The 114,307-nt window shown below is 59.8% G+C and carries 101 protein-coding genes and 1 tRNA gene (1 of these 102 only partly in view); 42 read left to right on the top strand and 60 right to left on the bottom strand.

What is annotated here, in order from left to right; translation table 11 throughout:
* The 5 genes in view from hofQ to pilM are tightly spaced (each overlapping or abutting the next) and all read right to left on the bottom strand, a layout consistent with a single transcriptional unit that may run on beyond the window.
* Positions 1–1,263: the 5' portion of a DNA uptake porin HofQ gene (gene hofQ, locus LB453_RS03725; RefSeq protein WP_224481598.1), read on the bottom strand. 21 nt of this gene lie to the left of the window's left edge; 1,263 of the gene's 1,284 nt are visible here — the first part of the coding sequence; it begins with the start codon at positions 1,261–1,263; its stop codon lies off the left edge, out of view.
* Entirely contained in the window at positions 1,202–1,585 is a 384-nt protein-coding gene (locus tag LB453_RS03720; protein ID WP_103796353.1) for a HofP DNA utilization family protein, read from the bottom strand. The genes hofQ and LB453_RS03720 overlap by 62 nt, the downstream gene beginning before the upstream one ends.
* Positions 1,575–2,069: a hypothetical protein gene (locus LB453_RS03715; protein ID WP_103796352.1), complete on the bottom strand. Its 495-nt coding sequence runs from the start codon at positions 2,067–2,069 to the stop codon at positions 1,575–1,577. Before LB453_RS03715 ends, LB453_RS03720 begins: the two co-directional genes overlap by 11 nt.
* Positions 2,062–2,604: a PilN domain-containing protein gene (locus LB453_RS03710; RefSeq protein WP_103796351.1), complete on the bottom strand. Its 543-nt coding sequence runs from the start codon at positions 2,602–2,604 to the stop codon at positions 2,062–2,064. The genes LB453_RS03715 and LB453_RS03710 overlap by 8 nt, the downstream gene beginning before the upstream one ends.
* Positions 2,604–3,419 (bottom strand): pilus assembly protein PilM, encoded by an 816-nt coding sequence (gene pilM, locus LB453_RS03705; protein WP_103796350.1) that lies wholly within the window; start codon positions 3,417–3,419, stop codon positions 2,604–2,606. The genes LB453_RS03710 and pilM overlap by 1 nt, the downstream gene beginning before the upstream one ends.
* Positions 3,420–3,536: 117 nt before the next feature.
* Here pilM and mrcA point away from each other — a divergent pair, with 117 nt between their 5' ends.
* A complete protein-coding gene (gene mrcA / locus LB453_RS03700; protein WP_224481597.1) occupies positions 3,537–6,086 on the top strand; it encodes a peptidoglycan glycosyltransferase/peptidoglycan DD-transpeptidase MrcA in 2,550 nt (849 codons plus the stop codon).
* 148 nt (positions 6,087–6,234) lie between these two features.
* Here the strand turns inward: mrcA and nudE are convergent, their stop codons facing one another.
* The gene (gene nudE / locus LB453_RS03695; protein ID WP_103796401.1) at positions 6,235–6,801 is read right to left on the bottom strand and encodes an ADP compounds hydrolase NudE; all 567 of its coding nucleotides are present in this window, start codon (positions 6,799–6,801) and stop codon (positions 6,235–6,237) included.
* Positions 6,802–7,193: 392 nt separating this feature from the next.
* On the opposite strand from nudE, the gene LB453_RS03690 reads away from it, so the two are divergent.
* The 5 genes from LB453_RS03690 (at position 7,194) to pckA (ending at position 13,288) form a co-directional block, all read left to right on the top strand.
* The gene (locus LB453_RS03690; protein WP_103796348.1) at positions 7,194–9,329 is read left to right on the top strand and encodes an intracellular growth attenuator family protein; all 2,136 of its coding nucleotides are present in this window, start codon (positions 7,194–7,196) and stop codon (positions 9,327–9,329) included.
* A gap of 85 nt (positions 9,330–9,414) precedes the next feature.
* Positions 9,415–10,077, top strand: coding sequence for a GMP/IMP nucleotidase (gene yrfG / locus LB453_RS03685; protein WP_103796347.1), 663 nt, complete (start codon positions 9,415–9,417; stop codon positions 10,075–10,077).
* A 12-nt stretch (positions 10,078–10,089) separates the two neighbouring features.
* Positions 10,090–10,497, top strand: a complete 408-nt coding sequence (gene hslR, locus LB453_RS03680; RefSeq protein ID WP_103796346.1) for a ribosome-associated heat shock protein Hsp15 — start codon at positions 10,090–10,092, stop codon at positions 10,495–10,497.
* Positions 10,498–10,516: 19 nt separating this feature from the next.
* Positions 10,517–11,389 (top strand): Hsp33 family molecular chaperone HslO, encoded by an 873-nt coding sequence (gene hslO / locus LB453_RS03675; RefSeq protein WP_103796345.1) that lies wholly within the window; start codon positions 10,517–10,519, stop codon positions 11,387–11,389.
* A gap of 279 nt (positions 11,390–11,668) precedes the next feature.
* Entirely contained in the window at positions 11,669–13,288 is a 1,620-nt protein-coding gene (gene pckA, locus LB453_RS03670; protein WP_103796400.1) for a phosphoenolpyruvate carboxykinase (ATP), read from the top strand.
* A 36-nt stretch (positions 13,289–13,324) separates the two neighbouring features.
* Here pckA and envZ read toward each other — a convergent pair whose 3' ends face one another.
* Together envZ and ompR are read right to left on the bottom strand one after the other, a co-directional pair.
* Positions 13,325–14,683 (bottom strand): two-component system sensor histidine kinase EnvZ, encoded by a 1,359-nt coding sequence (envZ, locus tag LB453_RS03665; protein ID WP_103796344.1) that lies wholly within the window; start codon positions 14,681–14,683, stop codon positions 13,325–13,327.
* Positions 14,680–15,399, bottom strand: coding sequence for a two-component system response regulator OmpR (gene ompR / locus LB453_RS03660; protein WP_001157751.1), 720 nt, complete (start codon positions 15,397–15,399; stop codon positions 14,680–14,682). The genes envZ and ompR overlap by 4 nt, the downstream gene beginning before the upstream one ends.
* Positions 15,400–15,930: 531 nt before the next feature.
* On the opposite strand from ompR, the gene yjbE reads away from it, so the two are divergent.
* The 4 genes from yjbE to LB453_RS03640 all read left to right on the top strand — a co-directional run bounded on the left by yjbE (position 15,931) and on the right by LB453_RS03640 (position 21,055).
* Positions 15,931–16,170 (top strand): exopolysaccharide production protein YjbE, encoded by a 240-nt coding sequence (yjbE, locus tag LB453_RS03655; protein WP_103796343.1) that lies wholly within the window; start codon positions 15,931–15,933, stop codon positions 16,168–16,170.
* Positions 16,171–16,324: 154 nt separating this feature from the next.
* Positions 16,325–16,801: a transcription elongation factor GreB gene (gene greB / locus LB453_RS03650; protein WP_103796342.1), complete on the top strand. Its 477-nt coding sequence runs from the start codon at positions 16,325–16,327 to the stop codon at positions 16,799–16,801.
* Positions 16,802–16,901: 100 nt separating this feature from the next.
* Entirely contained in the window at positions 16,902–19,229 is a 2,328-nt protein-coding gene (locus LB453_RS03645) for a Tex family protein (RefSeq protein ID WP_103796341.1), read from the top strand.
* 134 nt (positions 19,230–19,363) lie between these two features.
* Positions 19,364–21,055 (top strand): alpha-amylase family glycosyl hydrolase, encoded by a 1,692-nt coding sequence (locus LB453_RS03640; RefSeq protein ID WP_103796340.1) that lies wholly within the window; start codon positions 19,364–19,366, stop codon positions 21,053–21,055.
* Here LB453_RS03640 and LB453_RS03635 read toward each other — a convergent pair whose 3' ends face one another.
* Together LB453_RS03635 and bioH are read right to left on the bottom strand one after the other, a co-directional pair.
* Complete coding sequence (locus LB453_RS03635; protein WP_103796339.1) at positions 21,056–21,325, bottom strand: YdgH/BhsA/McbA-like domain containing protein; 270 nt, start codon at positions 21,323–21,325, stop codon at positions 21,056–21,058.
* Between the two features lie 169 nt (positions 21,326–21,494).
* Positions 21,495–22,271: a pimeloyl-ACP methyl ester esterase BioH gene (bioH, locus tag LB453_RS03630; RefSeq protein WP_103796338.1), complete on the bottom strand. Its 777-nt coding sequence runs from the start codon at positions 22,269–22,271 to the stop codon at positions 21,495–21,497.
* A gap of 35 nt (positions 22,272–22,306) precedes the next feature.
* Here bioH and gntX point away from each other — a divergent pair, with 35 nt between their 5' ends.
* Together gntX and nfuA are read left to right on the top strand one after the other, a co-directional pair.
* Complete coding sequence (gene gntX / locus LB453_RS03625) at positions 22,307–22,987, top strand: DNA utilization protein GntX (protein WP_103796337.1); 681 nt, start codon at positions 22,307–22,309, stop codon at positions 22,985–22,987.
* A gap of 58 nt (positions 22,988–23,045) precedes the next feature.
* Positions 23,046–23,621: a Fe-S biogenesis protein NfuA gene (gene nfuA / locus LB453_RS03620; RefSeq protein WP_103796336.1), complete on the top strand. Its 576-nt coding sequence runs from the start codon at positions 23,046–23,048 to the stop codon at positions 23,619–23,621.
* A 43-nt stretch (positions 23,622–23,664) separates the two neighbouring features.
* Here the strand turns inward: nfuA and malQ are convergent, their stop codons facing one another.
* The 4 genes from malQ to glpE form a co-directional block, all read right to left on the bottom strand.
* Positions 23,665–25,737, bottom strand: coding sequence for a 4-alpha-glucanotransferase (malQ, locus tag LB453_RS03615; protein WP_103796335.1), 2,073 nt, complete (start codon positions 25,735–25,737; stop codon positions 23,665–23,667).
* Positions 25,738–26,068: 331 nt separating this feature from the next.
* Positions 26,069–26,827, bottom strand: a complete 759-nt coding sequence (locus LB453_RS03610) for a DeoR/GlpR family transcriptional regulator (RefSeq protein WP_033753150.1) — start codon at positions 26,825–26,827, stop codon at positions 26,069–26,071.
* 32 nt (positions 26,828–26,859) lie between these two features.
* Positions 26,860–27,684 carry a rhomboid family intramembrane serine protease GlpG gene (gene glpG / locus LB453_RS03605; RefSeq protein WP_103796399.1) on the bottom strand — a complete coding sequence of 275 codons (825 nt, stop codon included), beginning with the start codon at positions 27,682–27,684 and terminating at the stop codon, positions 26,860–26,862.
* A 33-nt stretch (positions 27,685–27,717) separates the two neighbouring features.
* Positions 27,718–28,044, bottom strand: a complete 327-nt coding sequence (glpE, locus tag LB453_RS03600; protein ID WP_103796334.1) for a thiosulfate sulfurtransferase GlpE — start codon at positions 28,042–28,044, stop codon at positions 27,718–27,720.
* Between the two features lie 227 nt (positions 28,045–28,271).
* On the opposite strand from glpE, the gene glpD reads away from it, so the two are divergent.
* A complete protein-coding gene (gene glpD / locus LB453_RS03595) occupies positions 28,272–29,780 on the top strand; it encodes a glycerol-3-phosphate dehydrogenase (protein WP_103796333.1) in 1,509 nt (502 codons plus the stop codon).
* Between the two features lie 1,285 nt (positions 29,781–31,065).
* Here the strand turns inward: glpD and glgP are convergent.
* The 6 genes from glgP to asd form a co-directional block, all read right to left on the bottom strand.
* Positions 31,066–33,513: a glycogen phosphorylase gene (glgP, locus tag LB453_RS03590; RefSeq protein WP_224481596.1), complete on the bottom strand. Its 2,448-nt coding sequence runs from the start codon at positions 33,511–33,513 to the stop codon at positions 31,066–31,068.
* Between the two features lie 21 nt (positions 33,514–33,534).
* Complete coding sequence (glgA, locus tag LB453_RS03585) at positions 33,535–34,968, bottom strand: glycogen synthase GlgA (RefSeq protein ID WP_224481595.1); 1,434 nt, start codon at positions 34,966–34,968, stop codon at positions 33,535–33,537.
* Positions 34,969–35,038: 70 nt separating this feature from the next.
* A complete protein-coding gene (gene glgC / locus LB453_RS03580) occupies positions 35,039–36,325 on the bottom strand; it encodes a glucose-1-phosphate adenylyltransferase (protein ID WP_103796330.1) in 1,287 nt (428 codons plus the stop codon).
* Positions 36,326–36,335: 10 nt separating this feature from the next.
* Positions 36,336–38,312, bottom strand: a complete 1,977-nt coding sequence (gene glgX, locus LB453_RS03575; RefSeq protein ID WP_103796329.1) for a glycogen debranching protein GlgX — start codon at positions 38,310–38,312, stop codon at positions 36,336–36,338.
* Positions 38,309–40,492 (bottom strand): 1,4-alpha-glucan branching enzyme, encoded by a 2,184-nt coding sequence (gene glgB, locus LB453_RS03570; protein WP_103796328.1) that lies wholly within the window; start codon positions 40,490–40,492, stop codon positions 38,309–38,311. Before glgB ends, glgX begins: the two co-directional genes overlap by 4 nt.
* A gap of 357 nt (positions 40,493–40,849) precedes the next feature.
* A complete protein-coding gene (gene asd, locus LB453_RS03565; protein WP_103796327.1) occupies positions 40,850–41,959 on the bottom strand; it encodes an aspartate-semialdehyde dehydrogenase in 1,110 nt (369 codons plus the stop codon).
* 218 nt (positions 41,960–42,177) lie between these two features.
* On the opposite strand from asd, the gene LB453_RS03560 reads away from it, so the two are divergent.
* Both LB453_RS03560 and LB453_RS03555 read left to right on the top strand, forming a co-directional pair.
* A complete protein-coding gene (locus tag LB453_RS03560) occupies positions 42,178–42,771 on the top strand; it encodes a YhgN family NAAT transporter (protein WP_103796326.1) in 594 nt (197 codons plus the stop codon).
* A 114-nt stretch (positions 42,772–42,885) separates the two neighbouring features.
* On the top strand, positions 42,886–43,626 hold the full coding sequence (locus LB453_RS03555; protein WP_103796325.1) for a carbonic anhydrase: 741 nt from the start codon (positions 42,886–42,888) through the stop codon (positions 43,624–43,626).
* Positions 43,627–43,666: 40 nt separating this feature from the next.
* On the opposite strand, the gene gntU is transcribed toward LB453_RS03555, so the two are convergent.
* The 4 genes from gntU to LB453_RS03535 all read right to left on the bottom strand — a co-directional run bounded on the left by gntU (position 43,667) and on the right by LB453_RS03535 (position 47,469).
* The gene (gene gntU / locus LB453_RS03550; protein WP_103796324.1) at positions 43,667–45,007 is read right to left on the bottom strand and encodes a gluconate transporter; all 1,341 of its coding nucleotides are present in this window, start codon (positions 45,005–45,007) and stop codon (positions 43,667–43,669) included.
* Between the two features lie 2 nt (positions 45,008–45,009).
* Positions 45,010–45,546 (bottom strand): gluconokinase, encoded by a 537-nt coding sequence (gene gntK / locus LB453_RS03545; protein ID WP_103796398.1) that lies wholly within the window; start codon positions 45,544–45,546, stop codon positions 45,010–45,012.
* Positions 45,547–45,685: 139 nt separating this feature from the next.
* The gene (gene gntR, locus LB453_RS03540) at positions 45,686–46,681 is read right to left on the bottom strand and encodes a gluconate operon transcriptional repressor GntR (RefSeq protein ID WP_103796323.1); all 996 of its coding nucleotides are present in this window, start codon (positions 46,679–46,681) and stop codon (positions 45,686–45,688) included.
* A gap of 92 nt (positions 46,682–46,773) precedes the next feature.
* A complete protein-coding gene (locus LB453_RS03535) occupies positions 46,774–47,469 on the bottom strand; it encodes a pirin family protein (RefSeq protein WP_103796322.1) in 696 nt (231 codons plus the stop codon).
* A gap of 353 nt (positions 47,470–47,822) precedes the next feature.
* Here LB453_RS03535 and LB453_RS03530 point away from each other — a divergent pair, with 353 nt between their 5' ends.
* Positions 47,823–48,314 (top strand): GNAT family N-acetyltransferase, encoded by a 492-nt coding sequence (locus tag LB453_RS03530; RefSeq protein ID WP_103796320.1) that lies wholly within the window; start codon positions 47,823–47,825, stop codon positions 48,312–48,314.
* A 32-nt stretch (positions 48,315–48,346) separates the two neighbouring features.
* Here the strand turns inward: LB453_RS03530 and ggt are convergent, their stop codons facing one another.
* Positions 48,347–50,101 carry a gamma-glutamyltransferase gene (gene ggt / locus LB453_RS03525; protein ID WP_103796319.1) on the bottom strand — a complete coding sequence of 585 codons (1,755 nt, stop codon included), beginning with the start codon at positions 50,099–50,101 and terminating at the stop codon, positions 48,347–48,349.
* A 187-nt stretch (positions 50,102–50,288) separates the two neighbouring features.
* Between ggt and LB453_RS03520 the strand changes: the two genes are divergently transcribed.
* Entirely contained in the window at positions 50,289–50,567 is a 279-nt protein-coding gene (locus tag LB453_RS03520) for a DUF2756 domain-containing protein (protein WP_103796318.1), read from the top strand.
* Here the strand turns inward: LB453_RS03520 and ugpQ are convergent.
* The 10 genes from ugpQ to LB453_RS03470 all read right to left on the bottom strand — a co-directional run bounded on the left by ugpQ (position 50,564) and on the right by LB453_RS03470 (position 60,771).
* On the bottom strand, positions 50,564–51,307 hold the full coding sequence (gene ugpQ / locus LB453_RS03515) for a glycerophosphodiester phosphodiesterase (RefSeq protein ID WP_103796317.1): 744 nt from the start codon (positions 51,305–51,307) through the stop codon (positions 50,564–50,566). The genes LB453_RS03520 and ugpQ overlap by 4 nt on opposite strands.
* The gene (locus LB453_RS03510) at positions 51,304–52,377 is read right to left on the bottom strand and encodes a sn-glycerol-3-phosphate import ATP-binding protein UgpC (protein WP_224481594.1); all 1,074 of its coding nucleotides are present in this window, start codon (positions 52,375–52,377) and stop codon (positions 51,304–51,306) included. Before LB453_RS03510 ends, ugpQ begins: the two co-directional genes overlap by 4 nt.
* Before the next feature lie 2 nt (positions 52,378–52,379).
* Positions 52,380–53,225, bottom strand: a complete 846-nt coding sequence (gene ugpE, locus LB453_RS03505) for a sn-glycerol-3-phosphate ABC transporter permease UgpE (RefSeq protein ID WP_103796316.1) — start codon at positions 53,223–53,225, stop codon at positions 52,380–52,382.
* The gene (gene ugpA / locus LB453_RS03500) at positions 53,222–54,109 is read right to left on the bottom strand and encodes a sn-glycerol-3-phosphate ABC transporter permease UgpA (protein WP_103796315.1); all 888 of its coding nucleotides are present in this window, start codon (positions 54,107–54,109) and stop codon (positions 53,222–53,224) included. The genes ugpE and ugpA overlap by 4 nt, the downstream gene beginning before the upstream one ends.
* A 61-nt stretch (positions 54,110–54,170) precedes the next feature.
* Positions 54,171–55,487: a sn-glycerol-3-phosphate ABC transporter substrate-binding protein UgpB gene (gene ugpB / locus LB453_RS03495; protein ID WP_103796314.1), complete on the bottom strand. Its 1,317-nt coding sequence runs from the start codon at positions 55,485–55,487 to the stop codon at positions 54,171–54,173.
* Positions 55,488–55,901: 414 nt separating this feature from the next.
* Positions 55,902–56,615, bottom strand: a complete 714-nt coding sequence (livF, locus tag LB453_RS03490; RefSeq protein WP_224481593.1) for a high-affinity branched-chain amino acid ABC transporter ATP-binding protein LivF — start codon at positions 56,613–56,615, stop codon at positions 55,902–55,904.
* Position 56,616: 1 nt separating this feature from the next.
* Positions 56,617–57,384, bottom strand: coding sequence for a high-affinity branched-chain amino acid ABC transporter ATP-binding protein LivG (livG, locus tag LB453_RS03485; protein WP_103796312.1), 768 nt, complete (start codon positions 57,382–57,384; stop codon positions 56,617–56,619).
* Positions 57,381–58,649, bottom strand: coding sequence for a high-affinity branched-chain amino acid ABC transporter permease LivM (locus LB453_RS03480; protein ID WP_103796311.1), 1,269 nt, complete (start codon positions 58,647–58,649; stop codon positions 57,381–57,383). Before LB453_RS03480 ends, livG begins: the two co-directional genes overlap by 4 nt.
* The gene (gene livH, locus LB453_RS03475) at positions 58,646–59,572 is read right to left on the bottom strand and encodes a high-affinity branched-chain amino acid ABC transporter permease LivH (RefSeq protein ID WP_103796397.1); all 927 of its coding nucleotides are present in this window, start codon (positions 59,570–59,572) and stop codon (positions 58,646–58,648) included. Before livH ends, LB453_RS03480 begins: the two co-directional genes overlap by 4 nt.
* 71 nt (positions 59,573–59,643) lie before the next feature.
* Positions 59,644–60,771 carry a branched-chain amino acid ABC transporter substrate-binding protein gene (locus LB453_RS03470; RefSeq protein WP_103796310.1) on the bottom strand — a complete coding sequence of 376 codons (1,128 nt, stop codon included), beginning with the start codon at positions 60,769–60,771 and terminating at the stop codon, positions 59,644–59,646.
* 401 nt (positions 60,772–61,172) lie between these two features.
* On the opposite strand from LB453_RS03470, the gene panM reads away from it, so the two are divergent.
* Positions 61,173–61,559, top strand: a complete 387-nt coding sequence (panM, locus tag LB453_RS03465) for an aspartate 1-decarboxylase autocleavage activator PanM (protein WP_103796309.1) — start codon at positions 61,173–61,175, stop codon at positions 61,557–61,559.
* Positions 61,560–61,598: 39 nt separating this feature from the next.
* Here the strand turns inward: panM and rpoH are convergent, their stop codons facing one another.
* The 4 genes from rpoH to ftsY all read right to left on the bottom strand — a co-directional run bounded on the left by rpoH (position 61,599) and on the right by ftsY (position 65,806).
* On the bottom strand, positions 61,599–62,456 hold the full coding sequence (rpoH, locus tag LB453_RS03460) for an RNA polymerase sigma factor RpoH (RefSeq protein WP_033753215.1): 858 nt from the start codon (positions 62,454–62,456) through the stop codon (positions 61,599–61,601).
* A gap of 245 nt (positions 62,457–62,701) precedes the next feature.
* The gene (gene ftsX / locus LB453_RS03455; RefSeq protein ID WP_103796396.1) at positions 62,702–63,685 is read right to left on the bottom strand and encodes a permease-like cell division protein FtsX; all 984 of its coding nucleotides are present in this window, start codon (positions 63,683–63,685) and stop codon (positions 62,702–62,704) included.
* Positions 63,675–64,343, bottom strand: a complete 669-nt coding sequence (ftsE, locus tag LB453_RS03450) for a cell division ATP-binding protein FtsE (protein WP_033753218.1) — start codon at positions 64,341–64,343, stop codon at positions 63,675–63,677. Before ftsE ends, ftsX begins: the two co-directional genes overlap by 11 nt.
* 5 nt (positions 64,344–64,348) lie before the next feature.
* Positions 64,349–65,806: a signal recognition particle-docking protein FtsY gene (gene ftsY, locus LB453_RS03445; protein WP_103796308.1), complete on the bottom strand. Its 1,458-nt coding sequence runs from the start codon at positions 65,804–65,806 to the stop codon at positions 64,349–64,351.
* Between the two features lie 235 nt (positions 65,807–66,041).
* Here ftsY and rsmD point away from each other — a divergent pair, with 235 nt between their 5' ends.
* Complete coding sequence (gene rsmD / locus LB453_RS03440; RefSeq protein ID WP_103796307.1) at positions 66,042–66,641, top strand: 16S rRNA (guanine(966)-N(2))-methyltransferase; 600 nt, start codon at positions 66,042–66,044, stop codon at positions 66,639–66,641.
* Entirely contained in the window at positions 66,631–66,903 is a 273-nt protein-coding gene (locus tag LB453_RS03435) for a DUF1145 family protein (protein ID WP_033753227.1), read from the top strand. Before rsmD ends, LB453_RS03435 begins: the two co-directional genes overlap by 11 nt.
* A 69-nt stretch (positions 66,904–66,972) precedes the next feature.
* Here LB453_RS03435 and LB453_RS03430 read toward each other — a convergent pair whose 3' ends face one another.
* Positions 66,973–67,329 (bottom strand): DUF2500 domain-containing protein, encoded by a 357-nt coding sequence (locus LB453_RS03430; RefSeq protein WP_103796306.1) that lies wholly within the window; start codon positions 67,327–67,329, stop codon positions 66,973–66,975.
* Positions 67,330–67,487: 158 nt separating this feature from the next.
* On the opposite strand from LB453_RS03430, the gene LB453_RS03425 reads away from it, so the two are divergent.
* Together LB453_RS03425 and LB453_RS03420 are read left to right on the top strand one after the other, a co-directional pair.
* Entirely contained in the window at positions 67,488–68,117 is a 630-nt protein-coding gene (locus LB453_RS03425) for a lysoplasmalogenase (protein ID WP_103796305.1), read from the top strand.
* A gap of 86 nt (positions 68,118–68,203) precedes the next feature.
* The gene (locus LB453_RS03420; protein WP_103796304.1) at positions 68,204–70,501 is read left to right on the top strand and encodes a zinc/cadmium/mercury/lead-transporting ATPase; all 2,298 of its coding nucleotides are present in this window, start codon (positions 68,204–68,206) and stop codon (positions 70,499–70,501) included.
* Positions 70,502–70,513: 12 nt separating this feature from the next.
* Here the strand turns inward: LB453_RS03420 and tusA are convergent, their stop codons facing one another.
* A complete protein-coding gene (gene tusA / locus LB453_RS03415) occupies positions 70,514–70,765 on the bottom strand; it encodes a sulfurtransferase TusA (protein ID WP_103796303.1) in 252 nt (83 codons plus the stop codon).
* 203 nt (positions 70,766–70,968) lie between these two features.
* Here tusA and LB453_RS03410 point away from each other — a divergent pair, with 203 nt between their 5' ends.
* Entirely contained in the window at positions 70,969–71,634 is a 666-nt protein-coding gene (locus LB453_RS03410; RefSeq protein ID WP_103796302.1) for a 7-cyano-7-deazaguanine/7-aminomethyl-7-deazaguanine transporter, read from the top strand.
* Between the two features lie 117 nt (positions 71,635–71,751).
* On the top strand, positions 71,752–72,306 hold the full coding sequence (locus tag LB453_RS03405; RefSeq protein WP_103796395.1) for a DcrB family lipoprotein: 555 nt from the start codon (positions 71,752–71,754) through the stop codon (positions 72,304–72,306).
* A gap of 255 nt (positions 72,307–72,561) precedes the next feature.
* Here the strand turns inward: LB453_RS03405 and LB453_RS03400 are convergent, their stop codons facing one another.
* Positions 72,562–74,475 (bottom strand): bifunctional 5-dehydro-2-deoxygluconokinase/5-dehydro-2-deoxyphosphogluconate aldolase, encoded by a 1,914-nt coding sequence (locus LB453_RS03400; RefSeq protein ID WP_103796301.1) that lies wholly within the window; start codon positions 74,473–74,475, stop codon positions 72,562–72,564.
* A 535-nt stretch (positions 74,476–75,010) separates the two neighbouring features.
* Here LB453_RS03400 and iolD point away from each other — a divergent pair.
* From iolD to LB453_RS03380, 4 genes are all read left to right on the top strand, one after another.
* Positions 75,011–76,951: a 3D-(3,5/4)-trihydroxycyclohexane-1,2-dione acylhydrolase (decyclizing) gene (iolD, locus tag LB453_RS03395; RefSeq protein ID WP_103796300.1), complete on the top strand. Its 1,941-nt coding sequence runs from the start codon at positions 75,011–75,013 to the stop codon at positions 76,949–76,951.
* Positions 76,952–77,009: 58 nt separating this feature from the next.
* Positions 77,010–78,026 (top strand): Gfo/Idh/MocA family oxidoreductase, encoded by a 1,017-nt coding sequence (locus LB453_RS03390; protein WP_103796299.1) that lies wholly within the window; start codon positions 77,010–77,012, stop codon positions 78,024–78,026.
* A gap of 57 nt (positions 78,027–78,083) precedes the next feature.
* Positions 78,084–78,980, top strand: a complete 897-nt coding sequence (gene iolE / locus LB453_RS03385; RefSeq protein WP_103796298.1) for a myo-inosose-2 dehydratase — start codon at positions 78,084–78,086, stop codon at positions 78,978–78,980.
* Between the two features lie 230 nt (positions 78,981–79,210).
* Complete coding sequence (locus LB453_RS03380) at positions 79,211–80,050, top strand: MurR/RpiR family transcriptional regulator (RefSeq protein ID WP_103796297.1); 840 nt, start codon at positions 79,211–79,213, stop codon at positions 80,048–80,050.
* 69 nt (positions 80,051–80,119) lie between these two features.
* On the opposite strand, the gene iolB is transcribed toward LB453_RS03380, so the two are convergent.
* Entirely contained in the window at positions 80,120–80,935 is an 816-nt protein-coding gene (gene iolB / locus LB453_RS03375) for a 5-deoxy-glucuronate isomerase (RefSeq protein ID WP_103796296.1), read from the bottom strand.
* A gap of 84 nt (positions 80,936–81,019) precedes the next feature.
* Positions 81,020–82,525, bottom strand: a complete 1,506-nt coding sequence (locus LB453_RS03370) for a CoA-acylating methylmalonate-semialdehyde dehydrogenase (RefSeq protein WP_103796295.1) — start codon at positions 82,523–82,525, stop codon at positions 81,020–81,022.
* A 399-nt stretch (positions 82,526–82,924) separates the two neighbouring features.
* Here LB453_RS03370 and LB453_RS03365 point away from each other — a divergent pair, with 399 nt between their 5' ends.
* Positions 82,925–83,740 carry a TIM barrel protein gene (locus tag LB453_RS03365; RefSeq protein WP_103796294.1) on the top strand — a complete coding sequence of 272 codons (816 nt, stop codon included), beginning with the start codon at positions 82,925–82,927 and terminating at the stop codon, positions 83,738–83,740.
* Positions 83,741–83,830: 90 nt separating this feature from the next.
* On the opposite strand, the gene LB453_RS03360 is transcribed toward LB453_RS03365, so the two are convergent.
* Positions 83,831–85,048, bottom strand: a complete 1,218-nt coding sequence (locus tag LB453_RS03360) for an MFS transporter (RefSeq protein WP_103796293.1) — start codon at positions 85,046–85,048, stop codon at positions 83,831–83,833.
* Positions 85,049–85,242: 194 nt separating this feature from the next.
* Here LB453_RS03360 and LB453_RS03355 point away from each other — a divergent pair, with 194 nt between their 5' ends.
* Positions 85,243–86,289: an AI-2E family transporter gene (locus LB453_RS03355; protein WP_103796292.1), complete on the top strand. Its 1,047-nt coding sequence runs from the start codon at positions 85,243–85,245 to the stop codon at positions 86,287–86,289.
* Here the strand turns inward: LB453_RS03355 and LB453_RS03350 are convergent.
* Positions 86,286–86,969, bottom strand: coding sequence for a FadR/GntR family transcriptional regulator (locus LB453_RS03350; RefSeq protein WP_103796291.1), 684 nt, complete (start codon positions 86,967–86,969; stop codon positions 86,286–86,288). The two genes, LB453_RS03355 and LB453_RS03350, sit on opposite strands and share 4 nt — an antisense overlap.
* A gap of 168 nt (positions 86,970–87,137) precedes the next feature.
* On the opposite strand from LB453_RS03350, the gene uxuA reads away from it, so the two are divergent.
* Positions 87,138–88,322, top strand: coding sequence for a mannonate dehydratase (gene uxuA / locus LB453_RS03345; protein ID WP_103796290.1), 1,185 nt, complete (start codon positions 87,138–87,140; stop codon positions 88,320–88,322).
* Between the two features lie 48 nt (positions 88,323–88,370).
* On the opposite strand, the gene LB453_RS03340 is transcribed toward uxuA, so the two are convergent.
* Together LB453_RS03340 and LB453_RS03335 are read right to left on the bottom strand one after the other, a co-directional pair.
* Complete coding sequence (locus tag LB453_RS03340) at positions 88,371–89,318, bottom strand: ABC transporter substrate-binding protein (protein WP_103796289.1); 948 nt, start codon at positions 89,316–89,318, stop codon at positions 88,371–88,373.
* 9 nt (positions 89,319–89,327) lie between these two features.
* On the bottom strand, positions 89,328–90,092 hold the full coding sequence (locus tag LB453_RS03335; RefSeq protein WP_103796288.1) for a class II aldolase/adducin family protein: 765 nt from the start codon (positions 90,090–90,092) through the stop codon (positions 89,328–89,330).
* Positions 90,093–90,329: 237 nt separating this feature from the next.
* Here LB453_RS03335 and LB453_RS03330 point away from each other — a divergent pair, with 237 nt between their 5' ends.
* The 4 genes from LB453_RS03330 to hemB all read left to right on the top strand — a co-directional run bounded on the left by LB453_RS03330 (position 90,330) and on the right by hemB (position 95,828).
* Positions 90,330–91,934 (top strand): EAL domain-containing protein, encoded by a 1,605-nt coding sequence (locus LB453_RS03330; RefSeq protein ID WP_103796287.1) that lies wholly within the window; start codon positions 90,330–90,332, stop codon positions 91,932–91,934.
* Positions 91,912–92,868: a D-2-hydroxyacid dehydrogenase family protein gene (locus LB453_RS03325; protein WP_103796286.1), complete on the top strand. Its 957-nt coding sequence runs from the start codon at positions 91,912–91,914 to the stop codon at positions 92,866–92,868. Before LB453_RS03330 ends, LB453_RS03325 begins: the two co-directional genes overlap by 23 nt.
* A 362-nt stretch (positions 92,869–93,230) precedes the next feature.
* Positions 93,231–94,736: a glycine betaine/L-proline transporter ProP gene (proP, locus tag LB453_RS03320; protein WP_103796285.1), complete on the top strand. Its 1,506-nt coding sequence runs from the start codon at positions 93,231–93,233 to the stop codon at positions 94,734–94,736.
* Positions 94,737–94,850: 114 nt separating this feature from the next.
* Positions 94,851–95,828, top strand: a complete 978-nt coding sequence (gene hemB, locus LB453_RS03315; RefSeq protein WP_103796394.1) for a porphobilinogen synthase — start codon at positions 94,851–94,853, stop codon at positions 95,826–95,828.
* Between the two features lie 57 nt (positions 95,829–95,885).
* Here the strand turns inward: hemB and LB453_RS03310 are convergent, their stop codons facing one another.
* Positions 95,886–96,908 carry an alpha/beta fold hydrolase gene (locus LB453_RS03310; RefSeq protein WP_103796284.1) on the bottom strand — a complete coding sequence of 341 codons (1,023 nt, stop codon included), beginning with the start codon at positions 96,906–96,908 and terminating at the stop codon, positions 95,886–95,888.
* Between the two features lie 415 nt (positions 96,909–97,323).
* Here LB453_RS03310 and LB453_RS03305 point away from each other — a divergent pair, with 415 nt between their 5' ends.
* Positions 97,324–97,815: a helix-turn-helix domain-containing protein gene (locus tag LB453_RS03305; RefSeq protein WP_103796283.1), complete on the top strand. Its 492-nt coding sequence runs from the start codon at positions 97,324–97,326 to the stop codon at positions 97,813–97,815.
* 52 nt (positions 97,816–97,867) lie between these two features.
* On the opposite strand, the gene LB453_RS03300 is transcribed toward LB453_RS03305, so the two are convergent.
* From LB453_RS03300 to LB453_RS03280, 5 genes are all read right to left on the bottom strand, one after another.
* Positions 97,868–98,527, bottom strand: a complete 660-nt coding sequence (locus LB453_RS03300; protein WP_103796282.1) for an epoxyqueuosine reductase QueH — start codon at positions 98,525–98,527, stop codon at positions 97,868–97,870.
* A gap of 79 nt (positions 98,528–98,606) precedes the next feature.
* A complete protein-coding gene (locus LB453_RS03295) occupies positions 98,607–99,269 on the bottom strand; it encodes an SDR family oxidoreductase (RefSeq protein WP_103796281.1) in 663 nt (220 codons plus the stop codon).
* Positions 99,270–99,347: 78 nt separating this feature from the next.
* A complete protein-coding gene (locus tag LB453_RS03290; protein WP_224481592.1) occupies positions 99,348–100,154 on the bottom strand; it encodes a hypothetical protein in 807 nt (268 codons plus the stop codon).
* A gap of 1 nt (position 100,155) precedes the next feature.
* Positions 100,156–100,353, bottom strand: a complete 198-nt coding sequence (locus LB453_RS03285) for a hypothetical protein (protein WP_103796280.1) — start codon at positions 100,351–100,353, stop codon at positions 100,156–100,158.
* Between the two features lie 205 nt (positions 100,354–100,558).
* On the bottom strand, positions 100,559–101,743 hold the full coding sequence (locus LB453_RS03280) for an NAD(P)/FAD-dependent oxidoreductase (protein WP_103796279.1): 1,185 nt from the start codon (positions 101,741–101,743) through the stop codon (positions 100,559–100,561).
* A 240-nt stretch (positions 101,744–101,983) separates the two neighbouring features.
* On the opposite strand from LB453_RS03280, the gene pitA reads away from it, so the two are divergent.
* Complete coding sequence (gene pitA, locus LB453_RS03275) at positions 101,984–103,486, top strand: inorganic phosphate transporter PitA (protein WP_103796278.1); 1,503 nt, start codon at positions 101,984–101,986, stop codon at positions 103,484–103,486.
* Positions 103,487–103,529: 43 nt separating this feature from the next.
* Here pitA and uspB read toward each other — a convergent pair whose 3' ends face one another.
* Positions 103,530–103,865: a universal stress protein UspB gene (uspB, locus tag LB453_RS03270; RefSeq protein WP_081136393.1), complete on the bottom strand. Its 336-nt coding sequence runs from the start codon at positions 103,863–103,865 to the stop codon at positions 103,530–103,532.
* A 425-nt stretch (positions 103,866–104,290) separates the two neighbouring features.
* Between uspB and uspA the strand changes: the two genes are divergently transcribed.
* Complete coding sequence (gene uspA / locus LB453_RS03265; RefSeq protein ID WP_081136391.1) at positions 104,291–104,728, top strand: universal stress protein UspA; 438 nt, start codon at positions 104,291–104,293, stop codon at positions 104,726–104,728.
* A 466-nt stretch (positions 104,729–105,194) separates the two neighbouring features.
* Here the strand turns inward: uspA and rsmJ are convergent, their stop codons facing one another.
* Complete coding sequence (gene rsmJ / locus LB453_RS03260; protein WP_103796277.1) at positions 105,195–105,953, bottom strand: 16S rRNA (guanine(1516)-N(2))-methyltransferase RsmJ; 759 nt, start codon at positions 105,951–105,953, stop codon at positions 105,195–105,197.
* An 8-nt stretch (positions 105,954–105,961) separates the two neighbouring features.
* Positions 105,962–108,004 (bottom strand): oligopeptidase A, encoded by a 2,043-nt coding sequence (gene prlC / locus LB453_RS03255; protein ID WP_103796276.1) that lies wholly within the window; start codon positions 108,002–108,004, stop codon positions 105,962–105,964.
* Positions 108,005–108,228: 224 nt separating this feature from the next.
* Between prlC and LB453_RS03250 the strand changes: the two genes are divergently transcribed.
* Entirely contained in the window at positions 108,229–109,071 is an 843-nt protein-coding gene (locus LB453_RS03250) for a 23S rRNA (adenine(2030)-N(6))-methyltransferase RlmJ (RefSeq protein ID WP_103796275.1), read from the top strand.
* An 11-nt stretch (positions 109,072–109,082) separates the two neighbouring features.
* Here LB453_RS03250 and rnz read toward each other — a convergent pair whose 3' ends face one another.
* The gene (gene rnz / locus LB453_RS03245) at positions 109,083–109,994 is read right to left on the bottom strand and encodes a ribonuclease Z (protein ID WP_103796274.1); all 912 of its coding nucleotides are present in this window, start codon (positions 109,992–109,994) and stop codon (positions 109,083–109,085) included.
* 124 nt (positions 109,995–110,118) lie between these two features.
* On the opposite strand from rnz, the gene gorA reads away from it, so the two are divergent.
* On the top strand, positions 110,119–111,471 hold the full coding sequence (gorA, locus tag LB453_RS03240; RefSeq protein ID WP_103796273.1) for a glutathione-disulfide reductase: 1,353 nt from the start codon (positions 110,119–110,121) through the stop codon (positions 111,469–111,471).
* Between the two features lie 52 nt (positions 111,472–111,523).
* Here the strand turns inward: gorA and LB453_RS03235 are convergent, their stop codons facing one another.
* Positions 111,524–111,724, bottom strand: a complete 201-nt coding sequence (locus LB453_RS03235; protein WP_233215856.1) for a hypothetical protein — start codon at positions 111,722–111,724, stop codon at positions 111,524–111,526.
* A 70-nt stretch (positions 111,725–111,794) separates the two neighbouring features.
* Positions 111,795–112,706 carry an Rpn family recombination-promoting nuclease/putative transposase gene (locus LB453_RS03230; protein WP_103796393.1) on the bottom strand — a complete coding sequence of 304 codons (912 nt, stop codon included), beginning with the start codon at positions 112,704–112,706 and terminating at the stop codon, positions 111,795–111,797.
* Between the two features lie 538 nt (positions 112,707–113,244).
* Here LB453_RS03230 and LB453_RS03225 point away from each other — a divergent pair.
* Positions 113,245–113,320 (top strand) — tRNA-Thr (locus LB453_RS03225).
* A 587-nt stretch (positions 113,321–113,907) separates the two neighbouring features.
* A complete protein-coding gene (locus tag LB453_RS03220) occupies positions 113,908–114,171 on the top strand; it encodes a hypothetical protein (protein WP_103796271.1) in 264 nt (87 codons plus the stop codon).
* Positions 114,172–114,307: the final 136 nt, after the last annotated feature.

The raw sequence follows: 114,307 nt of genomic DNA, 5'->3' as shown, positions 1-114,307 counted from the left end.
TTCCCTGACCAATCGCGGCGTAATGAAGATAACCAGCTCACGCTTTTTATTTTCCGCCGTCTGATGGCGAAACAGCGATCCCAGCAGCGGAATATGGCCCAGCACCGGCACGCGGCTTTCGCCCTGGCTGCGCTGCTGCTGAAAAATACCGCCCAGCGCCAGGGTTTCACCATCTTTTAGCGTGACCTGGGTTTCAATCTCCTGCTTATCAATGGAGAGGATGCTGCCGTCGCCGTTTTCAACCACGCGGCCCGGCACGTTCTGGCTGATGCGGATTTTCAGCTGAATGCGTCCGTTGCCCAGCACGTTGGGCGTGACCTCCATGCCGAGCACCGCCTCTTTGAATTCGATGGTGGTCGCGCCGCTGTTGCCCGCCGAGACCTCATAGGGGATCTCGCTGCCCTGCTTGATCGTCGCCTTCTGCTGATGTGAAGTGAAGAGGCGCGGGCTGGCGATAATCTCAACCTGGTTTTCCTGCTCCAGCGCGCTCACCTCCAGATCGAGCAGCCGTCCGTCGACCCGCGCCAGCGTTACGCCTGCGGTTATGCCCGGCGCATTTGCCGCCAGCGGAATCGTTAGCCGGGGGTTGCGCAGCGCAGCGGTCATCGCATCCGAACTGGCTGGCAGGTTCCAGTTCACCCCAAGCTCCCGCAGCCTCTCCTCGCTAATGGTAACGATATGCGCCGCCAGCTCTACCTGCTCAAGCGGCACATCAAGCGCCTGCAGCCAGCGTTCGGCATCCCTGAGCGCCTCCGATGTATCGCGCAGCAGCAGCGCGTTGGCGCGCGCGTCGAGGGTCACGCTGCCGCGCGGCGTCATCAGCGATGGCCGCGCCCCCTGAAAGCTGCGGTAGACCTCCGCCGCGCTGGCGTAGCGTAGCGTGACGGCGCGCAGCGCCAGCGGTGCCTGCTGCGCGCTGACCGCCTGCGCCTGCTGCTCTTTTCGCTGCCGCCAGCTGTCGGGATAGATCAGCAGCACCTTCTCCTCTTCCACAACGGTAAGCTCCGCCAGCCGCGTCACCAGCGACAGCGCCTGTCGCCAGGGCACATCCTCAAGCCGCAGCGACAGCCTGCCCTCCACCCCAGGGGCGATAAGCAGATTAACGCGCTGGTAATCCGCCAGCGCCTGCAGAATGCGCTCGACCGGCGCGTCGTCGAAATTAAGGCTGAGCCGCGGATCATGTTCGCCGTCGCTGGCGTTATCACTGGCCTGCGCGGGCATCAGCCAGAGGCACACCAGCAGTAAGAGAGCCATCCTGAGCATAAGCGCTTCCTTTGAGAGAGAGTGTGACGCTGTGCAACGCGCAGTCGCTGCCTGTAGTGAACGTCAGGCTGCGCGGCGCGATGGCGCTCAGTCGCCAGCCCGGCAGCGGCAGGGGATCCGCCGCCGCGATCTTAATCACTGCGTCCTGCGGCGACGTCAGCCAGGCGCGCAGGCGCGGCGCACGTCCCAGCACGCCCTGCAGCCGCCACCCGGTAAGCGCTGCTGGCGGCTGGCACCGGTTATCCGGCGGCTGAAACGGATCGCGCGGCGCGGCGTGGAGCAGGGATGCCGCCAGCCAGAGAAGCAGCCATTTAGCGCGCATCGTCGCTCTCCAGCCAGAGTTTCGCCTGCACCTTTCCCTGCCGCGCCTCCAGCAGGAAGCGCGCGGGAGAGGGTGTTGTGGTGCGCGCCAGCTCGGCAAACAGCGGCAGAAACTGCTCCCACCCCAGCAGCAGCGTCAGGGCGCGCGGCTCCGATTCGGGCTGCCAGGCCTCCAGCTGGCTGCCGCGCGCCGCCAGAACGGCGTCGAGCGGCGCGGCGTGAGACGACGCCTCAGGTGGAAGCGCGCTTTCGGCGAGCTGCGCACGCAGCTGCGCCTCGTCTGGCAGCGTACGGAGCTGCGCCAGCCGCTGCTGATATTGCTGTTCAAGCCGGGCGATATCGGCGCGCAGCGCCTGCTGCGCTAAACGCTGCGGCCGCAAAAGCAGCAGCCATACCGCCAGCGCCAGCACCGCGCAGCACGCCGCCATCGTGACTGTCTGCTGGCGCAGCGGCAGATGGAACCAGCGCTCCAGCACACTATTCATCGGCGGGCTCCGCAAGACGCGCGCGCAGCGCAAAGCGGTAAACGCCATCTGGCTGACGCTCGACGTTGCCCTGCCGCACCGCCGCGAAGAGCGTCACCTCGTCGAGACGCCGCCGCAGTTCGCCTATCGCCTGCATCTCCTGCGCCCGCCCCTCAATGCGCAGCTGCGTCGGCATCTTCTCCACCCGTTCCAGCCAGATGCGCTCGGGCAACAGCGCCGGCAGCATCTGCCAGAAGCGATGCCAGCGCATCAGGTCATCGGCATGACGCCGCGCGCGCTGCCACCTTGCCTGCTGCACCACCAGCTGCTGCTGCAGGTCGCGCCGCTGGCTAATCCGCAGAGCGATCGCCGTCAGCGCGTCGTGCGCCTCGTTCTGCGCGCTTCGCAGCTGCTGTCCGATGCGGTCAAGACGCCAGAGCGCTGAGGCCGCACTCACAGCCAGCAACAGCAGCAGCGCCGCCGCCAGCCCAAGAAGGGTGCGCCGCTGGCGGCGCAGGCGCGCCTGGCGCCACGGCAGCATATTCACCGCGATCATCAGCTGTCCTCCGGGCGCAGCGCCAGCCCGGCGGCGATGCAGAACGCCCCCTCCTGCTGCGGCAGCGGCGGCTGGCGATAAGCGAAGAGGCTGAACGGCGAGAAAGCGGAGTAGGCGTCGGGCAGCTGAGCAGGTGACGGGGCGCAGCCGTACAGCGTGCGGGCCTGAGGAAAACAGCGCTGCCTTACGGCCTCGGGTGCGCTCTCCAGGCTGGCGCTGCCGACGACGCTCTCGCTGGCGCGGCTGTACCAGAGCCACTGCGCGTCATGACAGACCAGCAGCGCGGCGGCGGCGTCCAGCCCTGCGGCGCGTGCCGTCAGCGCCAGCGCATGGGTCGTTAGCTCAAACACCGCCGGACGCAGCGCGCTCTGCCGCAGCGGCGTCAGCCAGCGGGCGATCGCCTCCTGTCGGGCGGCGGTCACGTAGAGCTGGTGGTCCGCTTCGCTGGCGCGGTAGTCGAGCGCCAGCGCTTCCGGCTCGAGCGGAAAGAGGCGCTGCGCCGCCGCCGTCACGTAACGTCCCAGCGCAGGCTCCTGCAGACGCTGGGTTGGCAGCGCCAGCGGCCGCTGCAGCACCAGCTGTGCCGGCAGCCCAACGCGCAGCGAATAGCGCTGTGGCAGCTGCTGTTGCAGCAGGCGCAGGGCCGCCTGTAATTCAGGCGAAGATTGCAGCACGCCGTTTCTTAACGTATCTTGCGGCAGCCCTTGCTGCCACCAGCGGCACAGCTGCCAGCCGCCGCGCCGGCGCTGTATAGCGAGAGCGCAGAGCTGCGTATTCTGAATATCCAGTCCGACTTGCCATGTCTGTAAAGCCATGCGCGCGATCTCCTTATCTACAGGGGTAAAAGGACATATCAAAGCGTCTGGCTTGCCTTTATACTACCGCGCGGTTGTTTATAAACTGCTCAAACGACAACAGATGGGAAACTCCAGGTGAAGTTCGTAAAGTATTTATTAATCCTTGCAGTGTGTTGCATCTTGCTGGGAGCTGGCTCGATTTATGGCTTGTACAAATATATAGAGCCGCAGCTGCCCGACGTTAACACGCTGAAAGATGTGCGCCTGCAGACGCCCATGCAGGTGTACAGCGCGGACGGCGAACTGATCGCCCAGTACGGCGAGAAACGCCGTATACCGCTGACTCTGCAGCAGATGCCGCCAGAGCTGATCAAAGCCTTTATCGCCACGGAAGACAGCCGCTTCTATGAGCATCACGGCGTGGATCCGGTGGGCATTTTCCGTGCGGCCAGCATCGCGCTGATGTCCGGCCATGCCTCGCAGGGCGCCAGCACCATTACCCAGCAGCTGGCGCGTAACTTCTTCCTGAGCCCTGAGCGCACGCTGATGCGCAAAATCAAGGAAGCGTTTCTCGCCATCCGTATTGAGCAGCTGCTGAATAAAGATGAGATCCTTGAGCTCTATCTGAACAAGATCTATCTCGGCTACCGCGCCTATGGCGTCGGCGCCGCCGCGCAGGTCTACTTCGGCAAACCGGTAGATCAGCTTTCGCTGAGCGAAATGGCAATGATCGCCGGCCTGCCGAAGGCGCCCTCTACCTTCAACCCGCTCTACTCCCACAGTCGCGCGCTGGCGCGTCGCAATGTGGTGCTGTCGCGCATGCTGGATCAGAATTACATCACCCAGCAGCAGTACGATGAAGCGCGCAGCGCGCCGCTGGATGCCAGCTATCACGGCCCGGAAATCGCCTTCTCGTCGCCCTATCTGAGCGAAATGGTGCGTCAGGAGATGGTGAAGCGCTACGGCGACGGCGCCTATAACGACGGTTACAAGGTCTATACCACCGTAACGCGTCGTCTGCAGCAGGCGGCGCAGGAGGCGGTGCGCAACAATGTGCTGGCCTACGATATGCGTCACGGCTACCGTGGGCCGACCAGCGTGCTGTGGAAAGTGGGCGAACCCGCCTGGAGCCAGGAGCAGATCCTGAAAGCGCTGAAGCCGCTGCCGGCTTACGGTCCGCTGCTGCCAGCCGTGGTGACGCAGGCCAGCAGCGACGAAGCGACCGCGATGCTGAAAGATGGCACCAGCGTCTCGCTGGGCCTCGCTGGCGTCCGCTGGGCGCGCGCGTTTAAATCGGATACCGTGCAGGGCCCAACGCCGAAAAGCGTCACCCAGGTGGTGCAGACGGGTCAGCAGATTTGGGTGCGTAAAGTTGATAACAGCTGGTGGCTGGCGCAGGTGCCAGACGTCAACTCCGCGCTGGTGTCGCTCGATCCGCAAACCGGTGCGGTGCGCGCGCTGGTTGGCGGCTTCGACTTTAATCAGAGCATGTTTAACCGCGCCACCCAGGCGCTGCGTCAGGTCGGCTCCAACATCAAGCCGTTCCTCTATACCGCCGCAATGGATCGCGGCCTGACGCTGGCCTCTATTCTAAACGATGTGCCGATTTCGCGCTGGGATGCGGGCGCGGGCGCGGACTGGCGACCGAAGAACTCGCCGCCTACCTATGACGGCCCGATTCGTCTGCGTCAGGGTTTAGGCCAGTCGAAAAACGTGGTGATGGTGCGCGCCATGCGCGCGATGGGCGTCGATTACGCGGCGGAATATCTGCAGCGTTTCGGCTTCCCGCCGCAGAACATCGTGCATACCGAATCGCTGGCGCTCGGCGCGGCCTCCTTTACGCCAATGCAGGTGGCGCGCGGCTACTCGGTGATGGCCAACGGCGGCTTCCTGATCGACCCTTACTTCATCAGCAAGATTGAGAACGAGCAAGGCGGCGTTATTTTTGAAGCGAAACCGCGCATCGCCTGCCCGCAGTGCAATCTGCCGGTAATCTACGGCGAAACCCGCAAGGCGCTGGCGCTGAACGAGGAGAGCGTGGAAAACGTCGCCACCTCCGATCAGAACCAGAACCAGCCTGCGCCGCAGCCGGCGCTGGAGCAGGTTCCCGCTCAGCCGCAGCCGGACGGTCAGCAGTATGCGCCGCATGTGATCAACACCCCGCTGTCGTTCCTGATCAAGAGTGCGCTTAACTCCAATATCTTTGGCGAACCAGGCTGGATGGGCACCGGCTGGCGCGCATCGCGCGATCTGAAACGCAACGATATCGGCGGCAAAACCGGCACCACCAACAGCTCGAAGGATGCCTGGTTCTCTGGCTACGGCCCTGGCGTGGTGACGTCGGTGTGGATCGGCTTTGACGACGCGCGCCGCGATTTAGGCCGCAGCACGCTGTCAGGCGCCATCCCGGACCAGATTTCCGGCTATGAAGGCGGCGCGAAAAGCGCGCAGCCGGCGTGGGATGACTATATGAAGAGCGCGCTGGAGGGCGTGCCGGAGCAGCCGCTGACGCCGCCGGACGGCATCGTCACGGTGACCATCGATCGCAGCACCGGCAAGCTGGCCAACGGCGGCGGCAATACGCGCCAGGAGTATTTCATTAACGGCACCCAGCCGACGGAATACTCAGTGCATGACGTCGGCACCACCATTATGGATAACGGCGAGAGCCACGAGCTTTTCTAAGCCCGGCAGCCAGTAGCAAAAAAGGCCGACAGCGATGTCGGCCTTTTTTATTTGTCATGTGCTAGTGCGGGTGAGATGGCCCGCTTGCAAGCCTTTCAGCTGCCTGTAAGAGGATAACCCATACCTCTTTCAGGCTGTGTCATTCCCGTCAGTAACTCAGTCGCCCCTGTTGCACCAGCCACTCGCGTACCAGGAAGAGCGCGCTGACGTTGCGCGCCTCGCGGAAATCGGGCTCCTGCAGCAGCGCCAGCAGGTTGTCCAGCGGCCAGCGATGCTCAATAAGCGGCTCTGGCTCGTCACCCTCCAGCCGTTCAGGGTATAACCCCTCCGCCACCACGATATTCATCTTGCTGGAGAAGTAGGAAGGCGCCATGGTCAGCTTGCTGAGAAACTCCAGCTTCTCCGCGCCAAAGCCAACTTCCTCTTTCAGCTCGCGGTTTGCCGCCTCGAAGACGCTCTCCCCTGGATCGATCAATCCTTTGGGGAACCCCAGCTCATAGGTTTCCAGCCCAACTGCGTACTCCTGAATTAGCACCACCTCGCCGTCGATAATCGGAACAATCATCACCGCCTCGCGCTCGGAAGGCTTCATGCGCTCATAAACGCGCCGCGCGCCGTTGCTAAAAGCGAGATCGACTGACTCAACGGTGAACAGCCGCGAGCGCGCCACGGTTTCCACTTTGAGGATGTCGGGTTTATTTAACGGGTTCTTCATATCAGCCTCAGACATTCGACGCCGCGCGGTGCGGGAAAAAAATTAGCTTACCTGACCACAGGCGATTGTGCGACAGCGAGTTTAGCCTCAGCGCGCTACGCCGCGCCGCATCAGGCTCTGACGGACACGGCTGCGCCAGTTAACGCTTTTGCAATAAGTCAACATAGCGCGTTAAAATTCAGAAAAGACCGATGTTTAATTCAGTTTCTGCCGGTTAACATTCGGACAAGGCATGCTGCATTAACTTCTAATTTAATGATTTTGCGCGTTATTTCCTCTGGCATTTAGCTTGTCAGAATAGTTTATTCCCGCCAAAATTGTCTTAAATAACAGTTCTATCTGGGAGCATTAGTCCAAAGTGAAGGCAGGATTTTGGCTGCATTGAACAACGCATGAGCACAATCCTTATTGTATTGGTCATAGTGCTGGTCTGCTCAGGTTTGGCAGGTATCGGCTTTTGGTACGCTATGCGGCATCGGCCGCCGTTGGCGAAACCGCTGCCATTTATCAGTCCGCCCTGCCGCAAACTCACCGACGACGAACGTCATGCGGTAGAAAAATACGTCGCCTCGCTTGCGAAGCAGTCGCGTCCCGCCGTACCCGGTGAAAAGCATCCCCTCTTCGACAATCTGACGCTTACCGCGCAGAGCAACAACGTCTATCCCGTGACGCGCGCCATTACCCGCTATGGCCTGTCGACCGACGATCCCCACAGGTGGCGCTACTATCTTGATGAAGTAGAAGTGCATCTGCCGCCGCACTGGGAACAGTATATAACCGACGAGAACTACGTTGAGCTGATCCGCACCCAGACCATTCCGCTGGTGATCTCGCTTAACGGCCACTCGCTGGTTAACTACGGCACCGATCAGCCGTCGCTGCCGGCGCTGGTGCGTCCTGGCTCAACCAACGCCTCGATACGTAAAGAAGAGAGCGAAAACGTCGAGCTGGTGCAGGTGCGTAAAGAGACGCTGGAAGAGTATCAGCTGACGCGGCCGGACGGGACGCGCGAGGCGGTGACCATCACCTTCGCCTTTCTGCTCTTTTTTATCAGCCTGCTGGTGCCCGCCTCGCTGATGGGCTGGCTGGCGCTTCTGGGCTGCGCCATGATCGGCGCCAGCGTCTGGTCGCTGTTCCATATTCCGGCACAAAAGCGCATGCGCGACATTCACTGTCTGCGCGGCGCGCCCAAGCGCTGGGGCCTGTTCGGCGAGTCGAATCAGGAACAGAGCAATATAACGCTGGGCATTATCGATCTCGCCTACCCACCGCACTGGCTACCCTATGTGGCTCACGATCTCGGCCAGACGACCGATATTGAGATCTACCTGAATCGTCAGGTGGTGCGTCAGGGGCGCTTTTTGTCGCTGCAGGACGAAGTGCGCAACTTCCCTATCCAGCGCTGGCGCAAAAACGTGGTGCTGGCCTGCGGCTCGCTGCTGGTGATGGCGCTGCTGATTAGCTGGATCCCGCTCAGTATGCCAATCAAGCTCAGCATGGCCTGGATCAAGGGCACCGAGAGCCTGGAAGTGAACGACGTGAATAAGCTGGCGGCGCAGTCGCTGCACGTTGGCGATATTTTAAAAGTTAACGGCACCGGCATGTGCTCCGTCCCCGATAACTACCAGAGCAACCGCAGCTACGCCTATATGCCGTTCGACTGCTCGGCCGTCTACTGGAACAACGCCTCGCCGCTGCCAGAGCCGCAGTCAGATATTATCGATAAGGCCTCGGCGCTGCTGGAGGCGACCACGCGCCAGCTGCACCCGGAAACCAATACCGATCCCAAGCTCAACCCGCAGCTCGCCTCGGCGATTGAGAAATCGGGCATGATCTTGCTGGACGACTTTGCTGACCTGGTGCTGAAAACCCAGGATCTCTGCAGCCAGCAGCAGGACTGTGTGCGGCTGAAGAATGCGCTGGTGAATCTCGGCAACGCCAAAGACTGGGATACGCTGGTGCGCCGCGCCGACTCCGGGCAGCTGAACGGCATGAATGTGCTGCTGCGTCCGGTCAGCGCCGAAGCGCTGGAAAACCTGGTTAATACCGCTACCTCCAGCTTTTTCTTTCGCGAGACGCGCCGCGCCGCAGAAAACCTCAACAGCCCGCCGCCGGGCGGATTCCTCATCGTTAGCGATGAGGGACGCCAGCTGGTGAATCAGCCGCAGCCTACGGTGTCGCTGTTCGATCTCGATGCGCCGTCGCAGTGGCGCGAACTGCAGCGCCTCTCCGGCATGCTGCTGCATACGCCGTTCAGCGCCAGCGGCATTATCACCAGCCTGTCGGTTGACGCCAACGGCACGCGCCATATCGCGCTACACAACGAACCGGACGCGATGGCGATGTGGCGCTATCTCGGCACCACCCTGCTGCTGGTGGTTCTGCTGGCCTGCGCGCTGGTCAACGCGCTGCTGGCGCTGCGCCGCATCCACCGCAACCGCCAGCGCATGGCAAATATTCAGCAGTACTACGACAAGTGCTTCAACCATAATCTCAGCACCATGCAGAGCGTACGCTCGATGTTCTGACGCAGCGGCGCCACTCGGCGCCCTGCTCTCTCCCGCCCCTTTCTGTGCTACCCTGTCGCCCGCTTTTTATCGGAGAACCTGCCTGATGACGCTGAACTGGGCGCAAATCGATACCGTGCTGCTGGACATGGACGGCACCCTGCTGGACCTGGCGTTCGACCGCCATTTTTGGCTGGAGCATGTGCCGCTAACGCTGAGCGAAACCCGCGGCATTACACTGGCGGAAGCAGAGTCGCTGATCGCCGCAAAGTACCAGGCAGTGGCGCATACGCTAAACTGGTATTGTCTGGACTACTGGGCGGCGGAGCTGGCGCTGGATATTCGCGCTATGACCTATGCAAAGCGAAGCCTGGCGGCGATGCGGGAAGATACGGTGCCGTTTTTGCAGGCGCTGCGTCGGGCGGGAAAACGCACCATTCTGCTCACCAACGCCCATCCCTATAACCTGGATATCAAACTGGCGCAGACGGGTCTTGCGCCGCACCTTGATTTATTACTTTCCACCCATACCTTTGGGTATCCGAAAGAGGACCCGCGCTTGTGGCAGGCGGTGGAGCAGCATACCGGATTTGATCGTCCGCGAACGCTGTTTATTGATGACAACGAGACCATTCTCGACGCGGCGAAAAGCTGGGGCATCGGCTGGTGTTTAGGCGTCAGCAACCCCGACTCCGGGCGTCCCGATCAGGTCTTCCAGCGTCACGCGGCGGTCCGCGACTATCGCACCCTGTGCAGCGCGCTGGCGTAAACGGGAGCAGCAATGAAAGAGAAAAGCAGCGAAGGCGTGCGCCTCGACAAATGGCTCTGGGCGGCGCGCTTCTACAAAACGCGCTCGCTGGCGCGCGATATGATCGAAGGCGGCAAAGTGCACTACAACGGCCAGCGCAGCAAGCCGAGCAAGCTGGTCGAGCTGGACGCAGAGCTGACGCTGCGCCAGGGCAACGACGAGCGCACCGTGATCGTTACCGCGCTGAGCGACAAGCGCGGCCCGGCCGAGGTGGCACAGCAGCTCTACAGCGAAACCGCCGCCAGCATTGAGAAGCGGGAAAAGGTGGCGCTGGCGCGTAAGATGAACGCGCTCACCATGCCGCATCCCGATCGCCGCCCCGATAAAAAAGAGCGCCGCGATTTGATGAAATTTAAATTAACGGGCGACGACCAGGCCTAGCCCCAACGAGAGAAAATTTATGTCTGTACAAGATCAACTGCATCGTTACCTGTTTGAGAATGTGGCCGTGCGCGGCGAGCTGGTGAATGTCAGCCACACCTGGCAGGAAATCATCAAAAACCATGACTATCCGGCCCCGGTGCAGACGCTGCTGGGCGAGCTGCTGGTCGCGACCAGCCTGCTGACCGCCACGCTGAAATTTGACGGCGACATCACGGTGCAGCTGCAGGGCGACGGCCCGCTCTCGCTGGCGGTCATCAACGGCAATAACCGCCAGGAGCTGCGCGGCGTCGCGCGCGTGAAGGGCGATATTCCTGCGGACGCCACCCTGAAAAGCATGGTCGGCACCGGCTATCTGGCGATCACCATTTCGCCGGAGAAAGGCGAACGCTATCAGGGCGTCGTCGGTCTGGAAGGCGAGACGCTGGCCGCCTGCCTGGAAGACTACTTTATGCGTTCCGAACAGCTGCCGACCCGCCTGTTTATTCGCACCAATGAAAAAGGCGCCGCGGGCATTCTGCTGCAGGTGCTGCCGGCGCAGGATACGCAGACCGAAGACTTTAACCACCTGGCGACGTTGACCGAAACCGTGAAGAGCGAAGAGTTGATCGATCTGCCGGTGACCGACGTGCTGTGGCGCCTCTACCATCAGGAAGAGGCGACGGTGTTCGATCCGCAGCCGGTGAGCTTTAAATGCACCTGCTCGCGCGAACGCTGCGGCGAAGTGCTGAAAACCCTGCCTCAGCATGAGGTGGACGAGATCATCGAAGAGGATGGCCAGGTCGATATGCACTGCGACTATTGCGGCACGCACTACGTCTACGACGCGGTCGACATTGCGGCGATCCGCAAAGGCGGCGCGGAAGGCGAAAACAGCGACAGCATCCACTGATTTATCTTCGGGCGGCTTTGCCGCCCTTTTCCCTCCCCGCCATATCCCCTTAATTTACAAAGTAAAATAACCCGCCCGCGCGAACTTTAGTTTCAAAAGCGGCTCTTTTTGCTGCTTAACGCGCCCTGGTTCGCATTTCTGACGGACAACGCTTTTCCCACAGGCTCAGAAGAGTACACTGCGCGCGATCGTGCATCCGCCCAGCAGCATGGCGACGGCGTGCGCGGCACCTCTAACTATTCGCCTGTGCAGTACCAAAACGATTTAAGGAGCAGTCACATGCGCGTTACCGGCCTGACCTCGCAAGATCTTGCCGCTTTGGGCATCGAGGGCACCACCGAAGTGGTCCACAACCCCGATTTCGATACGCTGTTTACCGAAGAACTCCGTCCCGAGCTGGAAGGTTATGCGCGCGGCACCCTGACGCAAAGCGGCGCAGTGGCGGTGGATACCGGCATTTTTACCGGTCGCTCGCCAAAGGATAAATATATCGTCCGCGACGATACCACCCGCGACACGCTGTGGTGGAACGATCAAGGAACAGGCAAAAATGACAACCAGCCGCTGTCGCAGGAGACCTGGCAGCAGCTGAAAGCCTGCGTTACCCAACAGCTCTCCGGCAAGCGTCTGTTTGTGGTCGACGCGTTCTGCGGCGCTAATGCTGACTCACGCCTCAGCGTGCGCTTCGTCACCGAAGTGGCCTGGCAGGCGCATTTCGTCAAAAATATGTTTATTCAGCCGAGCGAAAGCGAACTGGCCGCCTTTAAACCTGACTTCGTGGTGCTGAACGGGGCGAAATGCACCAACCCCAACTGGCAGGCGCAGGGGCTGCACTCGGAAAACTTCGTGGCCTTCAACCTGACCGAAGGGATGCAGCTGATCGGCGGCACCTGGTACGGCGGCGAGATGAAAAAAGGGCTGTTCGCGGTAATGAACTACCTGCTGCCGCTGCGCGGCATCGCCTCGATGCACTGCTCGGCCAACGTCGGCAAAGCGGGCGACGTCGCGGTCTTCTTCGGTCTTTCCGGCACCGGTAAAACCACCCTTTCCACCGACCCGGAACGCCAGCTGATTGGCGATGACGAGCACGGCTGGGACGACGACGGCGTGTTTAACTTCGAAGGCGGCTGCTACGCCAAGACCATCAGGCTCTCTGAGCAGGCTGAGCCGGAAATCTATCGCGCTATCCGCCGCAATGCGCTGCTGGAGAATGTGGTGGTGCGCGAAGACGGCAGCGTCGATTATGACGACGACAGCAAAACCGAGAACACCCGCGTCTCCTACCCGATCGACCATATCGACAATATCGTGCGTCCGGTCTCGAAAGCGGGCCACGCGAAGAAAGTGATCTTTCTGACCGCCGACGCCTTCGGCGTGCTGCCGCCGGTGTCGCGCCTGACGCCGGAACAGACGCAGTATCACTTCCTTTCCGGCTTTACCGCCAAGCTGGCGGGCACCGAGCGCGGCGTCACCGCGCCGACGCCGACCTTCTCTGCGTGCTTCGGCGCGGCGTTCCTGACGCTGCACCCGACGCAGTACGCAGAGGTGCTGGTGAAGCGTATGCAGGCGGCAGGCGCACAGGCGTACCTGGTCAACACCGGCTGGAACGGCAGCGGCAAACGCATTTCGCTGAAGGATACCCGCGCGATTATCAACGCGATTCTGGCTGGCGAGCTGGACGATGCCGAAACCGAGACCCTGCCGGTATTTAACCTTCAGGTGCCGAAAGCGCTGGGCCAGCTCAACGCCGCCACGCTCGATCCGCGCAGCAGCTGGGAAAGCGAAGAGAAGTGGCATGAAGCGGCGCGCGATCTGGCGCAGCGCTTTATCACCAACTTCGAGAAGTATACCGATAACGCGGCAGGCGCCGCGCTGGTTAAAGCAGGTCCGGTGCTGTAAACCTTCGGGCGCGGCGATCGCCGCGCCCGCTTACTCTCAGCTCTGCGTCGTACCGCTGCTGCCCGGCGCAGCCTGCTCCGACAGCGGCAGCCAGGCGCGAATGCGCAGTCCGCCGCGCTCGCTCTCACCAATCTCCAGCGATCCCTGATGCGCATCGATAATGCGCTGCACAATCGCCAGCCCAAGGCCAGTGCCGCTGGTGCTGCGCGCGCTGTCGCCGCGTACAAAGGGCTGCAGCAGATGGGTCAGCTGCTCCGGCTTGATACCCGGGCCGTCATCCTCGACCTGGAACCAGGCGCGATGCAGTTCGCGACCGCTGCTCACCTTGATCCAGCCATTGCCGTAGCGCGCCGCGTTCACCACCAGGTTCGCCACCGCACGCTTGATCGACAGCGGGTTGATATCGAGCATCAGCTCTTCCGGCATCACGGCGTTCTCAATCTCGCGCTCGTAGCCGCTTTCCGCCGCCACCACCTCACCCAGCACGCTGTTGAGATCGGCGCGCTCGGTCTGGATCTCCTGGCCAGTGCGCAGATAGTCGATAAACTGCTCAATAATGGCGTTGCACTCTTCGATATCTTTATTGATCGATTCGGCGAGATAGCCATCCTCCGCACTCATCATCTCGGTTGCGAGGCGAATGCGCGTCAGCGGCGTGCGCAGGTCGTGGCTGACGCCCGCCATCAGCAGGGTGCGATCGTCCGCCAGCTGCTTCACGCCAGAGGCCATCTGGTTAAAGGCGCGCGTAACCGAACGCACCTCCGAGGCACCGTACTCGCGCAGCGGCGGTGGAATAATGCCTTTGCCGACCTGCAGCGCCGCGTGCTCCAGGTCCACCAGCGGTCGGTTCTGGATGCGGATAAACAGCCAGGCGCCGCCAATCGCCAGCAGCATAATCGCCAGGGTGTAGCGGAACAGCGGCGAGAAGTCGCCCTGATGGATTTCCGTCAGCGGCACGCGCACCCAGATATCGGGCGAGAGCCAGGTTTTCAACCAGACCACCGGCGAGTTTTTATTGACCTCGACGCGCACGTCGGTGGGCCCGCCAAGCTGCTGGCCCATCTGCTCACTCAGAAATTCATAGTGCTGCGCCCAGCGCAACCCGCTCTCTTCGGCTGCCGCGTTGGTATAGAGCGAAATACCCAGCTCGCGATAGATCTCGCGGCGAAACGCGGGCGGCACTTCCAGCTGCGTACCATCTTCCAGCTGCAGCCGGTCGGTCATCAACATGCGCACTTCATACGCCAGCACCTTGTTGAACTGCTGCAGGCTGGGAAGAATGGCGAAGTTGAGCACCACCAGATAGGTCGTTACCAGGCTGACGAACAGCAGGGTAACGATCAACAGCAGGGTGCGGGCAAACGAGCTGCGAGGCGAGAAGCGCAGTCGCCTCATGCTTTAGAACCGTCCGGAACGAATACGTAGCCCAGGCCCCAGACCGTCTGGATATAGCGCGGATGCGCCGGATCTTCTTCTACCATGCGGCGCAGGCGGGAAATCTGCACGTCGATAGAGCGCTCCATCGCGCTGTATTCGCGTCCGCGCGCCAGGTTCATCAGCTTGTCGCGCGACAGCGGTTCGCGCGGGTGGCTCACCAGCGCCTTCAGCACCGCGAACTCACCGCTGGTAAGCGGCATCGGCTCATCTTCGCGGAACATTTCGCGCGTGCCGAGGTTCAGCTTAAATTTGCCGAACGCGATCACCGCCTCTTCCTGCGAAGGGGCACCCGGCAGCTCATTGGCCTGACGGCGCAGCACGGCGCGGATGCGCGCCAGCAGCTCGCGCGGGTTAAACGGCTTAGGAATATAGTCGTCGGCACCGATCTCCAGTCCAACGATACGATCGACCTCTTCGCCTTTCGCCGTCACCATAATAATCGGCATCGGGTTGCTCTGACTGCGCAGACGACGGCAAATCGACAGGCCGTCTTCGCCCGGCAGCATCAGATCCAGCACCATCAGGTGAAAGGATTCGCGGGTCAGCAGACGATCCATCTGCTCGGCGTTGGCGACGCTGCGCACCTGAAAGCCCTGCTCGGTGAGATAGCGTTCCAGCAGCGCACGTAAACGCATATCGTCATCAACGACCAGAATTTTGTAGTTCTCTTGCATTTTCTACTCCCAAAGGCGCCATTGCCTGAGCCGATATTGTTAAAAAAAGTTGTCTGTCTGGGACAGTCATTAATGGTTTATATTCTAGCCGAAATTGTTACAAAGCATATTAAACAGGAGCTTATCTTTAATTTTAGCGCTGCGTTGAGAGCAAAATCACGCGGTTAAGCGCTGCGGCTCAGGCTTGCGGCAAATCTGAAAGTCAGGCGATTTTTCTCGCCATCGGCGGTCGCAAAATCGCCCCCGTTATTAATCAAACTTGCAGATCAACCAGTTAACGCGCGATTTGACTTTAGCGCCATTCGTCGCCTTGCCCGGCTGTGGCAATTTTAGCCAGCCCGGCCCGCCAACAGCATAAAATACCAGCCTTTGCGCGCGGTGCCGCATGCTTCTCTCGGATTTGCGCTATTTTTATTGCAATTCAGACCATTTAAAAATAAAGCCCGCTAAATCAATCAGTAAAGCTCTCTTTCCGCCCTGGGGGAATTGCACCACACTGCTTTCACTCGCTTCACTACAGGGAAAGCAATAATGAAAAAAACGTTGTTAGTGCTGGGTGCGCTGGCCACCCTCGTTCTGAATCCGGCCCTGGCGGCGACCGCAACCGGCGAAGCTGCCGGCGCGCAGGCTTCCACCACCGCACAGGGCAACTCTAACGCTATCGGCGTCGGCGCCGTTGCTGCGCTGCTCGGCGTGGCGCTGGCGACCGCTGGCGGCGGCGACAAAGGCACCTCTTCTTCTACCACCACCGCCACCGTGGCGGGAAAATAACGATTTAAGCCCTTTTCTCTTTTTGTACCTGCCCCTTTCGCCACCGGGGAACGACACAAAGGGTTTTCACCGTTGAAAACCTGTTCCCCGACTCTTTTTTGCCGCGCCTGCTTTGCTTTACACTGCCTGCTTTTCCGCTTCTGAGTCGATACGTATGAAAACCCGACTGATCACCCGTGAAGGCTTTAATAAGCTGAAAGCCGAGCTCGACTATCTCTGGCGCGAAGAGCGTCCCGAAGTCACAAAAAAAGTGACCTGGGCCGCCAGCCTCGGCGATCGTAGCGAAAACGCTGACTATCAGTACAACAAAAAACGCCTGCGCGAAATCGATCGCCGCGTACGTTACCTGACAAAAAGCCTCGAATCGCTGCGCATTGTCGACTATTCACCGCAGCAGGACGGCAAAGTCTTTTTCGGCGCCTGGGTAGAGGTGGAGAATGACGAGGGCGAGGTAAAACGCTTTCGCATCGTCGGCTACGATGAGATTTTTGGCCGCAAAGACTATATCTCTATCGACTCGCCGATGGCGCGCGCGCTGCTGAAAAAAGAGCCGGGCGACGCCGTGACGGTAGAGACGCCGCTGGGTCCCGCGCTCTGGTACGTCAACGAGATTTCCTATCCGGACGCCTGATTCAGAATATCGCTGAAAGCCGCCCCCATCGCTGGCAATTTCACTTTTCAGTCCGTATAACTGTCCCCTGTTTTTTAACCCTGTAAGCAAGACAGAATCGATGATGAAAGATCTCAGCCACATTATTGCCAGTGAGCTGCAGGCGCGTGCGGAGCAAGTTGAAGCCGCCGTACGTCTGCTGGACGAAGGGAACACCGTGCCGTTTATCGCACGCTATCGTAAAGAGGTGACCGGCGGTCTGGATGACACCCAACTGCGTCAGCTGGAGACGCGCCTCGGCTATCTGCGCGAGCTGGAAGAGCGCCGCCAGTCGATTCTGAAGTCCATTGACGAGCAGGGCAAACTCACCGGCGAACTCGCCAGCGCCATTAACGGCACCCTCAGCAAAACCGAACTTGAAGACCTCTACCTGCCCTATAAGCCCAAACGTCGCACCCGTGGCCAGATCGCTATTGAAGCCGGTCTGCAACCGCTGGCCGAGAGCCTGTGGCAGGACGCGTCGCAGGATCCCGAACAGCTCGCCGCACAGTATGTCGATGCGGACAAAGGGGTCGCCGACGTCCGCGCCGCGCTCGACGGCGCCCGCTATATCCTGATGGAGCGCTTCGCCGAAGACGCCACGCTGCTGGCGAAGGTGCGCGACTACCTGTGGAAAAACGCGCATCTGGTATCGCGCGTGGTGGAGGGCAAAGAGCAGGAAGGGGCAAAATTCCGCGACTACTTCGATCATCACGAAGCGCTGAACAGCGTGCCGTCGCACCGCGCGCTGGCGATGCTGCGCGGGCGTAACGAGGGCGTGCTGCAGCTGTCGCTGAACGCCGATCCGCAGTTCGACGAGCCGCCGCGCGAAAGCTACGGCGAAACGCTGATCGCCGAGCATCTTAACCTGCGCCTCAACGGCGCCCCGGCCGACGCCTGGCGCAAGGCGGTGGTGAGCTGGACCTGGCGCATCAAGGTGATGCTGCATCTGGAAACCGAGCTGATGGGCACGGTGCGCGAGCGCGCCGAAGACGAAGCGATCAACGTATTCGCCCGTAACCTGCACGATCTGCTGATGGCGGCGCCGGCGGGCATGCGCGCCACCATGGGCCTCGATCCCGGCCTGCGCACCGGCGTCAAGGTTGCGGTGGTGGACGCCACCGGCAAGCTGGTGGCGACCGATACCATCTATCCGCACACCGGCCAGGCGGCCAAAGCCGCCACCGTGGTTGCCGCGCTCTGCGCCAGACATCAGGTAGAACTGGTGGCGATCGGCAACGGCACCGCCTCGCGCGAGACGGAGCGCTTCTTCCTTGAGGTGCAGAAACAGTATCCGCACATTACCGCGCAGAAGGTGATCGTCAGCGAAGCGGGCGCCTCGGTCTATTCCGCCTCGGAGCTGGCGGCGCTGGAGTTCCCGAACCTCGACGTCTCGCTGCGCGGCGCGGTCTCAATCGCCCGACGCTTGCAGGACCCGCTGGCGGAGCTGGTGAAAATCGATCCGAAATCGATCGGCGTTGGCCAGTATCAGCACGACGTCAGCCAGAGCCAGCTGGCGAAGAAGCTGGATGCGGTGGTGGAAGACTGCGTAAACGCCGTCGGAGTCGATCTCAATACCGCCTCCGTGCCGCTGCTGACGCGCGTTGCCGGTCTGACGCGCATGATGGCGCAAAATATTGTCAGCTGGCGCGACGAAAACGGCCGTTTCCAGAACCGTCAGCAGCTGCTCAAAGTGAGCCGTCTCGGCCCGAAAGCCTTTGAACAGTGCGCCGGCTTCCTGCGCATCAACCACGGCGACAACCCGCTTGACGCCTCAACGGTTCACCCGGAAGCCTATCCGGTGGTGGAGCGCATTCTGGCGGCGACCGAGCAGGCGCTAAGCGATCTGATGGGTAACCCCGCCAGCCTGCGTAACGTTAAGGCGGTCGACTTTACCGACGAGCGCTTCGGTCTGCCGACCGTCACCGACATTATCAAAGAGCTGGAAAAGCCGGGCCGCGATCCCCGTCCTGAATTTAAAACCGCGCAGTTCGCCGAAGGGGTCGAAACCCTTAACGATCTGCTGCCGGGCATGGTGCTGGAAGGCGCGGTGACCAACGTCACCAACTTCGGCGCCTTTGTCGATATCGGCGTGCATCAGGATGGTCTGGTGCATATCTCCTCCCTGTCGGACAAGTTCGTTGAAGATCCGCATCAGGTGGTGAAAGCGGGCGACATCGTGAAGGTAAAAGTGCTGGAGGTCGATCTGCCGCGCAAACGCATCGCGCTTACCATGCGTCTGGATGAGCAGCCGGGCGACAGCAACGCGCGCAGCAGCGCCCGCAGCGCACCGCGCGACAGCGCACGTCCAGCCGGCGGCGCCAAACCGCGCGGCCGTCAGAACAGCCAGCCTGCGGGCAACAGCGCAATGGGCGATGCGCTGGCGGCGGCGTTCGGCAAAAAACGCTAAACCCCACGCGCGCCCGACTGATTCTGGATCGGGCGCGCGTAACCACCTCTGTAAAGTTGAAAATCCCTCCCTGAGCGCTACGCTGAAAACACGCCTGCATAAAAAACAACCCGGGACGTGGCACCCAATTCGCGATGGAAACGATCACAGCGCTGCTCGACAAAATCTATGCTGATACCTTTCCTCAGGCGGCGCGCGAGCGCTTACTGAGTCACATTATTGCTGCACGCGACGCCGTTAAGCTGCCGCGCAAGGCGCACTGGGACGAGCAGGATATCGTGCTGATCACCTACGCCGATCAGTTTCGCGAAGCGGAGGTGCCGACGCTGCAGAGCTTTTCCCGCTTCTATCAGCAGCATCTGCAGTCCACCTTTCCGCTGGTGCATCTGCTGCCCTTTTTCCCCTACTCCTCCGACGACGGCTTTTCCGTTATTGATTACCATCAGGTCAACCCGCTGTGCGGCGACTGGCCAGATGTCGCCAGCCTGCATCAGGAAACGCGTCTGATGTTCGACTTTGTCTGCAACCACATGTCTGCCCACAGCGCCTGGTTTAAACACTATCTGGCGCTCGATCCCGGCTGGGACGACTTCTTTATCAGCATGCCGCCCGCCACCGATCTCAGCGCCGTGACGCGGCCGCGCACCTCGCCGCTGCTGACGCCGTTCGAGATGGCGAACGGCGAAATGCGCTTTATCTGGACTACCTTCAGCGCCGATCAGATCGATCTTAACTTCGGCAACCCCGAGGTGCTGATCCGCATGGTGGACGTGCTGCTCGACTACCTGCAAAAAGGGGCGGACTATGTGCGCCTCGACGCCGTTGGCTATATGTGGAAAACGCCCGGCACGCGCTGCATTCATCTGGAGAAAACCCATCTGCTGGTGAAGCTGTTTCGCGCCATTGCTGATATCGTCGCGCCCGGCACGGTGATCATCACGGAAACCAACGTGCCGCATAAAGACAACGTCAGCTACTTCGGCAACGGCCACGACGAAGCGCAGATGGTTTATCAGTTTTCGCTGCCGCCGCTGGTGCTGCACGCTATCCACTCCGGGTCAGGACGCGCGCTGCGCCAGTGGGCGGGGGCGCTGGAGCCTGGCCAGGGCGGCACCACCTTTTTTAACTTTCTCGCCTCGCACGACGGCATCGGCCTTAACCCGGCGCGCGGCATCCTCTCTGAGGTAGAAATTGTGGCGCTGGTGCGCGATCTGGCGCTGGAGGGGGCGCTGGTCTCCTATAAAAACAATCCCGACGGCACCACCAGCCCCTATGAGATCAACGTCTCCTATCTTGACGCGCTCAACCATCAGAACGACGACGACGACACGCGCCTGCGCCGCTTTCTGCTGGCGCACGCGATTCTGCTGGCCTTTCCCGGCGTGCCCGCTATCTATATCCAGAGCATCCTCGGCTCGCGCAACGACTACGAGGGCGTTAAAGCGGCGGGCCACAACCGCGCCATCAACCGGCAGAAGTTTGATTTAAAGACGATCGAAGCGGCGCTGGCGGACGGCGACAGCCTGCGCCACGCCATCTATACCCGCCTCAGTCAGCTCATCCAGCTGCGCACGCGCCAGCCCGCCTTTCATCCCGATAATCCCATGAGGCTCTACGACAGCGATAACGCGCTGCTGGTGCTAAGGCGTCATCCGCCGCAGCAAGAGGATAGCGGCCTGCTGTGCGTGTTTAATCTGAGCGCTAAAACGGTGGAGATGACGCTGCCGGAGGCGCGCCTGTTTCAGGATGCGATCACAGAGAGGAAAATTGATGGCACCCAGCCACTTACGCTGGATGCCTGGCAGTTTGTCTGGCTGCGTAGCTGATTACTTGTAGACTTCCGCGGTGGCGCTGAATTTGCCGTGTTCACGACCGGCGATCACCAGGTAGTATTTGCCTCCTTTTTCATCAGCCTTTTTAGAGAGTTCGCGTTTGGCGTCCATCGGCGAGGTGGTTTCCGCCGTGGTGTTCACCGTACCGATCTTCTCAAGATTCATTTTTTTCACTTCTTCTTTGGTCACTTCCTTGGCCGCAACCGCCGAAAACGACACTGCGCCCATTACCATTGAAGCTACAACCCATTTCATCACCTTCATTACAGTACCCCTCATTCATTTCCGTTATGTGAGATGTAAGCAGACGCCGGATGCGTCAGGCGAGATGGAACGGCATTATCCTCTCCCTGGATAATTCACATCATTAAGCGGCCATGCCTACCCGGAAAGTATTGTCGCTGATGAGAAAATTGCCAGCGTCGCGCCCGGTTTAACGATAAAACTCCTTTCTGAAATCAAGAATATGCTGGCAGAAGGCGTCCGGGTGCGAAATAAAGGGCGCGTGCGCGGCTTTTTCCATCACGACGGAAGGCGAAGCGGGAAGCGCAGCGTCGAGCAGCGACGCGATGCGACGCGGCACCAGGCCGTCCAGCGCGCCATACAGACGTAAAAACGGCATGGCGAGCTGCGGCAGCCGATCGCGCAAATCGACCTCGCGCAGGATCGCCAGCCCGCCGTCGAGTACCGCCACCGGCGGCATCGGCTGCGCCAGCACCACCTCTTTTAAGCGGCGCGCATCCTGCCGGGCGCTGTCGGTGCCCAGCGTCTGCAACGCCAGGAAACGCTCGACGGTGCGCTGGAAGTCGCTGTTAAGCTGCGTGCGGAAAGTCGCTAACGTCTCCGGCTTAATGCCCGGCCACGCCTCACCGGCGGTAAAACAGGGCGAAGAGGCGACGCTGATCGTTCCCGCGATCTGCTGCGGCGCGCGCAGCGCCAGCTCGGTCGCCACCAGCCCGCCCAGCGACCAGCCCAACAGCAGCGCGCGCGGCGGCAAATGGGGCAGCAGCAGCTGCGCCATCTCCGCCAGCGAAAGCGCGCCGAACCCCTGGCTGCGGCCATAGCCCGGCAGATCGACCAGGTGCAGGCGGAAATGGGGGCTGAGTCGCGGCACGATGCTTTGCCACACCTCCGCGTTCAGCCCCCAGCCGTGCAGCAGCACAAGATCCACATTTCCTTCTCCGCAGGTGCGCCAGTAAAGCGAGGTCATCAGTTACTATCCCGTAAAAGGTTAAGGAGGCCGCTATGCTACCAATGCCCACCCTCTGTTGGCTATGTCGACTGCCGCTGCGCGTCGCGGTACATGGATTGTGCAGCCCTTGCCTGCGCGCCCTGCCGCCGCTGCCGATCCTCTGTCCGCGCTGCGGCCTGCCCGCCGCATCCTCTCGCGTCGCCTGCGGCCGCTGCCTGCGATCGCCGCCCCCCTGGCAGTCGCTGGTCTGCGTCAGCGACTATCAGCCGCCGCTGCGCCGCTGGGTGCATCAGCTGAAGTTTTCCGGCGTAACCGCACTCAGGGTGATGCTGGCGCGACTGCTTTTGCTAAGCTGGCTGGACGCTCACCGCACGCGCGGGCTGACGCGGCCAGATTTGCTGCTCTGCGTGCCGCTGCATAAAAGCCGCGCCTGCCGACGCGGCTATAACCAGGCGGCGCTGCTGGCCCAGCCGCTGGCGCGCTGGCTGGGCTGCGAATTTTGCGACGGCGTGCGCCGCAGGCGACGCGGCGCGCTGCAGCACCAGCTACCCGCCTCGCAGCGCCGCCGCAACGTGCGCGGCGCCTTTCGCCTTGAAATCGACGTGCGCGGACGCCATATCGCGCTAATAGACGATGTGGTGACAACGGGGCATACCGTAGGAGAGATCGGCCGCATTTTGCTGGCGCAGGGGGCGGCCAGCGTACAAATATGGTGCCTGTGCCGTACCTTGTAGAGCGTCGGTGATGGGCGTATTATAACCAACTAAATTAGTCAACTATTGAGCAATTGCCATGATCCGAATTACAGACTCTGCCCAGGAGCACTTCGCTAAACTGCTGTCAAAACAGGAAGATGGCACCCAGATTCGCGTATTCGTTATTAACCCGGGTACGCCGACCGCCGAGTGCGGCGTCTCTTACTGCCCGCCGGACGCGGTAGAAGCGACCGACACCGAGCTGAAGTTCGAGAAGCTTTCGGCCTACGTTGATGAGCTGAGCGCGCCTTACCTTGAAGACGCCGAAATCGACTTCGTGACCGACAATCTCGGCTCTCAGCTGACGCTGAAAGCGCCGAACGCCAAAATGCGCAAAGTCCCTGACGACGCGCCGCTGGCGGAGCGCGTTGAGTACCTGCTGCAGGCGCAGATTAACCCGCAGCTCGCCGGTCACGGCGGTCGCGTCTCGCTGATGGAGATCACCGACGACGGTTTCGCCATCCTGCAGTTCGGCGGCGGCTGCAACGGCTGTTCGATGATTGACGTCACTCTGAAAGATGGTATCGAGAAAGAGCTGCAGGCTGCTTTCCCGGAACTGAAAGGCGTGCGCGATATCACCGAGCACCAGCGCGGCGAGCACTCCTACTACTAATCGCCTCGACGCGCGACAGTCCCCGACCGTCGCGCGCCATCCGCTATTCCCCTCTGCGCGTCTGACTCACCGCCTTTAACAGCTTCGTCACCGCTTTATCCGTAAAGATCGCCTCCAGCGGCTGCGCCAGCTTGCGTCGCCAGTTGGGGTATTGATCCACGGTGCCCGGCACGTTCACCGGGGTGGTCATCCCTATCCAGTCTTCAGGCTGCAGGCCGAGCAGCGCGCTGCCGGTCGCCGCGAGAAATTTATGCATCGCCAGATTGAGGGCGGGCGTCATCGCCAGCTTATCCGCCTGACGCGCGCTGCGCGCCGGCATCGCGCCCGCCTGATGCAGCGCGTCCAGCAGCGCCTGTTTCTGTTTCGCGCGCTGTTCATGCAGCGACTGCAGCACCTCTTTGCCGGGATAGAGCTTAAGCTTCTCCCCCAGCGCGAAGTCGCCCGCGTTCCAGAAGCCGCTCAGCGTCGGCAGATCGTGCGTGCTGGCGCTGGCGATCGACTGACGCGGATAGTCACCGGGCAGGCGATAGCTGCCGTCGCGCTGCTGCTCAAACCACATCACTTTCCATGAAAACACGCCGCTGGCCCGCAGCAGGCCGACAATTTCCGGCGGTACCGTCCCGAGATCTTCGCCAATAACCATGCAGCGATGCCGCTGGCTCTCCAGTGCCAGAATGCCCAGCAGATCCTGTACCGGATAGCTGACGTAGGCGCCTTTATCAGCGGTTTCTCCTTTTGGCACCCACCACAGCCGCAGCAGCGCCATAACGTGATCGATGCGTAGCGCGCCGCAGTCGCGCATATTGGCGCGCAGCATGTCGATAAAAGGCTGATAGCCACGCGCCCGCATCACGTGCGGATCCATCGGCGGCAGGCCCCAGTTTTGTCCCAGCGGTCCGAGGCGATCCGGCGGCGCGCCGACCGAGGCTTCCAGGCGATAGAGCTCAGGATCGTGCCAGGTCTCTGCGCTGCCTTCCGCCACGCCCACCGCCAGATCGCGATAGAGCCCTACCGTCATCTTCAGCGCCTGGCTGCGCGCCCAGCACTGAGCGAACTGGGTTTGCGCCAGCCACTGCAGCCACTGCCAGAAGGCGATCTCCTCTTCATGGGTTTCGCACCAGCGCTGTACCTCAGGCGACTGGCTGTTGCGCCAGCTTTCCGGCCAGGCGGGCCAGCCCCAGGCGTCCGCATCTCCGGCGCGGCGCTCCGCCTGCAGGCCGTCGTAGGCCGCCTGATAGCGCAGGCTGTCGCCGCCGTCATCAACGAAGGCGGCGAATGCCTGCCGCTGCGCGTCATCTTCCGCGCGCAGGCTGAACTGCGCCCAGGCGTGACGCAGCGCGGCAAGCTTCAGCGCCATCACCGTTTCGTAATCAACAAATTCGCTATCGCGCGCTTTTGCCAGCGCGCGCTGGGTTTTCGCCGCTTTCCACCACTTTTGCGCCGCGGCGCTCTGCTGAAAATCTTCCAGCTGCGCCACGCTGATATAGATAATGTTCAGCCAGCGGCGCGACGAGGGGCTGTAAGGACTGGCGAAATCGGGTGTTGCGGGATAGAGCGCATGCAGCGGATTAAGCCCGACGAAGTCACCGCCCTGACGCGCCACCTGCTCCAGCAGCTGCTGCAGATCGCCAAAATCGCCGATGCCCCAGTTATCGGCGGAGCGCACGGTATAGAGCTGCACCAGCGCGCCCCAGCGCTTCTCGCCGTTGCGCAGCGGCGCGGGCAGCCAGCAGCGGCGCGGCGTCAGGATCAGGCGCGTCTGCCACTGCTTCCGGCCTTTAGTCAGGGTCAGCTGGTGATAGCCATGCCCGAGCGGCGACGGCAGCTTAAAAGGCTCGCCGGCCTCAAGTTCACCGCTAAACTCGCGGCCCTTTTCGCTGCGCAGCCGCCACTGATAACGGCCGCGCCCTTCCGGGTTAAGCTGGCGCGCTGCGCCGCCGCTCAATACCTGCACCGGCGGCAGCGGCGCACCCTTCTCTTTTGTGGCATCGCCCATGACCGCAAGCAGCGCGCGCTTGGTTTCGTCGCTGATGGCTTCCGGTTCGCCTTTGGCGTTGGTATAGGTCAGGGAGATTCCGGCGGCTACTGCCGCGCGATCCAGTGCGCTCTCTTTCATGCTGTCCCCTTAGCGTCTTAATCCAATGCCATTGAGTTGCGGTGTGATAGATGTTTGCGCGCAGGCAAACAGAGCATTAAGTAAAGACGGCGCTGGGGAAAAAATCGACAGGAAACAAAGAAAAAGGCGGGCTGGTCAGAAATGCAAGCAACAAGCGGAAGGGTCTGAAGCGCAACAGGGACAATGGCGGGAGCGCGTTTAAGCAACGCAACGCGTTGGCTGTTTGAGGCGCACCTCAACGATGAGGTGCGTATTTGTGCGGGTCGAGCCGGCAAAGATGCTGCTGTTACGCCGGTGCGATGGCACCAGCTCAGAGGCACCTTTTGCGCAATCAGCAGAGTTCGAGCTGCACCTCATGCTGCTCGATCACCTTCATAATGCTGGCGGGCGGCTGCTTGTCGGTATAGAGCTGGTCAATCAGCCCCATATTGCCGAGATTCACCATTGCGTTGCGGCCGAATTTCGAATGGTCAACCACCAGCATCACGCAGCGTGAGTTTTCGATAATGGCGCGCTTGGTGCGCACCTCGTGGTAGTCAAACTCCAGCAGCGACCCGTCCATATCGATGCCGCTGATGCCGAGGATGCCGTAGTCGAGGCGGAACTGAGAGATGAAGTCGAGGGTCGCTTCTCCCATAATGCCGCCGTCGCGCGTGCGCACTTCGCCGCCTGCGATAATCAGGCGAAAATCGGGCTTACACATCAGCAGCGTCGCCACATTGATATTGTTGGTTACCACGCGCAGATTCTTATGGTTCAGCAGCGCATAGGCCACAGCCTCCGGCGTCGTGCCGATATCGATAAACAAGGTCGCGCCGTCTGGAATTTCGCTGGCGACGCGTTCGGCGATGCGCGCTTTTTCCGCCGACCACATCATCTTACGTTCCTGCCAGGCGGTATTTTCAGAGCTGGACGGCAGCGCCGCACCGCCGTGATGGCGCTGAATTTTATTCTGATCGGCGAGGTCGTTGAGATCGCGACGGATGGTTTGCGGGCTTACCTCAAAATGTTCTACCAGCTCTTCGGTACTGACATATCCCTGACGCCGGACCAGATCGATAATGGCGTCATGACGTTGCGTCTGCTTCACATTACTCTCCTGTTTTCTCTTCTTATCCGGCGCTAACGGCGCCGCACTGCACGGGTGTCGACAAAGGCCATCGCCAGCCCGACCAGCAGACCGGCGACGTGGGCGCCGTTGGCGATGGCGAGCCCGAACGCGCCATACCAGCCGATCACCAGCCACACAATAGCGAAACCAATCAGTCCACGTTCCAGATAGACGCCGCTTTCAGGGTCGCGCTCGCCGCGCAGCCAGCAGTAGCCCATCAGCGCATAGACCACGCCCGACAAACCGCCGAACCAGATGCCGCTAAATTTCGCCTGTACGAAACCGCTGAGCAGCGCCGAGATCAGCATAATGACAAACAGCTTGCCGCTGCCGAGCCGCTTCTCCACCGCGCCGCCGAGATACCACCACCACATCAGGTTGAACAGGATATGCAGCAGCGAAAAGTGCAGCAGCGCATGGCTGAACCAGCGCCACACCTGAAGATACTGGCCCGGCCCGTCCGGCCAGCTCAGCCACAGCAGCACCGTCTGATCGCCAAAGATCTGCATCAGGATAAATACCGCGATACAGGCAAAAAGCACGGTCATGGTGAGCGGACCGGCGCGATCGCGAATATTGCCCCACAGGTTGCTGCGCTCGTAGCGCAGGCCGCTTTTGGTGTTGCCGGTATGCCAGCTGGCGGCCTGATAGCGAGGATGGTCCGGCTGGCGCACGAACTGCTGAAGTTCGTTTTCGACCATTTCAAGCTGGCTCTCGTCATCGAGCAGGATGAGGTAATGACCATCCTGCTCAATGCGCAGCGCGACGCCGCGCGTCGCCATATAGTCGACAAACGCCTGCGCCATGCGCGGGTTATTAAACTGCGTAATACGCACCATTACTCACTCTCCTTGTTCATCAGGCGCGGCTCACGCGTCGCCGGTGACAACCTGCGCCGGAAACGCGGCGCGCCAGGCGTCAAAACCGCCATCGATGCTGTAGGCGGCGCTGAAGCCCTGACTCAGCAGATATTGCGCGGCGCCTTTGCTGCTGTTGCCGTGATAGCACATCACCAGCACCGGCAGCTCGCGGCTGGCGCTGGACAAGAAGTCGTTAAGGTTGCCGTTGCTCAGGTGCAGTGCCTTTTCCGCATGGCCGAGGGCGAAGCTTTGCGGATCGCGAATATCGACCAGCTGCGCGCCCTGTGCCAGATGTTCGCTGGCCTGCTGAACGTTAATGCATTCGAAGGTTTCCATGATTCTCTCGTTAAGACGTCACAATTACCCTCTAGTGTAACCCGATAAGCAGTCCCAATAACCTGACAAAGGGTCCGGCTTTGTATTTATTTATCAACAAGAATGTTAGCTATATCACGCTAAAATGTTTTTACCACGTTAAACACTGGCATCAATGTTGGTTTGCGATTATGATTATGCTCGAAAACGAACATTAATGAACTATTCCGAACATCGGAGGAGATGACGTGGAAACCAAAGACCTGATCGTGATCGGCGGCGGCATCAACGGTGCCGGCATTGCAGCAGACGCTGCAGGACGCGGCCTGTCAGTGCTGATGCTGGAGGCGCGGGACCTGGCTTGCGCGACCTCTTCCGCCAGTTCAAAGCTGATTCACGGCGGCCTGCGCTACCTCGAACACTATGAATTCCGTCTGGTCAGCGAGGCGCTGGCCGAGCGTGAAGTGCTGCTGAAGATGGCACCGCATATCGCTTTCCCGATGCGCTTCCGTCTGCCGCACCGTCCCCATCTGCGTCCGGCGTGGATGATTCGCGCTGGCCTGTTTTTATACGATCACCTCGGCAAACGCACCAGCCTGCCGGGCAGTAAGAGCCTGCGTTTTGGCGCGGATTCGGCCCTGAAGCCGGAAATCACGCGCGGTTTCGAATATTCAGACTGCTGGGTAGACGATGCGCGCCTGGTGGTATTGAACGCGCAGGAAGTGGTGAAGCGCGGCGGCGAGGTGCGTACCCGCACTCGCGTAACGCGCGCCTGGCGTGAAAACGGCCTGTGGATGGTGGAAGCGGAAGATGTCGACAGCGGTAAAACCTATACCTGGCGCGCAAAAGCGCTGGTGAATGCGGCTGGCCCCTGGGTTAAGCAGCTGTTCGACGACGGCCTGAAGCTGAAATCGCCTTACGGCATTCGCCTGATTAAAGGCAGCCATATCGTGGTGCCGCGCGTGCATAACGAGAAGCAGTCTTACATTCTGCAGAACGAAGATAACCGCATCGTGTTTGTTATTCCGTGGATGGACGATTTCTCCATTATCGGCACCACCGATGTGGAATATAAAGGCGATCCGAAGAACGTCAAAATCGACGAGAGCGAGATCGACTATCTGCTCAAGATTTACAACAGCCACTTCAAGAAGCCGCTGGCGCGCAACGACGTGGTCTGGAGCTACTCCGGCGTGCGTCCGCTGTGTGACGATGAGTCTGATTCACCGCAGGCGATTACCCGCGACTATACGCTGGACGTGCGCGACGATAACGGTCAGGCGCCGCTGCTGTCGGTGTTCGGCGGCAAGCTGACCACCTATCGTAAGCTGGCTGAGCACGCGCTGGAGAAGCTGACGAAGTATTTCCCTGATGCTGGTCCGGCATGGACGAAAAACTGCGTGCTGCCGGGCGGCGATATTGCCGGTACCCGTGAAGATTACGCTGCCAGCCTGCGTCGTCGTTATCCGTTTATTACCGAAGGTATGGCGCGTCATTTCGCCCGCACCTACGGCAGCAGCACTGAAACGCTGCTCGACGGCGCGACTCGCCTTGAGGACCTGGGCGAGAACTTTGGTCACGATTTTTATGAAGCCGAGCTGCGCTATCTGGTGCAGAACGAGTGGGTGCGCGAGCTGGATGACGCTATCTGGCGCCGCACCAAGCAAGGGATGTGGCTGAACGAGGCGCAGCAGGCGCGCGTGGCGGAGTGGCTGGCGATGCATAGCCAGAAGCCGAGTTTGTCGCTGGCGAGCTAAAGAAGAGTAAGATTAACGGGGCGATAGCCCCGTTTTTTTTGCCTGTTGGACAGGCGGATCAGGTTCGCTGCGCGAATGGGGGCTGAGCGGGGGCCGCTCGCTGGCGGTTGACTGTGCAGCAGGTGGCTTGTGTTCGCTGCGCGAACGGGCGCTGAGCGGGGGCCGCCCGATGGGGGTTGACTGTGCAGCAGGTGGCTTGTGTTCGCTGCGCGAACGGGCGCTGAGCGGGGGCCGCCCGCTGGGGGTTGCCTGTGCAGCAGGTGGCTTGTGTTCGCTGCACGAACGGGCGCTGAGCGGGGGCCGCCCGCTGGGGGTTTGACTGCGCGACAGGTGGCTTATGTTCGCTGCGCGAACGGGCTCTGAGCGGGTTCCGCCCGCCAGGCGGCAGGGAGTTTCAGCAGCTCCGCTGCCGGCGTGCGTGTTAAGGGGCTCGCCAGCCCCTTAACAATCCCGGCTTCCGGCAGCCTCCACGCCGCGCTCCGCGCGGTCCCTTCGTTGCTTACGTCGGCCCCACGGACCGGTCGGGACAGGCCGTCCTGGCCTGGCCCTCCCTCTCGCCGACGTCCTGTCGGCTCGTCCTGGCCGCCGTGCGCGCCTCAGCGTGTCGGATGCCTCTCCCACCCCCCGCCTGTAATTTCCCTGTTTTTTATTAACGGCTGCGTTGTCTGTATGCAGGGTTCGCCCTTACAGAGATAAGGTTGCGGTTTTTATTAACGACGGTGTCGTCTGAATACATGATTCACGCTTACAGCGACAAGGTTGCGGTTGTTATTAACGGCTGTGTCGTCTGAATACATGATTCATACCTGCAGCGATAAGGTTGCGCCTTCAGAAATCAGGACGTGCAGCGGGGGTTGTGGGGGCCATCGCAGCCGCTGAGCGGAGGAGGGATTTCAGGACGAGCGGCAGGGATGCCGCGAAGAGGCTGGCATGAGCCAGGGATGGCGAATCCAGCCGGTCCGTCAGAAATCCTGACAGAGCGAAGGGACCCGCGCAGCGGGCGGGTGAGCTGGCCCGGGGCGCGGGTGCAGGGCCGGCGCCTACCGGCCCTGCTCGGTCGCCCGCAGAGGGCGAAATGAAACTGCCCGGCTGCCGGGCGAACGAAACCTGCTCAGAGCCGCCTGCGCAGCAGGCATCCCGCCCAGCGAACAAGCCCCACTCAGAGCCACCTGCGCAGCAGGCAACCCGCCAGCCGAACAAGCCCCACTCAGAGCCGCCTGCGCAGCAGGCAAACCGCCAGCCGAACGAAACCTGCTCAGAGCCGCCTGCGCAGCAGGCAAACCCCTCACAGCCTCACTGGCTTAATATGCCAAATCTCATCCGCATACTCCTGAATCGTACGGTCAGAAGAGAAATACCCCATATTGGCAATATTCAGCGCAGCGCGACGCTGCCACTCCTCCGGCTTACGATAGAGCTCATCCACCTTATCCTGGGTATCCACATAGCTGCGGTAATCCGCCAGCAGCTGATAGTGGTCGCCAAAGTTCACCAGCGAATCGAACAGATTGCGGTAGCGGCCTGGCTCCTGCGGGCTGAAAACGCCCGAGGCGATTTGCGTCAGCACCTGATGCAGCTCGGCATCCTCTTCGTAATATTTACGCGGGTTGTAACCGCCGCTGCGCAACGCTTCGACCTGCGGCGTGGTGTTGCCGAAAATAAAGATATTCTCCTCACCCACATGCTCCAGCATCTCTACGTTGGCACCGTCCAGCGTGCCGATGGTCAGCGCGCCGTTAAGCGCGAACTTCATATTGCTGGTGCCCGACGCCTCGGTGCCCGCCGTCGAAATCTGTTCGGAGAGATCCGCCGCCGGAATAATGATCTGCGCCAGGCTGACGCTGTAGTTTGGAATAAACACCACCTTCAGCTTGTTCTTCACCTGCGGATCGTTATTGATCACGCTCGCCACATCGTTGATCAGGTGAATAATATGCTTGGCGGTGTAGTAGGCCGAAGCCGCCTTGCCGGCAAAGATATTCACGCGCGGCACCCAGTCAGCGCTGGGATCGGCCTTGATACGGTTATAGCGGGTGATAACGTGCAGCACGTTCAGCAGCTGACGTTTATATTCATGGATGCGCTTGATCTGCACGTCGAACAGCGCGTGGGGATCCAGCACCACATCCATATTCTTCGCCACCCAGTCCGCCAGGCGGCGCTTGTTATCAAACTTGGCGTCGGCGACTTTCTCGATAAACGCCGGATAGTCGATCTGCTGGTTCAGCTCGGCGAGCTGGCTAAGATCGGTACGCCAGGTGCGGCCAATCTCCTCATCCAGCAGTTCCGACAGCGCCGGGTTAGCCAGCGCCAGCCAGCGACGCGGCGTCACGCCGTTGGTCTTGTTGCAGAAACGGCCCGGGAACAGACGCGCAAAGTCGGCGAACAGCGACTGCACCATCAGATTGGAGTGCAGCTCAGAGACGCCGTTAACCTTGTGGCTCACCACCACCGCCAGCCACGCCATACGAATACGGCGGCCGTTGTTCTCATCAATGATCGAAATGCGCGACAGCAGATCCCAGTCATCGGGGTAGTACTCCTGAATGGTCTTCAGGAAGTAGTCGTTGATCTCGAAAATAATGCCGAGATGGCGCGGCAGGATCTTGCCGATCATCTCTACCGGCCAGGTTTCCAGCGCCTCGCTCATCAGCGTGTGGTTGGTGTAGGAGAAGACCTGACAGGTTACTTCAAACGCATCGTCCCAGGTGAACTTGTGCTCGTCGATCAACAGGCGCATCAGCTCCGGGATCGCCAGCACCGGATGGGTATCGTTAAGGTGGATGGCGATCTTGTCCGCAAGGTTGGACCAGGTTTTGTGCATCTGCCAGTGACGGTTAAGGATATCCTGCACCGTGGCGGACACCAGGAAATACTCCTGACGCAGACGCAGCTCGCGTCCCGAGTAGGTTGAATCGTCGGGATAGAGCACGCGCGAGACGTTTTCCGAGTGGTTTTTATCTTCTACCGCAGCAAAGTAATCGCCCTGGTTGAATTTGCCCAGGTTGATTTCGTTACTCGCCTGCGCGCCCCACAGGCGCAGCGTATTGGTGGCGTCGGTGTCGAAGCCGGGAATGATTTGATCGTACGCCATCGCGACGATCTCTTCGGTTTCCAGCCAGCGGACCTTCGCTCCCTCATGCTGAATGCGGCCGCCGAAGCGCACCTTGTAGCGCGTGTTGTAGCGCTGGAACTCCCAGGGGTTGCCATACTCCAGCCAGTAATCGGGCGACTCTTTCTGCTCGCCGTCGATAATATTCTGCCGGAACATGCCGTAATCATAGCGAATGCCGTAGCCGCGTCCCGGCAGGCCCAGCGTGGCGAGCGAGTCGAGAAAACAGGCGGCCAGCCGCCCCAGCCCGCCGTTACCGAGGCCGGGGTCGTTCTCTTCTTCCATCAGATCGGCAAGGTTTAGTCCCATCTCGTCCAGCGCCTGATTGAGATCGTCATAAATGCCCATTGCCATTAAAGCGTTGCCCAACGTCCGGCCCAGCAGAAACTCCATCGACAGGCAGTAAACCTGGCGGACATCCTGCGACAGCTGCGCGCGGCTGGAACGCAGCCAGCGCTCCACCATGCGGTCGCGCACCGCCAGCAGCGAGGCGTTGAGCCAGTCATGCTGGTTCGCCACGGAAGGATCTTTACCGATGGTAAACATCAGCTTATAGGCAATCGAGTGTTTCAGCGCTTCGACCGTCAGTGTCGGCGACGTATAGGTGAAAGGAGCATTCATATCAGTTATCCCAGTCTCTGGTTACAGCAAACGTTGGTAAAGATCGCGGTAGGCCTGCGCGGCCACTTGCCAACTGAAATCCATCCCCATCGCCTGTCGCTGAACGTAACGCCAGAGAGAAGGCCGCGACCACAATACAAAAGCACGTCGAATCGCCCGCAGCAGCGACCAGGCGTTACTGTCTTCAAAGCTGAATCCGCTGGCGATGCCGTCGGCCAGGTTCTCCAGCGAGCTGTCGTTAACCGTATCGGCCAGGCCGCCCGTGCGCCGCACCAGCGGCAGCGTGCCATATTTGAGACCGTAGAGCTGCGTCAGCCCGCAGGGTTCAAACCGGCTCGGCACCATAATGACGTCCGCGCCGCCGACGATGCGGTGCGAGAAGGCTTCGTGATAGCCGATCTGCACGCCAACGCTGCCGGGGTGCTCCGCCGCCGCCGCAAGGAAGCCCTGCTGCAGCTCCGCGTCGCCCTGTCCCAGCAGCACCAGCTGGCCGCCCTGCGCCAGCAGGCCTGGCAGCGCCTCCAGCACCAGGTCCAGCCCTTTTTGCCGCGTCAGACGGCTGATCACCCCAAACACCGGCACGCTGTCGTCCACCTTCAGCCCCATGGCGATCTGCAGCTGCCGTTTGTTCTCCGCCTTCGCCTCCAGCGTGTCGCGGTTGTAGCGCGCGCTGAGCAGCAGATCGTGCGCCGGATCCCAGATACCGGGATCGACGCCGTTAAGAATGCCGCTCAGGCGCCCTTCACGCAGCCGCTGCTCCAGCAGCGACTCCATACCGTAGCCAAATTCCGGGCGCGTAATTTCATGCGCATAGGTCGGGCTAACGGCGGTGATATGGTCGGCGTAAAAGAGGCCCGCCTTCAGATAGGAGATCTGTCCGTAGAACTCCAGCCCGTGCATGTCGAAAAAGGATCGCGGCAGCTCAATTTCGTCCAGATGGCGCGCGTTGAACAGCCCCTGATAGGCCAGGTTGTGGACGGTAAACACCGATTTCGCCGGACGTCCACGCGCCTCCAGATAGGCGCAGGTCAGGCCCGCATGCCAGTCGTGCGCATGCACGATATCGGGCCGCCAGTAGGTGTCGAGCCCGCTGGCGATTTCGCATCCCATCCAGCCCAGCAGCGCGAAGCGCAGATAGTTATCCACATAGGCAAACTGCGACGTATCGTGATACGGGCTGCCGGGCCGGTCATAAAGCTCCGGCACGTCGATCAGATAGATGCCGACGCCGTTGAAATGACCAAACAGCAGCCGTGTCGGACCGGCAAAAGTCTGCAGCTCGGCCACTACCTCCGTTTCAGGGATCCCTTTGCGCAAATCGGGAAAAGCGGGCAACAGCACCCGCGTATCCGTTCCATCCGCAATCTGCGCCTGTGGCAATGCCCCAACAACATCAGCCAACCCGCCGGTTTTTAGCAGCGGAAAAAGTTCTGAACAGACATGTAAAACCTGCATCCTCGGCCTCTTAATAAGTGATCGGGCGCGATCCTCGCGTCGATTATATGGTGCTTGTTATCGTTGTCGGCTACGCGCTGGCCAGCCTGGCAAGCATGGCGCGTGTGACCAGAACGATCCCCTCTTCTGAACGGTAAAACCGACGACTATCCTCGTCAGGATTCTCTCCTATCACCATACCTTCCGGCAGTACGCAGGCGCGGTCGATCACGCAGCGACGCAGACGGCAGGAGCGTCCTACCACCACGTCCGGCAGCAGTACGGCGGAATCGATATTGCAAAACGAGTTAACGCGCACGCGCGGAAACAAGACGGAATTCACCACGACCGAGCCGGAGATGATGGTGCCGCCAGAGATCAGCGAATTCATCGTCATGCCGTGGCTGCCCGAGCGATCCTGCACGAACTTAGCGGGCGGCAACGGCTCCATATGCGTGCGGATCGGCCAGGTAATGTCGTACATATCCAGTTCCGGCGTCACAGATGCGAGATCGAGGTTAGCGCGCCAGTAGGCTTCCAGCGTCCCGACATCGCGCCAGTAAGGCGGCGAATTTTCATCCTGCTGTACACAGGAGAGCGTAAACGAATGGGCGTACCCTTCGCCGCTCGCCACCACTTTCGGCAGAATATCTTTACCAAAGTCGTGGTTGGACTCCGGCTCCTGGAGATCTTCCTCCAGCAGCTGATAGAGATAATCGGCGTTAAACACGTAGATCCCCATGCTGGCCAGCGCCTGCGTATCGTCGCCGGGCATGGCGGGCGGCTGCGGCGGTTTCTCTACAAAGTCGATCACTTTATTGTGTTCATCCACCGCCATTACGCCAAAGGCGGTCGCTTCGTGCAGCGGCACGGGCAGACAGGCGATGGTGCACTTCGCGTTGGCGTCGACGTGGTCGAGCAGCATGCGCGAATAGTCCATTTTATAAATATGATCCCCGGCCAGAATCACGATGTACTGCGCCTGATAGCGGCGAATAATGTCGAGGTTCTGGGTCACGGCGTCAGCGGTGCCGCGATACCAGTGTTCAGTCTGCGTTCGCTGCTGCGCCGGCAGCAAATCCACAAATTCATTCATCTCTTCGTTGAAGATAGACCAGCCGCGCTGAACGTGCTGCGTTAGCGTATGCGACTGGTACTGCGTTATCACGCCGATGCGGCGGATGCCCGAGTTAATGCAGTTCGAAAGAGCAAAGTCGATGATGCGAAACTTGCCGCCAAAGTGCACCGCGGGCTTGGCGCGTTTGGCGGTCAGGTCTTTCAGGCGCGTGCCTCTTCCCCCGGCGAGGATCAGCGCAACCGTCTGTGTAGGGAGCTGGCGGGCCAGCATCAGGTGATCGGTTCTGTCTAACTTAACCATGTCTGACTCCTTATGATTGCTTTTGGAACACGCACACACCGTGTGCGGGACCATGCCAGACAGTCGACAAAATGGGGTTGTCATCCCCGGCGAAAGGAGGAACGGCACGCCATTCTCCGTCTGGTAAGGCGATGTCACTCACCGAATCCGTGGCGTTTATTGTTATTAACCAGCGGCCGGAGAGCAGGATCTGCATTCTGTGCGCCTTCTGCTCCCACTCCTCTCGCTGCAGTGGTTTGCCGCTGGCATTGAACCACTGCACATTGCCGTCGCCCTCTTGCCACCAGCGATCGGCGGTTAACGCCGGGATCTGCTGACGCAAACGGATCAGGGCGGCGGTAAATTCTACCAGACTGCTCTCTTCTTCCTGCCAGTCGAGCCAGGTCAGGAGGTTATCCTGACAGTAGGCGTTGTTGTTGCCGTGCTGGCTGTGGCCGCGCTCGTCGCCGGCGAGCAGCATCGGCGTGCCCTGCGCCAGCAGCAGCGACGTCAGCAGCGCATGCGTGCTCAGGCGGCGGCGCTCGATCACGTCGAAGCTGGCGCGCAGCCCTTCCACGCCGTGGTTATGGCTGAAATTGCCGTTGCTGCCGTCGCGGTTATCCTCGCCGTTGGCCTGGTTATGCTTGTGGTTAAAGCTCACCACATCGCGCAGCGTAAAGCCGTCATGCGCGGTTATCAGGTTGACGGCGGCGTGCGGCAGGCGGCCGTCACGCTGAAACAGGTCGCTGGAGGCGGCAAAGCGGCGGGCGAACGCGCCGTTGCTGACGTCGCGATGCAGCCAGAAGCGCCGCATATCGTCGCGGAAATGGTCGTTCCATTCGGCGAACAGCGGTGGAAAATTGCCGACCTGATAGCCACCCGGCCCGATATCCCAGGGTTCAGCGATCAGCTTGACCTGAGAAAGCAGCGGGCAGGCTTTGATCGCCTCAAACAGCGGCGCGTGCGCCGAAAAATCGGGGGTGCGCCCCAGCACCGGTGCCAGATCGAAGCGAAAGCCGTCAACATGGCAGACGCGCACCCAGTAGCGCAGCGCCTCCAGCGCCCAGTTCATCACCTCGGGGTCGCTGAGGTTGAGGGTATTGCCGCATCCGGTCCAGTTTTGATATTCGCCCTGCGGCCCCAGCCAGTAGTAGCTGGCGTTATCGACGCCGCGCTGCGACAGCGTCGGGCCGATCTCCTCCAGTTCAGCGGTGTGGTTGAACACCACGTCCAGCAGCACCTCAATCCCTGCCGCATGCAGATTCTTTACCGCCTGCTGAAACTCCTCCAGCGGCGACGCGCTCTGCTGCGAGGCGTAGCGCGGATTGACGGCCCACAGCGCAAAGGGGTTATAGCCCCAGTAGTTGCTTAGCCCGAGACGCTGCAGGCGCGGCTCGCTGGCGAAATGGGCTACCGGCAGCAGCTCCAGCGCGGTTACGCCGAGATGGCGCAGGTAATTCACCATAACAGGATGGCCAAGCGCAGCGTAAGTCCCGCGCAGCGATTCCGGAATTTCCGGATGTCGCTGCGTCAGGCCGCGGACGTGCGCCTCGTAAATCACCGTGTTGCCCCAGGGGGTGCGCGGGGCGACATCCCCTTCCCAGTCGAAGTCCTCCGCCACCACCAGCGACTTAGGGGCCACGGCGGCGCTGTCCTGCTCGTCAGGCTGCTCGATACCGCCGTAGAGACGCGGGTCGTCCGCTACCTCGCCCTCAACTGCGCGGGCGCAGGGATCGACCAGCAGCTTGGCGGGATTAAAGCGGTGTCCGCACTCCGGCGCCCAGGGGCCGTGAACGCGAAAGCCGTAGCGCTGGCCCGGTTTAAGCGCGGCCGCGTAGCCGTGCCAGATATCGCCGGTTCGCGCAGGCAGATCGAAGCGCCGCTCTTTGCCATCATCAAACAGGCAAAGCTCGACGCGCGCGGCATGCCGGGTGAAGAGCGTAAAGTTAACGCCCTTACCGTCGTAACTGGCGCCTGGCGGCTCAGCACGTCCCGGAAGCAGCGTCATTCCGCCTCCTTCACCAGCCAGATTGTCGCGAGCGGCGGCAGCGTCAGCGACAGCGACTGCGGCCGGTTGTGGCTGGCGATCTCATCGGTATGCACCACCGGATTGCGCGTATCGCTGCCGTGATAGCTGTGCTGATCGGTGTTGATCACTTCGCGCCAGCTCCCCGCCTGATTAACGCCGAAGCGATAGTTGTGGCGCGGCACCGGCGTAAAGTTACTGGCAACAATGATTTCGTTGCCATCGCGGTCGCGGCGCACAAAGACGAAGACGGAGTTTTCGCGATCGTCCACCACCAGCCACTCAAAGCCAGCCGGGTCGAAATCGAGCTGGTACATCGGCGCGAAGTGGCGATAGGTATGGTTAAGGTCGCGCACCAGTCGCTGCACGCCGTGGTGCCAGTTATCCGCCCCCTCCAGCAGATGCCAGTCCAGGCTGACGTCGTGGTTCCACTCTTTGCCCTGGGCAAACTCGCCGCCCATAAACATCAGTTTCTTGCCGGGGAAGGCCCACATCCAGCCGTAATAGGCGCGCAGGTTAGCGAACTTCTGCCAGGGATCGCCCGGCATACGGTCCAGTAGCGACTTCTTGCCGTGTACCACTTCGTCGTGCGAGAGCGGCAGCACGAAGTTTTCGGTGTAGTTGTACATGATGCCGAAGCTCATCAGGTCGTGATGATGACTGCGGTAGACCGGATCGAGCTTCATATAGTCGAGAGTGTCGTGCATCCAGCCCAGGTTCCACTTGTACCAGAAGCCGAGGCCGCCCGATTCCGGCGGACGCGATACGCCGTTGAAGTCGGTGGACTCTTCGGCGATGGTGACGGTGCCCGGCGCGGCGCGTCCCAGCGTGCGGTTGGTGTAGCGCAGGAAGGCGATAGCTTCGAGATTCTCCCGCCCGCCGTAGTGGTTCGGCACCCATTCGCCTTCAGCGCGGCTGTAGTCGCGGTAGATCATCGAGGCCACCGCATCGACGCGCAAACCGTCGATGCCGTAACGCTCCAGCCAGTAGAGCGCGTTGCCCGCCAGATAGTTACTTACCTCGCGGCGGCCAAAATTGTAGATCAGGGTGTTCCAGTCCTGATGATAGCCTTCGCGCGGATCGCTGTGCTCATACAGCTCGGTGCCGTCGAACTTCGCCAGGCCGAAATCGTCGCTGGGGAAGTGGCCCGGCACCCAGTCGAGCAGCACGTTGAGGCCCGCCTCGTGCGCGGCGTTGATGAAATAGAGGAACTCGTCACGCGTACCGAAGCGACGCGTCGGCGCATACATGCCGAGCGGCTGATAGCCCCAGCTGCCATCAAAGGGATGCTCATTGATCGGCATCAGCTCGATATGGGTAAAGCCCATCTCTTTGACATAGGGCACCAGCTGCTCCGCCAGCTCTTTGTAGCTGAGCCAGAAGTTGTTGTCGGTATGGCGACGCCATGAGCCAAGGTGAACTTCATAGATGGAAATCGGCGCGTCAAATTCGTTGCGCGCCTTGCGCTCTTCGGCCATTTCGACCTTTGGCGGCAGGCCGCAGATGGTCGACGCGGTTTGCGGACGCATCTGCGCCTCGAAAGCGTAAGGATCCGCCTTGATACGCAGCTGGCCGCTGTTATCGACGATTTCGAATTTATAGAGCTGGCCGTTATACGCGCCGGGCACAAACAGCTCCCAGATGCCCATTTCGCGGCGGAAGCGCATCGGATGGCGACGGCCGTCCCAGAAGTTGAAATCGCCCACCACCGAAACGCGCTGCGCGTTGGGCGCCCAGACGCTGAAGCGCGTGCCGTGCACGTCGTCAATCACCGCGCCGTGCGCACCCAGGGTTTCGTAGGGGCGCAGATGGGTGCCTTCCGCCAGCAGCCAGGCGTCCATCTCCTGCAGCAGTGGCCCGAAGCGATAGGCGTCGTCGATCAGGTTCTGCTGACCGTGCCAGTTCACCGCCAGCTGGTAGCGAAACATATTCTTGCGGCGCGGCACCACCGCGCTGAAAAAGCCGCGCGAGTCGAGGCATTTCAGCTGGGCGACTTTGCGCCCGGTATTGGTTTCAATTACCCATACTTCCGAAGCGTCGGGCAGCAGCGCCCTGACTTCCAGCCCGTTGGCTGTCTGGTGCATCCCCAGCAACGCGAAGGGATCGGAATAGTTACCCGCAAACAGGGCATTGATCGCCAGGCGATCGGGAAGCTCTGACATGACTTTCTTCCTGTGATTATGTGGCAGGCGAAATGAGCGCGGCCTAAGCCATGCATCAGGTGCGCTGCTCTTCATTGAGCCATGCGTACAACGGCAGAGAAAGGAAACCACTCCGTGGGAAAAGAACTTTGCCGTGTACAACAACTATTCAGTGCGAAATGCAAAACAGTCAACAACCGGCACATCATGGTTAAATCATAGCTTGGGCTTGCAAGTTGCCAGGGCAGAAAACAAAAAATTGTTAGCGGGGACGTAAAAAAGGGAAGCCGATCACTTACAGAAGGTAAGTTGTTTGACTTATTTCAGAATAATCAGGCAAAAAGCCGGGGGACTCCCGGCTTCGCTTAGTTTTTTCTGTTAGTCGACCAGCAGTCGCAGCATGCGGCGCAGCGGCTCGGCGGCGCCCCACAGCAGCTGATCGCCAACGGTAAAGGCGGAGAGATATTCCGGCCCCATATTGAGCTTGCGCAGACGGCCGACCGGCGTGGTCAGCGTGCCGGTGACCGCTGCGGGCGTCAGCTCACGCATGGTCAGCTCGCGGTCGTTGGGCACCACTTTCACCCATTCATTGTGCGATGCCAGCAGCTGTTCAATTTCTGCCAGCGGCACATCTTTTTTCAGCTTCAGGGTAAACGCCTGGCTGTGGCAGCGCAGCGCGCCGACGCGCACGCACAGGCCGTCAACCGGAATGGTTTTCTGGGTGCCGAGGATCTTGTTGGTTTCCGCCTGGCCTTTCCACTCTTCGCGGCTCTGGCCGTTGTCGAGCTGCTTGTCAATCCAGGGGATCAGGCTGCCGGCCAGCGGCACGCCGAAGTTATCGGTCGGCAGCGTGCCGGAGCGGGTCAGCTCGGTGACGCTGCGCTCGATGTCGAGAATGGCCGACGCTGGATCCTGCAGCGAGGTGGCGACATGGTTATGCAGCATGCCCATCTGGGTCAGCAGTTCACGCATATGGCGCGCCCCGCCGCCGGATGCTGCCTGGTAGGTGGCAACCGAGGCCCACTCCACCAGATCCTGAGCAAACAGGCCGCCCAGCGACATCAGCATCAGGCTAACGGTGCAGTTGCCGCCGACAAAGGTATTAATGCCCTTATCAAGGCCCTGACGAATCACCTGATGGTTCACCGGGTCGAGAATAATGATGGCGTCATCTTTCATGCGCAGCGTTGAGGCCGCGTCAATCCAGTAGCCCTGCCAGCCGCTTGCGCGCAGCTTCGGATAGACTTCACTGGTATAATCGCCGCCCTGACAGGTGATAATAATATCCAGCGCCTTAAGCGCGTCGATATCAAAAGCATCCTGCAGCGCACCGGTGGACTTGCCGCCAAACGTCGGCGCAGCCTGTCCCAGCTGCGAAGTGGAGAAGAAGACCGGATTGATAACGTCAAAATCACGCTCTTCGCTCATGCGCGACATCAGCACGGAGCCGACCATACCGCGCCAACCAATAAAACCTACATTCTTCATTTTCTGTCCGTCTCAGTCAGCGATAACGGCTGACCTGCTTACCGAAGGGAAGAACGGAATGGGTTTTCACTCCGCTCTGCGTCATAAATGGATTTACCTGTGCCCAACAACTCTACAAAATGCAGCTTTTCTGGCAAGTGAATTAATTCGATTGCGCCAATTTTTTCAGCAGCGCAGCTAATAACCTCGCGTCGGGATGTAAGGAATAACCAAAAAAAATGACTGAAATGATTTCTGCGACCATTTTACTGCTTCTTATTATGGATCCGCTGGGCAACCTGCCGATTTTTATGTCGGTGTTAAAACATCTGGAGCCAAAGCGTCGGCGCGTGGTACTGATCCGCGAGCTGCTGATTGCGCTGGTGCTGATGCTGCTGTTTCTCTTCGCGGGGGAGCGCATTCTGACTTTCCTAAACCTGCGCACCGAAACGGTGTCGATTTCCGGCGGCGTGATCCTGTTTCTTATCGCCATCCGCATGATTTTCCCGTCCGAGGAGAGCAGTACCAGCGGCTTACCGGCTGGCGAAGAGCCCTTCCTGGTGCCGCTGGCGATCCCGCTGGTCGCCGGCCCGTCGCTGCTGGCGACGCTGATGCTGCTGTCGCATCAGTATCCTAACCAGATGGGGCACCTGGTCGGGGCGCTGCTGCTCGCCTGGGGCGCCACGGTGACGATCCTGCTGCTTTCAGGGCTATTTTTACGGCTGCTGGGCGATAAAGGGGTCAACGCGCTGGAGCGTCTGATGGGGCTGATTTTGATTATGCTGGCGACGCAAATGTTCCTCGACGGCATTCGCGTCTACCTGAAATTATGATGTAGCGCAAAGTTAGGTCTGATTAATCGCTTTGTTTTTAAAGGCTTTTTGTCTTGATTGTGGTTCCTGCGTATTATCGCGCGGCGATAAAAGACTACACATCAGGACCTGACAATGAAAAATAACCAACCCGCTCAACCTTCTCGCCGCGCCGTTCTGAAAAAGACGCTGGCAGTCTCCGCTCTGTCGGTCACCGGCGTCGGCGCGCTGGCGCTGCCCACCATCGCTTTCGCGGCCTCTCTCAGCAAAGAAGCGCGCGATGCGATGACGCCAGATGCGGTTATTGAGCACTTTAAGCAGGGCAACCTGCGCTTTCGTGAAAACCGTCCGGCAAAGCATGACTACCTGGCGCAGAAGCGCAACAGCCTGACCGGTCAGTATCCGGCGGCGGTGATCCTGAGCTGCATCGACTCGCGCGCGCCGGCGGAGATTGTGCTGGACGCCGGGATCGGGGAAACCTTTAACGCGCGCGTCGCGGGCAACATCAGCAACCGCGACATACTGGGCAGCATGGAGTTCGCCTGCGCCATTTCCGGTGCGAAAGTGGTGCTGGTGATGGGACACACGCGCTGCGGCGCGGTGCGCGGCGCCATCGATAACGCCGAGCTGGGCAATCTGACCGGCCTGCTGGATGAGATTAAGCCAGCCATCGAGAAAACCGTCTACGGCGGCGAGCGTAGCGGCAGCAACTATGCGTTCGTCGATGCAGTGGCGCGGAAAAATGTCGAGCTGACCATTGAAAACATCCGCAACAACAGCCCGGTGCTGAAGCAGCTGGAAGAGCAGAAGAAAATCAAGATTGTCGGCAGCATGTACCACCTCTCCGGCGGCAGGGTTGAATTTTTCGAGGGATAACGAGCAAGCCGCCGCGCGCTGAGGCGCGGCGGTTCAGGCGTTACGACAGCAGCTGAAAGGCGATCATGCCGACAATGGCGCCGACGGTGCCGAGGATAGTTTCCATCAGCGTCCAGGTCTTCAGGGTTTCCCCTTCGGTGGCGCCGGTAAAGCGGCCAAACAGCCAGAAGCCCGCATCGTTAACGTGGCTGATAATAATAGAGCCACCGCCGATACAGACAGAAAGCGCCGCCAGCTGCGCGCCGCTGTAGTGCAGCGGTTCAATTACCGGCATGACCAGCCCGACCGTGGTGAGGCAGGCGACCGTAGCAGACCCCTGAATCACGCGCACCGCGCCGGAAAGGATAAAGCAGGCGAGCGCAACAGGCAGCCCCGCGCCGGTCAGCGCATGGCCGAGTACCGGGCCGACGCCGGAATCCACCAGCACCTGCTTAAACACCCCGCCCGCGCCAATCACCAGCAGAATAATGCCCGCGGGCTGCAGCGCACTGCCGCAAACCTGCATCACCTTCTCTTTATCCATACCCTGACGGTAAGCCAGGCCATAAATCGCCACCAGACAGGCGATCAGGATCGCCGTAAAGGGATGGCCGATAAACTCCAGCCACTCATAGAGAGAAGAGCCCTGCTCGGTAAAACGCGCGCCGATGGTCTTTAGCCCCACCAGCATCAGCGGAAACAGGATCAGCGCCAGGCTGAAGCTGAACGACGGCAGCTTCGCCGGGTCGACGTCCGGCTGATGATCTTCCGGCGGCGCGCTAAAGGTCACGCGGCGCGCAATCAGCGAGCCGAACAGCGGACCGGCGATCAGCATGCCGGGAATAGCGGCGCACAGGCCAAGCAGGATCATCCAGCCGAAGTCGGCGTGCATCTGCGAGGCGAGCAGCATCGGCGCCGGGCCGGGCAGCAGGAAGGCGGCTGAGGCCGCCACGCCAGCAAACAGCGGGATCACCAGCTTCACCAGGTTATCCTGGGTGCGGCGCGCCACGGCAAACGCGATGCTGATCAGCAGCACCACCGCTACCTCAAAGAAGAGCGGCAGCGCGCAGATCAGGCCGGCGATGCCCATGGCGTAGTGCGCGCGGCTTTCGCCGAAGGTTTTCAGCATGCGGATCGCAATCTGATCCACCGCACCTGTCTCATGCAGAATTTTGCCGAACATCGCGCCCAGCGCGACGACGATAGCGAGGAACCCCAGAGTGCCGCCCATGCCTTTCTGCATGGTATCCGCAATCTTGTCCAGCGGCATGCCGGAGAAGAGACCAGCACCAATTGAGACCAGCATCAGGGCAACAAAGGCGTGCATACGCGCTTTCATCACCAAAAAAAGCAGCAGCAGGACGGAGCCTGCTGCGGTTAACACCAGCGTTGCGGTACTCATGACTAACCCTTGTTGATGGCTTTCCCGATAGCCGCAACCGTAGCCGCAACAACGTCGTCAACTGAATGATTGATATCGACCGTCAGCACGTCCGGCTCGTCTGCGCCCGGCTCTTCCAGCGTCGCGAACTGCGTCACCAGCATCTGCGGTTTAAAGAAGTGGCCCTTACGCGCCTTCAGGCGTGACTCGATAGTGTCGAAATCGCCCTTGAGGTAGATAAAGCGCAGGTTGTCGTTGCCCTGGCGCAGAATGTCGCGGTAACGCTTTTTCAGCGCTGAGCAGACGATAATGGAGATCGCCTGGGTACGCTGCATGGCGAACGCGGCGTCGTTAAGCGCCTGCAGCCACGGCTGACGATCGTTATCGTCCAGCGGATGGCCTTCCGCCATTTTCATGATATTGGTGCGCGGATGGAGAAAATCACCGTCGAGAAAGGCGGTGTTGAGCTGATGAGAAACCTGGTTGGCGACAACGGACTTACCGCTGCCTGAGACGCCCATCAAAATAAACACATGATGCGACGAAGATTGAGTAGTCATTTTTCTGCTCCGGCAGGTCAGTTTGCCAATGTTACCGATAACAATGCTGGCTGCCATTGTGTGAAGCCCGTTACAGGCTGGCAACCCTGTTTAACCGGAAAAGCACGAAAGTGTGAACTGACTCATAAAAACGTCACATTCAGATGCTACCGCCTTCGCTGATGTCAAAACCGATATCCAGCGGCGCGGAAACGCTGACGTCGCCGCCGATTCGCGCCAGCAGCATGGCGGCCGCTTCACGTCCCATGCGTTCTCGCGGCGTCAGGACGGTCGCCAGTTTTGGCGTTACCACCTGACTAATATCATGGCCGTGAAATCCGGCAATCGCCATTTGCGACGGCACTTTCAGCCCCTGACGCTGACATTCGAACATTGCGCCGACCGCCAGGTCGTCGTTGGTGCAGAACAGGCTGTCGGTTTGCGGATAGCGGCGCTGCGCCTCGCACAGCAGCATGCCGCCGGCGCTAAAAGAGGAGGCCTCTTCCATCATCACGCTGTGCGGCTCCAGCCCCGCTTCGCGCATCGCTTTCTCGTAGCCCTGCTGTTTCTGCAGGGTGCGCTCATCGAGGCGCGCGCCCAGGTAAACCGTATGGCGATGCCCTTTGCGCAGAATGGCGTGGGTCATCTGCCGCGCCGCCTCGACGTTATCGAACCCCACCGCCATATCGAGGCAGGGGGAGACGCTGTCCATCATCTCAATTACCGGGATCCCCGCCACTTCCAGCATGCGCAGCGTGGCGGGCGTATGGGTGCGCTCGGTCAGAATCACGCCGTCGATATTCCAGCCCAGCAGCGAACGCAGCTGCAGCTCCTCTTTTTGCGGGCTATAGCCGAAGTGGGCCACCAGCGTCTGATAGCCCGCCTCATCGGTTACCGCTTCGATGCCGCGCAGAACGTCGGCGAATACCTGGTTAGTCAGCGAGGGGAGCAGCACGCCGATGGCGCGGCTGGTGGCGTTGGAGAGCATATCCGGCGCGCGGTTGGGTATGTAGCCCAGCTCATCAAGCGCGACGGCAATCTTGTCGCGCAGCGGCGCGGAAACCTGCTCAGGGTTGCGCAGGTAGCGGCTGACGGTCATTTTCGTTACGCCGACACGATCGGCAACGTCCTGTAATACCGGTCTTTTTTTCTTCATCGTAAGCGCCCAGGGTCACAATTACGACGAGTCTACCACTATTCAGCAGGAGAATTGTAAACCGGGCGCGACAGTGCGCGCCCCGTCACCGCTTAGACCGGCGGCAGATCGAACAACAGCACTTCGGCGTCGCTGCTCGCTTCAATCGTCAGGCTCGCCTCATCCCAGACCGCGAAAGCGTCGCTGGCGCGCGCGGTTTCACCGTTAACGCGGATCTCCCCTTTGACCACCTGAATCCAGACGCGGCGGCCCGTTTCAAGGGCGACCTCATCTTTTTCACCCGCGCTAAATACCCAGCGCGACAGCGTCATATCCTGATAGACCTTGAGCGAGCCTTCCCGCGCGTCCGGCGTCAGCACCAGCTGGCGGCCTTTTACATCCGGGAAGCGGCGCTGGGCGTAACGCGGTTCGATGCCGGTACGCTCTGGAATAATCCAGATCTGATAAAGGTGCAGCGGGTCGCTGCTGCTGGCGTTGTACTCTGAGTGACGCACGCCGGTGCCCGCGCTCATGATCTGAAATTCGCCCGCCGGGATCTGCTCTTTGTTTCCCATGCTGTCCTGATGCTCTACGGTGCCGGAGAGCACATAGGTCAGGATCTCCATATCTTTATGCGGATGGGTGCCGAAGCCCTGTCCGGCGGCGACGATATCTTCGTTAATCACGCGCAGCGCTGAAAAGCCCATAAAGTTGGGGTCGTGATAGCCAGCGAAAGAGAAAGTGTGCCAGCTTTCCAGCCAGCCGTGAGTCGCGTGGCCGCGTTCTTCTGCTTTGCGTAAGTAAATCATGTTCGGTTCTCCTCAATGTTTTAAACCAGTCTGAACCGGAGGCGACCCTATTGATAGCTGAAAAACTTCACGCCTCTGTTCAAAAAAGGTGAACAAGCGCAAGCAGGAAGGTGAGCGGAGCTGAATGATACGGCGGGCAAAAAAAAGCCAGCGTTAAGCTGGCTAAATAATACTGGAAGCAATGTGAGCAATGTCGTGCTTTCCGGTTTGCCTGAGGACGCCCCGAGAACGCATCGCAATAATAATCATTATCATTCGCGTCTGTAAAGCCTTTTCCGATCTTTTCGGTTGATTATTAATAAGATTTCCTTGATGTTTTAAAGGGTTTTCCCGCCAACGCAAGGAGAAGGATAATGAGCGAGATTGTGGTGCGACACGTGACGCCTGAAGATGCCGCCGCCTTAATGCATATCTACAGCCAGCCGGACACCATGGCGAATACGCTACAGCTACCGCTACCTTCGCTGCAAAAATGGCAGCAGCGGCTAAGCAACCTCTCTCCCACGGGACATTCGCTGGTGGCCTGCATCGAAGAGAAGGTGGTCGGGCAGTTGACGCTGGAGGTGATCGCGACGGCGCGCCGCCGTCACTGCGCCACCCTGGGCATGGGCGTGGATTACGCATATCGCAATCGCGGCGTCGGCAAGGCGCTGCTCGGCGCGGCGGTCGATCTGTGCGATAACTGGCTGCAGGTTACGCGCATGGAGCTAACGGTATTCACCGACAATCCCGCCGCTATCGCGCTCTATCGCCATTTTGGCTTTGAGATCGAAGGCACGGGGAGAGGCTTCGCCATGCGGCAAGGCGAGATGGTCGACGCGCACTATATGGCGCGTCTGAAGTAACACAGGGGCCAGACTGGCCCCTGTGCTGTTCGTTAGTACCCCGCGCTTAAATCCCCTGGGGTACGCGGGTCCGAAGCGCCGTAGAGCGTGCCGTCCGGCCCAATCATAATGCTCTGCGTACTGCCCATCGCCGGCAGCACCTTCACATGCTGCCCTTTATTCTCCAGCAAACGCAGCGTATCCGGGCTGAACCCCTTCTCAACGCGCAGCTGATCCGGCAGCCACTGATGGTGGAAGCGCGGCGCATTGGTCGCTTCCGCAACGTTCATTCCGAAATCGATGCTGTTTACCACCATTTGCAGCACGGTCGTAATAATACGGCTGCCGCCCGGACTGCCGGTCACCAGCCAGGTTTTGCCCCCTTTCGCCACAATCGTTGGCGACATCGACGAGAGCGGGCGCTTGGCGGGCTGCACCGCATTGGCCTCGCCGCCTACCAGGCCGTAGACGTTTGGCGTGCCCGGCTTGGCCGAGAAGTCATCCATCTCATTGTTCAGCAGGATACCGCTGTTGCCCGCCACGATGCCGCTGCCGAAATTGGTGTTGAGGGTATAGGTCACTGCGACCGCCGTGCCCTGCTTGTCCACCACCGAGAAGTGCGTGGTCTGGTTGCTCTCATAGGGCTCCAGCTTGCCAGGTTTAATCTCGCTAGACGGGCGCGCTTTCTCGATATTGATCTGCTGCGCAATCGACTTCGCATAGGCTTTGCTGGTCAGCGCCTGCCACGGCACCTTCACAAAATCGGGATCGCCGAGGTACTCGGAGCGGTCGGCGTAGGCATACTTCTCCGCTTCGGCAATGACCTGCATCGCGTCGGCGCTGCCAAAGCCCATCTTCGCCAGATCGAAGTTTTCCAGGATATTCAGGATCTGCACAATATGAATGCCGCCCGATGAGGGGGGCGGCATCGAGAAGACCTCGTAGCCGCGATAGGTGCCGCTGACCGGTTTACGCTCGACGGCACGGTAGGCCGCCAGATCCGCTTTGCCGATCAAACCGCCGTGCTGCGCCATCTCGCTGGCGATCTCATCGGCGATTGCGCCCTTATAGAAGGCGTCCGGGCCCTGCTGCGCAATCAGCTGCAGGCTATGGGCGAGATTTTTCTGCACCAGACGATCGCCCTTCTGCCACGGCGTGCCGTCAGGCTTAAAGAAAATCGCCTTGCTGTTGGGGTGAGAGAGCAGTACCTCCTTGCCGTAGGTTTTCAGATCGTCCGCCAGCGCGTCGTTAACGACGTAGCCTTCGCGCGCCAGTTTGATCGCCGGCGCCAGCAGCGTGCTGAGCGGCAGCGTGCCATATTTTTGCGCGGCCAGCGCAAAGCCCGCCACGCTGCCCGGCGTGCCGGAGGCGAGATGCGAGGTCAGCGACAGCTTGCTGTCGGCGTTGCCCTGTTTGTCGAGGAACATATCGCGCGAGGCGCGGCCCGGCGCCATTTCGCGGAAGTCGATAGCGGTGGCGCGGCCGGATGCGGTGCGCAGCAGCATAAAGCCGCCGCCGCCGAGATTACCCGCCTGCGGATGCGTCACCGCCAGCGCGAAGCCGACGGCGACAGCGGCGTCAACCGCGTTACCGCCCTGGCGCAAAATATCCACGCCAACCTGCGTTGCCAGCGCATCAACCGAGGCGACCATGCCGTTCTGCGCCCTGACCGGATGAAAGGTATCATCCTCAACGCCATAAGAGACGGGCGACGCGCTGGCGGGCGCGGCCGCATCAGCGGCGCTGACCACCGTTAAACTCATCATCACAGCCCAGCCAAGCTGGCGTATATTTCCTCGCATCATCATCCCTCTACCCTTTTCAGTTGTTTACATTTGTTATCACGCAGGCAAGTGTTTACAAATACAGCAAAAAAATAACATCTAAGTCAAATTCAGTACGTTCCTGGGGGAGAAGTTTGTGAGATTGCTAAACTTATAGCTGCGGCCACGGCGCATCACACGCCGATGCGGCCGCCTTGACGGAGGAAGTCACATGAAAAAATGGTTAATCGTCTTTGCCGCGCTGCTGCCGCTCAGCAGCATGGCCAATATGCTGAACAACACAAATCAGCCTAATCAGCCGGGCTATAACCCAAGCCAGCAGCGTATGCAGACGCAGATGCAAATCCGGCAGCAGCAGCAGCAGAGCAAACTGCAGCAGGATCAGCAGCAGCAGACGCAGCAGATACAGCGCAAACTGCAGGAGCAGCGCAGCAGCGCCCAGCAGCGCGTAATCAACACGCAGCCGGGACAGCAGCAGAACGCTAACTAACGGAAGTCGGGGCCGATGATGTCGATGCGATCGGTGCAGATGGCGTCAACGCCCCATTTCAGCAGGGTACGCGCCCGATCCGCATCGTTCACGGTGTAGACCAAAATATGCAGGCCGGCGACCTTCAGCACCGCGACGCGCCCGGCATCGAGCAACTTATGGTTAAGGTGAATCGAGACGCAGTCCAGCGCGGCGGTTTTTGCCTGCCAGGCCTCATCCCATTCATCCAGCAGCAATCCACGCGGCAGATCCGGCTGCGCCTGCCTCGCCGCCTCCAGCGCCTCATAAGAGAACGACGACAGCAGCGGCGCGGTCATGCCTTGCCACAGCGTTTTCGCCGCATCGGCGATAGCGCGGCCGGTTTCCGCTTCGCTGCCGGTGGTGGGTTTGATTTCGATATTGGCCATCATGCGGTGCTGGCGACAGCGCGCCGCCACGTCAGAGAGCAGCGCCAGCGGCTCGCCGTCAAAAGCTTTACTGAACCAGCTGCCCGCATCGAGCTGCACCAGCTTGCTCCACGGCTGTTCGCCCGCCACGCCCCAGCCGTTGCTGGTGCGATCCAGCGTGTCGTCGTGCAGCAGGAAAATCTGCCTGTCCTGCGACAGCTTGGCGTCGAATTCGATCATGGTATGCCCCCACTCCGCGCCGACGTCGATCGCTGCCAGGGTATTTTCCGGGGCCAGTTTGCCGCCGCCGCGATGGGCGACGATATGAGGATAGGGCCAGCTGTGTGTGCTCATTCCAGACGCTTTCCGGTAGTTGAATCGAAATAGTGTAACGCATCCGATGAGAGATGCAGCCATAGCGTGCTGCCCGCCTGCGGGCGGTCGCTGTGCGGCAGACGCACCACCAGCGGCGTTTCGCCGATGCGCCCGTGTGCCAGGTTATCCGCGCCGAGCAGCTCCAGCGTCTCTACGCGCAGCGGAATGCCCTCGCGCTCGCGCGGACTGACCTGCACATGTTCAGGACGGATGCCGAGCGTGACGGCGCGATTCGCCCACTTCGCCTTGATATCGCCGAGCGGCAGAGAGTAAGAGTTGTCGATAGTAAAACGCGTGCCGTCGCTGCCGATATGGCCTTCAATCAGGTTCATCGCCGGCGCGCCAATAAACGAGGCGACGAAGCGGCTGGCGGGACGCTCGTAGATCTCTACCGGCGTGCCGATCTGCTCGACAAATCCCTTGTTCAATACCATGACGCGCTGCGCCAGCGTCATCGCCTCTACCTGATCGTGCGTCACGTAGAGGCTGGTGGTTTGCAGGCGACGGTGGAGCTGCTGCAGCTCCAGCCGCATCTGTACGCGCAGCCGCGCGTCCAGGTTGGAGAGCGGCTCGTCAAACAGAAACACCGCTGGCTCACGCACGATGGCGCGCCCCATCGCCACGCGCTGGCGCTGGCCGCCGGAAAGCTCGCGCGGACGCCGGGTCAGCAGCTGATCCAGCTCCAGGCTGCGCGCCGCCTCCAGCACGCGCAGGCGGATATGCTCTTTGCTCATGCCGCGGATCTTCAGCCCGTAGGCCATGTTCTCTTCGACCGTCATATGCGGGTAAAGCGCGTAGTTCTGGAACACCATAGCGATGCCGCGATCTTTCGGCTCCAGCTGGGTGACGCGCCTGTTGTCGATATAGATATCGCCGGAGGTCACGCGCTCCAGCCCTGCCACCATGCGCAGCAGCGTCGATTTGCCGCAGCCGGAGGGGCCAACCATCACCATAAATTCGCCGTCGTTAACGGTGACGTTAAGCGGCTGAATAATTTGATTCTTGCCATCGTAAGACTTGGTTACCGCCTGAAGGGTTACGCCTGCCATGCCTATTTCTCGCTCTCGACCAGGCCACGCACGAACGCGCGCTGCATGACCAGCACCACCACCATCGGTGGGATCAGGGTTAATAACATTGCCGCCATCACTTCGTTCCACTGCGTCGGCGAACCGCTGGTGGAGATCATGCTTTTGATCCCCGCCACCGCGGTGCTGAGCGAGGCGTCGTTGACGATCAGCAGCGGCCAGAGATACTGATTCCAGCCGTAGATAAAGGTGATGACGAACAGCGCCGCCAGGTTGGTTTTCGACAGCGGCAGCACGATATCCCAGAAAAAGCGCAGCGCGCTGGCCCCGTCGATGCGCGCCGCCTCGATCAGCTCATCCGGCAGCGACATAAAGAACTGACGGAACAGGAAGGTCGCCGTGGCCGACGCCATTAGCGGCAGCGTCAGGCCGCTGTAGCTGTCGAGCATATTGAGATCGGCGATCACCTGCACCGTCGGGAAAATACGCACCTCAACCGGCAGCATCAGCGTAATAAAGATCATCCAGAAAAAGAGCGTGCGCAGCGGAAAGCGAAACCAGACCAGCGCAAAGGCGGAGAGCATCGACACCGTGATTTTGCCGACGGTAATGCTGAACGCCATAAGCAGACTGTTAAGCAGCATCAGGCTAAACGCCGGGCCGCTGCCGTTAACGCCATGGGTCCAGATGCGCGAGATGTTCTCCCACAGGTGAGTGCCGGGGATCAGCGTCATCGGCACCTGATAGACCGCCTCGTTATCCAGGGTAGCGGCGACGAAGGCGACATAGAGGGGAAACAGAATAGTAAGCACGCCCAGCACCAGCAGCGTGTGGCTGAAGATATCCAGCCCGCGACGGTTTTCAATCATTGGTACTGCACCTTACGCTCAACGAAGCGGAACTGAATAACGGTCAGGCCGATCACCAGCAGCATCAGCACCACCGACTGCGCCGCCGAAGAAGAGAGATCCAGCCCGGTAAAGCCTTCGCGATAGATCTTGTAGATCAGCGTGGTGGTGGCCTGCACTGGCCCGCCGCCGGTCGCGGCGTCGATAACCGGAAAGGTGTCGAAGAAGGCGTAGATCAGGTTCACCACCAGCAGGAAAAAGCTCACCGGCGTAATCAGCGGCAGCGACAGGTTGAAGAAGCGACGCACCGGGCCTGCGCCGTCGATCGCCGCCGCCTCTACCAGCGATTTCGGGATCGACTGCAGCGCGGCGAAAAAGAAGAGAAAGTTGTAGCTCATCTGCTGCCAGATCGAGGCGACGACAATCAGAAACATCGCCTGCCCGCTGTTCTGCGCATAGTTCCAGCTGTAGCCAATCTGGTTCAGGAAGTGGCTAATCAGGCCGAGGCCGGGATTGAACAGAAACATCCACAGCACCGCTGCGACAACCGGCGCCACCGCATAGGGCAGCAGCAGCAGCGTCTGGTAGAGCTTGCGCAGGCGTATGACATAATCCACCAGCGCCGCCAGCAGCAGCGACAGCACCATGCCGCACAGGGTGACCAGCGCGCTGAAGACTATCGTGGTCCAGAAGGCGTCGAGGTAGTAGCTGTCCTGAAACAGGCGCGTGAAATTTTCCAGGCCGACAAAGGTGCTGGAGATGCCGAACGGATCGAGGTTCTGGAGCGAATACCACAGGGCTTCGCCCGCGGGCCAGAGGAAAAAGATGGCGGTAATCAGCAGCTGCGGCAGCACCAGCAGATAGGGCAACAGGCTGGTGCGAAACACCGGGCGAGATGAAGACATAGCGTACTCTGTCTGAGAAAGAGAGAGGGCCGGCACGCACCGGCCCTTTGCACGTCACAGGTTATTTCACCTGCTGTTCAAAGCGGCGCAGCAGTTCGTTGCCGCGCTTCACCGCGTTATCCAGCGCGGCCTGCGGCGACTGCTTGCCGGTCCAGACCCCTTCCAGCTCTTCGTCAACCACGGCGCGGATCTGCTGCATATTGCCAAGACGAATGCCTTTGGTGAACGGCAGCGGATCTTTGTTCAGCATCTGACGCGTTGCGATATCCGCGCCCGGGTTCTTGTCGTAGAAGCCCTGCTGTTTGGTCAGCTCGTAGGCAGCGGTGGTAATGGGCAGGTAGCCAGTTTTCTGATGCCACTCGGCGGCGATTTCCGGCTGTGCGAGGAACTGCATAAATTCCGCAGCACCCTTGTAGGTGTTGGCATCTTTGCCTTTCATCACCCACAGGCTGGCGCCGCCGATAAGGGCGTTCTGCGGCGCGTTGGGCACGCTCTCGTCATACGGCATCATGCCGACGCCGAAGTTGAATTTGGCGTAGTGTTTGATATCGGCCAGCGAACCGGAGGAGGCGGTGGTGATGCCGCAGTCGCCGTTATAGAACTTGGCGGTCGGTTCATCTTTGCGGCCAAAATAGGTGAAGTCGCCCTTCTTGTTCATCTCCTCCAGCATCTGGATATGGCGCACCTGCACCGGACCGTTAAATTCCAGCTGCGCATCGGTGCCGTCAAAGCCGTTGTTTTTGCTGGCGACCGGCAGCGCGTGCCAGGCGCTGAAGTTTTCAATCTGGATCCAGCCCTGCCAGCCGCTGGCGTAGCCGCAGCTCATGCCCGCTTTACGCAGGGCGTCGGCATCTTTTGCCAGCTCCTGCCAGGTTTTCGGCGGCTGATCCGGGTTCAGGCCCGCTTTTTTAAAGGCGTCTTTGTTGTAGTAAAGCACCGGCGTGGAGCTGTTGAATGGCTGAGAGATGAGGTGGCCGCTGCTGTCGCTGTAGTAGCCCGCCACGGTCGGCACGAACTGTTTTTCATCAAAGGGAATGCCCGCGTCCCTGAAGACCTGATGCACCGGCACGATCGCCTTCGAAGCCATCATGGTGGCGGTGCCAACTTCGTAAACCTGCAAAATGGCTGGCGCTTTGCCGGTACGCACCGCTGCGATGCCTGCCGCCAGGCTCTGCTCGTAGTTGCCTTTGTAGGTCGGCACGATTTTATAGTCGGGGTGCGCCTGATTGAAGCGCTGCGCCAGAGAGTCGACCTCTTTGCCTAACTCGCCCTCCATCGAGTGCCAGAAAGGAATTTCCGTGGCGGCCAGCGCGTTGCCGCTGATGGCCAGGCCCAGAACCACACTCATCAGTCTGATTTGTGTCTTAAACACGGACATAGAATTTTCCTGTGCAGGTAGGTACGCGCGATATCACGCATTTTTTGTTCGCGAAGTAACATGACACGGGAAAATGACGGATTAATAACAGCAACATGACAGCCGGATGACGGCAAGATGAAGGGGGTTTTAGCAGAAGCGGCGCAGCCAGGCCTTATTCAACGCCAAAGGGCGTCAGTGTCGCAGCCAGATTACGGGCGGCCAGCGCGCAGTCACCGGAGCGTATACATTGTACGTGAGGATGACGAGCACTGCCCAACCGCAATCTGGCAAGTAAGCCAGGCCTTATTCAACGCTGAAGGCCGTCGGCGGCGCAGCCAGTTCGACAACGGCCAGCGCGCAGCATCCGGAGCGTACTAAAGTACGTGAGGAATGCGAGCACTGCCCGCTGCCGAAATGGCAAGCAAGCCAGGCCTAAGCCCCCAAATAAGCGCTGCGGACGGCTTCGTTGGAAAGCAAAGCATCACCCGTATCTTCCAGCACCACGTGCCCGTTCTCCAGCACATAGCCGCGATCCGCCAGCTTCAGCGCCTGGTTGGCGTTCTGCTCTACCAGGAATATCGTCATTCCCTCTCTGCGCAGCTGCTCAATGGTGTCGAAAATCTGCTGGATAATAATCGGCGCCAGCCCCAGCGACGGCTCATCCAGCAGCAGCAGACGCGGCTGGCTCATCAGCGCGCGGCCAATCGCCAGCATCTGCTGCTCCCCGCCGGACATGGTGCCCGCATGCTGAATTTTACGCTCCGCCAGCCGCGGGAAAAGCTCATAGACGCGCGCGATGCGCGACTGATACGCCTGGCGGCTGGCGAAAAAGCCGCCCATCGCCAGATTCTCCTCTACGGTCATGCGCGAAAAGACGCGGCGGCCTTCCGGCACGATGGCGATCGCCTCGCGCATGATGCGCGCGGTTTGCCAGTCGGTAATCGCTTTGCCGTCAAAGGTAATGCTGCCCTGGGTGGCGCGCGGCTCGCCGCACAGGGTGCCGAGCAGCGTGGTTTTACCCGCGCCGTTGGCGCCAATCAGCGTAACGATTTCACCCTGGCTGATATGCAGGCTGACGTTGTGCAGCGCCTGGATTTTGCCGTAGTGCGCGCTGACGTTGTTCACGGATAACATCGGGTTTGCCATGTTACGCCTCTCCTAAATAGGCTCGGATCACATCCGGATTGTTACGCACCTCTTCCGGCGTGCCGTTGGCCAGCGGCGTACCCTGGTTTACCACATAGATACGGTCGGAAATGCCCATCACCAGCTTCATATCGTGTTCTATCAGCAAAACGGAAACCTTGTGCTCACCGCGCAGTTCGGCGATCAGCTCATCCAGCTCGCGCGTCTCTTTCGGGTTAAGCCCGGCTGCCGGTTCGTCCAGCATCAGGATCTCCGGGCGCGTCACCATACAGCGGGCGATCTCCAGACGGCGCTGCTGGCCGTAGGCCAGATTGCCCGCCTGGCGGTTGGCAAGGTCGAGCAGCCCGATGCGCTCCAGCCAGGTAGCGGCGCGATCCAGCGCTTCGCTCTCACCGCGACGAAACGCCGGGGTCTTGAGCAGGCCAGAAAAGAGGCCGCTTTTCAGATGCTGATGCTGCGCCACCAGCAGGTTCTCAATTACCGTCATCTCACGAAACAGGCGAACGTGCTGGAAGGTGCGCACCATGCCCATGCGGGCGATCTTCTGGCCAGGCAGGCCTTCCAGGTGCTGTTCGCGCAGCTTAATGGTGCCGCCGGTCGGCTTGTAGAAGCCGGTCAGGCAGTTAAAAACGGTGGTCTTCCCGGCGCCGTTCGGACCGATCAGCGAGACGATCTCCTGCGGGCGCAGCTCCAGCGCCACGTTATTGACCGCCAGCAGGCCGCCGAAGCGCATCATCAGGCCTTCAACGGCTAATAAAGGCTGACTCATGCCTGCTCTCCTTGTTTCTGCTTCAGTTTCAGGTGCGGGCGCTTCATCGGCAGCAGCCCCTGCGGGCGCCAGATCATCATCAGCACCATCAGACCGCCCAGCACCAGCATGCTGTATTCATTCAGGTCGCGCATCAGCTCGCGCGACACCACCAGCAGGATAGCGGCGAGGATCACGGCAAACTGCGAGCCCATGCCGCCCAGCACCACAATCGCCAGCACAAAGGCGGATTCGACGAAGGTAAAGGATTCCGGGCTGACAAAGCCCTGGCGCGCGGCGAACAGCGTTCCCGCGAAGCCGGCAAAGGCGGCGCTGATGGTAAAGGCGGTCAGCTTGATGCGCGTCGGGCTGAGGCCCAGCGAGCGACAGGCGATCTCATCTTCGCGCAGCGCTTCCCACGCGCGGCCCAGCGGCATACGCAGCAGGCGGTTAATCACAAACAGCGTCAGCGCCACCAGCAGCAGCGCCACCAGATAGAGAAAAATCACCCGGTCGCTGGGGTCATATTTCAGACCGAAGAAGTCGTGGAAGGTGCTCCAGCCCCCTTCAGAGACTTTGCGGCCAAACTCCAGGCCAAACAGCGAAGGCTTGGGGATCTGCGCGATGCCGTTAGGACCGCCGGTAATGGCGGTGTTGTTCAGCAGCAGAATGCGCACGATCTCGCCGAAGCCGAGCGTAACGATCGCCAGATAGTCGCCGCGCAGGCGCAGCACCGGAAAGCCGAGCAGCAGCCCGAAGAGCGCCGAGACGATGCCTGCCAGCGGCAGACACTCCCAGAAGCCGAGGCCAAAGTAGTGATTCAGCAGCGCGAAGGTGTAGGCGCCGATGGCGTAGAAGCCGCCGTAGCCGAGCACCAGCAGACCCGAGAGGCCAACCACCACGTTCAGCCCCAGGCCCAGCATGACGTAGATCAGCGTCAGGGTGGCGATATCCACCGCGCCGCGCGAGACGAAAAAGGGCCAGGCCACCGCCACGACGATCAGCGCCAGCATAAACAGCTTCTGCTTTGGCGTAGAGCCGTCGATGCCGGGCAGCACCAGCGCCGGGCCGGACAGCTTTTTCAGGCCGGACTGCCAGAACGGGCGCAGCAGCTGGAACAGGAACACCACGCCGCAGCCGACGAAAATCCAGTTCCAGCGCACGTCGCCGGCGCTCTGCACTACCAGCTGCGTGCCGTCGAGGCCAAGCCGCATCCCCATAAAGAAGCTGGCCAGCACCAGCAGCATCACCGAAGAGAGCAGCGCATTGATAAAGGAGGATTTCATACTTTTTCAACCTCCGGGCGACCCAGGATGCCGGTCGGCATGACCAGCAGCACCACAATCAGCAGCGCGAACGACACCACGTCTTTATATTCGGTGCTGAGATAGGCGGAGGTCAGCGCTTCGGCGATGCCGAGCACCAGGCCGCCAATCATCGCGCCCGGAATGCTGCCGATGCCGCCCAGCACCGCGGCGGTAAAGGCTTTCATCCCGGCCATAAAGCCGATAAAGGGGTTAATTGAGCCGTAGAACTGGCCGAGCAGCACGCCCGCCACCGCCGCCATCGCTGCGCCGATCACAAAGGTCAGCGAAATGACGCGGTCGGTATTGATGCCGAGCAGGCTCGCCATCTTCAGGTCTTCGGCGCAGGCGCGGCAGGCGCGTCCCATGCGCGAATAGCGAATAAACAGCGTCAGCGCCAGCATCGCCAGGAAGGTCACCAGCCAGATAACGATCTGCATGGTGGAGATGGTGGCGGCGAAGCCGTTGCTCTGCCCCAGCGTCCACTGGCCGGTAATCAGGCTCGGCAGCGCGAGGTCGCGCGAGCCCTGCGTCAGGCTGACGTAGTTTTGCAGGAAGATCGACATGCCGATAGCGGAGATCAGCGCGATCAGACGCTTTGAGGATCGCACTGGCTTGTAAGCAACGCGCTCAATGCTCCAGCCGTAGGCGCTGGAGATCAGGATCGCCATGACAAAGCCGGCAGCGATCATCAGCCAGCCGGTGTCGATGCCCATCATCATCAGGGCGGCGATCACGATAAAGGAGACATAGCTGCCGATCATATAGACCTCGCCGTGGGCGAAGTTGATCATGCCGATAATGCCGTAAACCATGGTGTAACCAATGGCGATCAGCGCGTAGGTGCTGCCGAGGGTAACCCCGTTAAGCATCTGCTGAATAAAATAAAGAAACTGCTCGGACATAGTGAAGACCTGCATAAGAACGGGAAAATCCCCTGCCGACGCGGCAAGGGATTGGTCTGCCGGTGGGACGATTACTTAACCGCGGTTGAAGAACCGTCTTTGTGCCATTTAAATACGCCGAACTCGAAGCCTTTCAGATCGCCTTTCTGATCCCAGCTCAGGTTGCCCATCACCGTCGGGACTGGTGCGCCCGCCTTCAGGTTTTTCGCAATCTCTTCCGGCTCGTCGCTCTTGCTGCGTTCGATGCCGGCCGCCAGCGACTGGATCGCCGCATAGGTGGTCCAGACGAACGGGCCGGTCGGATCTTTGCGGTTCTGCGCGCTGTTGGTTTTGATGGCGTCGACGATCGCCTTGTTCTCCGGCAGCTGGTCGTAGCGCTTCGGCAGCGTTACGTAGATGCCTTCCGAGGCGTCGCCCGCGATATTAGAGAGCGAGGCGTTGCCCACCCCTTCCGGCCCCATAAAGCCAGCGTTCAGGCCAGCCGCTTTCGCCTGGCGCAGGATCTGGCCCATTTCCGGGTAGTAGCCGCCGTAGTAAACGAAGTCGACGTTCTCTTTCTTCAGGCGCGCAATCAGCGTGGAGAAGTCTTTATCGCCTGCGGTGATGCCTTCAAACAGCACCACGTTGCCGCCTTTGGCCTTCAGGGTTTTCTGCACCGACTCCGCCAGTCCCTGACCATACTGCTGCTTGTCATGCACCACAGCGATACGCTTAGGCTTGATCTGATCGAGGATGTAGTTTGCGGCGGTCGGCCCCTGGTCGGAGTCCAGGCCGGTGGTGCGCATAATGGTTTCGTAACCGCGCGCGGTCAGCTCAGGCGCGGTGGCAGCCGGGGTAATCATCAGCACGCCTTCGTCGTTATAGATGTCAGACGCAGGCTGAGTAGAAGAGGAGCAAAGGTGGCCGATAACATATTTAATGCCGTCGTTGACGACTTTGTTCGCCACCGCCACGGCCTGTTTCGGGTCGCAGGCGTCGTCATACTCTACGCCCACCAGTTTGTTGCCGTTTACGCCACCTTTGGCGTTGATATCCTTAATCGCCTGCGCGGCGCCGGTGAACTGCATATCACCATACTGCGCGACCGGGCCGGTGACGGCGCCGACAATAGCAATTTTGATGTCGGCAGCCAGGGCGGCGTGGCTCATCGCCAGCGCAACGCAACCCGCCAGTAATGCGCGGCCTTTACTCATTTTCATGCGGACTTCCCCATCTTGTTGTGTCTGTGATTTGTGGTTTGCTAGCGCCTACCGGATAAAGCCGAAAAATGATGTTTATGAATGATTTAGCGTGCTTTTCCGGTATTTTTTGGTAATAAGGCTTTATTTTTCAGGTTATTAAACAGGAAGTTTCTTCTGTAAATCAACTGACACATTGGGAAATGGCCAGCCGAAACAGCATAATCATCTGGTTGTTATGCAGACCTTACGGCCATTTATCCAGCGCGTTATGCTGGCTTTTGCGCCGCTTATTGTTCTTTATCTCCTCTATCCTGGCATCAAGGCCATCTTTTGACCTGTTTTCAAGTTAAAAAAGTGACGGCGCTCTGACTGTATAAATTCGCTACACTATGCCCTTTCGACTAGTACAGGTGTTTGTTATGAAACTCACTATTCTGCGCCTGACCACCCTGAGCGCGCAGGACCGCATCGATCTCGCGAAAATCTGGCCGGATGAGGATATTGCCGCGCTGGAAAGCAGCCTGAACGAAAACCACCGTCTTTATGCTGCGCGCTTTAATGCGCGGCTGCTGGGGGCGCTAAAACTGACGCTTGTCGGCACGCAGGGAAAGGTTTCGCAGCTGGAGGTGCGCGAGGTCACGCGACGTCGCGGTGTCGGTCAGTATCTGCTGGAGGAGACGATGGAACAGAACGGGTCGATTTCTCACTGGTGGGTCGCCGATGATGGCAGTGCGGATCAGCGCGAACGCGCCGCCTTTATGCAGGCCTGCGGTTTTCGCGCGCAGGCGGATGGCTGGGTTAAATAGCGGGCAAAAAAAAGGGCGACTGCGCGTCGCCCCTTTTCGTTATGCTTCTATCGCCATGCGTAGTTTTTTCATGGCGTTCTTTTCCAGCTGCCGCACGCGCTCGGCCGAAACGCCGTAGCGGTCCGCCAGCTCCTGCAGCGTGGTTTTGTTATCTTCGTCCAGCCAGCGGGCGCGGATAATGTGCTGGCTGCGCTCGTCGAGGCCCTGCATCGCATCGCTCAGCTTATCCGCCGCGTGCGATTCCCAGTTATCCTCTTCGATGCCGTCGGCGAAGTCTGAGGTTTTATCCTGCAGATAGAGCACCGGCGCCATCGCTTTGCCTTCGCCGCTCTCATCGTCGGCGGACATATCGAAGGTCATATCCTGCGCGGCCATACGCGATTCCATTTCACGCACGTCTTTGCTGCTTACGCCCAGTTCACGCGCCACCATCTCGACTTCGTCCTGATTGAACCAGCCCAGACGCTGCTTGGTTTTACGCAGGTTAAAGAACAGCTTGCGCTGCGCTTTCGTGGTAGCAACCTTCACGATACGCCAGTTACGCAGCACGTATTCGTGAATCTCGGCTTTAATCCAGTGCACGGCAAAAGAGACCAGACGCACGCCCACTTCAGGGTTAAAGCGACGCACCGCCTTCATCAGGCCGATGTTACCTTCCTGAATCAGGTCCGCCTGAGGCAGGCCGTAACCGGAGTAATTACGAGCGATATGAACTACAAAGCGCAGGTGAGACAGGATCAGCGTCTTAGCCGCATCCAGATCGCCCTGGTAATGCAGCCGTTCAGCCAGCGCTTTTTCCTCTTCTGCCGACAGCATCGGCCAGACGTTGGCGGCCCGAACGTAAGATTCCAGGTTGCCAAGAGGAGCAATAGCTAAAGTTTGCATTTCTTTGGTCATTCAAACCCTCACAGTGATTATTAAGTTGCTGCGTCTTCCCTAATGAGCAGACGTTACCTTAAGTCAACGCCGCGGGAAATCCGAAAGCAATCTGTGCTACTTAGAGTAGCTAAGTTATCCACAAGTTCAATTATAGCGGTGAATATTTTACACACAGATGACGAGGCGGGGAGAAGAGATCGGTTCCTCTGCGCCCGGATCGTCGGCAGCAGAGGAACATTATACCAAAAAAACGTTGCAGGCGGTTACTGGGGCGTAAAACGACGTAAATGTTGCACCGTCGCCAGCCAGGCGGCGATCCAGCCGATAATGGCAGCGATCAGCAGCAGCAGCAAACCTTCGTCCCACGAGAAGCCTTCCAGCGAGAAGGTGGTGCCGAAAACCTGCGCCACCTGCGCTACCACCGACTGCAGGCGCAGCACCAGCACTTCGGAGAGGATCAGCGACAGCACCGCGCCGCTTAGGCCGAGCAGCGCCCCGCCGTAGAGGAACGGCCGCAGAATAAAGCCGTCGGTGGCGCCGATCAGCTTCTGCACGTTGATGGTGTCGCGCCGGGCAAAGATGCTGAGCCGCACGCTGTTACCGATTACCAGGAACACCGCGATAATCATCAGAATGCCGATCATCGAGGCGACCTGGCCCACCAGCCCGGTCAGCGCCGCAAGGCGAGCGAACCAGCTGTCGTCCATGCGCACCTCGTCGACGCCCTGCACTTTCGCAACGCTGTCGCGCAGGTTCTGCATGGTATTCGAATTCTGGAAGTTAAGCTTCGGCGTAATGATCGCCACCGCGGGCAGTGGATTCTGCTCCAGCATATCCATCGCGCCGCCAAAGCCCGACCAGTTGCGGAACTCGTTCAGCGCCTCTTCCCGCGTCAGATAGTTAACGTTATCGACGCCGTCGACCTGCTTCAGCTGCGCCACCACGTTTTCCGCGGCGGTGTCGTCCAGCGTTTTCGACAGATAAACCGTCAGCTGCGGCGCGGGATACCACTGCGTCGCGGCCTGGCTGACGTTTTTCCACACCATGTAGCAGACGCTGGGCAGCGTCAGCGAGATAGCGATCACCATCACGGTCAGCAGCGTCGCCAGCGGCTGGCGATACATATCGGACAGGGTGCCGCGCCACGCGTAGCGCCACTGTTCCTGCCAGCCGCCCTTCAGCGCTTTGCTTTTAGAGGGCGCTTTCGCTTTTGGCGCAGCGGGGCGCTTATTGCGTTTATTGACCATCGTGGCCTCCATGCAGACGTCCCTGATTGAGCGTCATGACGCGATAGCGACGACGCGCGATCAGCCCGCTGTCGTGCGTCGCCATCAGTACGGTGACGCCCACGCGGTTGAACTCTTCAAACAGACGCAGGATATCTTCCGACAGCGCGTCGTCGAGGTTGCCGGTCGGTTCGTCCGCCAGCAGCACCGCGGGCTTGTTCACCACGGCGCGCGCAATGCCGACGCGCTGCTGTTCACCGCCGGAGAGCTGAATCGGAAAGCTTTTCGCCTTGTCGAGCAGACCGACCTTATCCAGCGCCGCCGAGACGCGACGGCGAATATCTTCGCCGCTGGCGCCGGAAATAATCAGCGGGATCGCCACATTGTCGTAAACCGAACGATCCATCAGCAGATGGTGATCCTGAAAGATCATGCCAATCTGGCGACGCAGGAACGGCACCTCGCTGTGGCGCAGCCGCGAAATATCGTGACCGCTAAACCAGATATGGCCCGCGCTCGGCCGCTCAATGCCACAAATCAGCTTCAGCAGGGTACTCTTACCGGCGCCGGAATGGCCGGTCAGGAACGCCATTTCGCCCGGCCGCAGATGAAAATCTACGCCCTGCAGCGCCTGACGCCCGCCGAGATATGCCTTACTGACCTCTTCAAAGCGAATCATCCCAATTAGTCCTCTCGGGCAAACAGTGCCTCAATAAAATCCTCGGCCTTAAAGGGCCGTAAATCTTCTATGCCTTCTCCGACGCCAATGTAGCGAATCGGGATGCCGAACTGATCGGCGACCGAGAAGATCACGCCGCCTTTCGCCGTGCCGTCCAGCTTGGTCAGGGTAATACCGGTCAGGCCGACCGCTTCATGGAACAGCTTCGCCTGGCTGATAGCGTTCTGGCCGGTGCTGGCGTCAAGGGTCAGCATCACTTCGTGCGGTGCCTCCTCGTCCAGCTTTTTCATCACGCGGGTGATTTTCTTCAGCTCTTCCATCAGGTGCGATTTGTTTTGCAGACGGCCCGCCGTATCAGCGATCAGCACGTCAACGCCGCGCGCCTTCGCCGCCTGGATAGCGTCGAAGATCACCGAAGCGGAATCGGCACCGGTATGCTGCGCCACCACAGGGATATTGTTACGCTCTCCCCATACCTGCAGTTGTTCCACCGCCGCGGCGCGGAAGGTATCGCCCGCCGCCAGCATCACCGATTTGCCCTGCGCCTGATACTGGCGCGCCAGCTTGCCGATAGTGGTGGTTTTGCCGACGCCGTTGACGCCGACCATCAGGATCACAAACGGCGTTTTGCCGCTGACTTCGAGTGGCGCATCCACCTTCGCCAGGATACTGGACATTTCAGCTTTCAGCAGGCCGTAAAGCGCTTCCGCGTCGCGCAGCTGCTTGCGGTTCGCCTGCTGCGTCAGATTAGTGATGATGCGGCGCGTGGTCTCTACGCCGACGTCGGCGATCAGCAGCTGCTCTTCCAGCTCTTCAAACAGCTCATCGTCGATTTTTTTGCCGCGGAACAGGCTGATAAAGCCAGAGCCGAGGTTCTGGCGCGTTTTCACCAGGCTGCGCTTCAGGCGCGCAAAGAACCCCTCTTTGGTCGGACGTTCCTGCTCCTGGGAAACGATCGGCGCGGCGGCGAGCGGCAGATCGCTGACGGTATCGTGCGCCTCTTCACCGGGGTGGATCTCATGGGCGGCTTCTTCGGCGATAACCTCTTCGGCCGCCTCGTCCTGCGGCGCTTCCGCCAGCGCCAGCGCGGCCAGCTCTTCATCATCCAGCGGCTGCTCCTCTTCGGGCAGCGTTTCCGGCACTATCTCGTCTACGACGGGCGGCGGCGCCAGCGTCGGCTCCTCTTCCGGTACGATCTCCTCCAGCGGCGCGATAATCTCCGCCTCCTGCGCTTTCTGGACAATCGCTTCCGGCTCCTCGGCGACCTGCGCTTTCGCAGGCGCTTCGCGCTGCGCCTCGGCAACCTGCTCGGTCACCTCAACAGTATGCGCCGCGTCAGTTTCCGCCTGCGTTAATGCCGAATCCTGCGGCGCGTGTTTAGGCGTTTCCGCAGGCTGTTGCGTCTCTTCTTCTTTGCCAAATCCCAGCCAGGAAAAAAAGCCACGTTTTTTCTCTTTTGCCATTGTGTGACGACACTCCTCGATGGCTTAATCCCGGTCGCTCGCTGTTCCCAGGGGATAAAAATTAGCTCTGGTTTTCACCGCCGAAAGGGCGAAAAACGGCAGAATTATGTATGACTTCAGCAACTCACTAGTCTAACACTTTCCAGCCAGCGCACCACAGCACCCTTTTTTACCGTTTCTTCTCATCCGTTCGCCCGTTAAACTACGCAACAAATTATGACGAGTTGTGAGTAAGATGAGTAAAACCCCGCGTGGCACAGGCGGTGCCGGACAAATCCGCATCATTGGCGGCCAGTGGCGCGGACGTAAACTGCCGGTGCCCGACAGCGCCGGGCTGCGTCCCACCACCGATCGCGTTCGTGAAACGCTGTTTAACTGGCTGGCGCCGGTTCTGCAGCAGGCGCGCTGCCTCGACTGTTTCGCCGGCAGCGGCGCGCTGGGCCTGGAGGCGCTGTCGCGCTTTGCCGGTTCGGTGACGCTGCTGGAGCTGGAACGTCCGGTAGCGCAGCAGCTGGAGAAGAATTTACATACCCTGCGCGCCAGCGACGCGCAGGTGATCAACGCCAATACCCTTACCTGGCTGGCCGCTGCCGGCGAGCCTTATGACGTGGTGTTCGTCGATCCGCCCTTCCGCAAAGGGCTGCTGGAGCAGACGCTGCAGCTGCTGGAGCAGAATGGCTGGCTGGCGGACGAGGCGATGATTTATGTAGAGAGCGAAGTAGAGCACGGCGCACCGCCGGTACCCGCAAGCTGGGCGCTGCATCGCGAGAAGATCGCCGGACAAGTGGCGTATCGTTTATATCACCGACAACAAGAGACATCCGATGTTGCTTAATTTAGGCCGCCTGTTAATGCTGTGCGTCTGGGCTTTTTTACTCTTTAACCTGGTCGATCCCTACCCCAAACCGCTGCGCTATTTTATCCACGTTGCGCTGTTCTTTATGATCCTGATGCACGGGCTGCAGCTGACGCTGCTGCGCGCCACCCAGCCGAAAGACGCGCCGCCGATCGATCGCTGGACGCAGACCAAAATCTTTCTGTTCGGCGTATTTGAACTGCTGGCGTGGCAGAAAGCGAATTTCCCGAAGAAGAAGTAAGCGCCGCTTGCAGCCCGCTGACAAAGCCGGCAAGCAGGTGAGACAGACCAACGAGCAAAAGCGCGCTGTTTAGCGCGCTGGCGTAAAGCTGACGAAGCGCGATCCCTGCATCTTCAGCTCGCCCTTCGTGCCGGTATCCATCTGGTTGTAATCACGCTCGCTTACAATCGCTTTGATGTCGCTGGCGCCGTTCAGGGGATGAAACCAGGCTTCGTAACGCATATCTTCGCCCGCGATCACCTCGCGCTGGCGCGAACGCCGGTTGGGCGACGGATACTCCCGCTTGGTCTTCACCTTCACCATCAGCGAGCGCACCGGCGAAGCGTCGTTCACCGCCGACTCGCGCCGCTGCTTGATAAACTGACGGGTCGCCAGCACGGCGATAACGGCCAGTACGATAAAAAAGAGTAGCGGTGGTTTGCTCATGGTTTTTTCTCGTCTCGTTAAGCTTTGAAAAGCAATGCGCCTGAAGCATACAACCAGAGTTGCCTGATTGTCACATCGCGAGGCCGTAACCTAAACTAGGATCGACTTACTGGGAATTTTCACCATCTGATGGACAGGTTGTCCTTAAGGGAGCGGCAATGCTTTGGTCATTTCTTGCGGTACTTTTCTCCGGTTGGCTCTATGTTGACGCATCCTATCGCGGCCCGCAGTGGCAGCGGTGGCTGTTCAAACCCATCACGCTGCTGCTGATGGTGGGCTGGGCCTGGCAGGCGCCCGTGCTGAAACCTACCGATTACCTGATTATTGCCGGACTGATCGCCACGCTGGTCGGCGATGCGCTGCTGCTACTGCCGCGCCAGCAGATGCTCTATGCGCTGGGTGCCTTCTTTCTTTCTCACCTGCTTTACACCATCTGCTTCGCCGCCGGTATGACGATGACCTTTTACTGGCCGATTCCGCTGACGCTGCTGATTATCGGCGCTGTCACCATCGCCACCATCTGGAGTCGTCTTGAGACGCTGCGCTGGCCGGTTTGCACGCTGATCGGCATGACGCTGGTGATGACCTGGATGGCAGCCGAGCAGTATTTCTTCCGTCCTGACGACGACAGCTTCACCCTGGTGGTAGGCGCGAGCCTGCTGCTGCTGGCAAATATCGTCTGGTTCGTCAGCCACTATCGCCGCCGCTTCCGCGCCGACAGCGCCATCGTCGCCGCCTGCTACTTTGCCGGACACTTTATGATTGTCCGCTCGCTGTGGCTCTTATGATGTAAAACCGGTCTTGACTCTGGAGTCGACTCCAGAGTGTAGGATGCAGTAGCGGGCGGGATCGCCCGTCCGTTACTGGAGGTTTTATGCAGCATCATCATTCTCATGCCTGCGGCTGCGGCCGCTCTCGCCATACCCATTCCGCCACCAAACCGCTGTGCGCCCTGCCTGCTGCCTCGTCCGCACGGCTTAATATCAGCGCCGCCTCCCCCGTTCAGCCAGCCTGCGGCGGCGGTTGCTGCGAGGCGGCGGACGAGAGTCCCGGCGGCGACAGCGATTGCGGCGACGGCGACAGAGAGAGCGACAGGCAAGGCGCCTGGCGCTATAGCTGGCGCGTCAGCGGCATGGACTGTCCCAGCTGCGCCCGCACCGTTGAAACCGCCGTCAGCCAGCTGCCCGAGGTGTTACGCACCCGCGTCATCTTCGCCAGCGAAAAGCTGCTGGTGGAGGCCAGCGCCGATGTTGCCGCCGCCGTTGAACAGGCGGTGGCGCGCGCTGGCTTCTCGCTGGTCGGCGACGCCCCGACGCCCCGCCCCGCCTCCCGCTGGCGCGAAAACCGCGCCCTGCTGCTGCTTGCCGCACTGATGCTCGCCAGCGTAACGCTGAGCCAGTTTATGCCGCGCTGGGGCGACGGGCTGTTTATTCTCACGACGCTGATCGGCCTGTGGCCGGTGGCGCGCAGCGCATGGCGACGCGCGCGCAGCGGTTCCCCTTTTACTATCGAAACGCTGATGAGCGTCGCTGCCGCCGGCGCGCTGCTGATCGGCGCCCACGCCGAGGCGGCGATGGTGCTGCTGCTGTTCCTGCTGGGTGAACGGCTGGAAGCCTTTGCCGCCGCCCGCGCGCGCAGCGGCGTGACGCAGCTGATGGCGCTGCGCCCGGAAAACGCCACGCGGCTCAGCGGCGGCGGGCGGGAAACCGTGGCGCTGTCGGCGCTGCGTCCCGGCGACGTTATCGAAGTGGCCGCGGGCGGGCGCCTGCCGGTAGATGGTCGCCTGCTGAGCGACGAGGCGAGCCTGGACGAAAGCGCGCTGACCGGCGAATCGCTGCCGGTAACGCGTGAAAAAGGGGATGCGCTGCTGGCGGGCGCGACCAGCGTGGATCGCCTGATTCAGCTCGAAGTAACCTCTGAACCCGGTGCCAGCGCTATCGACCGTATTCTGACCCTGATTGAAGAGGCGGACAGCCATCGCGCGCCGGTGGAGCGCTTTATCGATCGCTTCAGCCGTCTCTATACGCCGTTGATTATGCTGCTGGCCGCGCTGGTGATGGTGGCACCGCCGCTGCTCGGTTTCGGCGACTGGCTGCCGTGGATCTATAAAGGGCTGACGCTGCTGCTGATCGGCTGCCCCTGCGCGCTGGTGATCGCAACGCCTGCCGCCATTACTTCCGGCCTCGCCGCCGCCGCGCGCCAGGGCGCGCTGATCAAAGGCGGCGCGGCGCTGGAGCGCCTTAGCCAGGTTCGCGCCTTTGCCTTCGACAAAACCGGTACCCTGACCCAGGGCAAACCGCAGGTCACCGCCGTACTCTGCTTCGCCTCCGCCTCGCAAGATGAGCTGCTGGCGCTGGCGGCGGCGGTGGAACAGGGCTCAACGCATCCGCTGGCGGCCGCGATCGTCACGGCCGCCGCCGAGCGGCAGCTGGCACTGCCCTGCGCCAGCCATCAGATGACGCTGGCGGGCAGCGGCATCGCTGCGCAAATAGAGGGCGCGCAGGTGGAACTGCTCTCCCCTGGCCGCGTCGAGACATTAAGCGCCGCGCAGCGCGCACAGATCCTGCAACAGGAAGAACAGGGGCAAACGCTGGTGGCGATCCTGCGCGACGGCGAACCGCTGGGGGCGATTGCGCTGCGCGATAACCTGCGCGCCCACGCGCGCGCCGCGCTGGCGACGCTGAAGAAGATGGGCATTGAGAGCCTGATGCTCACCGGAGACAACCCGCGCGCGGCGGCGGCGATCGCCCGCGAACTCGAGATCGACTTTCGCGCCGGCCTGCTGCCTGGCGACAAGGTTGATGCCATTCGCGCGCTGGGCCAGCAGCACCCGCTGGCGATGGTCGGCGACGGTATCAACGACGCGCCCGCGATGAAGGCGGCCACCATCGGCATCGCCATGGGCAGCGGCAGCGATATCGCGCTGGAGACCGCCGACGCCGCGCTGACGCGCGATGCGTTGCCGCTGCTGCCGTCGCTGGTCGCGCTGGCGCGACGCACGCGCGCCACGCTGCGGCAAAATATCGCCATTGCGCTGGGGCTGAAGGCGCTGTTTCTGGTGACGACGCTGCTGGGGCTGACCGGCCTGTGGCTGGCGGTGGTCGCCGACTCCGGCGCAACGGCGCTGGTGACCGCTAACGCGCTGCGGCTGCTGCGCGCGCGTCACAGGTAGCGCGCCCGACGATCAGGCGCCGAGGCCCTTCTGGATCAGGTAGTGATAAGGCAGGGTCTCGGTCTGCTGCGCCAGCAGGCGATGCTCCATAAAGCGGCAGAAGCCGGGAATATCGCGCGTGGTAGCCGGATCGTCGGCGATAATCAGCAGCGTTTCCCCATCCTGCATGGTGCGGACCGTTTTACGCACCATCATTACCGGCTCCGGGCAGCGCAGGCCCAGGGCATCCAGCTGATGGTCGGCATGGGAGAAGTTGTCGCTCATAAATCACTCGGTTCTAAACAGGGGGCGCTCATTTTAACGCGCCGCCCCGCAGACGCAAGACGAGAACGATTGCGTTAAAATTAACCATTGCGTAAATAGCACAACGCGGTAAGATGCCGCGGTTTTTAACATTGATACCGTCGCGCTGGCTCAGTTTTGCGCGGCAATGGGTTCCCTCACCCCAATATGAAAAAGGTCCAACGATGATCGCATTTTCTTCGCGTCAGCGTCAGCATGCGCTGATCTGGCTCTCCCTGTTTCACCTGCTGGTGATTATCTCCAGCAACTATCTGGTGCAGCTGCCGGTTTCTATTTTCGGCTTCCATACCACCTGGGGCGCCTTTAGCTTCCCGTTTATCTTTCTGGCCACCGATCTGACCGTGCGTATTTTCGGCGCGCCGCTGGCACGCCGCATTATCCTCGCGGTGATGGTTCCGGCGCTGTTTGTCTCCTATCTGGTCTCCAGCCTCTTCTATCAGGGAGAGTGGCAGGGCCTGGCGACGCTGCAAAACGTTAACCTGTTCGTCGCGCGCATCGCCTGCGCCAGCTTTATGGCCTACGCGCTGGGGCAGATCCTCGACGTTCACGTCTTTAACCGCCTGCGCCAGCTGCCGCAGTGGTGGATTGCGCCGGGCTGCGCAATGTTCCTCGGCAATATCAGCGATACGCTCGCCTTCTTCTTTATCGCCTTCTATAAGAGCACAGACCCCTTTATGGCCGCGCACTGGGTTGAGATCGCGCTGGTGGACTACAGCTTTAAAGTGCTGATCTGCCTGGTCTTCTTCCTGCCCGCCTACGGTGTGCTGCTCAATGCGATGCTGAAACGTCTGGCGGAGCGCTCGCAGCGCCCGCAGATAAATTTCGGCTAAGCGGCGATAGAGCCTTTCGCCATCACCCGCTAAGATCTGCTGACAATCGGGCGGTTGCTTTTGCCGCCTGATTCGAGTTGTATGAACGCCTTACTGGAATCAAATAAAGGGATTCAGATGCGAAACTTAGTGAAATATGCGGGAATTGGCTTACTGGTGCTGGGCCTGGCGGCCTGCGATCAGAAGAAAGATGACGCCACCGGCAGCAACGGCACCAGCGCCAGCCAGTCGGCGCAGAACGTAACGCTGCTGGACGGCAAGCTGAGCTTCTCGCTGCCGGCAGGCATGTCGGACAAGAGCGGCAAGCTGGGCAACCAGACGACGAATATGCATGTTTACGCCGATGAAACCGGCGCGCGTGCCGTGATCGTTATCGCCGGCGAAGCCACTAACGAAGGGCTGGATGTGCTGGCGCAGCGTCTGGAACAGCAGCAGCGCAACCGCGACCCGCAGCTGCAGGTGGTCTCTGATAAAGCGATTACCCTGAAAGATCAGCCTGCGCAGCGTCTGGACAGCGTGGTCTCCGCCAATAACCAGACCTCCTGGTCCTCGGTGATTCTGGCGAAGGTCGACGGCAAACTGCTGACGCTGCAGATTACCCTGCCGGGCGACAACCAGCAGCAGGCGCAGAGCGATGCGGACAGCATCATTCAGAGCATCACGCTGAAATAAGCTATTGAAAGAAAAACGACGGGATTCTTCCCGTCGTTGAGGTGAGCGGCATTGTGCTGACGCGTGAGGCATAACCCGATCGCAAAGTCGCTTATGCATCCATGCTCGCTCGCCCCGCGCGGATCCGCACCTCATCCCCGGGGTGCGTCCGTTACCGGGCCAAGGCTATGCGTTTTTGCCCCTGGCGCAGGACGCTTCTTCGGTTTATGCCTCCCGCTCTTAAGCTTTTGTGCCGCCTCTATAACCAGTCCGCGACTAACCGCGCGCAGCACGCCAGTAGCCGATCAGCCGCAGATAGTTGCCCTTCACCTTCTCTACCAGCGCCGCATCATCCAGCTCGCCCTGCAGCCACTGGCGCGACGGCTGGCCGAAAATAGTGCGCCCCACCGCAAAGCCTTTTACCCACGGGGCCTGCGCCGCCGCGGCGAAACCCGCCTTTAACGTCTCTTCCGGCGCGTCGAGACCCAGCAGCAAAATGCCACGACAGTGAGGGTCCTGCTGCTCAATCAGGCCGCCGATCGCCTGCCAGCTCTCCGCCGACAGCGGCGGCAGCTTCCACCAGTCGGGCTGAATACCCAGCTGATAGAAGTGGCTGAGGATAGTGAGATAGTGGGCTTCGTTACGATCGGGATTGCTTTCGGGCAAAATCACCTCAAGCAGCAGCTCATGCCCGCTCTTGTTGCAGCCTTTCCAGACGTCGAGCACCAGCTCATCCTGCGCTTTGCGCATCTCGGCGCTGTCGTCCGGATGATAGAACACCAGGCATTTCACGACGTGCTCGGCGGGCCAGTCAGTCAGCTGCGAGCCGATATTGCCGTGCTCCAGCCGCAGCGGCCGCGAGCCGGGCATCTCAATGGGACGACCAATCCACCAGCCCCGGCCAGTAATAGCGTTCAGCGCTTTCTGGCCGTAAGTGGTATCGGCCAGAATGCCGCTCTTGCTCTCCAGTCCGGCATCGCGCGCCGCCTCTTCCGCAGCCTTTAGCAGCAGCACTTTCAGCGCCGGGATCCTGCTCTCATCGACGCCCGCTTCACGCGCCATATCGGCCAGCTGTTTGCGATGGTCGAACGCAAAGACGTTCAGCTCCGGCCAGCGCTGTTTGCGGGTGGTGACGCGATGCAAATGGTTAAGACGCTGATCGAGATCGGGGCGTTTTACCTGCTGGTCGCGGCTGAGAAAATCATCCAGCTCCGCTTTGGTCGGCATCGCCGGCGCGCAGCCGTGACGCGACACCACCAGCGCGCCGCAGGCATTGGCGTAACGGCACGCCTGCTCCCAGCCCTCGTCGTTGAGCCAGCCGCGCAGCAGGCCGGACATAAAGGCATCGCCGGCGCCCAGCACGTTAAGGACGTCGACCCGCACGCCGCTGTGCAGGCGCGTCTGCTCCCAGCTATCGGGGATCTCGCCCTCGAACACCACGCAGCCCAGCGGACCGCGCTTGCACACCAGCGTCGCCTGCGTCGCCTGGCGCACGCTTCTTAGCGCCGCCAGCGTATCGGTGCTGCCGCCCGCAATATGGAACTCCTCTTCCGTCCCGACAATCAGGTCGAAATAGTGCAGCACTTCCTGCAGCTGGCGCGTCACCTGCTGCGACGCGATAAACCGCGTTTCACCGTCGCCGAGCGAGGTCAGCCCCCACAGAACCGGGCGATAATCAATATCGAGCGCGGTGCGCAGGCCGTTGCGCTTTGCGATATCGAGCGCTTTCAGCACCGCGGCGCGCGTCTGCGGATGCGACAGATGGGTGCCGGTCACCGCCACCGCGCGTGAGGCGTTAATAAACTCCTCGTCGATATCTTCCGGCACCAGCCCCATATCGGCGCAGTTGTCGCGGTAGAAAATAAGCGGAAAGCTCTCTTCATCTTTAATCCCAAGGATCACCAGCCCGGTGAGGCGCTGCTTATCGGTAATCAGTCCCTCGGTATTGCAGCCTACGCGATTCAGCTCTTCGCGCAGAAAGCGGCCGTTGTGCTCGTCGCCTACGCGCGCCAGCATCGCCGACTTTAGTCCCTGGATCGCGGTGCCGTAGGCGACGTTGCCGGAGGAGCCGCCGAGATATTTGGCAAAGGTGCTCATATCCTCCAGCCGCGCCCCAATTTGCTGACCGTAAAGGTCGACGGCGATGCGTCCAATACAAATCACATCAAGCCGCTTCTGTTGTGTACTCATACCTGTGTTTTCCTTCTGTGATTAGCAGACACGCGGGCAAGAGAGCCGACCTCCCGGCGTGCGTCTGGGTTTTTGCCCTTGCCAGACTGACGATAAGGCGAGTATGAGGAATAAAAATTCCAAACACAATATGAAATGAAACGTCCGTCGCGATTTTGTGAACCAGGTAAAACTCTGCGCCGCCTGCGCATTCTGTGCGCCATGTTTCCCCTGTTTCGCGCCGTTTCAGGGCTGCACAGCGGGCGACCCTCGCGACGCTGCCCTGCATGAAAGCCGCTGAAATAGAATGAAATTATTCATGTGTGTCGCTTTTCTCGCTTCTTGTTTCAGTTGGCCTGCTGTCGCGAACGGTGAGCGGCACGTTTCGCGGTTAAATTTGATCTCAATCGCAAAATGAAATGTTTCTTCTGTAATCGTATTTTATGAAAAATATATTTGTTTATAATCGCTTCACGTTTCAGTTACCTGCGGTCGCTTTCGCGGCACGCCACGTCGCTAACCTGCCACCAGGTTGCAGCATGTAAAGGAAAAGCATATGGCCACCATCAGAATGACCACCGCGCAGGCGCTGGTTAAGTTCCTTGATAATCAATACATTAATGTCGACGGCGTGGAAACCAGGTTCGTAAAAGGCCTCTTCGCCATCTTCGGTCACGGCAACGTGCTGGGGCTGGGACAGGCGCTGGAGCAGGATAGCGGCGATCTGATTGTCTATCAGGGGCGCAATGAACAGGGCATGGCGCACGCCGCGATGGGTTTTGCCAAACAGTCTCTGCGCCGCCAGATTATCGCCTGCAGCTCGTCGGTCGGGCCGGGCGCCGCCAATATGATCACCGCCGCGGCCACCGCCACCGCTAACCGCATTCCTTTACTGCTGCTGCCGGGCGACGTCTTCGCCACGCGTCAGCCCGATCCGGTGCTGCAACAGATCGAGCAGAGCCACGATCTCAGCATCAGCACCAACGACGCCTTTCGCGCCGTCAGCAAATACTGGGATCGCGTCAGCCGTCCTGAACAGCTGATGACCGCCTGCATTAACGCGCTGCGCGTGCTCACCGATCCCGCCGAAACCGGCGCGGTAACCATCGCCCTGCCGCAGGACGTGCAGAGCGAAGCCTGGGATTTCCCGGACTACTTCTTCCAGAAGCGCGTACACCGTCTCGATCGCCGCCTGCCGACCGCCGCGCAGCTTGATGACGCGCTGGCGCTGATCGGCCGCAAGCGCAAGCCGATGATCGTGCTGGGCGGCGGCGTGAAATATTCCGAAGCGGGCGAGGCGCTGCGCCAGTTTGCCGAGCGCTACCAGATCCCGTTCGCCGAAACGCAGGCGGGCAAAGGCACCATCGTCTCCGATCATCCGCTTAACGTCGGCGGCGTCGGGGAAACCGGCTGTCTGGCCGCCAACCTGCTGGCGAAAGAGGCGGATCTGGTGATTGGCGTCGGCACGCGCTACACCGACTTTACCACCGCCTCAAAATGGATTTTCCAGCATCCCGAGGTCAGCTTCCTGAACGTCAACGTCAGCAACTTCGACAGCTACAAGCTCGACGGCGTGCAGCTGCTGGCCGACGCGCGCGAAGCGCTGGTGGCGCTGGAGGCGGGGCTGGCGGATAAAAATTACAGCAACGACTGGGGCGATCAGATCGCCCAAGCGCAGAGCAAACTGCTGAAAGAGACGCAGCGCGTCTACCAGGTGGAATACAGCGGCGACGGCTTTATTCCCGAAATTGCCGACCATCTCGATCGCGACGCGGTGTTCGCCGAATTCAATCGCCTGACCCAGTCGGTGCTCACCCAGAGCCGCGTGCTCGGCACGCTAAACGAGCAGCTCCCAAAGGATGCGGTGATTGTGGCGGCAGCGGGCAGTCTGCCGGGCGATCTGCAGCGCGTCTGGCGCACCCGCGACTACAACTCGTACCACGTTGAGTACGGCTACTCCTGCATGGGATATGAGGTAAACGCCGCGCTGGGCGCGAAGCTGGCGCAGCCGCATCGCGAAGTCTACGCGCTGCTGGGGGACGGCTCTTTTATGATGCTGCACTCCGAGCTGGTCACCTCCATTCAGGAACGCGCCAAAATTAACATCGTGCTGTTCGACAATATGACTAACGGCTGCATCAACAACCTGCAAATGGAACACGGCATGGACAGCTTCAGCACCGAGTTCCGCTTCCGCAACCCGGAAGGCGGCAAGCTGGACGGCGGCTTTGTGCCGGTAGACTTCGCCGCCATCGCCGCCGGTTACGGCTGCAAAACCTGGCGCGTCACTACGCTGGAGCAGCTGGCAACCGCGCTGGAAGAGGCGCGCCAGTCGCCGGTGTCGACCCTTATCGACATCAAGGTGCTGCCAAAAACCATGGTGCACAAATATTTCAGCTGGTGGCACGTTGGCGTGGCGCAGGCCTCGACCTCCGAACGCACCCAGGCGGTGGCGCAGAAGCTGAACGCCCATCTCGACCAGGCGCGCAAATACTAAATTCCGGCCGGGATTAGCCGGCCTTTTATTCCTCGCTATGAACCCTACAGGTGTAATTATGACTTTGAAACTTGGCGTTATCGGTGCCGGCGCGATCGGTCAGGAACATATTCGTCGCTGCAACAATGTCCTGCAGGGGGCAAAAGTGGTGGCGGTATCAGATATTAACGTCGACGGCGCGCGCGCCGCGCTGCAGCGTCTGAATATTCAGGCCGAGGTTTACGCCGATGGCTATCAGGTGATCCAGTCGCCGGAAGTCGATGCGATTCTGGTGACCTCCTGGGATCCGACGCATGAAGAGTTTACGCTGGCCGCCATCGCCGCCGGTAAGCCGGTGTTCTGCGAAAAGCCGCTGGCGATGAGTGCGGAAGGCTGCCGCCGCGTGGTGGACGCGGAGATCCAGCACGGCAAGCGTCTGGTACAGGTCGGCTTTATGCGCCCTTACGATGCGGGCTATCGCGCCCTGAAAAAGGTCATTACCGACGGCGGCATCGGCGAGCCGCTGATGCTGCACTGCGCGCACCGCAACCCGGCGGTGCCGGAGAGCTACACCACCGATATGGCGATCACCAACACGCTGATCCACGAGCTGGACGTGCTGCGCTGGCTGACCAACGACGACTATAAAAGCGTGCAGGTGGTTTTTCCGCGCGTGACGTCGAAGTCGCACGCGCGCCTGAAAGATCCGCAAATCGTGCTGTTTGAAACGCAAAAAGGGGTGCGCATCGACGTCGAGATCTTCGTTAACTGCGCCTACGGCTACGACATCCAGTGCGAGGTAGTCGGCGAAACCGGTATCGCGAAGCTGCCGGAGCCCGCCTCGGTGCAGTTGCGCAGCGAAGCGAAACTCTCCACCACCATTCTGACCGACTGGAAAGATCGTTTTATCGAGGCGTACGACGTCGAACTGCAGGCCTTTATCAACGACGTGAAGGCGGGCGAACTGACCGGCCCGTCCGCCTGGGACGGTTTCGCCGCCTCGGTGGCGGCCGACGCCTGCCTGAAAGCGCAGCAGAGCGGTGCCATCGAGCCGGTTGAAATGCCGCCGCGCCCCGCCTTCTACGACAAAAAATAAGCCTTTCCCTTTCCTTGCGGGCGGCTGCGGCCGCCCTGACCCGTCGGGACGAAACAGATGAACAAAGAGAACGTAAAACTGGCCATTGCGCCGATCGGCTGGACCAACGACGATATGCCGGAGCTGGGCAAAGAGAACACCTTTCAGCAGACGGTCAGCGAAATGGCGCTGGCGGGCTTTACCGGCAGCGAAGTCGGCAGCAAATATCCGCGCGATCCGGCGATCCTGAAGCCGATGCTCGATATTCGCGGCCTTGAGATTTGCAACGCCTGGTTCAGCACCTTCTTCGCCAGCGGCGAAAAAGCGAAGACCATTGATGAATTCGTTAATCATATGAATTTTCTGCACGCCATGGGCGCGCGCGTCATCGGCTGTTCCGAGCAGAGTAAAAGCATTCAGGGCACCACGCTGCCGGTGCTGGAGCAGAAGCCGCTCTTTACTGACGAAGAGTGGCGCCTGACGGCCGAAGGCTACAACGAGCTGGCGGAGATTGCCGCGGCGAAAGGCATGCGCGTGGCGCTGCATCACCATATGGGCACCGGCATTCAGACCCTGGACGAGATCGACCGCTTTATGGCGCTAACCAGCGATCGGGTCGGGCTGCTGTATGATACCGGCCATATTTACTACTCCGAAGGCTCGCAGCAGGCGATGCTCGACGTGCTGCAAAAGTATCTGCCGCGTATTTTCCACGTTCACCTGAAAGATGTGCGCGACGAGATTGTCGCCGAGGTGCGCGCTAACCACCTCTGCTTCCTCGACGGCGTTAAGAAAGGCACCTTTACCGTGCCGGGCGACGGCGTTATCGACTTTAAGCCTGTGTTTAAGATCCTGGATGAGTATGGCTATAAGGGCTGGATGGTGGTTGAAGCGGAGCAGGATCCCGCGCTGGCCAACCCGTTCGAATATGCGGTGAAGGCGCGCAAATACATTCGCGAAAACGCCGGACTGTAACGGCATTTGCCAGGCCCTGCTGCGCGGCGCAAAGGCGTGTAGCAGGACCTGTTTCGCTTTTTCCTCCGCTTTTCACCGCTATTTCCGCCACAATCCCTGCATTATGTGAGGTAATTCATAAAGCGATGAAATAAACCCCGCTGTGGGCGCAAACAAATGAAATTTTCCATCCATCTGGTACTATAGCGCTCATTATCCAGCCATTTTTCTTTTTTTAACGGGCCGAAGTAATGACCAATAACCCTACCCAACTCTCCCTGTTACAGGATGATATTCGTCGCCGCTACGAAACGCTGAGCAAGCGCCTGAAGCAGGTGGCTCGTTATATTCTTGATAACAGCAACAGCATCGCCTTTGATACCGTAGCGTCGATTGCCGCGCAGGCTGACGTGCCGCCGTCGACGCTGATTCGCTTCGCCAACGCGTTCGGCTTTAGCGGCTTCAACGAAATGAAACAGGTTTTCCGTCAGCATCTGATGGAAGAGACGGTCAACTATACCGAGCGCGCGCGCCTGTTCCGCCAGACCGCCACCGACGACGCCGCGACCTCGCCGGAAAGCCCGGTGGAGATCCTGAATGTCTTTACCATGGTCAACAGCCAGGCGCTGCAGCAGCTGGCGATGCAGGTCAATCCCGACCAGCTCAACAAAGCGGTGCAGCTGCTGAACGACGCTGAAAACATCTATGTGATCGGCCTGCGACGCTCGTTTAGCGTCGCCTCCTATCTGGTCTATGCGCTGCGTCATCTTGAACGTCGCGCTTTCCTGATCGACGGCCTGGGCGGGATGTTCACCGAGCAGCTGAGCCTGGTAAACCCGAAAGATGTGGTTATCGCCATCAGCTACTCACCCTACGCGCGCGAAGCGGTAGAGCTGGTTGAGATGGGCGCGAAGCGCGGCGCGCATCAGATCGCCATTACCGACAGCCAGGTCAGCCCGCTGGCAGCCTTTAGCGACGTCTGCTTTGTGGTGCGGGAAGCGCAGGTAGACGGATTCCGTTCGCAGGTCGCCTCTCTCTGTCTGGCGCAGACGCTGGCGGTATCGCTGGCGCTGAATAACGCTAACAGCTGATCGCCCTTCTCCGGCAGCAAAAAGGGCAATACTGTGATTGCCCTTTTTGCTCTCTGCGCGTCGCCCTGGCTATTCGCGAGGATAGTTATCACTGTTAACCCAGGCGTGATCCTTCTCCCAGGTAAACTTCCACAGCCGCACCGGGCCAGCCATAACGTTGAGGTAGTAGTTGTTGTAGCCCGCAATGGTGGCTACCGGGTGATAGCCGCGCGGCACCATCACCACGTCGCGGTTATAGGGCGCCATACACTCGTCCAGCGAGCGGTCCTCGGTGTAGACGCGCTGCATGGCGAAGCCCTGCTCTGGATCGAAACGGTGATAGTAGGTCTCTTCCAGACAGGTTTCGTTTTCGCTGTTTTCCTCGTCGTGCTTATGACTTGGATAAGAGCTGGTATCGCCTTCGTTGGTATAGACCTCCACCACCAGCAGGCTGTCGGCCGGTTTGTTATCCGGCAGAATATTGTGTACCAGACGCTGATTGCGTCCCTTGCCGCGCTGCTCAACGCCGACGTCCGCTGGCGCGATCAGGCGCGCCGGCAGATTGCCCTGGCCTGGCGCGCTGCAGACCGCCAGCTCCAGATCGCTGTCGGCGACGATTTCCACCTCGTCGTGGTGCGGCACATAGACTGAATAGGGCGGCACGCGCTCAAACGGCGACATGCGCTTGCCGATGCCGGGAAATTCAGCGTGGCGCGTTTTCACCGAGGCGAGCCCCGCTACCAGCACCAGGCAAAGCTCTTTATCGCCGCTGCTCAGCTGCAGCCTCTCCCCTTTTTTCAGCAGATAAGCGTCAAAGCCGACATAGCGCCATCCCGCGCTTTCCGGCGTAACGTGCTGGATGCGGCCGCTGGCGTCCGGCTGCTGCGCTTTTGCAAGAAAAGACATCCCCACTCCTCATTTTTAGTCTGAAAACAGGCAGCTACAGCTGCGTTGCCGCAGAGCTGTAGCTGAAATTGCTGTCTGGTGCGCTTAGCTCAGGGTTGGCATGCTGAACTCCGAGACCGTCTGCTGGCCGCTCGGCCAGCGCGCGGTGGCGGTTTTCATGCGGGTATAGAAGCGCACGCCGTCCGGGCCGTGTACGTTGAGCGCGCCGAACACCGAACGCTTCCAGCCGCCGAAGCTGTGAAACGCCATCGGCACTGGCACCGGCACGTTGACGCCGACCATGCCCGCTTCCACATCCTGCACAAACTCGCGCGCGGTATTGCCGTTGCTGGTGAAGATGGCGCTGCCGTTGCCGAACTCATGGCTGTTGACCAGCTGCAGCGCGCTGGCGTAGTCCGGCGCGCGCATAATGCTCAGCACCGGCCCGAAAATCTCTTCACGCCAGATGGTCATCTCCGGGGTAACGTTATCGAACAGCGTGCCGCCGACGTAGTAGCCTTCCCCGTAGCCCGGCACCTGGAAGTTGCGGCCGTCGACCACCAGCTTCGCGCCCTCCTGCTCGCCCTTGTCGATATAGCCCAGCACCTTTTTCTGATGCGCGGCGGAGACGACCGGCCCCATCTCATTCTCTTCGGCGCCCTGGTTAATGCCGGGCCCGACGCGCAGCGCGTTGATCAGCGGCGTCAGGCGCGCAATCAGCTTATCGGCGGTATCGTCGCCAACTGCAACCACCACCGGCAGCGCCATGCAGCGCTCGCCGGCCGAGCCGAACGCACCGCCCATAATGGCGTTTACCGTGGCGTCGAGATCGGCGTCCGGCATCACGATGGCGTGGTTTTTCGCCGCGCCAAACGCCTGTACGCGCTTGCCGTGGGCGCTGGCGGTTTTATAGATATGCTCGGCGACGCCGGAGGAGCCGACGAAGCTCACCGCCGCAATGCGCGGATCTTTATAGAGCTGCTCGGCATCTTCGTTCGAGGAGTGCACCACGTTAAATACGCCGTCCGGCAGGCCCGCCTCTTTCAGCAGCTCCGCCATGCGCACCGCCGCCGAAGGATCGAGCGCGGGTGGCTTGAGCACAAAAGTATTGCCGCACGCCAGTGCGATGGGGAACATCCAGAGCGGCACCATCGCCGGAAAGTTAAACGGCGTAATGCCCGCCACCACGCCAACCGGCTGCATCAGCGAATAGCTGTCAACGCCGGAGCCGACGTTAGCGGAATATTCACCTTTAATCAGATGCGGAATGCCGCAGGCGAACTCCACCACTTCCAGCCCGCGCGTCAGCTCGCCCTGCGCGTCCGACCACACTTTACCGTGCTCAGAGACGATCAGTTCGGCCAGCTCGTCGCGATGCTGCTCCATCAGCGCCTTAAAGTTAAACAGCACGCGGGCGCGGCGCAGCGGTGAGGTTTTCGACCAGGCGGGAAAAGCCTCATGGGCAATTTTAATCGCCTCGGCGACTTCCGCCCCGGTGCTCTGAGTCAGCTCGCGCACCACTTTGCCGGTCGCCGGATCGTAAACAGGGATGGTTTCGTTGCTGGCGCTGTAGGTGATCTGACCGCCAATGAAGTTTCCTGTGATGTTCATTTCATAGCCTCTTGAGATATGTAAGTTCCCTGCAGCGCCTCTGCGTAACGACGCTGTCTGACCAGGCAAAACCGAAAGCATGCTATGAAGCTATTACAGTGAAATAAATTTTTCAAATAAAACTTTTTGGAAAATTCCCTTTTAGCGGCATGGATCGCATTTTTGCCGCTGCTGCAAAAAAGCGCGCGCTGGCGGGCCCCAGCGCCTGAGTTCCCCTGAGGTTTACAGCAGATTTCCGCCCTGAAAAAGCGAACAGAAGCGGCGCGGCAACGGCGAAAAATGAAATTAATGCGAGGCAGATCTCAACCTTTACATTCCATAATTCACTATTTATGAAATAAATGTTTTCTTTGCCCTCAGTTTATTTCCTCTCTCTTGCCTCACTACAGGAGCCGCAGCATGGCCATCGATCCAACCCGTTTCTGTATTAACCGTAAAATCGCGCCAAATCTTTCATTAGAGGCGTTTTTTCAGCTGGTTCAGCGTCTGGGACTGAACAAGGTAGAGTTGCGTAACGATATGCCGAGCGGCAAGGTGTGCGACGACCTGACCGCTGAGCAGACGCGCGAGCTGATAGCGAAATACAATATTGAGGTGGTGACCATCAACGCGCTCTATCCCTTTAACCGCGTGGATGAGGCGCTGCTGGCGAAAGCCGACGCGCTGCTGCGTGACGCGCAGGCCATCGGCGCCCGTGCGCTGGTGATGTGTCCGCTGAACGAAGGCGTCGAGATTGCGCCGGAAGAGACGCTGGCGGCGCTGCGCACGCTGGCACCGCGCTTTGCGCAGCATGGCATCCAGGGGCTGGTTGAGCCGCTGGGCTTCCCGGTCAGCTCGCTGCGCTCGGCGGTGCAGGCGCAGCAGCTGATCCGCGACGCGCAGGTGCCGTTTAAGCTGGTGATCGACACCTTCCACCATCATCTGTATGAGCATGCCGAGCAGGAGTTCCCGGCGGAGATCGACGTCGATATGATTGGTCTGGTGCATCTTTCCGGCGTGGAGGACAGGCGCGCCACCGCAGAACTCACCGATGAAGAGCGCATTATGCTGAGCGACCAGGATGTGCTGAACAGCGTGGCGCAGGTGAAGCGGCTGGAGATGCTTGGCTATAAAGGCGTCTACGCCTTTGAGCCCTTCTCCTCCGAGCTTAACAGCTGGACCCCCACGGAGATTGAGCGCCAGATTCGCCACAGCATCGCGCTGCTGCAGGCCTGACTCTTGCGCGGCGGGCCGGTTGCCCGCCGCGTCGCCCTACCCTTATCTGTGTCTTGCGACACGTTTTGGCCTCGGTCGGAGGCCGCTTTTTTACCCTTCCTTCGCCTCTTGCGACGTGGCCGGCAGCCGCCGCGCCAGCCGCAGGGTGCAGAACAGCCCCAGACAGACCAGCAGCGCCGTCAGCAGATAAACCAGCGGGACGCCTGCAAAACTCATAATAAAGCCCGCGACCGGGCCGGTGATGCCCAGCGCTAAATCCATAAAGGCGGTGTAGGTCGCCAGCGCGCTGCCCTGATTCGCCTGCGGCACCGCTTTTACCGCCACCACGCCAAGCGCCGGAAAGACCAGCGAAAAGCCGGCGCCGGTCAGCAGCGCGCCGCTTTTCGCCATCCAGGGATCGAACGCGCCCGCCACCAGAAACAGCCCAAGCGCCTCGACCGCCAGGCAGGCGCTGGCGACCCGCAGTCCGCCAAAACGGTTAATCGCATTCGGAAACAGCAGCCGGGTACCGACAAAGGCTGCGCTGAACAGCGTCAGCGCGAAGGCCGCGCCGTCCCAGCCTTTTGCCTGATAGAACAGGGTAATAAAGGTGGCGATAACGCCGAACCCCGCCGATCCCATTGCCAGAATCAGACCGAAGCCGTAAATCTTGCCGAGCACGTCGCGAAACGGCAGCGGGCGGGCGCGGCTGCCCTTCACCGCCGGACGCGGCAGCGCCAGCGCAATCGCCAGCACGCAAATAGCGATAATCACCAGCGAAAGCAGCAGCAGCCCACCCTGACGGTAGATAATGACCCCCAGCGGCGCCCCCAGCGCCATCGCGCCATAGGTGCAGATGCCGTTCCAGGAGATAACGCGGCCGATATGCAGCGAACCGACGCGCGCCACGCCCCACAGCGAGGCGCCGGTGCCGGTGAAGCTCTGGCCGACGCCAAGAATCACGCGTCCGAGGCAGAGCAGCGCCAGGCTGACGACAGACGACGCCGCAAGCCAGGTCGCCAGCAGATAGCAGAGGCCGCTGAGCAGCACGCCGAACAACCCCAGCACCACAATGCGCTTCGGCCCCCAGATATCGGCGTAGCGCCCGGCGTGAGGGCGGCTCAGCAGCGTCGCCACATACTGCAGGCTGATCACGACGCCCGCCCAGAAGGCGCTGTAGCCGAGCTGGTCATGCACCAGGCCCGGCAGCACCGCCAGCTGCAGGCCGATGGTGAGGTAGCTGGCGAAGTTATAGATAACGATGGAAATAATCAGCAGGGTCAATCCAATACCCCTGTAAGCAGGTTCCGCTGCAGGTTGATCTGGCATGAAAAAGTGCGCTCCTGGTTGATTAAATTTTTACAGGCAGGAGATCTCACTATACGCTTTTTCGCCGTACACGCATCCGCGAGGATATTCAGGGTTGAATTCTCTGATTTGCGCTCCGCTTTTACAGCCGAATCAGACGGTTAATTACCTTTCAGCTACACTACTCTCTGCGGTCTGGCTTTTCAGGAGAGGGGATGAACGAAATACAGCAGGAAAAAATTGGGCAAAATATTCTGACTAAGCTGGCGATGCTGGTGATTATTCTCGCTGGCATCCGCGCCGCCTCCGATATTATGGTGCCCTTCTTACTGGCCGCCTTTTTCGCCATTGTGCTCAATCCCATCGTGACCTTCCTGATGCGGCGTGGCTGGCGGCGCGGGCTGGCGATCACGGTGGTGATCTCGGTGATATTTATCGTGATTTTACTGCTGGTGGCGGTGCTCGCCAGTTCAGTCAGCGAGTTCTCCGATATCTACCCGCAGCTGCGCGCCACCCTGGAGCAGAAGATGAGCGTGGTGCAGCACCTGGCGTCAGGCATCGGCATTCACGTCTCCACCAGTACGCTGGTGCAGCGCTTCGATCCCAATATGCTGATGTCGTTCGCCACCGTCGCGTTGACGCAGTTCTCCGGCATGATGAGCAATTTCGTGCTGCTGATCCTGACGGTGGTCTTTATGCTGTTCGAAGTGCACCATCTGCCCTATAAAATGCGCAACGCGCTGACCAATCCGCAGATCCGCATCGCCGGGCTGCACCGGGCGCTGAAAGGGGTGACGCACTACCTGGCGCTGAAAACGCTGATCAGCCTGATTACCGGCGTATCGGTATGGGGCTGCCTGTTTCTGCTCGATATCAAGTTCGCGCTGCTGTGGGGCGTGGTGGCCTTTATCCTTAACTATATTCCCAATATCGGCCCGATTATCGCCGGCATTCCGCCGGTGCTGCAGGCGCTGCTGCTCAACAGCCCTTACGACGCGATGCTGGTGGCGGCGCTCTTTACCGCCATTCATATGGTGTTCGGCAATATGCTGGAGCCGCGCGTAATGGGGCGCGGCTTAGGGCTGTCGACGCTGGTGGTGTTTCTGTCGCTGATTTTCTGGGGCTGGCTGCTGGGGCCGGTCGGCATGCTGCTTTCAGTGCCGCTGACCAGCATCACTAAAATCCTGATGGAAACCACGCCGGGCGGCAGCCGACTGGCGATTATGCTCGGCGCCGGCCGGCCTAAACGGCATAAAATTTAGCCCAGCAGCCGCCGCCGCACCTGCGTCAGATGGTTTTCCATCGCGGCGCGCGCGGCGGCGGCGTCGCCTGCGCAAATAGCCGCGGCAATCTGCTGATGATCGCGGTTCATCTCATGGGTAAAGTCGTTGTCGGTAAAATGGCGCTCCAGCCGCCGGAAGCGCGCGCTGTCGCGCTTGTTCCAGAGGGACTCCATCATCTCGCGCAGCACCTCGTTGCCGCTCATTTCGCCAATCAGCAGATGAAAGCCTTTGTCCTGCTCAAGAAATTCCGCGTCGTTGGCGCGGTAGTGCAGCAGCCTGTCGGCCAGCGCGCGCAGCTGTTCGCGCTGCGCCGGGCTGCCGTTGCGCGCCGCCATCTCCGCCAGCATCCCCTCGAACGCAAGACGCGCCTGCAGCAGATCCTCCAGGCTGTGATCCGCTTCCGTCGCAGGCGCGCTAGTGGGCGGCTGCGGCTGCATCGCAAAGACGCCGTTGCCGGTGCGAATATCCACCCAGCCGGTCATCTCCAGCGCAATCAGCGCCTCGCGCACGGAGGATCGGCTGACCCCCAGCTGCTTCGCCAGCTCGCGCTCCGGCGGCAGAGCCGCGCCTGGTGCGAACTCGCCGCGTTGAATACTTTCCATAATCGCGTTGGCGATCTGGCGATAGAGACGTTCCGTTTTCAGCACAGGCAGCGCCATATTTTTTCTCCTGTCAGCAGCGGTGCAGCGTAGCACAGGCCGTACGCCCTTTCCGCCAGGCGCAATTCACTGCGCTGCGATCGCGATCACGGCCTTTCCCATCAGGCTAGCATACTCTTGGTCCAGCGGCCTGACCACTGGGCCGAATATGCGGCTTAAGGAGTGAAAATGGAACATACATGGCGCTGGTATGGCCCCAACGATCCGGTTTCGTTAGACGATGCGCGCCAGGCGGGCGCGACCGGCATCGTAACCGCTTTACACCATATTCCCAACGGCGACGTCTGGCCGGTGGAAGAGATTAAAGCGCGTCAGGCGCTGCTGGCGGAAAAGAATCTGGTCTGGTCGGTGGTAGAGAGCATTCCGGTACATGAGGCGATCAAAACGCAGCGCGGCGACTATCAGCGCTATATCGCCAACTATCAGCAGTCGATACGCAATCTGGCGGCCTGTGGCATCGACACGGTGTGCTACAACTTTATGCCGGTGCTCGACTGGACGCGCACCGATCTCGCCTGGACGCTGCCGGACGGCGCCAAAGCGCTGCGCTTTGACGCTGACGCCTTCGCCGCCTTCGAGCTGCATATTTTGCAGCGCCCCGGCGCGCAGCAGGATTATTCAGCGGCGGAGCAAGAGGCGGCGGCGCGCTGCTTCGCCGCCATGAGCGACGAGGAGAAGGCGCTGCTGACGCGCAATATTATCGCCGGTCTGCCGGGCGCGGAAGAGGGCTACACGCTCGATCAGTTTCGCGCGCAGCTGGCGCAGTATGACGGCATCGACAAGGCAAAGCTGCGCGAACATATGGCGTTCTTTCTGCGCGCCATCGTGCCGGTGGCCGAAGAGGTCGGTATCAAGCTGGCGGTCCATCCGGACGATCCGCCGCGCCCTATTCTCGGCCTGCCGCGCATTATCTCTACCGAAGAGGATATGCAGTGGCTGAAAGAGACGGTAGACAGCCTGCACAACGGTTTCTGCTTCTGCACCGGCTCTTACGGCGTACGCGCCGACAATAACCTGACGCAGATGGCGGAGCGCTTCGCGGACCGCATCAACTTTATCCACCTGCGCGCCACGCGGCGCGAAGCCAACCCCAACAGCTTCCATGAGGCGGCGCATCTGGCGGGCGACGTCGATATGGTCGGCGTAATCAGGGTAATCCTGGCGGAGGAGCAGCGCCGTCGGCGCGCGGGCGAGAAGCATGCGATTCCGATGCGTCCCGACCACGGTCATCAGATGCTCGACGACCTGCACAAGCGCACCAACCCTGGCTATTCGGCGATTGGCCGTCTGAAAGGGCTGGCGGAGCTGCGCGGCGTCGAGCTGGCGCTGCGTCAGACGCTGTTCAACGAGTAATGCGGTAAAAAAACAGGGCATGGGCGAAGTACCGCGCCCTTTGCCCTGCTACTGCGGAAACAGGCTGCGGTCGGTAATCGCCGCCACATCCACCCGGTTCGGCAGAATTTTCAGCGCGCTGAAGAGATCCGACACCTTCTGCACCTTTTCAATATCCTCAGCCGTTACGCCGCGAATACCGTGGGAAATGCGCGCGGTAATCTTCGCCGCATCGGCCGGCGGCAGGCGCGTCAGCTGCGCATAAACCTGGTTGTACTCCTCTTTATGGGTCAGCGCCCACGCGCGCGCTTTCGCCAGCCGCTGGGCGAAATCGGCGATGGCCGCGCGCTTGCCGGGATCGTCCAGCGACTGCTGGGTGGCGGTCACAAACGACAACGCGGTGGTAAGCCCTTTGCCGTCGCGCAGCAGCCGCGCGCCGTGCTGTTCGGCGATGCCAAGATAGGGATCGAACGTTGCCCAGGCACCAATCTGCCCGGCGTTGAAAGCGGCGCTGGCGTCGGTCGGCAGCACAAAGCGCACCGGCACGCTGTCGCGCGGCACCTGCGCTTCGCCCAGCGCCTCATAGAGCAGATGCTGTGAGATGCTGCCGCGCGCCGAGGAGACCACAACCTCTTTGCCTGCCAAATCCTTTACGCTGCGCACCGGCGAGTCGGCAGGCACGATCAGCCCATTCGACCCGGCGTCGCCGACATTGGTGGCGATGATCTTCAGCGGCACGCCGCCGGACGCCGCCATCAGCACCGGCAGATCCCCCGCGTAGGAGGTGTCGACCGCGCCGGCGCGCTGCGCTTCAAACAGCGGCGCGGCGCCCTGAAAATTAGCCCAGCGATAGCGCCAGGGCGCATCCTTCAGCACGCCGGAGGCCTCTACCAGCGACCGCAAATTGCGCGCCTGGTCACCCAGCACCAGCGTGACCTCGCTGAGATCGGGCGCCGCCTGTGCCATTGCGCTGGCGCTCAGCAGCAGCGCGGCCGCAAACGCTTTAAGTCTGTTCATAGCGGCTCCTTACAGGGCGTTGCGGTTGAGCTGGCGAATATAGGCGTCCCAGTGCAGCTGATACTTTTTGTTGCGGATGCTGTTATCGAATGCCTGCGCCGCTTTTTCCGCCACCGCATCCGGTAGAATTATCAGCGGCGCGCCGCCCGACTGCGCCGCCAGCTGCGCCTGGCAGGCGCGCTCAAGGTAGTAGAGGTTATAAAAGGCTTCTTCGATGCTGCCGCCTGCGGTCAGCAGGCCGTGGTTGCGCAGGATCAGCGCGTTGAGGCTGCCGAGATCGTTGACGATGCGCTGCTGCTCGTCGAGATCGAGCGCAATACCTTCATAGTCGTGGTAGCCAACGCGCTGGTGAAAACGCGTGCTGTGCTGCGAGATCATCAGCAGGCCGCCCTGCTGTGCCGAGACGCCGATGCCCGCCGCCGTGTGGGTATGCATCACCGCATGCGCGTCCGGCCGGGCGCGATGGATGGCGCTGTGGATAACGAAGCCGGCCGGGTTGATGCCCAGTCCGGTGGGATCGTCGATAATATTGCCGTCGATATCGATCTTCACCAGGGTTTCCGGCAGGATCTCGTCAAACGTCTGGCCGAAAGCATTAATCAGGAAGTGCGGACGATCGCCCGGCACGCGCAGCGAAAAGTGGGTATAGATATGGTCGGTCCAGCGCAGCTTTGCCGCCAGATGATAGGCCTGCGCCAGCCTGACGCGCGCCTGCCATTCCGCGTCGGGAATACGCTGCTGAAGAGAAGAAGATGCCAGGGTTGCCGTACTCATAGACGCCTCTTTATTATGCTATTCAGTATGACGTCATGGTTACACAGCGTTTTCGCCGCAGGGAAATGCCAAAAGCGGCAAAACAATCTCAATAATTGCAAAGCCCGGTCGATACTTGATCTGCGTCACCCGCTCGCCTGAGCAAAACGCTACCCTGCACGGCCTGAGAGCGTGCTATGCTGCGCTGATTAAATCTGCACCTCCTCACAGACGCATCAACATTCAGAGGAACTGGCGGTGCCGCCGTTAAAACGAAAACGCGACTACGCAAGAATAATTATTATCCTGTCCGGGGTGCTGCCCTTGCTGCTCGGCATCCTGTTCACGGCGATCGACGCGCGGCATACCGTCCAGCAGCAGCAGATCAACGCCGCCAATACCCTGCTCTCGCAGGCGGAAAAAATGAGCGACAGCGCCTGGGATATGATCACCTGGCTACGCCGTTTTCACCGTCAGCCCTGCGAAAAATTCGAAGACGAACTGCAGCGCGCCGGCAACCTTAACGCCTATTTCCGCGCCATCGGCAAGCTGGAAGGGGTTAAAATCACCTGCTCGTCGGCCTACGGCGTTAATCCCGGCTCGTTAAGCGACATGATACTGCGTGCGCCGCCGGTGACCGGCAAAGCCTGGTGGAGCCTCTCTCTTGCCGGCACGGCTGGCGTGCCGCAGCGTCCGGCGGTGATTTTTGTCCGGCAGCTGCCGGATGATGAGGGTTTCTGGGCGCTTATCGACGGCCAGTATCTGATGGATTTTATGAACGCCATCGGCGAGGCGCGCGGCTATCGGCTCAGCATACGCTTTAACGACGGCGCGCCTGTCTCCACCGGCCAGGGGACGCCGCCTCACGCCAGCCTGTTTAGCGCCAGCATTTATCAGGCGCAGTCGAAGCGCTATCCCATTAGCGTGACCATCGAGACGCCAGGCGCGGAGATCATGCGCGCCTGGCGTCAGGTGACGTTGATTTTCCTGCCGATGACGGCCATTCTCTCTATTCTGCTGATGATTCTGACCGCCAACTGGCTGCAGCGCCGTATCTCCTGGCGCGATGAGATCCGCCGCGCCATCAATGCGCGCCAGTTTTCGGTTCACTACCAGCCGGTTTATAACAACCACACCGAGACCTGTAACGGTGCCGAAGCGCTGCTGCGCTGGACGCTGCCAAACGGCGACGTGGTTCGACCCGATATTTTTATCAGCGCAGCCGAAGCGGAAGGCATGATCGTGCCGCTGACGCGTCATCTTCTCGACCTGGTCGCCGAAGATGTGCAGCAGTGGCAGGTCGAACCAGGCTTTCATCTCGGTATCAACGTCGCTGCCGAACATCTGCAGCATCCCGCCTTCGTGAAGGATATGCTTAACTTCGCCGATAAAATTAAGCAGACGCCGCTGCAGATTACCCTGGAGCTGACCGAGCGCAGCCTGATTAAAGATGGCGAAGATGTGGCGCGAAAACTCGATCGTCTGCGCGCCGACGGCATGAAGGTAGCCATCGATGATTTCGGCACCGGACACTGCTCGCTCAGCTATCTGCAGACCTTCTCGCTCGACTATCTGAAAATCGATCGTGGTTTTATCAACGCGATTGAGTCGCTGTCGGGCGAAACGCCGGTGCTGGACGCCATTATCACCCTCAGCCATAAGCTGCAGCTGGAGGTGCTGGGCGAAGGCGTGGAGACGGCGTTGCAGTACCTCTACCTGCGCCAGCGCGGCGTGACCTTTATTCAGGGCTACTATTATGCTTTGCCTATGGATAACAGCACGCTTATCGCCTGGCTCGCAGAGCATACGTATCAGCCGATACGCACAGAGGAATCTGACGATGCTCCACTGCACCCTTCTTGATGACTACCAGAACGTTGCCCTGTCGCTGGCCGACTGGGATTCGCTGCGCCCCGCCGTGCAGACCCGCTCGCTGCAGCAGCCTGTTGCCGACGACGACGCACTGATCGCCGCGCTGGCCGACAGCGATATTATCGTCGTCATGCGCGAGCGCACCCCGCTCACTGCCGCCCGGCTGGCGCGTCTGCCGCGGCTGAAGCTGATCGTCACCTCAGGCATGCGCAATGCCGCCATCGATCTGGACGCCTGCCGCGCGCGCGGCATCGCGGTATGCGGCACCGAGAGCAGCAGCGCGCCGCCGCTGGAGCTTACCTGGGGTTTGCTGCTGGCGCTGGCGCGCCACATCGTACCGGAGAATCAGGCGCTGCGCAGCGGCGGCCCGTGGCAGCAGCACCTCGGCATGGGGCTGGAAGGTAAAAGCCTGGGGCTGATCGGACTGGGCAAGATCGGCGGCGGTATGGCGAAAGTGGCGCAGGCGTTCGGCATGCAGGTTTGTGCCTGGAGCCAGAATCTTACCGCCGAGCGCGCGGCAGCGTGCGGCGCAACGCGGATGCCGTCACTTCAGGCGCTGCTGGCGGCGAGCGATATCGTGTCGCTTCATCTGGTGTTAAGCGAACGCACGCGCCATCTGCTCGACGCCGCCGCGCTGGCGCAGATGAAGCCCGGCGCGCTGCTGGTGAACACGGCGCGCGCGGGCCTGGTGGATCAGCAGGCGATGATCGCCGCGCTGCGTTCCGGCCAGCTGGCAGGCGCAGCGCTGGACGTATTCGACGTCGAACCGCTGCCCGTCGATCATCCGCTGCGGCAGCTGCCCAACGTGCTGGCGACGCCGCATCTCGGCTATGTCGCCGACAGCAACTACCGGCGCTACTTCACCCAGGCGGTCGAGGATATCGCCGCCTGGCTGCAACATCAGCCGCTGCGATCGCTGCTTTAGCGCCGCCTTCTGACGCAGACGCCGCAATTTTAACCGAAGCGCGGCGGTCAGATTTTCCTCTCTTTCCGCTAAGCGTCGCAAAACCTTGCAAAAATCAGCGGCGTTAAGCGCCTTATCCAACCGCCTGCTATTCCGCTATCGTCGGCAAAAAAGGCCGCTATCAGGCCAAACATGACAAATATCAACGAAAAACGGTATACTCTGCCACTGGTTGCAATAATTTCAATACTAATTATTGCGCCTAGTAGCCAGTGGAAAATTCTGCCGAACGGCTATGCTTAAATTTTCTCAATGCCGCGGACTGTTTCGTTCAATCGGTTCGCGACCTTGAGGACTTTCATGTGCTATTACAGGGTAACTCTATGAAACTACGTAGGAAGCGTGTCAAACCTATTGGGCTGGATGACGTCACTATTATCGATGACGCCCGTTTGCGCAAAGCCATTACTGCCGCGTCGCTGGGTAACGCGATGGAATGGTTCGATTTTGGCGTGTACGGCTTCGTCGCCTACGCGCTGGGTAAGGTCTTTTTCCCCGATGCGTCACCAGGCGTGCAGATGATCGCCGCGCTCGGTACCTTTTCCGTTCCCTTCCTGATTCGCCCGCTGGGCGGCCTCTTCTTCGGTATGCTGGGCGATAAATACGGTCGCCAGAAGATTCTCTCAATCACCATTGTGATTATGTCGATCAGTACCTTCTGTATCGGCCTGATCCCCTCTTACGCCTCGATTGGTATCTGGGCACCGATTCTGCTGCTGATCGCCAAGATGGCGCAGGGCTTCTCGGTGGGCGGCGAATATACCGGCGCTTCCATCTTCGTTGCTGAATATTCCCCTGACCGCAAGCGCGGCTTTATGGGAAGCTGGCTCGACTTCGGCTCGATCGCTGGCTTTGTGCTCGGCGCCGGCATCGTGGTGCTGATCTCAGCGATTATCGGCGAAGCGAAGTTTATGGAATGGGGCTGGCGCCTGCCGTTCTTCCTCGCGCTGCCGCTCGGCATTATCGGCCTCTACCTGCGTCACGCGCTGGAAGAGACGCCAGCCTTCCAGCAGCACGTTGAAAAGCTGGAGCAAGGCGACCGCGAAGGCCTGCGCGACGGCCCGAAAGTGTCGTTTAAAGAGATCGCCAGCAAGCACTGGAAAAGCCTGCTTGCCTGTATCGGTCTGGTGATCGCCACCAACGTCACCTACTACATGCTGCTGACCTATATGCCGAGCTATCTGTCGCATAACCTGCACTACTCGGAAGATCACGGCGTACTGATTATTATCGCCATTATGATCGGCATGCTGTTTGTGCAGCCGGTAATGGGCATGCTCAGCGACCGCTTCGGCCGTCGTCCGTTTGTGATCATCGGCAGTATCGCCCTGCTGATCTTCTCTGTACCGTCCTTTATGCTGATTAACAGCGGCGTGCTGGGTCTGATTTTCGCCGGTCTGCTGCTGATGGCGGTGATCCTTAACGCCTTTACCGGCGTGATGGCGTCGTCGCTGCCGGCCATGTTCCCGACGCATATCCGCTACAGCGCGCTGGCGAGCGCCTTTAACATCTCCGTGCTGATTGCCGGTCTGACGCCGACGCTTGCCGCCTGGCTGGTGGAGACCACCAATAACCTCTATATGCCGGCCTACTACCTGATGGTGGTGGCGGTGATCGGCCTGATTACCGGCATCTATATGAAAGAGACGGCGAACAAACCGCTGCGCGGCGCGGCGCCTGCCGCGTCCGACCTCGAAGAGGCGCGTGAAATCCTGCAGGAGCATCACGACAATATCGAACATAAAATCGAAGATATCGACGCTGAGATCGCCCGCCTTGAGGCGAAGCGTAAGAATCTGGTGCAGCAGCACCCCGATATTAACGAGTAATCCGTTTAAGGCCCGCCACTCGGCGGGCTTTTTTTTGCGCCGCACACAATCTTCATTCTCGCGCGTTAAAAGGAGTAGACTATCGCTACTTTTTTCACCTGCGTAAGAATGAATATGTCTGACTTTACTCTGCTCCAGCGTCCAAGAAGGCTGCGCTCCAGCCCCGCGATGCGTGAACTCTTCCAGGAAACCTCCCTCAGCCTGAACGATCTGGCGCTGCCGATTTTCGTTGAGGAAGGCGTTGACGACTACAAGGCCATTGAAGCGATGCCGGGCGTGATGCGCATTCCGGAAAAGCGCCTCGCCTGGGAAATCGAGCGCATCGCCAAAGCGGGCATCCGCTCGGTGATGACCTTCGGCATCTCGCACCACACCGACGCCACCGGCAGCGATGCCTGGAATGAAAACGGCCTGGTGGCGCGCATGTCGCGCATCTGCAAAGAGACGGTGCCGGAAATGATCGTTATGTCCGACACCTGCTTCTGCGAATACACCAGCCACGGCCACTGCGGCGTGCTGTGCGATCACGGCGTGGATAACGACGCAACCCTGATCAACCTCGGCAAGCAGGCGGTGGTGGCGGCAGCGGCGGGCGCGGACTTTATCGCGCCGTCGGCGGCGATGGATGGCCAGGTTAAGGCGATCCGCCAGGCGCTGGACGCGGCGGGCTTTACCCAGACCGCTATTATGTCCTACTCCACCAAGTTCGCCTCGTCGTTCTACGGCCCGTTCCGCGAAGCGGCCGGCACCGCGCTGAAAGGCGATCGCAAAACTTATCAAATGAATCCGATGAACCGCCGCGAAGCGATTCGCGAGTCGCTGATCGACGCGGCCGAAGGCGCGGATTCGCTGATGGTGAAACCGGCTGGCGCCTACCTCGACGTGCTGCGCGACATCCGCGAACGCACTGAGCTGCCGCTGGCGGCGTACCAGGTGAGCGGCGAATACGCGATGATCAAATTCGCCGCCCAGGCGGGTGCTATCGACGAGCGTAACGTCGTGCTGGAGAGCCTGGGTGCGATTAAACGCGCCGGCGCCGACCTGATTTTCAGCTACTTCGCCCTCGACCTCGCAGAACAGAAAATCCTCTGATCGCTTCCACATCCTGCCGTCGCAACGACGGCAGGATCGCTTTTCGCCCCTGCAACGTTAGCGCTGCGCTAACGCCTCAATTAACGTCTGATTAAAGCGATCGGGCGACTCCATCTGTGGCGCATGGCCCATGCCGGGAAACTCAATCAGGCGCGCGCCGGGAATGCGCTTCGCCGCCTCTTTGCCCAGCACCTCATAGTGACCCAGCGTCGCTTTCACCTCCGGCGAGGCGATATCGCTGCCGATAGCGGTGGTATCGGCGGTGCCGATCATCAGCGTGGTCGGCACGTTCAGATCGCCAAACTCGTAAAATACCGGCTGGGTAAAAATCATGTCGTAGATCAGCGCCGAGTTCCAGGCCACCTTCTTATGCCCCGGGCCGGCATTCAGGCCCGCCAGCATATCGACCCATTTGTCATACTCCGGCTTCCACTGGCCGCTGTAGTAGGTGTGCTGCTCATACTTTTTGATGCCCGCCGCATCCAGCTTCAGCTCGCGCTGATACCACTGATCCACGCTGCGCCAGGGGGCACCTTTGGCTTTCCAGTCCTCCAGCCCGATGGGGTTCACCAGCACCAGCTGCTGCGTCTCGGCGGGATACATCAGCGCATAGCGCGTGGCGAGCATGCCGCCGGTGGAGTGGCCGACGATCGTTGCTCTCTTTATGCCGAGATGCGCCAGCAGCTGATGAGTGTTATCCGCCAGCTGCTGGAAGCTGTATTGATAGTTATCGGGCTTGCTGGCGCTGCAAAAGCCGATCTGATCCGGCGCGACGACGCGATAGCCCGCCTGGCTTAGCGCGCGTATGCTCACCTCCCAGGTTGCGCCGCAGAAATTTTTACCGTGCAGCAGCACCACGGTCTGCCCGTTGGCGCGACCGGTTGGCCTGACATCCATATAGCCCATGCTGAGCATCTGCTGCTGAGAAGAGAAGCTGAAGCGCTGGAGCGGGAAAGGATACTGGAAGCCTTCCAGCTGTTCGCCATAGGTGGTGGCGGCAAAAGCGGGCGCAGCGCTAAACAGGGTTACTGAGGCAAGTAGCGCAGCAAGCGATTTTTTCGGGCCAGAGGTCGGACGCATGCGGTGATCTCCATTATGAGCAAAAGAGCGGCAGTGTGACACGCGCTAAGGCCAGTCGTATTGTTGCGCTGTGTCATATAAATGATTTTTCTACAAAAAAGCTTAGTCTGCTCTCTGTCATTTTTCCTGATGGTCAAAAGCGAATAAAATGCCCGCCTCCGTCAATTACCGTCATAAATATTGCAGAAAATCTAAATATTCCCGACGGCGCGAGAAGATTAAGTTACGTTTATTTATTTTTTTGGCTTAATTTTCACAACCAAAATACAACACGGCCTCCTTTTTGATAAAAAACTCATATATCGCTCCTCTTGTAAAAAAATAAAAATGAATATTCTGATACTTCTTTACTTAAGCCACACTTAGCGAAAGATTAAAAACCATACACTATGCGCAATTTTTTATGAGGTGGATTATGCAAGAGAAGAAATATAATGAAGAGGTGATTGATAGCGTGACCGAGTGGATTAACACCCATCTCGATCAGCGACTCAGCATTAATGATATTGCCGAAAAGTCCGGCTATTCCAAATGGTATCTACAGAAGCTTTTCGCCCGCTGCCGCAACGAGACGCTGGCGCGCTATATTCGCAAGCGTAAACTGGCCGCCTGCGTCTACATCCTGAAAAGCAGTAACACGCCGATTATTACCCTGGCGATGAAATACCATTTCGAAAGTCAGCAGTCATTTACGCGCTCGTTTAAGCAGGTCATGGGCTGTACGCCCTACGTCTGTCGCAAGCGTCAGCTCGATCCAGAAATCCAGGCGCAGCTGGAAGGCAATATTAATCCCTGCGAGCTCTGTCTACAGGCAAAGCCCGTTGTCAACAACCACAAACGTTTTACCTCTGCGCGTCTGGATATTCGCAATATCGACACTGCAGAGGCCTGCAATGGCCTGCGCTGATGGCGTTTATAACAGTGAAAAATAAAGGGCGACCACAGCGCCCTTTATTTTTCTACTCTTCGTCCGGCGAGTAATATTGCACGCCGATTTTAATGCGTTCACGCCCGCTGGCTACGCGATGCCGATTGCTGTCGCGCAGCGAATAGACGCAGCCGCAATACTCCTGCTGATAAAATCGCTCGCGCTTGCTGATTTCGATCATGCGCGCCGATCCGCCGCCTTTACGCCAGTTGTAATCCCAGTAGATCATCTCGGGATAGCGGCTGGCGGCGCGCACGCCGCAGTCGTTGATCTGCTGCATATTTTTCCAGCGCGAAATGCCGAGCGAGCTGGTGATCACCGGAAAGCCATGTTCATGCGCATAGAGCGCGGTGCGCTCAAAGCGCATATCGAAACACATGGTGCAGCGTTCGCCGCGCTCCGGCTCCCACTCCATGCCTTTTGCGCGCTCAAACCAGTTATCGCGATCGTAGTCCGCGTCGACAAAGGGCACGCCGAACTGCTCAGCGAAGCGGATATTCTCCTCTTTGCGCAGCTCATACTCTTTCAACGGATGGATATTGGGGTTATAGAAAAAGATGGTGTAATCGATGCCGGACGCCAGCATCGCCTCCATGACCTCGCCCGAGCAGGGCGCGCAGCAGGAGTGCAACAGGACTTTATTGTGGCCGCCAGGCAGCGGCAGCGGCTTGCGCTGAAGGGACTGAGACATACTAACTCCTTGTCAGACTATGCCGCGAGTGTAGTGTTTCAGGGATGCAGATGCAAAAAAGGCGCTGGCGCGCCCTGTTTTACCACTGCAAAAGCTGTCCGGCGTAGTCCACGTAGTGATGGCCGCCGCGTCCGCGCCAGGCCTCCAGCTGCTGCACCAGCCCTTCGCCGCTCTGCTCGACCGTTACCGGCGCGGACTCACCGCCCATATCGGTTTTCACCCAGCCCGGATGCAGCGACAGCAGCGTCGCGTTATGCTGGTTAATCTGCGGCAGCAGCGCGCGGCTCAGCATATTAAGCGCCGACTTGCTGGCGGAGTAGATCGGCATCGCCGCCGTGTCGTTCTCGTTCAGACTGCCGAGAATGGAGGTGGTGAAGCCGATAACGCCGTTCTGCTTCGCCAGCAGCGGCAGCAGCGCCTCCGCGCAGCGCACCGGCGCGATGGCGTTGGTCAGGAACAGCTGCGCCAGCTCGTCGTCACTGCTCTGCAGCAGGTTCTGATGCGACGGGCCGGAAATACCGGCGTTGATCAGGATCGCATCGAAGGTTTCCTCTTTAAGCCGCGCCGCCAGCTGACGCACCTCCTCCTGATGGGTCATATCCAGCGCGTGCCACTGCGCCTCCGCCTCCGGCGCGCTGCTGCGGTAGGTCGCCGTGACCTGCCACCCTTTGGCCGCCAGCGCCCTGACCACCGCCAGGCCGATGCCGCGCGATGCGCCGATAACTAATGCTTTGCCTGCCATATCCGTTCCTCTCTGATGAAGTGTCTTAAACAGCTTATAGTCGAATGCGTCATTAAGCGCGGCGCGCGCACAAGCGGTTTACGGCGGAGAGTGGGGCGTAAAACTCCCCTCTGTTTCGAGCGGCACGCCGTCGTGATGCGTCATCGCCAGCGAGCTGGCGCTGGCCGGATCGAACAGCGACAGGCTTTCAATCTGATCCACCATTAGCACTTTACGGAACGCCATGGCGTTTTTCGGCTCGGATGTAAGCGTGATGTCGTGCTCGGCGTACCAGCGGCTGTAGTTATGTTCAATCGACATGCTGAGCGTTTTGCTGTCGCGGTAGCCGCTGAGCATCGGGATGATCACGATATTGGCGGTGTTTTCATACTCAAAGGTGGCGGCATGCACCATGCCAATATAGATACGGCGCGACTTGAGGGTAATCCACGCCAGCTCGCCCTCCCGCATGCACTGATAGAGCAGCTGCTCGACGCCGTTGGATTTGGAAAGCTGCTGATAGAGATCCTGGCGTCCGCTGCTGTTCAGGCGCGCGCTCGCCGACCAGTTCGAGCGGTACATACAGAACAGCACCGCGAAGGCGAGCATCACCACCACCGGCGCCTGGATGCCGAGGAAGCTCCAGTTCATAAACTCCATCTGCCAGCGCAGATGTTCGCCGGGCACCAGCTGCAGCGCGTTAGCGAGGCTGGAGACAATCAGCAGCAGCAGCCAGATGATAGCGGTCGCCAGCATCCCCTGCAGTACGAAGATACAGCCGTAGAGCGCCACCAGAAAATAGACATCCCAGCCGAAGCTGCGACGGATTTTAAACCGGCTGGAGAGATCGCGGCTGGTGTACCAGTAGCCGCAGACCATCAGCACCATGAATATCGCCGTACCCATCTTAAACTCCTTTTAGCGTTTCGACGTGGCGGGCGAAATCCTCATGCACTTCCTCACTCAGCACGTTTACCGAAGCGTTGCCGTCCTCATCGATAATGATGCGCTCGCCGTCGGCGATGGAATCATTCAAATCCTGACGTGACATGCCTCTGATAAAGCTTTCCGGGCTGGAAAACAGGGAACGCATAAAGGTAAGCATTGGTGGCGGATCTCCTCTGTGATAAATCAGAAGTATGAAATCGGGACGGCAAACGCGCCAGGCGGATTCGTCTAAAAGTGTTGCGAGTCAGGGAATTAGCGAAGCGGCAGGCGGAGAAAACGCAGCAAAAGTGGGGTTGATGCGGAGCAGAAATCGGATTAAGAAAGGCGTCGGCCAGGCCCGGAACCGACGCCCAGCGCGCGCGTTACAGCGCCTGCGCGCACGCCCAGGCTGAACTCCACGCCCACTGGAAGTTGTAGCCGCCCAGCCAGCCGGTGACGTCCACCACTTCGCCGATAAAATATAATCCCGGCACGTCGCGCGCCTCCATCGTCTTTGAGGAGAGCTGCGTGGTGTCGACGCCGCCCAGCGTCACCTCGGCGGTGCGGTAGCCTTCCGTGCCGTTGGGCTGCACGCGCCACTGATGCAGCGTCTGCGCCAGTTCAGCCTGCTGCTTGCCGTTGAGCTGCTTCAGCGTCACATCGGGCACCTGCCCCATCTCCTGCAATACCTCTACCAGGCGTTTCGGCAGCAGCTTCGCCAGGCTGTTTTTCAGGCTCAGATTTGGATGTGCCTCGCGCTGTACGCTGATGAACGCTTCTATCGAGGTAGCGGGCGAGAGGTTGACGGTAATATGCTCGCCCGGCAGCCAGTAGCTGGAGATTTGCAGCACCGCCGGACCGGACAGGCCGCGGTGGGTGAAGAGCATCGCCTCTTTAAACAGCGTGCCGTCCTGCGCTTCAATGGTGGTATCGATGGCGACGCCGGAGAGCGTCTGTAGCCGCTCCAGCAGCGGCTTATGCAGGGTAAAGGGCACCAGCGCGGCGCGGGTCGGATAGACCTTCAGGCCGAACTGCTCGGCGATCTTATAACCGAACGGCGTGGCGCCAAGGCCGGGCATAGAGAGCCCGCCGCTGGCGATCACCAGCTTTTCCGCCTGCACCGTCGCGCCGTTGAGCTGCAGCCGGTAGCCCGAGGCGTCGCGCGCCACGCTCAGCACCTCGCTGCGCAGGCGCAGCGTCACCTCGCCCTTCTCGCACTCCGCCATCAGCATATCGACAATCTGCGCCGCCGAGTCGTCGCAGAAAAGCTGGCCCAGCGTCTTTTCGTGGTACGCAATCTTGTGGCGATTAACCAGCTCGATAAAATCCCACTGGGTGTAGCGCGCCAGCGCTGATTTGCAGAAGTGCGGGTTGTGCGACAGGTAGGCGGCGGGTTCGGTGTACATATTGGTAAAGTTGCAGCGCCCGCCGCCTGACATCAGGATCTTACGCCCGGGCTTTTTGCCGTTATCCAGCAACAGCACGCGGCGGCCTCGCTGACCGGCCTGCGCCGCGCAAAACAGTCCCGCCGCGCCGGCGCCGATAATAATAACGTCAAACTTTTCCACTGCCTTCGCCCCGCTTTTTTAAGAGGCGCTGATTGTAGAGGTCTGCTCTGCATGACGCCAGCGCCAAAAATTTGTCGTAATTATGTCATAATGTAAACGACTAATTTTAAGGCAGTTTTAGGTGCACTCAGTCAACTTTTGACATTCTTAAGTCAAAACAAGGCTATATTTTGCTTTCCCATACCCTGCGTTGTCGCAGATAATGCGCCGCGCTCATGTCCTCAAAATGGCGTAATGTGTATGCTACATTTGTTCGCTGGTCTTGACCTCAGTACCGGCCTGTTATTGGTTCTTGCCCTGCTGTTTGTATTGTTTTACGAAGCAATCAACGGCTTTCACGACACGGCCAACGCAGTTGCGACGGTTATCTATACTCGTGCCATGCGCGCGCAGTTAGCTGTAGTAATGGCAGGCGTGTTCAACTTCCTCGGCGTGCTGCTCGGTGGTTTAAGCGTTGCTTACGCCATTGTGCATATGCTTCCTACCGATCTGTTATTAAACGTTGGCTCCACGCACGGCCTGGCAATGGTCTTCTCCATGCTGCTGGCGGCGATTATCTGGAACCTCGGCACCTGGTATCTCGGTCTGCCGGCCTCCAGTTCGCATACGCTGATTGGCGCGATTATCGGCATCGGCCTGACCAACGCGCTGATGACCGGCACCTCGGTGATCGACGCGCTTAATATCCCTAAAGTGATAAACATCTTCCTGTCGCTGATCCTGTCACCGATTGTCGGTCTGATTATCGCGGGCGGCCTGATTTTCCTGCTGCGTCGCTACTGGAGCGGCACGAAAAAGCGCGCGCGTATCCATATGACGCCGGCTGACCGCGAGAAGATCGACGGCAAGAAAAAGCCGCCGTTCTGGACGCGTATCGCGCTGATTGTCTCCGCTATCGGCGTCAGCTATTCACACGGCGCTAACGATGGTCAGAAAGGCATTGGCCTGATTATGCTGGTGCTGATCGGCGTCGCGCCGGCAGGCTTCGTGGTTAATATGAACGCCAGCGGCTACGACATCACGCGTACGCGCGACGCGGTCAATCACCTCGAGCAGTATTATCAGCAGCATAGCGAGGCGCTGACGCACATCATTCAGATGGCACCGCCTGCGCTGCCGACACCGGAAGAGACGCCGTCTGGCCCGAAAGAGTTCCACTGCGACAGCGCCCGTGCGCTGCAGGCGGTTCAGCGCGCGCAGAGCCTGCTGAACAACAACCTGCAAAGCTACGAGCAGCTTAGCGTGGAGCAACGCAGCCAGATGCGTCGTCTGCTGCTGTGCATCGCCGATACCGCCGATAAGGCGGCCAAGCTGCCGGAAACCAGCGCCGACGATAAACGCTTCCTCGGCAAGCTGAAAACCGATCTGCTGGGCACCATCGAGTATGCGCCGGTGTGGATCATTATGGCGGTCGCGCTGGCGCTCGGCATCGGCACCATGATCGGCTGGCGTCGCGTCGCGACCACCATCGGCGAGAAGATTGGTAAAAAAGGCATGACCTACGCGCAGGGCATGTCGGCGCAGGTGACTGCGGCGGTTTCAATCGGCATCGCCAGCTACACGGGCATGCCGGTTTCGACCACGCATATTCTGTCGTCGTCGGTCGCAGGCACCATGCTGGTGGACGGCGGCGGGCTGCAGAGCCGCACCATCAAGAATATCGCCATGGCGTGGGTCTTTACGCTGCCGGTCTGTATTCTGCTGTCGGGCAGCCTCTACTGGCTGGCGCTGAAGCTGGTGTAAAACACGCAAATATCAAGGGCGACGCAGGTCGCCCTTTTTATTTCTAGTGCCAGATCGCCAGACAAATCAGACTGAGGATCACCAACCCGCATAGCGCGCTGGTCAGGATAAACTGACCGCGCACCCGCTCGCAGCGACGAATAAATTCGTCATCATGATGGTCGAGATAGCGTTTCGCCCAGATATAACGCACCAGCCGCACCTGTTTGCTCGGCTGACCGTGCGAGGTAAAGAAGCCTGCCCCGTCAACATACTGATAGAGTAAGGGATCGCAGCCTCGCAGCACCGCCAGCAGCGCGCGCAAAGAAGAAAAGTAGCGCGCCATATTCACAATACACACCACACAAAGAGCCCAGAAAAGCGCGATAGTGCTGATCATATTTCCCTCCCGGCTGGAGCCGCGGAGACAGGCTGGAGCGCGGCTGCGCTTCATGCTCCACGGGAAAAAGCCGACCACTGAATGACCCGAACAGATCTGTTTTTTTTGACAAGATTACGCGGTCGGCACCCGAGAAGTACCACCGTTAATTTGTAGTGTAGGAGAAGTTTTTAACTCTTTTCCAGCGAGGATTTTCGTTCGCCGCGAGCGAAAAGGCGCTAAGCCTTGATCTTATTCACAACCGAAGCGTATGCAGCAGCATTTGTTACCCGTCGCCGCTATACTAAAGGCATAACAACTATCTGTCGGGAACACCGACAGAACACCTGGTGACAAATATCGCCCGTTCGCGTAAAGGATTGCGCAGGCAATGACGCGAGAGGAAGACAGGTCGCCATCCTGAATCTTGTGAAAGGAGTTATATCATGGCTTATAAACATATCCTGATTGCGGTAGACCTTTCTCCCGAAAGCCAGCTGCTGGTGGATAAAGCCGTCTCGCTGGCGCGCCCCTATGACGCCAAAATTTCGCTGATTCACGTCGATGTGAACTATTCCGATCTCTACACCGGCCTGATAGACGTCAACCTGGGCGATATGCAGAAGCGTATCTCGGAAGAGACCCATACTGCGCTGCGCGGACTGTCGGATGCGGCAGGCTATCCCATCAGCGAGACCCTGAGCGGCAGCGGCGATCTTGGCCAGGTGCTGGTCGATGCGATCAAAAAATATGACGTGGATTTAGTGGTGTGCGGCCACCATCAGGATTTCTGGAGCAAGCTGATGTCATCAGCGCGCCAGCTGATTAACACCGTGCATATCGATATGCTGATCGTCCCGCTGCGCGACGCGGATGACGAATAACCGCCGAGAAAAGCCGGCGCGTGCCGGCTTTTTTTCGCCGCGCCGGCAGCCCGCGTTATAGCCAGATGCTTTATTGATTGTTTATTTCTTTAGTTATGGCGCAGTAGTGCGCTCACCGCTTCTGAAACACCGGCTGTTGCTGATTCACTAAAATAGCGCTGCTGTATAGCCGTTAGCCCTCGCTATTTCCTGCACCCTGTCTGCCCGCGCCAAATAAAGAATTCGCCTGTACTCTCACCCGCTTATTTCCCCGATCGCCAGAATCAAACGGTTGATTTAAAAATTTGGCGGTCTGCGTATCGTGCAGGGCTTTCTGGCCTCTCCTGAGCGTCAGGACTACGCGCGCAGGCTGAATTAATTTTACTTTTCAGCACACACCGGAAATTAAATAAGACGTTAAGCCTGGCAGGTTAGCGCGTGCCTGACGCGACGACAGGCACACTTTTTATCTATTGCAGTGGGAGAATTATATTTCCCGGCCGAGCGGCGGATAAATATCGAAGCGATGGCTTTTGGTCACCACCGCCGACTGCGTTGCCACGCCCGCCAGCGGCGGCGCATAGTCGGGACGCTTCACCACAATGCGTTTCTTCGCCAGACGGCGCGCCGGCTCCAGCAGCGCGTCGGCGTCCTCATCGGCACCCACCAGCGACTGAAACACCCGCATCTCTTTTTTCACCATCGCGCTTTTCTGCCGGTGGGGATACATCGGATCGAGATAAACCACGTCCGGCGCAGGCATGATGTCGCCGAGCGCCTCGGCGCTGGGGGCGTGGATCAGCGTCAGCCGCTCGCGCAGCCAGCCGCCGATCTCCGCATCCTGATAGCCGCGCTGCAGCCCATCGTCCAGCAGCGCCGCCACGACCGGATGACGCTCCAGCATGCGCACGCGGCAGCCGATCGCCGCCAGCACAAAGGCGTCGCGCCCGAGTCCGGCGGTCGCGTCCACCACGTCCGGCAGATAACCACTCTTTACGCCAACCGCTTTCGCCACCGCCTCGCCGCGTCCACCGCCGAAGCGACGACGGTGCGCCATCGCGCCTGAGACGAAGTCGACGAAGATGCCGCCCAGCTTCGGCTCGTCGCGCTTGCGCAGTTCAAGGTGCGTCGGCGTCTGTACCAGCGCCAGCACGCTGCTTTCGTCATGCTCCAGCTGCCAGCGCAGCGCCAGATGCGACAAGGCGCCGTCACCGGCGCCCGATTCATCAATCAAACAGATCTTCACTGCAGGCGTTATCCCTTGATGCCGTAATGATCCAGCATTGCGTCCAGCTGCGGCTCACGGCCGCGGAAGCGTTTAAACAGCTCCATCGGCTCTTCTGAACCGCCGCGCGTCAGGATGTTATCCAGGAACGACTGGCCGGTCTGACGGTTAAAGATGCCCTCTTCTTCAAAGCGCGACCAGGCATCCGCCGCCAGCACGTCCGCCCACAGGTAGCTGTAGTAGCCCGCCGCGTAGCCGCCGGCGAAGATATGGCTAAAGGCGTGCGGGAAACGACCCCATTCCGGGCTCGGCACCACCGCCACCAGCTTTTTCACTTCGCGCAGGGTTTCAAGGATCTGCGCGCCTTTCGCCGGATCGAACTCGGCGTGCAGGCGGAAGTCGAACAGGCCGAACTCCAGCTGACGCAGGATAAACAGCGCTGCCTGATAGTTCTTGGCCGCCAGCATCTTGTCGAGCAGCTCTTTCGGCAGCGGTTCGCCGGTTTCATAGTGACCGGAGATAAAGGCCAGCGCATCCGGCTCCCAGCACCAGTTCTCCATAAACTGACTCGGCAGCTCCACCGCATCCCACGGCACGCCGCTGATGCCGGAAACCCCCGGGGTTTCGATGCGCGTCAGCATATGGTGCAGGCCGTGGCCGAACTCGTGAAACAGCGTAGTCACTTCGTCGTGGGTAAACAGCGCGGGCTTGCCGTTCACCGGACGGTTGAAGTTGCAGGTCAGATAGGCGACCGGCTTCTGCAGCGAGCCATCGGCTTTACGCATCTGGCCAACGCAGTCATCCATCCAGGCGCCGCCGCGCTTGTGCTCGCGCGCGTAGAGGTCGAGATAGAAGCTGCCGCGCAGCTCGCCGCTCTCATCGAACAGGTCGAAGAAGCGCACGTCAGGATGATAAACGTCCACGTCGGTACGCTCTTTGGCGGTGATGCCATAGATGCGTTTCACTACCTCAAACAGGCCGTTAACGGCGCGCGATTCCGGGAAGTAAGGGCGCAGCTGTTCGTCACTGATGGTGTAGAGATGCTGCTTCTGTTTTTCGCCGTAGTAGGTGAGATCCCACGGATTCAGCTCGCTGACGCCATACTCTTTTTCGGTAAAGGCGCGCAGCTGCGCCAGCTCTTTTTCCGCCTGCGGACGGGCGCGTTTCGCCAGGTCGTTCAGGAAGTCGAGCACCTGCGCCGGATTCTCCGCCATTTTGGTGGCCAGCGATTTGTCAGCGTAGGAGTCAAAGCCCAGCAGCTGCGCCAGCTCGTGACGCAGCGCCAGCTCTTCCGCCATGATCGGGCCGTTGTCCCATTTTCCGGCGTTCGGCCCCTGATCGGAGGCGCGCGTCGAATAGGCGCGGTACATCTCTTCGCGCAGCGCGGCGTTGTCGCAGTAGGTCATCACCGGCAGATAGCTTGGAATATCCAGCGTCAGCAGCCAGCCCTCCTGCCCTTTGGCTTCGGCTTGCGCCTTCGCCGCCGCCAGCGCGCTTTCCGGCATACCCGAAAGTTCGCTTTCGTCAGTAATCAGCTTGCTCCAGCCCATGGTCGCATCCAGCACGTTGTTGCTGTAGGCGGAGCCCAGCTCAGAGAGGCGCGCGGCAATCTCGCCGTAGCGCTGCTGCTTCTCTTTATCAAGGCCGATGCCGGAGAGTTCGAAATCGCGCAGCGCATTATCGACCGCTTTCTGCTGCGCCACGTCCAGCGCGGCGAAGCTTTCACCCTCTTTCAGGTCGCGGTACGCCTGGTAAAGCCCTTCGTGCTGGCCGACCCAGGTGCTGTATTCCGAGAGCAGCGGCAGGGTCTGCTCATAGGCTTCACGCAGCTCCGGGCTGTTTTTCACCGAGTTAAGATGGCTTACCGGTGAGAAGATGCGGCCAAGACGATCGTCGACTTCCGCCAGCGGCTGCACCAGGTTGTCCCAGGTGTAGGGCGCGCCCTGCGCAACGACTTTTTCCACCGCCGCGCGGCACTCGTTCAGCGCCTCGGTCACGGCAGGCACCACATGTTCAGGCTTAATGGCGGAGAAAGGCGGCAGCGTAAAAGGCTGGAGTAATGGATTGGTCATAGCGCAGTCCTTGTTCAATGTATGGGGCGCGCGGGGCGCGCAACGCAATCTTACTAACATGCGGTTAAGTGTAGCGAAAATCAATGCCAGCCAGGATGCGCGGCGAAGAAACGCGTCAGACAGGCTGGCGGCGGAGAATCGGCCAGCATTTTTCCCCTTCAGCAGGTATAATCCCGCTTACTTGCAGTACGCCTTTTTACGCCAACCGCGGAATCCCCACTGTTATGCTGAGCTATCGCCACAGTTTTCACGCCGGCAACCACGCCGACGTGCTGAAACACACCGTACAGAGCCTGATCATCAGCGCGCTGAAAGAGAAAGAAAAGCCGTTCCTCTACCTCGACAGCCATGCCGGCGCAGGTCGCTATCTGCTGAGCGGCGAACATGCCGAGCGGACCGGCGAGTATCTGGAAGGCATCGCCCGCATCTGGCAGCAGCCGGACGCGCCGGAACTGCTGAAGCCCTACTTCAACGCCATTCGCGACCTTAACCCAGGCGGCACGCTGCGCTACTATCCTGGCTCGCCGCTGATCGCGCGCTACCTGCTGCGCGCAGAAGATAAGCTGCAGCTCACTGAACTGCACTCCAGCGACTTCCCGTTGCTGCGCGGTGAATTTCTGAAAGACAGCCGCGCCCGCGTCGAGCGCGCCGACGGCTATCAGCAGCTGAAGGCGAAGCTGCCGCCGCCGACCCGTCGCGGTCTTATCCTGATCGATCCGCCTTACGAGCTGAAAAGCGACTATCAGGCCGTGGTGAAGGCGATTCATGAGGGTCACAAGCGCTTCGCTACCGGCGTCTACGCGCTCTGGTATCCGGTCGTGCTGCGTCAGCAGATCAAGCATATGCTGCGCGATCTTGAGGCGACCGGCATCCGCAATATTCTGCAGATCGAGCTGGCGGTGCGCCCGGACAGCGATCAGCGCGGCATGACCGCATCAGGTATGATCGTCATCAACCCGCCGTGGAAGCTGGCGCAGCAGATGAACGAACTGCTGCCCTGGCTGCACCAGAAGCTGGTGCCTGCCGGAACCGGCCACGCCACCGTGACGCAGCTGGTGCCGGAATAAGCCGCTGAGCCTTACAGCGTAAACACCGCCAGGTCCTGTGCCAGCTCGGTATTGGGAAATATTGAGCGGCACTCCTCCAGCAAGCGCGGCATGTCGCGCGGCATATAGCGCGAGCTGAAATGGGTGGCGATCAGGCGCTTTGCGCCCGCCTCTTTCGCCACCTGCGCCGCCTGCAGCGTCGTAGAGTGGCCGCGTCCGTTGGCCTTCTCCTGCAACGCCGCCTCCAGCGTGGTTTCATGCACCATCAGATCGACACCGGCTGCCAGCTGCAGCGCCATCGGCGTTGGCGCGGTATCGCCGAAAATCGCCAGGCTTTTGCCTTTAGTCGCCGGGCCGAGATAGTCCGCGCCGTTAATGACCCGTCCATCCTCCAGCGTCACACGCTCTCCTGCTTTTAGCTGCTGATACCAGGGCCCGCGCGGCACCCCCTCTTCTTTCAGACGCGCGGCGTCGAGAAAGCCCGGCTTGTCGTGCTGCTCAATGCGGTAGCCGAAGCAGTTTAGCGGATGCACCAGCGGCCAGGCGCTGACGCGGAACTCGCCGTCGTCAAGCACCGGCCCCGCCTCGATCTCGACGATTTCCAGCGGATAGTCGGTATAGGATCCGCTCAGCGACAGCGCGGTTTCGACAAAGCGCCGGATGCCTTCGGGCCCGTAAATGGTCAGCGGCTCGGTGATGCCGCCCATAGAGCGGCTGGTCAGCAGACCGGGCAGGCCGAAAATATGGTCGCCGTGCAGATGAGTGATAAAAATTTTGTTCATGCGTCCCGGCTTAAGTGGCGAACGCATGTACTGAAGCTGCGTCCCTTCGCCGCAGTCGAAAAGCCAGGTGTCGCCGCGTGGCGACCAGGTAAAGGCAATGGAGGTGACGTTACGTTGCAGGCTGGGCGCGCCGCCGCCGGTGCCGAGAAATGTGAGCTGCATGCTATGCTTCCCTGTCAGTGAGGAGAGAATTCAACCCTATTACAATCATAGGCGCAATCTTTGCGCCGTCTCGCCTCTCAGCGTTACAATCCTGACCAAACTCTTGCAACCGGATGGACACACCATGACACGACATTATGACTATCTCGCCATTGGCGGCGGCAGCGGCGGCATCGCTTCAGTTAACCGCGCCGCTATGTATGGCCAGAAATGCGCCCTGATTGAAGCCAAAGAGCTGGGCGGCACCTGCGTGAACGTGGGTTGTGTTCCGAAGAAAGTGATGTGGCACGCGGCGCAGATCGCCGAGGCTATCCATCTCTACGGTCCGGATTATGGCTTCGATACGACGGTGAACCATTTCAGCTGGGAAACGCTGGTGAAAAACCGTAGCGCCTATATCGATCGCATCCACACCTCGTACGACAACGTGCTGGGCAAAAACAACGTCGACGTGATTAAGGGCTTTGCTCGTTTCGTTGACGCCCATACCGTGGAAGTGAACGGCGAGCGTATTACCGCCGACCATATTCTGATCGCCACCGGCGGCCGTCCGAGCCATCCCGACGTGCCGGGCGCGGAATATGGTATCGATTCTGACGGCTTCTTTGAGCTGGACGCCCTGCCGAAACGTACGGCAGTGATCGGCGCTGGCTATATCGCCGTTGAGCTGGCGGGCGTGGTTAACGCGCTGGGTTCCGAAACGCACCTGTTTGTGCGCAAGCACGCGCCGCTGCGCAGCTTCGATCCGCTGATCACCGATACGCTGGTAGAGGTGATGAACGCCGAGGGCCCGGCGCTGCATACTCACGCCGTGCCAAAGGCGGTAGTGAAGAACGCCGACGGCAGCCTGACGCTGCAGCTGGAAGACGGGCGCGAGCAGACCGTCGACTGTCTGGTATGGGCGATCGGCCGCGAACCGGCGACCGATAACCTGAACCTGGCGGTAACCGGCGTGGCGCTGAATGAAAAAGGCTATATCAAGGTCGACAAGTATCAGAACACCAGCGTCGACGGCATCTATGCGGTCGGCGACAACACCGGCGCGGTCGAGCTGACGCCGGTGGCGGTGGCGGCGGGTCGTCGTCTCTCAGAGCGCCTGTTCAACAACAAGCCTGACGAGCATCTCGACTACAATAACGTCCCCACCGTGGTGTTCAGCCATCCGCCCATCGGCACCGTAGGCCTTACCGAGCCGCAGGCGCGCGAGCAGTACGGCGACGAGCGGGTGAAAGTCTATAAATCATCCTTTACCGCGATGTACACCGCGGTTACGCAGCATCGCCAGCCCTGCCGCATGAAGCTGGTCTGCGTCGGCGAGGACGAGAAGATTGTCGGTATTCACGGTATCGGTTCAGGCATGGACGAGATGCTGCAAGGCTTTGCGGTAGCGCTGAAGATGGGCGCGACCAAAAAAGACTTCGACAATACCGTGGCGATCCATCCGACCGCGGCAGAAGAGTTCGTGACGATGCGTTAATGATTATTGGGCCAGCCGATGCTGGCCCTCTCAATCTTTAACCGGCGTGACGTCAGGCATTGCGTTGAGCGGCCTGAAGGCGGTTCAGCTCTTCCTCTGACAGGCCGGTAGCCTGCATAATCGCCTCGCGCGGCATATTCATTTTCAGCAGGCTGCGTGCGACTTTAAGGGTGCCTTCACGCCTTCCTTCAAGTATTCCCTCAAGCTTTCCTTCAAGCCTGCCTTTCTGCTTAAGCTGTTCTGCAATGGTCATCAGTGCATCCTTCTGTTGCGGCATTCGCTGTGCCAGCGCGTGAAGAAAGACACTGGCATCCGACCTCGCCTCAGGCTGTCTGAAGGCGGTTCAGCTCTTCCTCTGACAGGCCGGTAGCCTGCATAATCGCCTCGCGCGGCATATTCATTTTCAGCAGGCTGCGTGCGACTTTAAGGGTGCCTTCACGCTCTCCTTCACGTCTTCCTTCAAGCCTGCCTTTCTGCTTAAGCTGTTCTGCAATGGTCATCAGTGCATCCTTCTGTTGCGGCATTCGCTGTGCCAGCGCGTGGATAAAGGCGCTGCCATCGGCGCTCTCTCCTGCCTGAACAATATAGTGTACCAGCGACAATATCTGGGAAGAAGAGAGCCAGCCTGCCAGTAAAACCGACGTCAGCCTCTCCATCACCTCCGCCAGATCTCGCTGATGGATATGCTTTTGCAGCAGCGTGAGCGCCGCCATGCTGCGATGCTCAGCGATCTCTTCGTCCGGGATCACGGTAACGTCCACCAGCGGAAACGCGCTGCCGTAGACGCTCTCCGCCAGCGCCGGATCGCTAAATTCGTCCAGCCAGCGGGTAGAAAACGGATAAGGCGTGCGCTTGCCGGCGTAAAACAGCAGCGGCACGACCAGCGGCAGCTTTTTGTGCCCCGCGTCGAGATGGCGCTTCATGGCGGCCACCGCATAGCGCATCAGCCGAAACGCCATATGACTGTCGGGGGTAGACTGATGTTCAATCAGCACATGCACGTAGCCATCACCGCCGCGGCGGGTTTTCAGGCTGAACAGCACGTCGCTAAAGTACTGACGCAGGTCGTCCTCAACGAAAGAGCCAGACTCCAGCTTCAGCGTGCTGAGGTCACACAGGGCGCGCAGTCTGGCAGGCAGGTGAAGCTCCATAAAGTCACGAGCGACGCCGGGCTGGCTGAGAAACTGCCGGAAGGCCGCATCGTGCGGAGTCGGGGTGCTGTTTTTCTTCTTCATCTTTCCTGACTCTGAAAAAAACATGAGCAGAGCCTGACACAGAAGGAAAAACCAGTCATTAGCGAGACCGGTAAAAAATAAGCCAGGAGAAGCCTGATATGAGAGTATTGCTAAATGGGTCTTTTTGAGCCAGCCTTATATCTCCTGCCACTTATGCCAGAAAGAAATATCTCTTCTTCCAAAAAGTCCAGGGGTTCTTTAATGTCTTTCTTCTTGCTTCAGAAACCTCTAAAATTTGCTTTTTAATAAAGATTCGGATAGCAATTTCTTCTGAGTGCCAGCATTTGGCATTTCCACAAACAACGCCTTAATATTATCGATTTTTGTCTTACTCGGATCCCAAAGTTCATACAATAATACGTACGCAAAACATAAGAAACTCTGCTACGAGTTGTCATAACGTACTGACTTATAACATTTACAACCTCGCCATCTGGCGGTTTTTTGCATTTATGCTCTACCTGAAAGACACTGGGTCCAGCAGGCAGATGGGTAGTGAGCGAGCGTTAGCCGTAGAGCTAATCCTGATGACTGATTTGCCGGTTTAGCTCAATTGGTAGAGCGCCTGACCTGTAATCAGAATGTCGCGGGTTCGATGCCTGCAACCGGCACCATTTCAACAATGCCCTCTTAAAAAGAGATGTAAAAAAAAAGATATATTTAACATATCTTTAGCATTAACAAGAAATAATGTGATATATGTCTCGCTAATTGGTAAATAACTGGTCGCAGCTGGCGTTATTGCCAATCATTTGCTGAGCCTGAAAAAATTCAATTTTAAAATTACATTTTAATCAACGATGTAATTAGCTATTTTAATCTCTGTATTATTTTTTGCTTGTTTCGCGGCCTGCTGGTATAACAAATACGCAGCGCTGCTTACTATGCATTGAGTTAAATAGTGGAGATTCAAATATGGAAATTTTGGATAGAGAGCAGTTGAAGATTATATCTGGCGCGAATGCCAATAGTGGCTATGAATCTTTTAATAGTTCCAGGAATTATTCTGGCCATACCAGCTATGGGGGCCAGGGTGCCGGCTTTGTTGGAACTCATTCGTGTGGGATGGATTTAGGTTCAATTATTCGTGATAACCCATGTATATCAAGTATCGTTACGGGTGTTATATCAGGTTCAACCTCTTGGGGTGGCGTGGCCAGAGGCATTGCCGCAGGGGCAATATCATGTGCTGCCACCGGTAATGGAAATGGTGGAGGGACAGGGAATAACTATGGTGGACAGTGCACCTGGTAGGGAAAACAGGGTAAAAAATGCCTGTATTATTCCTGGGATATTATCAGCCACTGCTCTGTTAACCTCAGTAGATATTTTCCCGGATGATGGATGGATGGGTTTTCTACCGTATGAAGCCGCAAAGTTTTTTGTGATTTTATTTTGTTCTTATGGCGGCATAGCCATCCTCAAAGACTTAACCCTTTATTTTATAAAGGGTAAAAGGGAGTAACGTTTCTCCCTCTATCAAAGCTCGCTTCGGCGGGCTTTTTTATTAATCAACGTCGCCGCTGGCACTGGCCGCGCACCCAAGGCCGCAACCTTTATCTCAGGGCGGCAAACTCGCCTTAATCGCCGCCCACACCGAT

Source organism: Pantoea agglomerans (assembly GCF_020149765.1).
GTDB classification, from domain to species: Bacteria; Pseudomonadota; Gammaproteobacteria; order Enterobacterales; family Enterobacteriaceae; genus Pantoea; species Pantoea alvi.
The sequence above is the reverse complement of the archived record's forward strand: the minus strand, read 5'-3'. Positions and strand labels throughout refer to the sequence as shown.

Excerpts from the sequence above, each read along its gene's own strand:
- LB453_RS03390 (WP_103796299.1), top strand. The coding sequence starts at position 77,010 with ATGACTTTGAAACTTGGCGTTATCGGTGCCGGCGCGATCGGTCAGGAA.
- LB453_RS03230 (WP_103796393.1), bottom strand. The coding sequence starts at position 112,706 with ATGAAGAAGAAAAACAGCACCCCGACTCCGCACGATGCGGCCTTCCGG.
- gntR (WP_103796323.1), bottom strand. The coding sequence starts at position 46,681 with ATGAAGAAAAAAAGACCGGTATTACAGGACGTTGCCGATCGTGTCGGC.
- pilM (WP_103796350.1), bottom strand. The coding sequence starts at position 3,419 with ATGGCTTTACAGACATGGCAAGTCGGACTGGATATTCAGAATACGCAG.
- ftsE (WP_033753218.1), bottom strand. The coding sequence starts at position 64,343 with ATGATTCGCTTTGAAGAGGTCAGTAAGGCATATCTCGGCGGGCGTCAG.
- proP (WP_103796285.1), top strand. The coding sequence starts at position 93,231 with ATGAAACTACGTAGGAAGCGTGTCAAACCTATTGGGCTGGATGACGTC.
- LB453_RS03370 (WP_103796295.1), bottom strand. The coding sequence starts at position 82,525 with ATGAACATCACAGGAAACTTCATTGGCGGTCAGATCACCTACAGCGCC.
- gntK (WP_103796398.1), bottom strand. The coding sequence starts at position 45,546 with ATGACTACTCAATCTTCGTCGCATCATGTGTTTATTTTGATGGGCGTC.
- panM (WP_103796309.1), top strand. The coding sequence starts at position 61,173 with ATGAAACTCACTATTCTGCGCCTGACCACCCTGAGCGCGCAGGACCGC.
- LB453_RS03360 (WP_103796293.1), bottom strand. The coding sequence starts at position 85,048 with ATGCCAGATCAACCTGCAGCGGAACCTGCTTACAGGGGTATTGGATTG.
- LB453_RS03335 (WP_103796288.1), bottom strand. The coding sequence starts at position 90,092 with ATGAGTACGGCAACCCTGGCATCTTCTTCTCTTCAGCAGCGTATTCCC.
- LB453_RS03480 (WP_103796311.1), bottom strand. The coding sequence starts at position 58,649 with ATGAAATCCTCCTTTATCAATGCGCTGCTCTCTTCGGTGATGCTGCTG.
- iolD (WP_103796300.1), top strand. The coding sequence starts at position 75,011 with ATGGCCACCATCAGAATGACCACCGCGCAGGCGCTGGTTAAGTTCCTT.
- glgX (WP_103796329.1), bottom strand. The coding sequence starts at position 38,312 with ATGACGCTGCTTCCGGGACGTGCTGAGCCGCCAGGCGCCAGTTACGAC.
- LB453_RS03380 (WP_103796297.1), top strand. The coding sequence starts at position 79,211 with ATGACCAATAACCCTACCCAACTCTCCCTGTTACAGGATGATATTCGT.
- livH (WP_103796397.1), bottom strand. The coding sequence starts at position 59,572 with ATGTCCGAGCAGTTTCTTTATTTTATTCAGCAGATGCTTAACGGGGTT.
- LB453_RS03300 (WP_103796282.1), bottom strand. The coding sequence starts at position 98,527 with ATGTCTCAGTCCCTTCAGCGCAAGCCGCTGCCGCTGCCTGGCGGCCAC.
- ompR (WP_001157751.1), bottom strand. The coding sequence starts at position 15,399 with ATGCAAGAGAACTACAAAATTCTGGTCGTTGATGACGATATGCGTTTA.
- LB453_RS03325 (WP_103796286.1), top strand. The coding sequence starts at position 91,912 with ATGCTCCACTGCACCCTTCTTGATGACTACCAGAACGTTGCCCTGTCG.
- prlC (WP_103796276.1), bottom strand. The coding sequence starts at position 108,004 with ATGACCAATCCATTACTCCAGCCTTTTACGCTGCCGCCTTTCTCCGCC.
- malQ (WP_103796335.1), bottom strand. The coding sequence starts at position 25,737 with ATGAAAGAGAGCGCACTGGATCGCGCGGCAGTAGCCGCCGGAATCTCC.
- ugpQ (WP_103796317.1), bottom strand. The coding sequence starts at position 51,307 with ATGAGCACACACAGCTGGCCCTATCCTCATATCGTCGCCCATCGCGGC.
- glgA (WP_224481595.1), bottom strand. The coding sequence starts at position 34,968 with ATGCAGGTTTTACATGTCTGTTCAGAACTTTTTCCGCTGCTAAAAACC.
- LB453_RS03425 (WP_103796305.1), top strand. The coding sequence starts at position 67,488 with ATGCTTTGGTCATTTCTTGCGGTACTTTTCTCCGGTTGGCTCTATGTT.
- ftsY (WP_103796308.1), bottom strand. The coding sequence starts at position 65,806 with ATGGCAAAAGAGAAAAAACGTGGCTTTTTTTCCTGGCTGGGATTTGGC.
- LB453_RS03410 (WP_103796302.1), top strand. The coding sequence starts at position 70,969 with ATGATCGCATTTTCTTCGCGTCAGCGTCAGCATGCGCTGATCTGGCTC.
- uspB (WP_081136393.1), bottom strand. The coding sequence starts at position 103,865 with ATGATCAGCACTATCGCGCTTTTCTGGGCTCTTTGTGTGGTGTGTATT.
- LB453_RS03250 (WP_103796275.1), top strand. The coding sequence starts at position 108,229 with ATGCTGAGCTATCGCCACAGTTTTCACGCCGGCAACCACGCCGACGTG.
- LB453_RS03285 (WP_103796280.1), bottom strand. The coding sequence starts at position 100,353 with ATGCTTACCTTTATGCGTTCCCTGTTTTCCAGCCCGGAAAGCTTTATC.
- glgC (WP_103796330.1), bottom strand. The coding sequence starts at position 36,325 with ATGGTTAAGTTAGACAGAACCGATCACCTGATGCTGGCCCGCCAGCTC.
- LB453_RS03470 (WP_103796310.1), bottom strand. The coding sequence starts at position 60,771 with ATGAAAATGAGTAAAGGCCGCGCATTACTGGCGGGTTGCGTTGCGCTG.
- ugpE (WP_103796316.1), bottom strand. The coding sequence starts at position 53,225 with ATGATTGAAAACCGTCGCGGGCTGGATATCTTCAGCCACACGCTGCTG.
- iolE (WP_103796298.1), top strand. The coding sequence starts at position 78,084 with ATGAACAAAGAGAACGTAAAACTGGCCATTGCGCCGATCGGCTGGACC.
- pitA (WP_103796278.1), top strand. The coding sequence starts at position 101,984 with ATGCTACATTTGTTCGCTGGTCTTGACCTCAGTACCGGCCTGTTATTG.
- glgP (WP_224481596.1), bottom strand. The coding sequence starts at position 33,513 with ATGAATGCTCCTTTCACCTATACGTCGCCGACACTGACGGTCGAAGCG.
- glgB (WP_103796328.1), bottom strand. The coding sequence starts at position 40,492 with ATGTCAGAGCTTCCCGATCGCCTGGCGATCAATGCCCTGTTTGCGGGT.
- LB453_RS03535 (WP_103796322.1), bottom strand. The coding sequence starts at position 47,469 with ATGATTTACTTACGCAAAGCAGAAGAACGCGGCCACGCGACTCACGGC.
- LB453_RS03710 (WP_103796351.1), bottom strand. The coding sequence starts at position 2,604 with ATGATCGCGGTGAATATGCTGCCGTGGCGCCAGGCGCGCCTGCGCCGC.
- yjbE (WP_103796343.1), top strand. The coding sequence starts at position 15,931 with ATGAAAAAAACGTTGTTAGTGCTGGGTGCGCTGGCCACCCTCGTTCTG.
- pckA (WP_103796400.1), top strand. The coding sequence starts at position 11,669 with ATGCGCGTTACCGGCCTGACCTCGCAAGATCTTGCCGCTTTGGGCATC.
- greB (WP_103796342.1), top strand. The coding sequence starts at position 16,325 with ATGAAAACCCGACTGATCACCCGTGAAGGCTTTAATAAGCTGAAAGCC.
- gntX (WP_103796337.1), top strand. The coding sequence starts at position 22,307 with ATGCTACCAATGCCCACCCTCTGTTGGCTATGTCGACTGCCGCTGCGC.
- LB453_RS03430 (WP_103796306.1), bottom strand. The coding sequence starts at position 67,329 with ATGAGCAAACCACCGCTACTCTTTTTTATCGTACTGGCCGTTATCGCC.
- tusA (WP_103796303.1), bottom strand. The coding sequence starts at position 70,765 with ATGAGCGACAACTTCTCCCATGCCGACCATCAGCTGGATGCCCTGGGC.
- hslR (WP_103796346.1), top strand. The coding sequence starts at position 10,090 with ATGAAAGAGAAAAGCAGCGAAGGCGTGCGCCTCGACAAATGGCTCTGG.
- LB453_RS03235 (WP_233215856.1), bottom strand. The coding sequence starts at position 111,724 with ATGACCATTGCAGAACAGCTTAAGCAGAAAGGCAGGCTTGAAGGAAAG.
- LB453_RS03530 (WP_103796320.1), top strand. The coding sequence starts at position 47,823 with ATGAGCGAGATTGTGGTGCGACACGTGACGCCTGAAGATGCCGCCGCC.
- ugpA (WP_103796315.1), bottom strand. The coding sequence starts at position 54,109 with ATGTCTTCATCTCGCCCGGTGTTTCGCACCAGCCTGTTGCCCTATCTG.
- LB453_RS03640 (WP_103796340.1), top strand. The coding sequence starts at position 19,364 with ATGGAAACGATCACAGCGCTGCTCGACAAAATCTATGCTGATACCTTT.
- nfuA (WP_103796336.1), top strand. The coding sequence starts at position 23,046 with ATGATCCGAATTACAGACTCTGCCCAGGAGCACTTCGCTAAACTGCTG.
- LB453_RS03405 (WP_103796395.1), top strand. The coding sequence starts at position 71,752 with ATGCGAAACTTAGTGAAATATGCGGGAATTGGCTTACTGGTGCTGGGC.
- LB453_RS03555 (WP_103796325.1), top strand. The coding sequence starts at position 42,886 with ATGAAAAATAACCAACCCGCTCAACCTTCTCGCCGCGCCGTTCTGAAA.
- gorA (WP_103796273.1), top strand. The coding sequence starts at position 110,119 with ATGACACGACATTATGACTATCTCGCCATTGGCGGCGGCAGCGGCGGC.
- ftsX (WP_103796396.1), bottom strand. The coding sequence starts at position 63,685 with ATGGTCAATAAACGCAATAAGCGCCCCGCTGCGCCAAAAGCGAAAGCG.
- bioH (WP_103796338.1), bottom strand. The coding sequence starts at position 22,271 with ATGACCTCGCTTTACTGGCGCACCTGCGGAGAAGGAAATGTGGATCTT.
- LB453_RS03305 (WP_103796283.1), top strand. The coding sequence starts at position 97,324 with ATGCAAGAGAAGAAATATAATGAAGAGGTGATTGATAGCGTGACCGAG.
- asd (WP_103796327.1), bottom strand. The coding sequence starts at position 41,959 with ATGAAGAATGTAGGTTTTATTGGTTGGCGCGGTATGGTCGGCTCCGTG.
- LB453_RS03420 (WP_103796304.1), top strand. The coding sequence starts at position 68,204 with ATGCAGCATCATCATTCTCATGCCTGCGGCTGCGGCCGCTCTCGCCAT.
- livG (WP_103796312.1), bottom strand. The coding sequence starts at position 57,384 with ATGAGTCAGCCTTTATTAGCCGTTGAAGGCCTGATGATGCGCTTCGGC.
- LB453_RS03510 (WP_224481594.1), bottom strand. The coding sequence starts at position 52,377 with ATGGCAGGCGTAACCCTTCAGGCGGTAACCAAGTCTTACGATGGCAAG.
- LB453_RS03520 (WP_103796318.1), top strand. The coding sequence starts at position 50,289 with ATGAAAAAATGGTTAATCGTCTTTGCCGCGCTGCTGCCGCTCAGCAGC.
- hslO (WP_103796345.1), top strand. The coding sequence starts at position 10,517 with ATGTCTGTACAAGATCAACTGCATCGTTACCTGTTTGAGAATGTGGCC.
- LB453_RS03355 (WP_103796292.1), top strand. The coding sequence starts at position 85,243 with ATGAACGAAATACAGCAGGAAAAAATTGGGCAAAATATTCTGACTAAG.
- uxuA (WP_103796290.1), top strand. The coding sequence starts at position 87,138 with ATGGAACATACATGGCGCTGGTATGGCCCCAACGATCCGGTTTCGTTA.
- envZ (WP_103796344.1), bottom strand. The coding sequence starts at position 14,683 with ATGAGGCGACTGCGCTTCTCGCCTCGCAGCTCGTTTGCCCGCACCCTG.
- uspA (WP_081136391.1), top strand. The coding sequence starts at position 104,291 with ATGGCTTATAAACATATCCTGATTGCGGTAGACCTTTCTCCCGAAAGC.
- LB453_RS03715 (WP_103796352.1), bottom strand. The coding sequence starts at position 2,069 with ATGAATAGTGTGCTGGAGCGCTGGTTCCATCTGCCGCTGCGCCAGCAG.
- LB453_RS03400 (WP_103796301.1), bottom strand. The coding sequence starts at position 74,475 with ATGAGTACACAACAGAAGCGGCTTGATGTGATTTGTATTGGACGCATC.
- ugpB (WP_103796314.1), bottom strand. The coding sequence starts at position 55,487 with ATGTCCGTGTTTAAGACACAAATCAGACTGATGAGTGTGGTTCTGGGC.
- LB453_RS03365 (WP_103796294.1), top strand. The coding sequence starts at position 82,925 with ATGGCCATCGATCCAACCCGTTTCTGTATTAACCGTAAAATCGCGCCA.
- LB453_RS03645 (WP_103796341.1), top strand. The coding sequence starts at position 16,902 with ATGATGAAAGATCTCAGCCACATTATTGCCAGTGAGCTGCAGGCGCGT.
- LB453_RS03635 (WP_103796339.1), bottom strand. The coding sequence starts at position 21,325 with ATGAAGGTGATGAAATGGGTTGTAGCTTCAATGGTAATGGGCGCAGTG.
- rsmD (WP_103796307.1), top strand. The coding sequence starts at position 66,042 with ATGAGTAAAACCCCGCGTGGCACAGGCGGTGCCGGACAAATCCGCATC.
- LB453_RS03690 (WP_103796348.1), top strand. The coding sequence starts at position 7,194 with ATGAGCACAATCCTTATTGTATTGGTCATAGTGCTGGTCTGCTCAGGT.
- LB453_RS03290 (WP_224481592.1), bottom strand. The coding sequence starts at position 100,154 with ATGGGTACGGCGATATTCATGGTGCTGATGGTCTGCGGCTACTGGTAC.
- LB453_RS03350 (WP_103796291.1), bottom strand. The coding sequence starts at position 86,969 with ATGGCGCTGCCTGTGCTGAAAACGGAACGTCTCTATCGCCAGATCGCC.
- LB453_RS03220 (WP_103796271.1), top strand. The coding sequence starts at position 113,908 with ATGGAAATGGTGGAGGGACAGGGAATAACTATGGTGGACAGTGCACCT.
- LB453_RS03340 (WP_103796289.1), bottom strand. The coding sequence starts at position 89,318 with ATGAACAGACTTAAAGCGTTTGCGGCCGCGCTGCTGCTGAGCGCCAGC.
- nudE (WP_103796401.1), bottom strand. The coding sequence starts at position 6,801 with ATGAAGAACCCGTTAAATAAACCCGACATCCTCAAAGTGGAAACCGTG.
- hemB (WP_103796394.1), top strand. The coding sequence starts at position 94,851 with ATGTCTGACTTTACTCTGCTCCAGCGTCCAAGAAGGCTGCGCTCCAGC.
- LB453_RS03310 (WP_103796284.1), bottom strand. The coding sequence starts at position 96,908 with ATGCGTCCGACCTCTGGCCCGAAAAAATCGCTTGCTGCGCTACTTGCC.
- LB453_RS03560 (WP_103796326.1), top strand. The coding sequence starts at position 42,178 with ATGACTGAAATGATTTCTGCGACCATTTTACTGCTTCTTATTATGGAT.
- livF (WP_224481593.1), bottom strand. The coding sequence starts at position 56,615 with ATGGCAAACCCGATGTTATCCGTGAACAACGTCAGCGCGCACTACGGC.
- glpE (WP_103796334.1), bottom strand. The coding sequence starts at position 28,044 with ATGGAAACCTTCGAATGCATTAACGTTCAGCAGGCCAGCGAACATCTG.
- rnz (WP_103796274.1), bottom strand. The coding sequence starts at position 109,994 with ATGCAGCTCACATTTCTCGGCACCGGCGGCGGCGCGCCCAGCCTGCAA.
- LB453_RS03295 (WP_103796281.1), bottom strand. The coding sequence starts at position 99,269 with ATGGCAGGCAAAGCATTAGTTATCGGCGCATCGCGCGGCATCGGCCTG.
- ggt (WP_103796319.1), bottom strand. The coding sequence starts at position 50,101 with ATGATGATGCGAGGAAATATACGCCAGCTTGGCTGGGCTGTGATGATG.
- gntU (WP_103796324.1), bottom strand. The coding sequence starts at position 45,007 with ATGAGTACCGCAACGCTGGTGTTAACCGCAGCAGGCTCCGTCCTGCTG.
- LB453_RS03435 (WP_033753227.1), top strand. The coding sequence starts at position 66,631 with ATGTTGCTTAATTTAGGCCGCCTGTTAATGCTGTGCGTCTGGGCTTTT.
- iolB (WP_103796296.1), bottom strand. The coding sequence starts at position 80,935 with ATGTCTTTTCTTGCAAAAGCGCAGCAGCCGGACGCCAGCGGCCGCATC.
- LB453_RS03720 (WP_103796353.1), bottom strand. The coding sequence starts at position 1,585 with ATGCGCGCTAAATGGCTGCTTCTCTGGCTGGCGGCATCCCTGCTCCAC.
- rpoH (WP_033753215.1), bottom strand. The coding sequence starts at position 62,456 with ATGACCAAAGAAATGCAAACTTTAGCTATTGCTCCTCTTGGCAACCTG.
- yrfG (WP_103796347.1), top strand. The coding sequence starts at position 9,415 with ATGACGCTGAACTGGGCGCAAATCGATACCGTGCTGCTGGACATGGAC.